Below are 114,308 nucleotides of genomic sequence, written 5' to 3'. Positions count from 1 at the left end.
GGCCGGAACGAAACCCCGCGCGAGATGAGCGGGCAGATCGACCTCATCGCCCAGGTGATGGAGGCCTGGGGCATCAAGACCATCAAGATGCCCGGATACGAGGCCGATGACATCCTCGCCACGCTCGCCACCATGGGCGAGAAGGCAGGGTTCGAGGTCCTCCTTGTCTCCGGCGACCGGGACGCCTTCCAGCTCGTCACGGACAACGTCTTCGTGCTCTACCCGAAGAAGGGCGTCAGCGACATCCCCCGGATGGACGCCGCGGCCATTGAAGCAAAGTACTTCGTCAGCCCCGACCGTTACTCCGACCTCGCTGCGCTTGTCGGGGAAACCGCGGACAACCTGCCCGGTGTCCCTGGCGTCGGACCCAAGACCGCCGCCAAGTGGATCAACCTCTACGGCGGGCTTGAAGGCGTCCTGGAACACCTGGACTCCATCGGCGGAAAGGTGGGCGATGCCCTCCGCGAGAACATCGAGAACGTCAAGCGCAACCGCCGCCTGAACCAGCTCCACACCGACCTCGAGCTCCCCGTGACCCTGGATGACCTCTACCAGCCCCGCCCGGACCAGGCAGCCCTGGAGGACCTGTTCGACCAGCTCGAATTCAAAACCATCCGCAGCCGCCTGTTCGCCCTCTACGGCGACGCCGACACCCCCGCCGCGGAACGGGAGAGCATCGACGCACCCCCGTACAGCACGCCGTCGAACGCCGCGGAACTTACCGCGTTCCTGGCCGCCGGGGCGGGGCAGCGCTCCGCCCTCGCCGTCGACCTCGTGCCTGGGCGCATCGGCGAGGACGCTGCCGCCCTGGCCATCGTCCGCGGCGATGCCGGGGTTTACCTCGACCTTGCCGCCCTTGACGCCGATACCGACAACGTACTGGCGGGCTGGCTGCGCGATCCCGAGGCGCCCAAGGTGCTGCACGGGTTCAAGGCCGCGCTGAAGGCACTGACGGCACGCGGCCTGGAACTGGAAGGCGTGGTGGACGACACCTCCATCTCCGGGTACCTCATCCAGCCGGACCGCCGCACCTACGAACTGGCCGAACTGGCCCAGCACCACCTCAACGTGGGCATCCCGACCGCCACCGCCAAGGCCGGCCAGCTGGAACTTTCGTTCGACGGGGACGACGCCGCGGCCGCAGACGCACTCGTCCAGGCTGCCGCCGTCGTGCAGGCCCTCAGCCGGTACTTCGAGGATGAACTGAAGGAACGCAAGGCGGAGGAACTCCTGTCCACCCTGGAACTGCCCGTCAGCCGTGTTCTGGCGGACATGGAACTCGCCGGCATCGCCATCGACATGGACCGCATGGACGAACAGCTTGCCGACCTCGCCAGGGTCATCGACCAGGCCCAGGAGCAGGCTTTCGCCGCGATCGGCCACGAGGTCAACCTTGGTTCGCCGAAGCAGCTGCAGACCGTCCTGTTCGATGAACTGCAGCTTCCCAAGACCAAGAAGATCAAGTCCGGCTACACCACCGACGCCGCGTCGCTGAAGAACCTCCTGGAGAAGACCGGGCACGAATTCCTGGTGCAGCTCATGGCACACCGCGAAGCCGCGAAACTGCGCCAGATGCTTGAATCGCTGAAGAAGTCCGTGGCGGAGGACGGCCGCATCCACACCACCTACGCCCAGAACGTGGCAGCCACCGGCCGGATCTCGTCCAACAACCCCAACCTGCAGAACATCCCCATCCGCAGCGAGGAAGGCCGCCGGGTCCGCGGAATCTTCGTGGTCAGCGACGGCTACGAATGCCTGCTGTCCGCCGACTACTCGCAGATCGAGATGCGCATCATGGCGCACCTCTCCGGCGACCAGGGCCTGATCCAGGCCTACAAGGACGGCGAGGACCTGCACCGTTTCGTCGGCTCGAACATCTTCCACGTCCCCACCGACCAGGTCACCAGTGCCATGCGCTCCAAGGTCAAGGCGATGTCCTATGGCCTTGCCTACGGACTGACTTCCTTCGGGCTGTCCAAGCAGCTGGAAATTTCCGTGGACGAGGCCCGCACCCTCATGAAGGACTACTTCGACCGTTTCGGCGCCGTGCGGGACTACCTGCGCGGAGTGGTGGACCAGGCCCGGGTGGACGGATACACGGCCACCATCGAAGGCCGCCGCCGCTACCTGCCGGACCTCACCAGCACGGACCGCCAGTTGCGCGAGAATGCCGAGCGGATCGCCCTCAACAGCCCCATCCAGGGCTCTGCCGCGGACATCATCAAGCGCGCCATGCTCGGTGTCCACGCCGAACTGCAGGCGCAGGGGCTGAAGTCGCGGATGCTGCTGCAGGTCCACGACGAACTGGTCCTGGAAGTGGCCACGGGGGAGCGGGCCGCCGTGGAGAAGCTGGTCACCGAGCAAATGGCCGGCGCTGCGGACCTGAGCGTGCCGCTGGAAGTCCAGATCGGCGTCGGACCCAGCTGGTACGACGCCGGCCACTAGGCCGGAGGGCGTCCAAGCCAGCCCCGGACGCGTTTTTGCTGGTCAGGCGCCGGATTCGTTACTAGGCTCGGACAAATGGGTGATCTGAGCGGAAACTACGAAATCCGGCGCTTTCCCGCCGTGTCCAAAGACAAGGACGGTTACGCGGAGGCCGAAACCTGGGCCCGGGCCGTGGGCTTCGGTTTCCATGAAGCAACCCGCACACCCGACCATGTGGAGCGGTCCCTCGCCACCTACGAGGCGGACGGCCGGATCTTCACCGGCGCGTACCAGACCGGACCTGTGGCGGCATCGTCCCTGCCGGCCGACGTACCCGTCGCCACCTTCGGCACCATGCGGAAGAGCCTGAACATCGGCTTCGGCCGGATGATTGAGGCCCAGCTGGTCACTGCGGTGACGGTCCGCACGTCCCACCGCAGGCGCGGCCTGCTCCGCCGCATGATGACCGAAGACCTCCAGCTCGCGAAGGAGGACGGCATCGCCGTGGCGGCGCTCACCGCATCCGAAGGAAGCATCTACGGGCGCTTCGGCTACGGCGTGGCCAGCCTTGAGCGCTCCGTCAAGGTAGACACCACGGCGCGCTTTAACCTGCAGCACCAGGCCATCGGCACTGTCGAGGTGGCGGACCCGAAAGTCCTGCTCGAGGTGGCGCCCGCAGTCTTCGGCCGGGTCCACCGCCACACGCCCGGGTCCGTTGACCGGCAGGAATGGTACCGGCAGCTGGCGTCGGGGTCGCTCGCCCGGGACGGGAAGGAAGATCCCGCCGTCAAGGTGGCACTGCACTATGGCCCGGATGGCGGAATCGACGGCTACGTTTCCTACAAGTTCCTCGGCTGGGACACCGACCCGGCCACCATCGAGGTGGTGGACCTCGTCGCCGGAACGGACCACGCGTACCTGGAGCTCTGGCAGTACCTGGCCGCCATCGACCTCGTGGAGCGCGTCACCTGGAACGAGGCGCCCGTGGACGATCCCCTCGGTTGGGCGCTCACGGACGCCCGCTGCATCGAAGCGTCGGACAGCCGCGACATGCTCTGGCTCCGGATCCTCGACGCCCCCGGGGCTCTCGCTGCCCGGCACTATCCGGCAGATGGCCGGCTGGTCCTTGATGTCCGGGACCCGCTCGGCCTCACGCCAGGGACGTTTGCGCTGGACGTCCAGGGCGGGCAGGCCGCCGTCGAACGCGTTGCCGACGGCACGGCGGCGGACCTGGTACTGGACGTCTCCGCCCTCTCCTCCATCTACCTGGGCGGCGTCTGTCCCGTGACCCTGAAGGCGGCCGGCACGATCAGCGAGGCAAGGCCCGGGGCTGCCCTCAACGCCCGGCAGATGTTCGCGGTGGAGCGGGCGACGCACTGCCTCACCCACTTCTAGGCGACGGGCTCAGCACCGCTTTTGACCCGTGTTGGCGGCTGCGACTAGAATAAACGGGCGTGTACCACGTGCACGTTCTGCAGTATCTGTAACAGCAATCCACAAAATCAGGATGACCCGGCGGATCCGTTCGGATTCACCGTACATCGCGCCTGCGTTCCATGACGCGGGCGCGCCGGTTTGCCTGACCGACTAACTATCCACAACGGAGCCCCTACTACATGACCATCACCTCCACCGAGAAGCCCGGTACCCCGCAGGTCGCCATCAACGACATCGGTACCGCTGAGGACTTCCTCGCAGCAGTCGACGCGACCATCAAGTACTTCAACGACGGAGACCTCGTCGAAGGTACCGTCGTCAAGGTCGACCGCGATGAAGTCCTGCTCGACATCGGTTACAAGACCGAAGGTGTCATCCCCTCCCGCGAGCTTTCCATCAAGCACGACGTTGATCCCGGAGACGTTGTCTCCGTTGGCGATCAGGTCGAAGCCCTGGTGCTCACCAAGGAAGACAAAGAAGGCCGCCTGATCCTCTCCAAGAAGCGCGCTCAGTACGAGCGTGCCTGGGGCGACATCGAGAAGGTCAAGGAAGAAGACGGTGTTGTCACCGGTACCGTCATCGAGGTCGTCAAGGGTGGTCTTATCCTCGACATCGGCCTGCGCGGCTTCCTGCCCGCATCCCTGGTCGAGATGCGCCGCGTGCGCGACCTGGCTCCGTACATCGGCCAGCAGATCGAAGCCAAGATCATCGAACTGGACAAGAACCGCAACAACGTTGTGCTGTCCCGCCGTGCATGGCTCGAGCAGACCCAGTCCGAGGTCCGCTCCACCTTCCTCAACAAGCTGGAAAAGGGCCAGGTCCGTCCCGGCGTTGTTTCCTCCATCGTCAACTTCGGTGCCTTCGTGGACCTGGGCGGCGTAGACGGCCTGGTTCACGTTTCCGAGCTGTCCTGGAAGCACATCGACCACCCGTCCGAGGTTGTCGAGGTTGGCCAGGAAGTCACCGTCGAGGTCCTCGAGGTCGACCTGGACCGCGAGCGCGTCTCCCTGTCGCTCAAGGCTACGCAGGAAGACCCGTGGCAGACCTTCGCCCGCACCCACGCCCTCGGCCAGGTTGTTCCGGGTAAGGTCACCAAGCTCGTTCCGTTCGGTGCGTTCGTCCGCGTCGAAGACGGCATCGAAGGCCTGGTCCACATCTCCGAGCTCGCCGTGCGCCACGTTGAGCTGGCTGAGCAGGTTGTCTCCGTTGGCGACGAACTGTTCGTCAAGGTCATCGACATCGACCTCGAGCGCCGCCGCATCTCGCTGTCCCTCAAGCAGGCCAACGAGGGTGTCGACGCCGACAGCACCGAATTCGATCCCGCCCTGTACGGCATGGCCGCAGAGTACGACGAAGAGGGCAACTACAAGTACCCCGAGGGCTTCGACCCCGAGTCCAACGAATGGCTCGAGGGCTACGAAGCACAGCGCGCCGCATGGGAGCAGCAGTACGCTGACGCCCAGGCACGTTGGGAAGCACACAAGAAGCAGGTTGCCCAGCACGCTGCCGACGACGCCGCTGCGGCGACGTCCGGTGAGGGCGACTCCGGCACCACCAGCTACTCCTCCGAGCCTGCTGCCACCGACACCGGTGCCGGCACCCTGGCTTCGGACGAGGCACTTGCTGCTCTCCGCGAGAAGCTGACCGGCAACTAATTGCCACCGGCCCGGATCTTCCGGGTTCAACACCAGACCCCCTGCCTGACCGGCAGGGGGTCTGGTGCTTTAACAGGGGTCTTCCCAGCGACGAAAATGCGTAACTCATGCGGGTCGCGGGCCAACGGGTGCCGCGGATTCCCGGGCCCGGCGGCTTTCAGGCAGCGCAAAAGTCACGCTTTCCGGTTTCCCGGGTTGGAGCTCGAGTGGGTTAAGGCCCGGCGGTGCTAGAGCTCGACGACGGCGAGGACCGTTCCGTCATCGTCCGGCGTAAGTACAGCCCCGGCTGCCGCCAGAAGCCGCTGGGCACTGGTATTCGCCGCGAGGGTACGGGCGGTGACCCGCTGCATTCCGGCGCGGCGGGCCTCTGCCAGGAGCAGGCCCAGGGCCGCGCCACCGATGCCGCGGGAGCGGAAGCTGCGGCCAAGCCAGATGCCGGTCTCCGCAGTGTGCGTGCCGGAGGCATCGCGCTTGAGCCGGACGAAGCCGGCCACGCCCCCGTCACTGAGCACGGCCCACGACTTTTCGCCGGCCGGGCCGTCGAGTCCCCCGGCAGCGGCCCGGTGGTAGCCGAAGAACCAAGCGGTCCGCTCCGGGTTCCAGCCGGGGCCGCCGAGCGGGGGAGCCACCTCGTCAGGGGAGGCGTCACGCTTGGCCAGCTCGAGCAGCTGCTCCGCGGTGGCGTCGTCAACGTCCACCAGGGACACCCTGGACGAGGGGCTCATCTATCCACTCCGTTCCTTCGGGCGTCAGCGAGGCACTCCCGGCGGTGAGCACCTGGACGCGTTCGGCGGCAGCCGCAATGGCGCCGGCTTCATCCGCCACGGCGACACGCAGGACAGTGCCCTGGGCCCCATAGCTTGTCGGTGCCATGGTGAAACCGGCGGCACGCAGGTCGTTTTCCAGCCGTCCCGCCGCGGCGTGCGGCACGTCCACGGCGCAGACGCGCAGCCTGCTGCGGCGCACCAGGGGCGCCAGTGACAGCGCGGAGGACACGGATTCGGAGTACGCCCGGACCAGCCCGCCGGCGCCGAGCAGGATGCCGCCGAAGTAACGCACGACGACTGCACTGACATCGCTGAGGTCGGCCACCCCGGGCGCCGTTTCCCTTTTGGCCAGGGCCTCCAGCATGGGGATCCCGGCGGTTCCGGAGGGTTCGCCGTCATCGCTGGAGCGCTGGATGCCCCGGTCCGGGCCGATGATGAACGCCGAGCAGTGGTGCCGGGCGTCATGGAACTCGCGGCGGAGGCCTGCCACGAGGTCCCGGGCCTGGTCCTCGGTGGCTGCCCGGCGAAGGACCGTGATGAACCTGGACCGTTTGATCTCGAGTTCGTGGCGGAAATCCGGACCGGCGGCCAGCGTCGTATAGGCCGTGGCCCTGCTCTCCTGTTCGTGCACCCGGCCCAGTCTAGTGCGGGCGTACCGACTCTTTTGGCTTCGGAATCCGGCGCAGCGTCCGCACTGGCACCAGGGCTTAGGTCCCATGACAGGGAAGGGACGCTGTCCGGAGAATTGATTCATGTCGTCGTCACTGGATGGAAATCGGCTTCCCGGGCCCGTGGTGGTCGCTGCCCTGGCGGCGGCGGGTTTCTTCTTCCGGCGGTTCTCCTTGCGGTGGGGTGCCTCCGATGCCGAATTTAACGGTCCCCTGCCAGGGGATGACTTCCTGCCCGCCGCGGACCTGCAGGCAACACGCGCAATCTCCATCAATGCCCCGGCGTCGGCGGTCTGGCCCTGGCTGGCCCAGATGGGTCAGCGCCGCGGCGGGCTGTACAGCTACGACTTCCTGGAAAACCTCGCCGGCCTGGACATCCACAGCGCGGACCGTATCCACCCCGAGTGGCAGGACCTTAAGGCGGGCGACCGTTTCCACCTGGCACCGGCTGCGTCCGCAGACCTGGAAGTGGGTTTGGTGGACCAAGGCAGGGCGCTGGTCCTGCGCGTGCCACCCGATTCGCCTCCCGGGCCGTTCGACTTCTCATGGGCGTTCGTCCTGCAGCCGCAGGCCGACGGCAGCGCCCGGCTGCTGGTACGGGAGCGGTATGCCTACCGTCGGTGGTGGACAGCGTGGATGGTTGAAGCCGTGGAGGTGGCAAGCTTCATCATGTCCCGGCGGATGCTCCAGGGAATCAGAAGCCGTGCCGAGCACACCGCGTTAGCGCATGAGGGGGGCCAAGGGGCCACCGGTGACCCTTGAGGCGTGCCCTAGGGTGGGAGGGTGCTGAAGATTGGGTTGACGGGCGGCATCGCGTCCGGGAAATCGCTGGTGGCTGCGCGCCTGCAGGAGCGCGGCGCGGTCCTGGTGGATGCGGATGCGCTGGCGAGGGAAGTGGTGGAGCCGGGGACCGAAGGCCTGGCCCGAGTGGCGGAGGAGTTTGGCAAGGAGATGCTCGACGGCGGCGGGCGGCTTGACCGCGCGCGGCTCGGCGAGGCGGTGTTCGGCAACCCGGAGCGGCTCGCGGCGCTGAACGCCATCATCCATCCGCTGGTGCGTGCCCGCGCCGCTGCCATCACAGAAGCCGCGCCCGACGATGCGGTGGTGGTCCAGGACATCCCCCTGCTGGTTGAGACAGGGCAGGGGAGCGCCTTCCACCTGGTCCTGGTGGTCGATGCCCCGGACGAGGTGCGGCTGCAGCGCATGCAGGAACTGCGCGGCATGACCGGGGATGCCGCGCGCGCCCGGATGGCTGCGCAGGCCGCCCGCGATGTCCGGCTGGCCGCCGCCGACGTCATCCTGGACAACTCGGGCAGCGTGGAGCACCTGCTGGGCCAGGTGGACAGGCTCTGGGATGACAGGCTGGTGCCCTTCGCCCGCAACCTGGCTGCGGGCCGCCGCGCACCACGGGACGCCGGCCCGGTCCAGCAGCCACACCGGGAGGAGTGGGCGGGGCAGGCGGCCAGGATCGCGGCACGGATCATGGCCGCGGCCCCAGGGCTCGTCCTTGCGGTGGACCATATTGGCTCCACCTCCGTGCCCGGGCTGGCAGCCAAGGACGTGATCGACCTCCAGGTGGCCGTGCCGGACCTCGAAACCGCCACCCGCATCACGCCGCTCCTGGCCGCGGCCGGTTTTCCGGCTGTCCCGGGCGTGGAAGCTGATACTCCGAAACCGGGCGAGCCGGACCCTGGCCAATGGCAGAAACGGTTCCACGCCAACGCCGACCCGGGACGCCCGGTGAACCTCCACGTCCGCGTTGCCGGCTCGCCCGGGTGGCGCTACGCCCTGATGTTCCGGGACTGGCTGCGGAACGAGCCCACTGCCCGCAGTGACTACCAGGCGCACAAAGCGGCCCTCGCGGAACGTTTTGCCGGCCGGGCCGGAACCGGGGCCTACGCTGAAGCCAAGGAACCCTGGTTCACCGAGGCCGCCTGGCCCCGGATGTGTGCCTGGGCCGAGGCAACCGGGTGGGCCCCGCCGTCGTACGCGTCCTGAACCTGCGGCGCACCTGCTGCATGTTCGCCCGTAACGGACTGGACCGTCCAGTGTCGGCGCCCGGTTGTAGATTAGATTCATGAGCCTTGCGCAGGAAATCAACCGTGTTGTAGCGCCCTTCGAAGTCATCAGCGAGTTCAAACCTGCGGGAGACCAGCCTGCCGCCATCGCGGAGCTGACGGAGCGGATCAACAACGGCGAGAAGGACGTGGTCCTGCTTGGCGCCACGGGTACCGGTAAGAGCGCCACCACCGCCTGGCTCATTGAACAGGTGCAGCGACCCACCCTGGTGATGGTGCAGAACAAGACCCTCGCGGCCCAGCTCGCCAATGAGTTCCGCGAACTGCTGCCCAACAACGCGGTGGAGTACTTCGTTTCCTACTACGACTACTACCAGCCCGAAGCCTACGTGGCGCAGACGGACACCTTCATCGAGAAGGATTCCTCCATCAACGAGGAAGTGGAACGGCTCCGCCACTCCGCCACCAACGCGCTGCTGACCCGCCGCGATGTGATCGTGGTGGCCACCGTGTCCTGCATCTACGGCCTGGGCACGCCTGAGGAATACATTTCCGGCATGGTTACCCTCCGCCGTGGCGCCGAGATGAACCGGGACGACCTCCTCCGCAAGTTCGTCTCCATGCAGTACTCCCGCAACGACATGGACTTCCACCGGGGAACGTTCCGGGTCCGCGGCGACACCGTGGAGATCATTCCCATGTACGAGGAACTGGCCATTCGGATCGAGTTCTTCGGCGACGAGATCGAGAGCATCCACACGCTCCACCCGCTCACCGGCGAGGTCATCCGCGACGAGGAAGAGATGTACGTCTTCCCGGCTTCCCACTATGTGGCCGGTCCGGAACGGATGGCGCGGGCCATCAAGCGGATTGAGGATGAACTGGCGGACCGGCTCAAGGTGCTGGAAAGCCAGAACAAGCTCGTCGAAGCCCAGCGGCTGCGGATGCGCACCACGTACGACCTCGAAATGATGCAGCAGATGGGTTTCTGCAACGGCATCGAGAACTACTCAGCGCACATCGACGGCCGCGGGCCCGGTACCGCGCCGCACTGCCTGCTCGACTACTTCCCGGACGACTTCCTGCTGGTGGTGGATGAGTCCCACGTGACCATTCCCCAGATCGGGGCCATGTACGAAGGAGACATGTCCCGCAAACGGAACCTGGTGGACTTCGGGTTCCGGTTGCCGTCCGCCATGGACAACCGGCCGCTGAAGTGGGACGAGTTCCTGGAACGCGTGGGCCAGACCGTCTACCTCTCCGCCACCCCGGGCAAGTATGAGCTGGGCAAAGCGGACGGCTTCGTCCAGCAGATCATCCGCCCCACCGGCCTGGTGGATCCCGAGGTGGTGGTCAAGCCCACGAAGGGGCAGATCGATGACCTCCTGGGCGAAATCAAGACCCGGGTGGAGAAGGATGAGCGCGTCCTGGTGACCACGCTGACCAAGCGCATGGCGGAGGACCTCACCGACTACCTGCTGGGCCACGGTGTGAAAGTCGAATACCTGCACTCCGACGTCGATACCCTGCGGCGCGTGGAGCTCCTGCGTGAACTGCGTTTGGGATCGTTCGACGTCCTGGTGGGCATCAACCTCCTCCGTGAGGGCCTCGACCTTCCAGAGGTGTCCCTGGTCAGCATCCTGGACGCGGACAAGGAAGGCTTCCTGCGCTCCTCCACCTCGCTGATCCAGACCATCGGCCGTGCCGCCCGCAACGTGTCCGGCGAGGTGCACATGTACGCGGACCGCATCACCGACTCCATGGCCAACGCCATTGATGAGACCAACCGCCGCCGCGCCATCCAGGTGGCCTACAACAAGGAACATGGCGTGGACCCGCAGCCGCTGCGGAAGAAGATCGCCGACATCACCGACCAGCTGGCCAAGGAAGACGCCGATACGGATGCGCTGCTGGGCAGCTTCGATTACGGCAAGGGCAAGCGTGGCATCACGGGGGCCAACAAAGCCGGGGCCAAGAAGGGCGCGGCGAAGGTCCGTTCGGATGGCCTGGCGGCCGCGCCGGCCGAAGATCTGGTGGGCCTGATCGAACAACTCACCGAGCAGATGCACGGCGCCGCGGCCGAGCTCCAGTTCGAGGTGGCGGCGCGCATCCGTGACGAGGTCAGCGAACTGAAGAAGGAACTGCGCCAGATGCAGGCGGCGGGCCACGCCTAGGGCGCGGGGCGGCTGCCGCCTGGGGTACAGTTAAAGGCACGTAGGGGAGTATCCCAAGCGCTACGATCGTCAACACGCAGGGCACAGCTGCCCCGCCGGGCGTAGCGGGCCGCCACATCAGCACCAAGTGCACAGGCAGGCCGGAGAGACTTACACCGCTTCTGTGTACCCTGCGAAAGGCTTACCTGTGCTCGATTTGCCCGTATGGTTCGAGGTCGGCTCATTTGTCGTCCTCGGCCTGATCCTTCTGACCGATCTCCTCCTGGTGGTCCGGCGCCCGCACGAACCCTCCATGAAGGAAGCCGGCCTGTGGGTGGCGTTCTACGTCTCCCTGGCCCTGGTGTTCGCCGGCGCAATGTTCGCTTTCACCGGCCCGGAGTTCGGCGGCCAGTTCGTGGCAGGCTGGGTGACCGAATACAGCCTCAGCATCGACAACCTGTTCGTCTTCATCATCATCATGGCCAGGTTCTCCGTACCCCGGAAATACCAGCAGGAAGTACTGATGGTGGGCATCATCATCGCGCTGGTCCTGCGCGGCATCTTCATCCTGCTCGGCGCCATGGTCATTGAACAGTTCAGCTGGGTCTTCTACATCTTCGGCGCCTTCCTGCTGTGGACCGCCTGGAAGCAGGCCCAGGACGAAGGCGAAGAGGAAGAGGACCGGGAGAACCCGCTGATCGCCAGGATCCGCAAGGTCATCCCCATGTCGGAGAAGTTCGACGGCGGAAAGCTCCGCACCACGGTAAACGGCAAGAAGGTGTTCACCCCGATGGTGATCGTCTTCATCACCATCGGCCTCACGGACCTGCTCTTCGCGGTGGACTCGATTCCCGCCATCTTCGGCCTCACCCAAAGCCCGTTCATCGTCTTCACCGCCAACCTGTTCGCCCTGATGGGCCTGCGCCAGCTGTACTTCCTGCTGGGCGGCCTGATGAACCGGCTCATCTACCTGAAGCACGCGTTGTCCTTCATCCTCGCCTTCATCGGCGTCAAGCTGGTCCTGCACGCCATGCACGTTAACGAACTGCCGTTCATCAACGGCGGCAAGCACATCGAATGGGCGCCCGAGATTCCCACGTTCGTGTCCCTCGCGGTCATCGTTGGCACCATCATCATCGCCGTGATCGCGAGCCTGGTCAGCTCCAAGGCCCAGGTTGCGAAGATCGATCCCCGCCTCGAGGAAGACGCCCGGAAGAGCCACAGCGACGTGGACTGACGGCGCAGGCACCCCGTGCAGTCAAGGAAATCCCGGCCGCGCGCGGCCGGGATTTCCTGTTTAAAGACCCTCTTCTGGTGGTGGCCGGAGAGGACTACGCTCATCCCATGGCCCGCACACTTGCAAAGGAACAGGGCGTGCGCCAAGTGCAGCGGCGCACTGTGGTGCTCCTAGGCGCGGCCCAGGTGTTTGGCGGCATCGGAACGGGAGCAACCGTGTCGATCGGGTCCATCCTTGCCGTTGAGCTTTCCGGCTCAACGGCGTGGGCCGGTGCGGTAGCCACGGTGATGACGCTGGGAGCTGCCGCAGCCGCGTTGCCGTTGGCCGCACTTGCCGACCGCCGCGGTCGCCGCACCGGCCAGGTGGCAGGGCTCTCGGCCGCGCTGGCGGGGACCGTGCTCATGGTGCTCGCTGTGGTGTCCGGGCTCTTCATCCTGCTGCTCCTGGGCGCGGCAGGCATCGGCATCGGCACCGCCGCCAGCCTGCAGGCACGCTTTGCCGCCGTCGACCTCGCTGTTGCCGAGCATCGGGGCCGGGCACTGTCCGCCGTCGTCTGGGCGATGACCGTGGGCGCCGTGGCGGGCCCCAACCTGATCCAGCCCGGCGCTGCTGTGGGAACGGCCCTGGGACTGCCCCCTGTGGCGGGTCCGTTCGTCATTGCGGCGGCCGGACTTGTGGTGGCCACCGTGCTCCTGTTTGCCGGCCTTCGCCCGGACCCGCTCCTGCTGGCGCGCGAGCTCGCCGCCAGGGGTGCCGCGCCCCAGGGCGTCCAAGCGCCGGGAAGTCCAGCCGCCCTGAAAGGCGTCCCGGGCACGCCGGGGACCGCTGGGTCGCTGGTCCGCGGCCTGCACGCCATCAGGGATTCGCGGACCGCACTGCTGGCCGTGACTGCCGTGGTCGCAGCCCATGCCGTGATGGTCGGGGTGATGTCCATGACGCCGCTGCACCTGCAGCACCTGGTGGAAGGCCCCGGAGCTTCCCATGCCGCCCACTCCGCCGCCGGGGATGTCCTGGTCATCATCGGCTTCACCATCTCCCTGCATATCGCGGGGATGTTCGCCCTGTCCCCGGCCATGGGGTGGCTGACCGACAGGGCCGGCAAGATCGAGACAATCATGATCGGGTTCGCGGTACTGGTCCTTGCGGCAGCAGTCGCCGGGTTCGGGCAGGGCGCAACCCCCGCAGTGGCCGTCGGCCTGGTGCTGCTCGGCATGGGCTGGTCCGCTGCCACCATCTCGGGCTCCACCCTGCTGGCCGAAAGCGTGGGACAGGAAGCCCGGGTGGCCGTGCAGGGTGTGTCCGACATGCTGATGGGCGCGGCAGGGGCCATTGGCGGCGCCGTTTCCGGACTCGTCCTGGGGTGGATCGGTTACCTGGGCCTGAACCTGCTCGGCGGAACCATCGGCAGCGCCGTGCTGGCAGCGGCGTTCGTGACGCGAACGGCACGCCGCCGGTCAGCGGCTGCCTGACCTCGCCATTCCCAGCAGGCGGGCGAAAATCCGCTCGCCGTCGTCGGCGATGCCATCGTGGTGGAAGTCGGCGGTTTCCCAGACCTGCAGTCCGCGGACAGCCGAGGCCGTCTCCAGGGAAAGGTCCCGGTCAACGTAGATGTCGTCCGTGTAGACCGCTGCGGCCACCGGAACGCCGTTGGCTGCCAGCCGTTGCGGGTCATAGAGCGGCTTCCAGTCGTCCTTCGCAGCGAGGAGCCCGGCCGCTTCACGCAACGGCTGAAGGGCCGGGTCCTGCTCGAAGTACCACGGGTAGACCATCTCGCCGGTGAGCAGCAGGGGATCGGCGTCGGGGCGGAACTCCGGGTATTCCAGCAGTACGCGCCACGCGGACCAGCCGGTGGCCGCTCCCTGCCCGTAGATGGATTCATGCATCAGGGCGTAGAGGGGATTGGAGCGCCGCGAGACGACGCCCTGCAGCTGCTCCAGGAACGGGTCCGAAAGCCGGGGGCCGGTGGCGGTCTCCACGAAGGCATCCTCCAGGAGGTTGTGGAGGCTGTCCACCCGGGTGTTGCCGCCCAGGAAGGCCCCCACCATCTGGAACCGCTCCACGGTCAGGGGTGAGCCGTCGGGCAGGACCTCGGCGGTGGAGCGCACATGCTCGGCAATCCGTTCAACGGCTTTCCGGTCCTCCGGATACCAGCCGAAATACTCGGCATTCCGGGCGGCCACCCGCTGGAACGTGGCCCGGTAAACACGGTCCGGCGTGCCGGTGAGCGGCGCCAGGCCGCCGGTGATCAACGCCTCGCGGACGCCCTCCGGAGCGAAGGAAAGGTATGTCAGCGCGCAGAAGCCACCGTAGCTCTGGCCGTAGATGGTCCATGCCGGCGACCCGAGTGCCGCACGGATCAGCTCGGCGTCCGCCACGATCGAATCCGCCCGGAAGTGTTCCAGGTAGCCGGCCTGGTCGGCTGCGGATCCCCGCCGGGGGAGGGTGTTGCGGTCAACCGGCGTGGAAAGGCCGGTACCGCGCTGGTCCAGCATCAGGATGCGGAAGTCCTGCGCCGCGGCCTTGCTCCAGCCGCCCAGGGAACCCCACCTGTTCCCCCGGCCACCGGGTCCACCCTGCAGGAAGAGGAGCCAGGGCAGCCGCTCCGCGGCCTCCTCGCTGTGGTTCACGGAGACGTACTCGCGGGCGAAGACGGTAATGGTCTCCGCGGAACCGTCCCGGGGCGCCCAATGGTCCAGGGGAACGGTGAAGTAGTGTTCCACCGTCCGCATTCCCCGGAACTCGTGCCTTGCCCTGACCTCATGCCCTGCCGCGGGGAGGAGTGCGGGCAGCCCCGCCCTAGCCACGGGCAGCTGCGGTTACGGTGCCGCCAAACTGCTCCAGCGCGTCCCCTGTGAGGCGGAAGGTGGACCAGCCGTCCATGGGGCGCGCGCCAAGGCGGCGGTAGAAGTTGATGGATGGTTCGTTCCAGTCCAGGACACTCCACTCCACCCGTGCGTAGCCGTTGGCCACGGCGATTCCGGCGAGGTGCTGCAGCAGGGCCTTGCCGTGCCCCTCGCCGCGGGCCTCCGGGCTGACGTAGAGGTCCTCGAGGTAGATGCCGTGCACACCTTCCCACGTGGAGTAGTTCAGGAACCACAGCGCAAAGCCCTGGACTTCGCCTGCGGCGTTTTCCGCCATGGCCGCGAACACGCGCGGGTTGTCGCCGAACAGCACCTGTTCCAGCATCCCGGGGGTGTTCCGGACGGCGTCGGGTTCCTTTTCGTAATGGGCCAGTTCGTGGATCATCCGGAGGATGGCGGGGACGTCCTGCCGGGTTGCGGGGCGGATTACACTCATTGTCCGAGCTTACCGCCGGCGCCGGGTCAGAGCCGGTTCACGTCCGTCACCCGCACCACGGCGGTTCCGGTGGCGTCGGACTCCGCGAGGTCCACCTCCGCCGAGATGCCCCAGTCGTGGTTCGCGGCCGGGTCGTCGAAGATCTGCCGTACCTTCCAGGTGCCGCCTTCTTCGGTGATGATCAGCAGGCCCGGTCCGCGTGCATCCGGACCGGTTCCGATGTCGTCGTGCTCGTCGAAGTAGTCGTCCAGCACATCTTCCCAACGGTCCGCATCCCAGCCCGAGCCGCCGTCGAGCTCTCCCAGCGCCGTGGCGTCCTCGTCGGCGAACAATTCCACGCGGCGGAACATCTCGTTGCGCACCATCACCCGGAATGCCCGGATGTTGGAGGTGAGCGACGGCGGGGGAGGCGGCGGTGCGTCGTGCGGGGTGGGTGCCGCCCCGGAGGCCAGTTCCTCCCACTCGTCCAGGAGGCTGGAATCCACCTGGCGCACCAGCTCGCCGAGCCACGCTGTCAGGTCAGCGAGGTCCTCCCGGAGCATGTCCTGCGGCACGGTCTGCCGCAGGGCCTTGAAGGCGTCGGCGAGGTACCGCAGCACGATGCCCTCCGACCGCGCCAGCCCGTAGAACTGGACGAACTCGCCAAAGTTCATGGCCCGTTCGTACATGTCGCGGACCACCGACTTCGGGGCCAGCTCGAAGTCGCCCACCCACGGGGCAGCCTTCCGGTACACCTCGAACGCTTCACCCAGCATCTCCGCCAGCGGCTGCGGGTAGGTCACCTCGTCCAGCATGGCCATCCGCTGGTCGTAATCGATCCCGTCAGCCTTCATCGCGGCCACCGCTTCACCGCGTGCCTTCTTCTGCTGGGCGGAGAGGATCTGCCGCGGCTTTTCCAGCGTCGACTCGATCACGGACACTACGTCCAGGGCGTACGACGGCGACTCCGGGTCAAGGAGCTCCAGTGCGGCAAGTGCGAAGGGGGAGAGCGGCTGGTTCAGGGCGAAGTTCGGCTGCAGGTGGACGGTGAGCCGGACCGTGCGGCCGTCGGCACCCTGTTCGCCGGCCGGTATCCGCTCGATGACCTCCGCGGCCAGCAGCTCCCGGTAGATGCCCAGCGCCTTCTTCATCAGGCGGAGCTGCGAAGGGCGCGGCTCGTGGTTCTCGGTCAGCAGGCGGCGGGCGGCCGCGAACGGGTCGCCGGGGCGCTCCATCAGGTTCATCAGCATGGCGTGCGTCACGGTGAAGCTGGAGGTCAGCGGGTCCGGCACCGACTCCACCAGCCGCTTGAACGTCGGCTCGCCCCAGGACACGAAACCTTCCGGCGGCTTCTTCTTCACCACCTGGCGCAACTTCTTCTGGTCGTCGCCGAACTTGGCGGTGGCCTTGGCCATCGCCTTGACGTTCTCGATCACGTGCTCGGGCGCCTGTACCACTACGGTCCCGGCGGTGTCGTAGCCTGCACGTCCCGCCCGGCCGGCAATCTGGTGGAACTCCCGGGAGTTCAGCAGCCGGGTGCGTACGCCGTCGTACTTGCTCAACGCCGTGAGCAGCACCGTCCGGATGGGCACGTTGATGCCCACGCCCAGCGTGTCGGTGCCGCAGATGACCTTCAACAGGCCCGCCTGCGCCAGCTGCTCCACAAGCCGGCGGTACTTGGGCAGCATGCCTGCGTGGTGGACGCCGATCCCGTGCCGCACCAGCCTGTTGAGCGTCTTGCCGAAGCCGGCTGCAAACCGGAAGTTGGCAATCAGCTCGGCAATCCGGTCCTTTTCTTCCCGGGTGCACATGTTGATGCTCATCAGGTTCTGCGCGCGGTCGATCGCTTCGATCTGGCTGAAGTGCACCACGTAAACGGGCACCTGCCGGGTGGACAGCAGTTCCTCGAGCGTCTCGTGCACGGGAGTCTGGTGGTAGTAATAGTGCAGCGGAATGGGCCGCTCAGCGGAACTGACGGTGGTGGTGGGACGGCCAGTGAGCGCCGTGAGCCCCTCTTCGAACCGGGCCACGTCGCCCAGGGTGGCGGACATCAGCAGGAACTGTGCCTGGGGAAGCTCCAGCAGGGGGACCTGCCACGCCCAGCCGCGCTGTGGATCCGAGTAGAAATGGAACTCGTCCATGATGACCGCGCCAAGCTCCGCGGCGGACCCCTCGCGGAGGGCGATGTTCGCCAGGATTTCGGCGGTGCAGCAGATGATGGGTGCATCCTGGTTGACCCCGGAATCGCCCGTGATCATCCCGACGTTGTCCGCGCCGAAGATATCGCACAGGGCGAAGAACTTTTCCGATACCAGGGCTTTGATCGGGGCGGTGTAGTAGCTGCGGCGGCCCTGAGCCATGGCCTGGAAGTGCGCGGCGATGGCCACGAGCGATTTTCCCGACCCGGTGGGCGTGGCCAGGATGACGTTGGCGCCCGTTGCCAGCTCCATGATGGCCTCGTCCTGGGCCGGGTACAGTGACAGCCCCCGGCTTTCCGTCCACTCCAGGAACCGGGTGTAGAGGTCGTCGGGGTCGACGGCGGCGGGAACGTTCCGGGCGGGCAGATCAGTCAGCTGGTCAACGAGTTTCATTGCTTTCCAGCTTAGTGCCCCGGTGCCGGGCATTCCGGACCGGCCGGGTTAGGCTACGGCAGTACCTGGAAACCCGCCGGAATGTGGAGAAACTGATGAAATGGGACCCCGCAAAGTATGTGCAGTTCGGCGACTACCGGGACCGGCCCTTCTTCGACCTCACCGGCCGGATCGGTGCGCAGAAGCCGGGCCTGGTGGTTGACCTGGGCTGCGGGCCGGGCAACCTGACGGCAACGCTGGCCCGCCGCTGGCCCGGCGCCGAGGTGGTGGGACTGGATTCATCGGCCGATATGTTGGCAAGGGCGGCGGGGGTGGCGGAGGATATTCCGTCCCTGCGTTTCGAGCTTGCTGATATCGCCGGGTGGATGCCCTCGCCGGAGACGGATGTTGTGGTCAGCAACGCGGCGCTGCAGTGGGTTCCCCGCCATCAGGAGCTGATGCGGGCGTGGCTGGCCGCGCTTCGGCCCGGTGCGTGGTTCGCCCTGCAGGTTCCCGGCAACTTCAACGCCCCCTCGCATGCCCTGATGCGGCAGTTGGCGTCCTCGGACCGGTGGGCCGCGAAGCTGCGCGGTGTACTGCGGGGCGGGGAATCGGTGGGTGAGCCCGGCCGGGTACCTTGGGATCCTGCTCGACGCCGGGTTCGCGGCGGATGCGTGGGAGACCAGCTACCAGCAGGTCCTGCCGGGTCCGGACCCGGTGCTGGAATGGGTCCGGGGCACCGCACTGCGGCCCGTTTTGGCCGCTCTTCCGGCCGATGACGGCGCAGCGTTCGAAAGCGAGTATGCGGCCGCCCTCCGGGAGGCTTATCCATCCGGTCCGCATGGCACGGTCTTTCCCTTCCGCCGCATCTTCGCCGTGGGCCGGAAGAATCGCTGACGGCTCCCTCGGCTGCTTTTCCAACACAGTCACAGGCTGTGACAGCAGCGGAAAGTGATCTGGCTTACAATGACGCCAGAGCTTTAGGGTCGAGCAGCCGCCGGCCCTTCCGTCGGCTACTGCATATACGGGGGATATTTTGCTGGTCGGACTGATGAGGCGGCTGCTGGACGGCCAGGGGCCACGTGTCGGTGCCATCGCTCTTCTGCAGCTGGTCCAGGCGGCGGCGAACCTCCTGCTGCCCACGGTGAACGCAGCAATCATCGACGACGGCATCGTGGCCGGCGATACCGAAGTCATCACGCGGCTCGGCGCGCTCATGGCCGTCATTGCGGCCGTGCAGGCTGCCTCGGCGATCGCCGCTGGCTACCTCGGCGCGCTGCTCGCCATGCGGATCGGGCGCCGCCTTAGGGCCGACATCTTTACCAAGGTCCAGTCGCTGTCCTCGCAGGACGTGGCCCTTTTCGGGACCCAAAGCCTGACCACCCGTGCCACCAACGACGCCCAGCAGGTCCAGGCGTTCGCCGTGCTGGTCTTCACCATGCTGGTAGCCGGCCCCGCCATGGGCGTGGGCGGAGTCATCCTTGCCCTGCAGCAGGACGTGGCACTGTCCGTCGTCGTTATCGTCATCGTGCCCCTGCTCCTGCTCATCATGTACCTGATTGTCCGCCGCCTGATCCCGCTGTACCGGCAGGGCCAGGACCTGCTCGACCGCGCTGGCGGAATCCTCCGCGAGCAGATCATTGGTGTGGATGTCATCCGCGCCTTTGTCCGCCAGGAGCACGAAGTGCGGCGTTTCGCCCGGACCAATGCGGGGCTGACGGCGAACAACCTGCAGTCCGCGCTGCTGGTGGCAGCGATGCTGCCGATGATCATGCTGGTGGTCAACATCAGTTCCGTGGCCATCGTCTGGTTCGGCGGCCACCGCATCCAGGCGGGCCAGATGAACCTGGGGGCGCTGACGGCCTTCATCGCCTACATCATGCAGATCCTGCTGGCCATCATGATGGCCATGTACGTCCTGATGACTGCACCGCGTGCCGCCGTCTGTGCCGAACGCATCCAGGCGGTCCTGGATACGGAGCCGTCGGTCCGGGACACTGCGGCCAGGGACACTGCAGCCACGGGCGCTGCGGCGCAGGCAACGCCACGGGGTGCTCCCGCAGCGCAGTCCGCAGGGGTGGAATTCCAGGCGGTCGGTTTTTCCTACCCGGGGGCTGAGGCGCCTGTCCTCGCGGACATCAGCTTCACGGCTGCACCGGGTACCACCACCGCGATCGTGGGTGCCACCGGCAGCGGGAAGACAACGCTGCTGAACCTGATCCCGAGGTTCCTGGACCCCACCGAAGGGCGCATCACCCTCGCCGGCAGGGACATCCGCGACCTGCCCCTGGACCATCTCCGGGAATCCATGGCCATCGTGCCCCAGCAGTCCCACCTCTTCACCGGCACAATTGCGGAAAATCTGCGGATGGCGGCGCCCGACGCGTCGGACGGGGAGCTGTGGGCTGCTTTGGAGACGGCGCAGACCATGCGGTTCATGCGCGACCTGCCGCTCGGGCTCGCCACCCCGGTAGGACAGGGCGGAGCAAGCCTGTCCGGAGGGCAACGCCAAAGGCTGTGCATCGCCCGGGCACTGCTCCGCGATGCTCCCCTCTACCTCTTTGACGACAGTTTGTCGGCGCTCGATTACGACACCGATACCCGGCTCAGGTCCGCCCTGGGCCAACGGCTCGGCGGCGCCACGGTGATTATCGTGGCGGAACGCATTTCCGCCGTGGAGGGGGCAGACCTCATCCTGGTGCTCGACGACGGCCGCCTTGTGGGGCAGGGAACGCACCAGGACCTGTTGGCGGCGTCCGCCACCTACCGGGAAATCGCCGAATCACAGCTTGCCCTGCAGGGCCCCCTGTGACGGCTCCGGAGGCAGCCGGGGGAGCAGCGCCGGGAAGGTTCTGGCCCACGGCGCGCAGGCTGCTGGGCCTGCTGCGCCCTTTTCGGGCCCAGATGGTGGGAGCCGTCGGAGCCACGTGCGCCTTTGCCGGCCTCAACGTGGCCGCACCGAAGTACCTGGGCGACGCTACCGACGTCGTGGTGGACGGCGTCCTCCAGGGCACGCTGGACCAACGGCTTGGAATCCTGCTCGCAGCCGTGGCGGTGATGTACATCTTCGCTTCCTTCTTTAACTGGGTGCAGGGAGCGCTGACGGCCCGTGCTGTGCAGGGGCTCATGTACGGCCTGCGGGCCTCCGTGGAGGACAAACTCCACCGCCTGCCCTCGACCTACTTCCGGGACCGGTCCCGCGGCGACGTCCTGAGCCGTGCCACGAACGACGTCGACAACATCGCCCAGGCCCTGAACCAGGTCCTGACGCAGTTGATCGTGGCGTTCCTGATGCTGACCGGCTCCCTGGCCATGATGCTGTGGATCTCACCGCTCCTGGCTGCCATCGCCGTCGCCATCGTCCCCGTCTCGACCTGGATCACTGTCCTCGTGGCCGGCCGGTCCGCGGAACATTTCGCCAGGCAGTGGAAGGAGACCGGCGAACTTAACGCACACGTCGAGGAGTTCATCAGCGGCCATGAAGTTATCAAGGCCTTCGGCCGCCAGGCCCACGCCGCGGAGGTCTTCAGCCAAAGCAACCGGCGCCTGGCGCGGGCGGCGGGCACCGCCCAGTACTCGGCCGGGGTGGTCCAGCCGCTGATGGTGCTGATGTCCAACCTGAACTACATCGCGGTGGCAGTCATCGGGGCGCTCCAGGTGATTGCGGGAGCCATGACCATCGGCGGCGTCCAGGCCTTCATCCAGTTCAGCAGGCTGTTTACGCAGCCGGTGGGGCAGATCGGCGGCCTGCTCAATGTCATACAGTCCTGTGCCGCCTCCGCCGCCAGGGTGTTCGCCCTGCTGGACGCGCGGGAGGATCCGCCGGAGCTGGAGGAGGCCGCCTCCGGAGCGCCGGTGGGCGGACCCATCGTCTTCGAGGACGTCTCGTTCAGCTATCCGGGCTCGGTCCCCGCCGTCCGCAACCTCACCTTCACCGTCGAGCCCGGCCAGGCTGTCGCCATCGTCGGCCACACCGGAGCCGGCAAGAGCACCGTGGTGAACCTGCTCATGCGCTTCCTACAGCCGGGATCAGGGCGGATCACCATCGGCGGGACCGACATCGCAGCCATACCCCGGGACCAGCTGCGGGGACAGTTTGGCGTCGTCCTCCAGGACGCGTGGCTGTTTGCGGGCAGTATCCGGGACAACATTGCCTACGGCTTCCCCGGCGCGACCGAGCATGCCATCGTGGCGGCCGCCGAAGCCAGCCATGCCGACCGCTTCATCCGGTCGCTTCCCCACGGGTACGGGACAGTGCTGGAAAATGGGGGCGAACCACTCAGCCAGGGCCAGCGGCAACTCCTCACCATCGCCAGGGCGCAGCTGGCCGGCCGCGCCGTGCTGATCCTCGATGAAGCCACCAGCTCCGTCGACTCCAGGACCGAGCTGCTGATCCGCCAGGCCATGCGCCGGCTGCAGGAAGGCCGCACCAGCTTCATGATCGCCCACCGTTTGTCCACGGTCAGGAACGCTGATCTAATTCTCGTCATGGACCATGGACGCATCGTGGAGCAGGGAACGCATGAAAGCCTCCTGGCCGCCAACAGCTATTACGCCCGGCTCTACAACGCACAGTTCTCGGCCCGTCCTGGCAGGGCCGGCGTCCTGGAGGCGGGCCTGTGAACCCCGCCGCCGACTTCCCCGGCTCCTGGCGGCCCAACCCCGCCAGCAGCGTCGCCCTGTTCGACCAGTTGAGGCTCCAGGTCATCCACCTTGCCGACAACGGGGCGCTGCCGCCCGGCACCCGGCTTCCCGCCGTGCGGGCGCTGGCCGGACAGCTTGACGTCGCCCCGCACACGGTGGCCCGGGCGTACAAAGAACTTGAAGCGGCAGGCGTCGTGGCAACCCGGGGCCGGAACGGGACGGTGGTGTGTGCCCGCGACGAGCGGCTGGGCGGCCTCTCCGAGGCCGCGGCAGCGTACGCCGCGGTCGCCAAATCGCAGGGGGCAACCTTCGCCGAAGCGGTGAAGCTCCTTGCTGCCGCCTACGATGTTCCCTGAGGGCGGAACCGTCAGTGTTCGAAAAAGTTTTCGATTAGCATAATGGGGTGCCTAAAGCCGTAGCTGAAGAAACTCCTGCCCCCTCCGCATCCTTCGCGGTCCCCTCTGCCGCCGCCCCGCACCGGCCGGACCTTTCCCGCCTCGTAGTGAAGGGGGCGCGGGAGCACAACCTGCGCAACGTGGACCTCGACCTCCCGCGCGACGCGATGATCGTATTCACGGGCCTCTCAGGGTCCGGGAAGTCTTCACTGGCATTCGACACCATCTTCGCCGAGGGCCAGCGGCGGTACGTTGAATCGCTGTCCGCCTACGCCCGGCAGTTCCTGGGGCAGGTGGACAAGCCGGATGTCGACTTCATTGAAGGCCTGTCCCCGGCGGTCTCCATCGACCAGAAGTCCACCAGCAAGAACCCGCGTTCAACGGTGGGCACCATCACCGAAATCTACGACTACATGCGCCTGCTGTGGGCCCGCGTGGGGCGGCCGCACTGTCCCGTCTGCGGCGAGCCGGTGTCCAAGCAGACGCCGCAGCAGATCGTTGACCAGCTGCTGGAGCTGGACGAGGGCACACGCTTCCAGGTCCTCGCTCCGGTGGTGCGCGGACGCAAGGGCGAGTTCGTGGACCTCTTCAAGGAACTCAGCGCCAAAGGGTACTCCCGGGCAAGGGTCGACGGCGAGCTGGTCCAGCTGAGCGATCCGCCCAAGCTCGGGAAACAGTTCAAGCACACCATCGAGGTGGTGGTGGACCGCCTGGTGGTCAAGGAAGGCATCAGCCAGCGGCTCACCGACTCCATCGAAACCGCCCTTGGCCTCGCCGAGGGCCGGGTCCTGGCCGAATTCGTGGACGTCGATGCGGATGCGCCGGAACGGATCAGGGCATTCTCGGAAAACCTTGCCTGCCCCAACGAGCACCCCCTCGCCATCGACGAGATCGAGCCGCGCTCCTTCTCCTTCAACAACCCCTTCGGCGCCTGCGCCGCCTGCAGCGGAATCGGCACCCGGCTTGAAGTGGACGAGGAACTCATCGTCCCCAATCCCGAGCTCTCACTCGCCGAAGGCGCCATCGCCCCTTGGTCCATGGGCACGGCCACCACCGAATACTGGAACCGGCTGCTGGAGGGCCTTGCCAAGGAAGTGGGCTTCTCCATGTCCACTCCGTGGGAGAAGCTGGGCAAGGATGTCCGGCAGACCATCCTGCACGGCAAGGACCACAAGGTGGTGGTGCAGTACCGCAACCGGTTCGGCCGGGAACGCAAGTACAGCACAGGCTTCGAGGGCGCCATCCAATACGTCCACCGCAAGCACGGCGAGACCGATTCCGACTGGGCCCGCGACCGCTACGAGGAGTACATGCGGCAGGTTCCCTGCCCCGCCTGCAACGGCGCCCGGCTCAACCCGGCGTCGCTCTCGGTCCTGATCAACGGGAAGTCCATCGCCGAAGTCGCGGCACTGCCTATGCGGGACTGCGCGGAATTCCTGAACAACCTGGTGCTGACCGGCCGCGAAGCCCAGATCGCCCACCAGGTCCTCAAGGAGATCCAGGCGCGGCTGACCTTCCTCCTCGACGTCGGCCTGGAATACCTGAACCTGGAGCGGCCCTCCGCCACCTTGTCCGGCGGCGAGGCGCAGCGCATCCGGCTGGCCACCCAGATCGGGTCCGGCCTGGTAGGTGTGCTCTATGTCCTCGACGAGCCGTCCATCGGGCTGCACCAGCGCGACAACCGCCGCCTGATCGAAACCCTCACCCGGCTGCGCGACATGGGCAACACGCTCATCGTGGTGGAGCACGACGAGGACACCATCCACGTCGCGGACTGGGTGGTCGACATCGGGCCGGGTGCCGGCGAGCACGGCGGCCAGGTGGTCCACTCCGGCCCGTACAAGGAACTGTTGGAGAACAGGGAATCACTGACCGGCGACTACCTGTCCGGACGCAAGGCCATCGACGTCCCCAAGAAGCGCCGCAAGTACGACAAGAAGCGGGAAATCAAGGTCGTGGGCGCGCGGGAGAACAACCTCCTGAACGTCGATGCCGCCTTCCCGCTGGGACTCTTCACCGCCGTCACCGGCGTCAGCGGTTCCGGCAAGTCCACCCTGGTCAACGAGATCCTCTACAAGGTGCTGGCCAACAAGCTTAACGGTGCCAAGCAGGTGGCAGGCCGGCACAAGACGGTGCAGGGACTCGAACACCTGGACAAGGTGGTCCACGTGGACCAGAGTCCCATCGGCCGGACCCCGCGGTCCAACCCGGCCACCTATACGGGTGTGTTCGACAACATCCGCAAGCTCTTCGCCGAGACCACCGAGGCAAAGGTCCGCGGCTACCTCCCCGGCCGGTTCTCCTTCAACGTCAAGGGCGGCCGCTGCGAGGCGTGTTCGGGCGACGGCACCCTGAAGATCGAAATGAACTTCCTGCCGGACGTGTACGTGCCGTGCGAAGTCTGCCACGGAGCCCGCTACAACCGGGAAACGCTGGAGGTGCACTACAAGGGCAAGACCATTGCCGACGTCCTCAACATGCCCATCGAGGAAGGTGCCGAGTTCTTCGCGGCGTTCTCGCCGATCGCACGGCACCTGAAGACGCTGGTGGACGTGGGCCTGGGCTATGTCCGGCTGGGCCAGCCCGCCACCACCCTTTCCGGCGGTGAGGCCCAGCGCGTCAAGCTGGCCGCCGAACTGCAGAAGCGGTCCAACGGCCGCAGCATCTACGTGCTGGACGAGCCCACCACCGGCCTGCACTTCGAGGACATCCGTAAACTGCTCATGGTCCTGCAGGGGTTGGTGGACAAGGGCAACACGGTGATCACCATCGAGCACAACCTGGACGTCATCAAGAGCGCGGACTGGATCGTGGACCTCGGCCCGGACGGCGGCTCCGGTGGCGGCCAGATCGTGGCGGCCGGAACACCGGAACAGGTGGCAAGCTCGGACACGAGCCACACCGGGAAGTTCCTCGCCGAAATCCTGCGCTGACCTGCACCGGGATCCGGACCGAAATATTCCCCGCGCGGAATGCGAGTTTCAGGCACTGCTGGTGTCATGAGAAACTAACCCGGTGACTTCAACAACAGTGCCCGTGATCTTTGACCTGGACGGCACTCTTGTCGATCCGGCCGGCGGAATTACAGACGGTATCGCGGCGGCCCTGCGCGAACTGGGACTCCCGGTTCCCGGCCAGGATCTGCTCGAATCGATGATCGGCCCCAAATTGAGCGACTCGCTGCTCAACGTGGCGAAGGTACCGGCGGACCGTTTGGCAGAGGTGGTCCGCCTGTACCGGGAGTACTACGTGGCCACCGGCATCGCGCAGAGCAGGCTGTACCCGGGCATCCGTGACGTCCTCGAGTCCTTCTCTGCCGCCGGCCGCCCTGTCGCGGTGGCCACCCAGAAGCCCCAGCGGCTTGCCCGTACGGTCCTGGCGCACCACGGAATCGACGAATTCTTCCACGGCATCCACGGCTCCGCGGACGACGAAACGGCCGTGGAAGGCGTCCCGCTGGGCAAGACCCAGATTATCGCTGCGGCGCTCAGGGACCTGGACACCCGGCACGCCATCATGGTGGGGGACCGCGCCCAGGATGTTTCCGGCGCCATTGCCAACGGACTGGACTGCATCGGGGTCATGTGGGGCTTTGCTCCCGACGGGGAACTGGAGGATGCAGGATCCTTCGCCGTGGTCAGCAACGCCGGGGAACTGCTCACGGTCATCGACCGGCTCCAGGCCATCCACTTCGCTGCCATGAGCGGGGTGAGCAACGATGGAAATGTTTGATGTTGTCCGCTGGACCACCCGCAACCTGATCTCCGGCACCTGCCGGCCCACCGTCGTCGGGCTCGAAAACGTGCCCTCCGACGGCCCCTTCATCGTGGCCCCCAACCACCTGTCCTTTTTTGACAGCGTCATCGTGCAGGCCCTCATGCCACGGCCGGTGGCCTTCTTTGCCAAGGCGGAGTATTTCACCACCGGTGGCGTCAAAGGCAAAGTCATGAAGGCCTTCTTCGAATCCGTGGGTTCCATCCCCGTGGAGCGCGGTGAACAGGCCGCCAGCGTCCAGGCGCTCAAGACGCTGCTCGACATCCTTGAGGCAGGCCGTGGCATCGGCATCTACCCGGAAGGCACCCGGTCCCGGGACGGCATCCTGTACCGCGGCAGGACCGGCGTCGGCTGGCTCGCCCTCACCACCGGTGCACCCGTGATTCCGGTGGGCCTGATCGGCACGGAAAAACTCCAGCGCGCCGGCGAAAAGGGGGTCAAGCCGCAGCACTTCACCATGAAGGTGGGGGAGCCGCTGTATTTCGACAAAACCGGCCCGGACCACTCCCTGCCCGCCCGCCGGGAGGTCACCGACCGCATCATGGATGCGATCGCCGCGCTCAGCGGCCAGGAGCGTTCAGGCAGCTACAACCAGAGCAAGTCCGTCGACTGACCCGGCCGGTGCCCAGGTGCCGGCCCGTGCAATGACACCGGCCGGCCTCAGTAGACTGGATAGGTGGCAAATCCAGCAAGTTACCGCCCTAAGACAGGTGAAATTCCCACCAATCCGGGCGTCTACCGGTTCCGTGATCCGCACGGCCGGGTCATCTATGTAGGCAAGGCCAAAAGCCTCCGGTCCCGGCTGAACTCCTACTTCGCCAACCCCGCCGGGCTGCTGCCCAAAACCTACGCCATGGTCCACGCTGCCAGCAGCGTGGAATGGACCGTGGTGGGCAGCGAACTGGAGTCGCTGCAGCTCGAATACACCTGGATCAAGGAATTCAAGCCACGCTTCAACGTCGTCTTCCGCGACGACAAGACGTACCCCTACCTTGCGGTGACCATGGGCGAGAAGTACCCGCGGGTCCAGGTCATGCGGGGGGACAAGCGGAAGGGCACCCGCTATTTCGGTCCTTACACCGCCGGGGCCATCCGGGAAACCATGGACACCCTGCTGCGGGTCTTTCCCGTGCGCAGCTGCAGCCCCGGCGTCTTTAAGCGGGCCGAAGCCAGTGGCCGGCCGTGCCTGCTGGGCTACATCGACAAGTGCTCGGCACCCTGCGTGGGCAGGATCTCCCCGGCGGACCACCGGGCCCTCGCAGAGGATTTCTGCGCTTTCATGGGCGGCGAGGCCAAACGCTTCATCGCCAAGCTGGAAAAGCAGATGGCCGAGGCAGTGGCGGAGCTTGACTACGAACGTGCTGCCCGCCTCCGCGATGACATCACCGCGCTGCGGAAGGTCTTTGAGCGCAACGCCGTGGTGCTGGCAGAGGACACCGACGCCGACGTCTTTGCCCTGCACGAGGACGAGCTTGAGGCGGCGGTCCAGGTTTTCCACGTCCGCGGTGGCCGGATCCGCGGGCAGCGGGGCTGGGTGGTGGAAAAGGTGGAGGACTTCTCCACCCCGGACCTGGTGGAGCACCTCCTGCAACAGGTCTACGGCGAGGACGGCGACACCCATGGCCGGCTGCCCCGCGAGGTCCTGGTGCCGGTGGCGCCAAGCAACGCCGAAGACCTTGCCAAATGGCTGGGCGGCATCCGCGGGGCCAAGGTGGACATCAGGGTTCCCCAGCGCGGCGACAAGGCGGCGCTGATGTCGACGGTGCGCGAAAACGCAGAGCACGCACTGAAGCTGCACAAGACCCGCCGGGCCGGAGACATCACCGTGCGGTCCCAGGCGCTCCAGGAACTGCAGGAAGCGCTGGACCTGCCGGTGCCGCTCCTGCGGATCGAATGTTTTGACGTCTCGCACGTGCAGGGAACCAATGTGGTGGCATCCATGGTGGTGGTGGAGGACGGGCTGCCGAAGAAGTCCGACTACCGGAAGTTCTCCATTACTGGCCCTGCCGCCGCCGATGATACGGCGGCCATGCATGACGTCCTCACCCGGCGGTTCCGGTATTACCTCCAGGACAAGTCCGCGCAGGTGGATGAATCCGCCCTCTCAGCCGGCCCGGTCGGAACTGCTGGGGAAGATGCCGCACTGGACACCACCACGCCGGCGCCGAAGGCAAAGTTCGCCTACCCGCCCAACCTGGTGGTGGTGGACGGCGGCCAGCCCCAGGTGAACGCCGCGGCCCGCGCCCTCAAGGACCTGGGCGTCGATGACGTCTACGTGGTGGGGCTGGCCAAGCGGCTGGAGGAAGTCTGGCTGCCCGACAGCGACTTTCCGGTCATCCTGCCGCGGACGTCCCAGGGGCTGTACCTGCTGCAGCGGATCCGCGACGAGGCACACCGTTTCGCCATCACGTTCCACCGCCAAAAGCGCGGCAAGGCCATGACCATCTCGGCCCTGGATGCCGTGCCCGGCCTGGGCTCATCCAAGCGCAAGGCCCTGCTGGCGCACTTCGGCTCCGTCAAGGGCGTGAAGGCAGCCACCGCGGAGGAACTGTCACAGGCGAAGGGAATCGGCCCGGCGCTTGCCAGCGCCATCGTGAACCACTTCGCCCTCGACCGTGCGGAGGCCGCGCTGCCGGCGATCAACATGACCACCGGCGAAATCGTCGAATCTTAGCTAGGGTAAAGGACGGGGTTAAGGCCGGCGCGGCCGCCCCGCGACGACAAGGGAAACGGGGCGGACTTGATGGCAGACACGACGGCGGAATCCGGAGCAGGGGAGGACGGGCTGGAGCCGGTCAAACCGCTCGAAGCGGAGCTGCTGGTGGTCACCGGAATGTCCGGCGCCGGACGGAGCACCGCCGCCGACGCGCTCGAGGACCACGGCTGGTATGTCGTGGAGAACCTGCCGCCACAAATGCTGGGGACCCTCGCCGAGCTCGTTTCGCACGCCCCGCAGTCCATTCCCCGGCTGGCGGTGGTCATCGACGTCCGCAGCAAGGGCCTCTTCGCAGACATCCGCTCCGCCCTGGGAGCCCTGGCCGCCAGTGGGGTGACCTTCCGCGTGCTGTTCCTGGACGCCAGCGACAACGTGCTGGTCCGGCGCTTCGAGCAGGGCCGGCGCCCGCACCCCCTGCAGGGCGGCGGGCGGATCCTCGACGGCATCGCCGCTGAACGTGAATTGCTGCAGGAACTGCGCGACAGCTCCGACGTCGTCCTGGACACCTCCAACTACAACGTCCATGGCCTTGCCACGGCCATCACCGAGCTGTTCAGCGAAACAGGTCCCGTCGCCCTCCGGCTCAATGTCATGAGCTTCGGCTTCAAATACGGCCTGCCCGTGGACGCGAACTACGTCGCGGACGTCCGGTTCATCCCCAACCCGCACTGGGTGCCGCAACTGCGGCCGCAGACCGGGCTGGACAAGGACGTCAGCGACTATGTGCTGGAAGCCGAAGGCGTGAAGAGCTTCGTGGACCGCTATGTGCTGGCGCTCGAGCCCGTCCTGGAGGGTTACCGCCGGGAAAACAAGCACTACGCCACCATTGCCGTGGGCTGCACCGGCGGCAAGCACCGCTCCGTTGCGGTCGCCGTCGAACTTTCCAAGAAGCTGGCCCAGTACCCGCGGGTCACGGTGACCACCGCCCACCGGGACCTGGGCCGCGAATAATGGCGCTGTTCACCGGTGCCCTGCCCCTGGTGCCGCCCGCCGCCGGATCGGCTTCAGCGCAGCAGGACAAGGGCCCCAACGTTGTTGCCCTGGGCGGCGGGCATGGGCTCTCGGCCTCGCTTTCGGCGCTGCGCCTGCTCACCTCCGAGCTCACCGCGGTCGTCACAGTGGCGGACGACGGCGGCTCGTCCGGGCGTCTGCGCGAAGAGTACGGTGTCCTTCCGCCGGGTGACCTCCGGATGGCACTGTCTGCGCTGTGCGATGACACAGACTGGGGGCGCACCTGGCGGGACGTCATGCAGCACCGGTTCCGCCCCGGCAAAGGCCCCGGTGGCTCGCTGGACGACCATGCCATGGGTAACCTGCTGATCGTTACCCTGTGGGAACTGCTCGGCGATACCGTCGCCGGGCTCCGGTGGGCCGGTGCGCTGCTTGGCGCACGCGGCCAGGTTCTGCCCATGTCCACGGTCCCGCTCACCATCGAAGGCGACGTCCGGGTAACAGCACCCGACGGCGCCACCGCGGTGCAGACCATCCGGGGGCAGGCCCGCTGCGCCGTGGCCGGATCGCTGGAAGAGGTGCGGCTCCTGCCCAAGGCCGCGCCCGCCTGCGTTGAGGCCCTGACGGCCATCGAACTGGCGGACTGGGTCATCCTGGGCCCCGGCTCCTGGTACACATCAGTCCTGCCCCACCTGCTCCTGCCGGAAATGCGGCAGGCCCTGTGCAGCACTCCTGCTAAACGCTGCCTGACCATGAACCTGGCCGTGGACACGAAGGAAACCAGCGGGATGACCGCAGCCGACCATCTGCACGTCCTGCGGCGGTACGCACCGGAGTTCAGCGTCGACGTCGTGCTCGCCGACCCCGCGTCCGTCCCGGACCGGCAGGAGTTCGAGGAGGCGGCCGGGATGATCGGCGCCGAGGTGGTCTTGGGTAAAGTAGGGGCGTCAGGGCGCCGCCCCGTCCACGAGCCGCTGCGGCTGGCCACGGCGTACCAGGACATTTTCGGGAACAGTTAGGAAGGTGCCATGGCACTGACATCATCAGTCAAGGAAGAACTGTCCCGTCTGGACATCAAGAAGTCATCCGTGCGGAAGGCTGAAGTCTCCGCAATGCTCCGGTTTGCCGGGGGACTGCACATCATCTCGGGCCGGATCGTCATCGAAGCGGAAGTCGACCTCGCCTCCACCGCCCGCCGGCTGCGGGCGGCGATCGCCGAGGTGTACGGCCACCAGAGCGAGATCATCGTCGTCTCCGCCGGGGGACTGCGGCGTGCCAGCCGGTACGTGGTGCGCGTCGTCCGCGACGGCGAGGCTCTGGCCCGGCAGACCGGGCTCCTGGATGGCCGCGGCCGACCCGTGCGCGGCCTGCCGTCCGCCGTCGTCAATGGTTCCGCCGCCGACGCGGAGGCCGTCTGGCGCGGCGCATTCCTGGCCCATGGATCCCTGACGGAACCGGGCAGGTCCTCTTCCCTGGAGGTGACTTGCCCGGGGCCGGAGTCGGCGCTTGCCCTGGTGGGGGCCGCGCGCCGGCTGGACATCCAGGCCAAGGCGCGTGAAGTCCGGGGCGTGGACCGCGTAGTGATCCGCGACGGCGACACCATCGCGGCCCTCCTCACCCGCATGGGTGCCCACGATGCCCTCATGGTGTGGGAGGAGCGCCGCATGCGCAAAGAGGTCCGCGCCACCGCCAACAGGCTGGCAAACTTCGACGACGCCAACCTCCGCCGGTCCGCGCAGGCCGCCGTCGCCGCCGGTGCCCGCGTGGAGCGGGCCCTGGAAATCCTCGGCGACGACGTCCCGGACCACCTCAAATACGCCGGTGAGCTGCGGGTGGCGCACAAGCAGGCCAGCCTGGACGAACTGGGCCGGCTCGCCGACCCCGTCATGACCAAGGACGCGATCGCCGGCCGGATCCGGCGGCTGCTGGCCATGGCCGACAAACGCGCACTTGACCTGGGGATTCCCGGAACGGACGCCAATGTGACGCCCGAAATGCTGGACGAGTAGCAGGCCCATAGAATCAAAAAGATTCCGGGCGCCAGACGCCCGGATGCACAATCCGAGAGTTACCAACCGGACCGCGTGTCCACGATATTGGAGGATTTTGTGACTGAGTACGTATTGCCCGAACTCAAGTACGACTACGCCGCCCTCGAGCCGCACATCTCGGCGCGGATCATGGAGCTGCACCACAGCAAGCACCACGCTGCCTACGTTGCAGGCGCCAACAATGCGCTTGCCCAGCTTGCCGAAGCACGGGAAAAGGGCGATTTCGCCAACATCAACCGGCTCTCCAAGGACCTTGCGTTCCACACCGGCGGCCACGTCAACCACTCCGTCTTCTGGAACAACCTTTCCCCGGACGGCGGCGACAAGCCCGAAGGTGAACTCGCGGCCGCCATCGACGACGCCTTCGGTTCCTTCGATGCGTTCCGCGCCCAGTTCTCCGCAGCCGCCCTCGGCCTGCAGGGCTCCGGCTGGGGCTTCCTGGCCTACGAGCCCATCGGCGGGAACCTGGTCATCGAGCAGCTCTACGACCAGCAGGGCAACACGGCACTGGGCACCACCCCGCTGCTGATGCTGGACATGTGGGAGCACGCCTTCTACCTCGACTACGTCAACGTCAAGGCCGACTACGTCAAGGCGTTCTGGAACATCGTGAACTGGGCCGACGTCGCCAAGCGCTTCGAAGCCGCCCGCACCAGCGCCACGGGACTCATCACCCTCCCGTAGCCGCCGGCAGCACGGTGTAACAAACTTCACATTCGGACTTAAACGGGCCGGGATGTGGACCGTCCGCCCCCGCACTTGCGGGGGCGGACCCAGTTAAACGTAAGATAGGTCACGGAAGGCGGTTAGCCTTCAGCAATGAGGCTGGTCGCCCTCCGTGTTCATCATCTCTGCCCAATGGCGTGCGGGATCTGTTAGTTGGCTTGAACGCCCGCTCAACTAGTAGTGCTTTTGAAAGCACCAAGGAGACTGTAAAAGTGACGACCCGTATTGGTATCAACGGCTTTGGCCGCATTGGCCGCAACTACTTCCGCGCAGCGCTTGCCCAGGGCGCGGACCTGGAAATCGTTGCCGTCAATGACCTCACCAGCCCCGAGGCCCTGGCGCACCTGTTCAAGTACGACTCCGTAGGCGGCCGCCTGAAGGAAACCATCGAGGTCAAGGACGGCAACATCGTCGTCAACGGCAACGTCGTCAAGGTCCTGGCCGAGCGCGACCCCGCCAACCTGCCTTGGGGTGAGCTCGGCGTGGACATCGTCATTGAATCCACCGGCTTCTTCACCAAGGCGGCCGACGCGCAGAAGCACATCGATGCAGGCGCCAAGAAGGTCCTGATCTCCGCTCCCGCCTCGGACGAGGACATCACCATTGTCATGGGTGTCAACCACCACCTGTACGACAACGCCAAGCACAACATCATTTCCAACGCGTCCTGCACCACCAACTGCCTCGGCCCGCTGGCCAAGGTGGTCAACGATGAATTCGGCATCGAGCGCGGCCTGATGACCACCGTGCACGCCTACACCGCCGACCAGAACCTGCAGGACGGCCCGCACAAGGACCTGCGCCGTGCACGCGCCGCAGCCATCAACATGGTCCCCACCTCCACCGGTGCCGCCAAGGCCATCGGCCTGGTCCTGCCGGAGCTCAAGGGCAAGCTGGACGGCTATGCCATCCGCGTTCCCGTGCCCACCGGCTCCGCCACCGACCTCACCGTCACGGTCTCCCGCGAGACCACCGTGGAGGAAGTCAACGCCGCCCTCAAGCGTGCCGCCGAGTCCGAGGAACTGCAGGGCTTCCTGACCTACACGGAAGAGCCCATCGTCTCCTCCGATATCGTCGGTGACCCCGCCTCGTCCATCTTCGACGCCGGCCTGACCAAGGTCATCGGCAACCAGGTCAAGGTTGTTTCCTGGTATGACAACGAATGGGGCTACTCCAACCGCCTCGTCGACCTTACGGAGCTTGTGGCAGCCAAGCTGGGCTAGGGTTAGACACATGACACTTCACACCCTCAACGAACTCATCGCTGAAGGTGTCCGCGGGCGGTACATTCTGGTTCGTAGTGACCTGAATGTGCCGCTCGACGGCTCTACAGTCACTGACGACGGCCGCATCAAGGCCTCACTTCCAGTGCTGTCAAAGCTCACGGACGCCGGTGCCCGCGTGCTGGTAACAGCCCACCTCGGACGCCCCAAGGGCGCCCCCGAGGAAAAGTACTCCCTCAAGCCCGCCGTGGCCCGCCTTGCGGAACTCGCGGACTTCAAGGTCTCCCTGGCTGGGGACACGGTAGGCGGCTTCGCCAAGGAAGCTGCAGCCTCGCTGCAGGACGGCGAGGTGCTGGTCCTGGAAAACGTGCGCTTCGACGCCCGTGAGACCAGCAAGGACGACGCCGAACGCGGCGCCTTCGCTGACGAGCTGGTGGCCCTGACGGGCGGCAACGGAGCGTACGTGGATGACGCCTTCGGGGCCGTGCACCGCAAGCACGCCAGCGTTTACGACGTCGCCACCCGGCTGCCGTCCTACCTCGGCGACCTCGTGCACACCGAAGTGGAGGTGCTGCGCAAGCTCACCGCAGATACGCAGCGCCCCTACGTGGTGGTGCTCGGCGGTTCCAAGGTTTCGGACAAGCTCGCCGTCATCGACAACCTGCTGGGCAAGGCAGACACCATCCTGGTGGGTGGCGGCATGCTGTTCACCTTCCTCGCCGCGGCCGGCCACAAGGTGGCTTCCAGCCTGCTGGAAGAAGACCAGATCCCCGTGGTCCAGGACTACCTGAAGCGGGCAGCGCACGCCGGCACCGAATTCGTGGTGCCCACGGATGTTGTCGTGGCGGAGAAGTTCGCCGCCGACGCCGCCCATGAAACCGTCCCGGCGGACGCCATCGAAAGCAGCAGCTTCGGGGCCCAGGGCATCGGCCTGGACATCGGACCGGACTCGGCGGCCGCCTTCGCGGAGCGGATCAAGGGCGCACGCACGGTCTTCTGGAACGGTCCCATGGGCGTCTTCGAATTCGAGGCGTTCTCAGCCGGCACCCGTGCCATCGCGCAGGCCCTGACGGAGACCGATGCGTTTACCGTGGTGGGCGGCGGCGACTCCGCGGCGGCAGTCCGCACCCTGGGCTTCGCGGACGACCAGTTCGGCCACATTTCCACCGGCGGCGGCGCCAGCCTGGAATACCTCGAGGGCAAGGAACTGCCCGGGCTCAGCGTCCTGGACCGCTAGCCCCGCGGCCGCTGCACAAACGGACTTTGCAGTCCTCCGGCCGGCAGGTTGCCTGTGGCAGCCTGCCGGCCGAACACATATCAAGTACTTTTTTGGAGATTACGTGACAACGTCAACGAACGGCGCTTTTGACCGCAAGCCCTTCATCGCGGGCAACTGGAAGATGAACATGGACCACGTGCAGGGCATCACCCTCCTGCAGAAGCTGGCCTGGACCCTCTCCGATGCCAAGCACGACTACAGCCGGGTGGAGGTTGCCGTCTTCCCGCCGTTCACCGACCTGCGCGGTGTGCAGACGCTTGTCCAGGGCGACGACCTTCAGGTTGCCTACGGCGGCCAGGACCTGTCGCAGTTCGATTCCGGCGCCTACACGGGGGACATCTCCGGCCAGTTCCTGGCCAAGCTCGGGTGCAAGTACGTGCTGGTGGGCCACAGCGAACGCCGCACCATCCACAACGAGTCCGACGACGTCCTCAACGCCAAGGTCAAGGCCGCCTTCAAGCACGGGATAACCCCCGTCCTCTGCGTCGGTGAAGGACTGGAAATCCGCCAGGCCGGAACCCACGTGGAGCACACCCTCCAGCAGCTCCGCGCCGGCGTAGCGGGGCTGACCAACGAGCAGGCAGCCGAACTCGTGGTGGCCTACGAGCCTGTCTGGGCCATCGGCACCGGAGAGGTGGCCGGCCCCGGGGACGCACAGGAAATGTGCGCCGCCATCCGGGCGGACTTGCAGACCATCTTCGGAGCCGACGTGGCAGCCAAAACCCGCCTGCTCTACGGCGGTTCCGTTAAGGCGAACAACGCCGCCGCCATCCTGCAGGAACCCGACGTGGACGGTGTCCTGGTGGGTGGCGCCAGCCTCGATCCGGCCGAGTTTGCTAATATTGTCAGGTTCGAGAGCCACCTGGTCACGGACTAGTCCGGCACCAGCGCACACTCCAGCAATCCCAACTTCCGAAAGGCCGTCGTGGACGTTCTTCATGTCATCCTGCAGATCCTCCTGGGCATCACCAGCCTCCTGCTGACGCTGCTGATCCTCCTGCACAAGGGGCGCGGAGGTGGCCTGTCCGACATGTTCGGCGGCGGGATGAGCTCCGGGCTGAGCTCATCGGGTGTGGCTGAACGTAACCTGAACCGCTTCACCATCATCCTGGGGGTGACCTGGGGCGTGGTCATCATCGCGCTCGGCCTGATCATGCGCTTCAGTGGCGGCGACTCGTAAAACCCTTCGCGGATAGGGTCTTGCGGCACTGCTGCAGTCCCTCCCGGCCATCTAGACTGTGGCTGTCGGTTCACCCGGCAGCCACAGTTCTGTTTAAGCCGCGGACGTTCCAGCGTTCCGCTTCACGGCAGGAGTTGCAATGGTCCATCCAGCATCTGGCTTCCGGGGTACCCGTGCCGGCGTTACCGCAGGTTCCGGATCCAGCCTGCAGTCGAGCGATCCGAGCCCCCATCCGCTGCCGCGCATCCGGGTATCGTACTGGTGCGCGAAAGGCCATGAGACCCAGCCTGTCTTCCTGAAGATGCCGGAGGACCAGATTCCGCTGACATGGGACTGCCGGAGATGCGGTGGGATTGCCTCCCGGGACGGACAGGCAGCGGCTGCGGACGACCCGTTTGACGACGGTTACAAGAGCCACCTTGAGTACGTTAAAGAGCGGCGCTCCGGCCAGGACGCAGAAGACGTCCTGGCCGGAGCGCTGGAAAAGCTACGCGCCCGCGGCGTCCTTCCGGACGAGCTGCTGCGGGACACGTGAGGCCGCGTTCTCGTCGATCAGCCACAGGGTACGGGATGTGCCCCGGGGCCCCGCGGCAGGCACCTGGACAGGGTTCGCGCCCGCCAGAGCCAGCCCTACCGCACCGGCCTTGTCCTCGCCTGCCACCACCATCCATACCTCCGCTGCAGTGTTGATGGCCGGCAGGGTGAGGGAAACGCGCAGCGGCGGTGGCTTGGGCGAATTCCGCACGCCAACCACCGTCCGCTCCTTCTCGCGGATTCCGGCCTGCTCGGGGAAGAGCGACGCCACATGGGCGTCAGGACCGACACCGAGCAGCACCACATCCAGCCGGGGGAGGGACGAAGGCTCCTCTGGCCGGTCATCCGACATGTCGGCAGCGTGTTCGGCGGCGGCAGCATCACGCAGCTGCCGGGCATAGTCGTCCGCTGCCTCTTCCGGCGTGCCGAAGTCATCGGACGATCCCGGGGAGTGGACCCGGTCAGGGTCCACCGGGATGTGTGACAGCAGGGCATCGAACGCCTGCTTGGTGTTCCGGTCCGGGTCGGCCGACGCGACGAAACGCTCGTCCCCCCACCAGAAATTGACCTTCGACCAGTCGACGGCGGGCGCCGCCGGAGAGTCAGCAACAGCCTTCAGCGTGCCGATACCCACCGTTCCCCCGGTGAGCACCACGGTGGCTTCGCCGTACTTGTCCTGCACATCAACGAGCTTGGTGATCAGGCGCGCCGCGATGGCAGCCATGAGGACGGACGAATCAGGATGAATGCTTACTCTTGGGTCAACGCTCACTGGGTCGGACGCTCCTTAGATTGGTTCGTGGCAGTCCCATAGTAATCACTTCGCCAAACACTTCATCCGGGTCGAGCCGGCGCAGTTCCTCGGCGAGGCAGTCGCGGAGGCTGCGGCGCGGCAGGGAGATGCGCTGCGCCGGTTGGCCGGGTTGGGTGAGTTCGGCGATGGAGAGCCCGGGCCGCAAGAGCTGGATGTCACCGCCCGGGCGGGTGAGCCGGACGCGGCGTATGCCCGTCCCGGCCGGGTCCGCGACGATGGTGACAGGCGCGTCCAGGGTCAGCGTGAGCCAGGCGGCGAGGAGGATGGTGCTCGGCGAGTCCGACGCTCCTTCCACTGCGACCGCAGTGACCGGGGAGGAGTCGGCTTCGTCCAGTGCGGCCGCGAGCTGGATGCGCCAGTTGGTTAGGCGTGTCCAGGCGAGGTCGGTATCACCGGCCTTGTAGGTCCGGTGGATGCGCTCGAGGGCTGCCTGGGGGTCGGGTTCATTCGCGGAGTCGGTGATCCGGCGGTGCGCGATCGCGCCGATGGAAGTCTCGCAGGCGTTCTGCGGGGCGCCGTGCGGCCACCAGGCCACGATGGGTGCGTCCGGGAGCAGCAACGCAGCGACGAGGGATTCGGATTCGTGCGCGAGTTGGCCGTAGCCGCGCAGCACGATCACCTCCGACGCGCCGGCGTCCCCGCCGACCCGGATCTGGGCGTCGAGCCGGTCCGCGTGGTCCTTCCCGGCATCGGCGAGGACGATGATCCGGCAGGGGTGTTCACGGGAGGCGTCGTTCGCGGCCTCGATCGCTTCTTCCTCCAGCCCCGACTTCGTGACCACGACCAGGGTCAGGACCCGGCCCAGGGCGATCACGCCGCCCTGCTCGCGCAGGGCCATCAGTTCCTTGGAGACCTTCGAGGTGGTGGTATCGGGCAGGTTAACGATCATGGCCTTCTCCAGGTTCGTCCGTCACGGGCCAGCAGCTCATCAGCAGAGGAGGGTCCCCAGGAGCCGGGGGCATAGGGTTCAGGCTGCTCACCCAGGGAGGCCCAGTATTCCTCGAACGGGTCAAGGATCTTCCAGGACAGCTCCACTTCCTCATGGCGGGGGAACAGCGGCGGCTCACCGAGCAGCACATCCAGGATCAGCCGTTCGTAGGCTTCCGGGCTGGATTCGGTGAACGAGTGCCCGTACCCGAAGTCCATCGTCACATCGCGGACTTCCATCTGGGTACCGGGAACCTTGGACCCGAACCGGATCGTCACGCCCTCATCGGGCTGGACCCGGATCACCACCGCGTTCTGCCCGAAATCATCCTCCCCGTGGTCACGGAAGAGCAGGTTGGGGGCGCGCTTGAACACCACCGCGATCTCCGTCACGCGGCGGCCCAACCGCTTCCCGGCGCGCAGGTAGAACGGCACCCCGGACCAACGCCGGGTGTGAATGTCCACCCGAATTGCCGCGTAGGTCTCCGTGGTCGAATCGGCAGGGATGCCTTCTTCTTCCAGGTAGCCCTGGACCTGTTCCCCACCCTGCCAGCCGCCGGTGAACTGCCCCCGTGCCGAATGCGTCGACAAATCGTCCGGGAGCTTGACCGCGGCGAGGACCTTTTCCTTCTCCGCGCGCAGGTCATCGGCGTTGAACGAGATCGGTTCCTCCATCGCCGTCAGCGCCAGCAGCTGCAGCAGGTGGTTCTGGATGACATCCCGCGCCGCACCCACGCCGTCGTAATACCCGGCGCGGCCGCCGGTGCCGATGTCCTCGGCCATCGTGATCTGGACGTGGTCCACGTAGTTCGCGTTCCACAACGGCTCGAACAGCTGGTTCGCGAACCGCAGCGCCAGGATGTTCTGCACCGTCTCCTTGCCCAGGTAATGGTCAATCCGGAACACGGCATCCGGCGGGAACACCGACTCGACAATGTCGTTCAGCTTCCGCGCCGACTCCAGGTCATGGCCGAAGGGTTTCTCGATCACCACCCGCCGCCACTTGTCCCCCTCAGCCTGCGCCAGGCCGTGCTTGGACAACTGCCGGCAGACCTGCTCGAAGGCCTTGGGCGGGATCGACAAATAAAACGCGTGGTTCCCCCGGGTGCCCCGGACATCGTCGAGTTCCTTGATGGTCTCGCCCAGGCGCTCAAACGCCGCGTCGTCGTCGAACTCGCCCTGGACAAACCGGATGCCCTCCGAGAGCTGGTTCCACACCGCCTCATCAAACGGCGTCCGCGCATGCGCCTGCACCGAGTCCTTCACCTGGGCGGCGAAATCGGCGTCACTCCACGCACGCCGGCCAAACCCCACCAGCGCGAAACTCGGCGGCAACAACCCACGATTCGCAAGGTCATAAACAGCCGGCATCAACTTCTTCCGGGCCAAGTCACCCGTCACCCCAAAAAGGACCAACGACGACGGACCGGCAATCCGGTTCAAACGGCGGTCACGCGGATCGCGCAGCGGATTACGCCCGCGGCCCGCGCCCTTCCTGCCGTATTCAGTTTCTGGCATGGTTGCTTCTGCGCCTTAGCTTTCGGTTGCGGATGCGCGGGCGGACAGGGCAGCGACGATGTCCTGCAGCTGCGCCACGCCGGCGGCACGGTCGGTGAGGTGGAGGCGCAGCACGGGACGGCCGTGCTCTGCCAGGACCTGGGCGTCCCCTGCCGCCTGGGCGGTGATGAGCTCACCGAAGGTGAAGGGACGGTCAGGGATGGCAAGGTCTTCCGTGGGCGCGGCAGTGACCTGGAGGAACACTCCGATGGCGGGGCCGCCCTTGTGGAACTGGCCGGTGGAGTGCAGGAAGCGCGGTCCCCAGCCGAAGGTCACCGGACGGCCGGTTGCTGCGGCCAGCTCATCGCGGACGCCTTCGAGTTGAGCGAACGCCAGCCGGTCGAAGTAGGCCTGGACGCTGAGGTAGCTGTCCGGCTGAAGGGTGTCCAGCAGGGCACGGACTGCTTCTTCGGCCGTTGCGGCAGCGCCAAGCCACTCGCCGCCGCGGACCTCGATGGCGCCGTCGACGAAGGCGGCCGGAGTAGGCTCGGGCTGCGCGTCAAGGAGTCCGCGGGCCGCCACCTTGGCAGCTTCGACGTCCGGCTGGTCGAACGGGTTGATGCCCAGCAGGCGTCCGGCCACTGCGGTGGCGAACTCCCACACCATCATCTGCGCCGCGAGGCCACCGGCGATGGCAACCTCGTTGGCACCGAGTTCGACGTCGGCGTCGGCGCCGACCAGGCGCACCACCAGGACGTCGTCGGCGCCGGTCTTCGCCTCGGGCGATGAGGGACCGGCCACGACCGGGAGGACACCGGTGCCCAGCTTGCCGGTGGATTCGGCGATAAGCTGTTCCGCCCAGTCGGCGAAGCCCACGATGCCGGAGCCGTCTTCAGCGATGACGATCTTGTTGCGCAACGGCTTGGTTCCGCCCAGCGCGGTACCCAGGGCCAGGCCGATGTTCTCCGGTGCGTCCTCGTTGAGGACTTCGGCTGCTTCCTCGGCCTCGTCCAGGAAGGCCTGGATGTCCACGCCGGCCAGGCCGGACGGCACCAGGCCGAAAGCGGTCAGGGCGGAGAAGCGGCCACCGACGTTGGGGTCGGCGTTGAAGACGGCGCGGTAGCCGGCCTCGCGGGAAGCCTTGTCCAGGGGGGAGCCGGGGTCGGTGACGATGATGATCCGGCTGTTTGCGTCGATGCCGGCGTCGTTGAACGCCTTTTCGAAGGCCCGGCGCTGGGAGTCGGTCTCAACGGTGGACCCGGACTTGGACGAAACCACAATGGCGGTTTCGGCCAGGCGCTCCGCCAGGGCAGCACGGACCTGGTCCGGGTCCGTGCTGTCCAGCACAGTCAGCTCGACGCCGGCGGTGCCTGCGATGACCTCCGGGGCCAGCGAGGACCCGCCCATGCCGCAAAGCACGATGCGGGTAACCCCTTCGGCCCGGAGGGCGTCGCGGAGTTCCAGGATTTCCTTGACCAGAGGCTGGGAGACGGTGGCCGCCTCGACCCAGCCGAGGCGGATGGCCGACTCGGACTCCGCGTCGGGGCCCCACAAGGTGTGGTCCTTCGCGAAGATCCGGGTGGCGATCCGGTCCTCAACCAGGGCGGGGAGGTGCTGTTCCAGTGCCTGCTGTGCGGCACCGGTGGCTTCGTAGCTGAGTGTGCTCATGGGTGGTTAGGAGGCCTTCCGTGCAGCGGCGAGTGCGCCTTCGACGTCGGCCAGCAGTTCCTTCCAGCTGGCCACGAACTTGTCCAGGCCCTCGGATTCGAGGATGGCAACGACGTCGTTGTAGGAGACGCCGAGCTTCTCCAGTGCGTCGAGGGTGGCGTTGGCTTCCGCGTAGGTGCCGGTGACGGTGTCACCGGTAACCACACCGTGGTCGAAGGTGGCGTCGAGGGTCTTCTCCGGCATGGTGTTCACGACGCCGGGGGCCACCAGTTCGGTCACGTAAAGCGTGTCCGGGTAGGCGGGGTCCTTCACGCCGGTCGATGCCCACAGGGGGCGCTGGGGGAGTGCGCCGGCGTCGGCCAGCAGGGCCCAGCGCTCGGTGGCGAAGAGCTCCTCGTAGACCTGGTAGGCGAGGCGGGCGTTGGCCAGCCCGGCCTTGCCCTTGAGGGCCTTGGCTTCGTCGGTGCCAATCGCATCGAGGCGCTTGTCGATTTCGGTGTCCACGCGGGAGACGAAGAACGAGGCCACGGAGTGGATCTTCGAGAGGTCGTGGCCGTTTTCCTTGGCCTGTTCCAGGCCCGACTGGAAGGCGTTGATGACGGCACGGTAACGCTCGAGGGAGAAGATCAGGGTCACGTTGACGCTGATGCCCTCGGCGAGGGTGGCCGTGATCGCTTCGAGGCCTTCGAGCGTTGCCGGGATCTTAATGTGGACGTTGTCCTTGTTGACCTTCTTGTACAGGTGCTTCGCCTCGGCGATGGTACCTGCCGTGTCCCAGGCCAGGCGCGGGTCTACTTCGATCGACACGCGGCCGTCGACGCCCTTGGTGGCTGCGGCGACGGGGGCGAACAGGTCGCAGGCGTCGGCGACGTCGGTGGTGGTGATTTCGAAGATGGTGTCCTCGACGCTGGCGCCGGCTGCGGCCTGGGCTGCGATGGTGGCGTCGTAGTCGGTGCCGGTGGTGATCGCGGCGTGGAAGATGGACGGGTTGGTGGTCACGCCGACCACGTTCTTCTCCTCGATGAGCTTGCGGAGGGTGCCGGTTTCCAGGCGTCCGCGGGAAAGGTCATCGAGCCAGATGGAAACTCCGGCGTCGGAGAGCTGCTGGGTGGGGGTAGTCATGGTGTTGATCTCCTAGAAGTTTAGGTTCAGGCCTGGAGGGCGGAGAGGGAGTCCTTGGCAGCGGCGGCCACTGCTTCTGCGGTGATGCCGAACTCCTGGAACAGGCGCTTGTAGTCGGCGGAAGCGCCGTAGTGCTCGAGACTGATGGAACGGCCGGCGTCACCGACGAATTCCTGCCAGCCCAGGGCCAGTCCTGCTTCCACCGAGACACGGGCCTTGACGGCAGCGGGCAGGACAGATTCGCGGTACGCGGCGTCCTGCTTCTTGAACCACTCAACGCAGGGCATGGACACGACGCGGGCTGCGATGCCTTCGGCCTGGAGGGCTTCGCGGGCCTTCACGGCGAGCTGGACCTCGGAGCCGGTGGCGATCAGGATGACGTCGGCCGGGACGGTGGCGCCGTCCTTGGAAGCCTCCGCCAGGACGTAGCCGCCCCTGGCAACACCCGCGGTGGAACCGAACGTGTCGCCGTCGGCGTCGCCCGTGCCGCGTTCCCAGGTGGGGATGTTCTGGCGGGTCAGGACGATGCCTGCGGGGTTGGCGTGGTTTTCCAGCATGGTCTTCCAGGCCGCTGCCACTTCGTTGGCGTCGCCGGGGCGGACGACGTCCAGGCCGACGATGGCGCGCAGCGAGGCGAGCTGTTCCACCGGCTGGTGGGTGGGACCGTCTTCGCCGAGGCCGATGGAGTCGTGCGTCCAGACATACAGCGACGGGACACCCATCAGGGCGCCGAGGCGGATGGCGGGGCGCTGGTAGTCGGAGAAGATCAGGAACGTGCCCGAGAACGCGCGGGTGTTGCCCGCCAGGCTGATGCCGTTCACGATCGAGGCTGCGGCGTGTTCGCGGATGCCGAAGTGCAGCACCCGGCCGTACGGGTTGCCGGACCAGGCGCCGGTCTGCTTGGAGGCCGGAACGAACGACGGCGAGCCTTCGATGGTGGTGTTGTTGGACTCGGCGAGGTCCGCTGAGCCGCCCCAGAGTTCGGGCAGGACCGGGCCCAGGGCATTCAGGACCTTGCCCGATGCGGCACGGGTGGAGACATCCTTGCCGGCTTCGAAGACCGGTAGGGCAGCGTCGATGCCTTCGGGCAGTTCCTGCGCCTCGATGCGCTGCAGCAGGGCCGCGCCTTCGGGGTTGGCTTCCTGCCAGGCGTTGAAGGACTCTTCCCATTCCTTGCGGGCGGCCGCGCCGCGGTCCACCACCTGGCGGGCGTGGTCCAGGACTTCCTGGTCCACCTCGAAGGACTTGGCGGGGTCGAAGCCCAGCACGTCCTTCAGCGCTGCGACTTCCTCGGCGCCGAGGGCGGAACCGTGGATCTTGCCGGTGTTCTGCTTCTTCGGTGCCGGGTAGCCGATGATGGTCCGCAGCGAGATGATGGACGGCTTGGAGGTCTCTGCCTTTGCCGCGAGCAGAGCGCTGTAGAGCTCCTGCACGTCTTCCTTGTATTCGCCAGTCTTGGTCCAGTCCACCCGCTGGGTGTGCCAGCCGTAGGCTTCGTAACGCTTGAGGACATCCTCGGTGAACGCGATGTCGGTGTCGTCTTCGATGGAGATGTGGTTCTCGTCGTAGATGACCACGAGGTTGCCGAGCTCCTGGTGGCCTGCCAGCGAGGAAGCCTCGGCAGTGACGCCTTCCTGGAGGTCGCCGTCGGACGCAATGACCCAGACAGTGTGGTCGAAGGGCGACTCGCCGGCGGGGGCATCGGCGTCGAACAGGCCGCGCTGGCGGCGCTGGGAGTAGGCGAAGCCCACGGAGGAGGCCAGGCCCTGGCCCAGCGGGCCGGTGGTGATCTCCACGCCTGCGGTGTGCTTGTATTCCGGGTGGCCCGGGGTCAATGAACCCCAGGTGCGAAGCGCCTCCAGGTCCTTGAGTTCCAGCCCGTAGCCGTTGAGGAACAGCTGGATGTAAAGCGTCAGCGACGTGTGGCCCGGGGACAGGATGAAGCGGTCGCGGCCCAGCCACTGCGGATCGCGGGGATCATGGCGCATCAGCTTCTGGAACAGCAGGTACGCAGCCGGAGCAAGGCTCATCGCCGTACCCGGGTGGCCATTGCCCACCTTCTCCACGGCATCCGCAGCCAGCACGCGGATGGTATCCACCGCCTTCTGGTCCAAGCTGGTCCATGACAGTTCTTGCTCTTCCAAATGTGGCACGAAAACCGGGCCCCTCTCTGTGCTGATCGCGCCGGTACACCTGGTTCGGCTGCAGGCGCGCTGTATGGCGCCCGTCGCGGGTGTACCCAGTCGCCATCGAAACGTGGATCCTTGACTCAGCCACCGCGTGCTTCGGAATGCGTTTTCCGCTACTTCCTTCATGCGGGCTGACCTGCTGCCAGCTTAGCCGTTATCCATACTTCGGGCGGCGCAAATCTCACGTTTTGGACGCAATTTCCCCTTTTGTGAATCACCCTGACGGCAGCTTGAGTTAATCTGCTCGAATCGGCATGCGAGCGATCAATTGCGCATATGGACAGGCCGGAAGGCCCGTGGCGGCGCGGTATGATATTTGAGGCCAACACCGGGTGTGCCACTACTGCCGTCCGGAGTTACCAGGCTCTCGCACGGTCCACCGGATCTGATCCTTCCGCGGCGTGCCCGGGCTGCGGGCCGCAAGACCGGAGCTGCACTGCCAGCCGCAACTGCCACACAGAACGGGTGACTGCCACCGTGAGCACAACAGATACGCCGCTGAACGCATCCCGGGCCACCGGCGCCGGGTTTGCCCGCAAGGCCAAGGCGTATCTCGCCCTCACCAAGCCGCGCGTCATTGAACTGCTCCTTGTCAGCACGCTGCCCACCATGATCTACGCGGAGCGCGGCTTTCCCTCGATCGGGCTCATCCTGGCCACGCTGGTGGGCGGCGCCTTCGCCGCCGGCAGTGCCGGTGCCTTCAACTGCTACATCGACCGGGACATCGACAAGCTGATGCACCGTACCGAGAACCGGCCGCTGGTCACCGGCGAAGTCACCCCCCGCGAAGCGCTGGTGTTCTCGTGGCTCCTGGGTGCTGCGGCCATTGTGATCCTGTGGTTCGGGGCCAACCCGCTCTCGGCCTGGCTTGGACTGGGTGCCATCTTCTTCTACGTGGTGATCTACACCATGATCCTGAAGCGGCGCACCGCGCAGAACATCGTGTGGGGCGGTGCGGCAGGCTGCTTCCCGGTCCTGATTGCCTGGGCCGCAGTGACCAACTCGGTGGAGTGGCCCGCCATCATCCTCTTCATGGTGATCTTCCTGTGGACGCCGCCGCATTACTGGCCCTTGTCCATGCGCTATGGCGAGGACTACCGCAACGCGAAGGTTCCCATGCTCGGCGCCATTGCCGGCGCGAAGGTGGTTTCCGTCCAGGTTGTCCTCTATGCCTGGGCCATGGTGGCCTGCTCACTGCTCATGGTCCCGGCAGGCGGAGCGGGCTGGGTCTACACCGTGACCGCCGTGCTGGCCGGCGCCTGGTTCCTCTACGAGTCACACGCCCTGTACGCACGCGCGCAGCGCGAGGACATCCCTGACAAGCGGGCCATGAAGGTCTTCCACGGGTCCATCAGCTACCTGACCCTGCTGTTCATCGCCCTGGCCGTCGATCCGTTCGTCGGACCCGCCTTGGTGGGCTAGGAACAGCAGCCCCCTCACTGCAACGAACCGGAAGCGGCCCCATCTCATGGGGCCGCTTCCGCTTTAACGGCCAGGACCGTCACAGCGCCTATGACATTTTTGTCACATCCGTCACTTTTCGTGTCACTGGGCGTGACTACCTGCTTACGGTGGAGCGGACCCTATCCTCAAACGAAGGAGAATCATGGAAGCCCGACCCTCCACCATTCCTGCTCCCAGCCACAGCCCGCCGGGAGGAAAGGACGGCCGCAGCCGCTTCACGCGTTTCCGTGCGCCGTTCACCCACCTTGGCGCAGATGTGCCGGCGTCCCTGGTGGTCTTCCTCGTCGCCCTGCCACTCTCGCTGGGCATCGCCGCCGCCTCCGGCGCCCCCATCATGGCCGGTCTTATCGCAGCCGCCGTCGGCGGAATCGTCGCCGGCAGCCTCGGCGGGTCACCGCTGCAGGTGAGTGGTCCGGCGGCCGGCCTGACAGTGGTGGTTGCCGGACTGGTCCAGGAATTTGGCTGGCAGGTGACATGCGCGATCACGGCCGCTGCCGGCGTCGTGCAACTCCTGCTGGGGATCAGCCGCGTAGGCCGGGCGGCCCTGGCCGTCTCTCCGGTGGTCGTCAAAGCCATGCTGGCCGGTATTGGAATCACCATCATCCTGCAGCAACTCCAGGTGCTCCTGGGGTCCCGGCCCGCCGGCTCCGCCTTTGAGAACCTCGTTGCCCTGCCCGCCGCCATCACCAACCTCGAACTGCACGCAGCCCTGCTGGGGCTGGCGGTGGTTGCGATCCTGCTCTGCTGGAGATTCCTGCCCGCGGTGGTCCGGCGTGTCCCCGGCCCACTCGCCGCCGTTGCCGCCGGCACCGCCCTGTCGGTGGCCTTCGCGCCCGGCGTCGAACGCATCGCCCTGGACGGCTCGATCTTTGATGCGGTTGCCTTGCCGGAACTCCCCGATGGGAACTGGCGTGCCTTCGCCTTCGCCGTCCTGACGATGGCCCTCATCGCCAGCATCGAGTCCCTGCTGTCCGCCGTGGCGGTGGACAAGATGCAGACCGGACCCCGCACCAACCTCAACCGCGAGCTCATTGGCCAGGGCGCAGCAAACATGGTTTCCGGCTCGCTTGGCGGACTGCCCATCACGGGCGTGATCGTCCGCAGCGCCACCAACGTCGAAGCGGGCGCTGCCACCCGGACCTCCGCCGTACTGCACGGCGTCTGGGTCCTGGCCTTCTCGGCCCTCTTCGCCGGACTGATCCAGCTGATCCCGCTGGCCGTCCTGGCCGGGCTGCTCATCGTGATCGGTGCCCGCCTCATCAAGGTGGCCGACATCCGCACGAGCCTGCGCACCGGCGACCTTCCCATCTATGCGGCAACGCTCGTCTGCGTGGTCTTCCTGAACCTGCTCGAAGGCGTCATGATCGGCCTCGCCCTGGCAGCGGCCAGCGTGCTTTGGCGGATGCTGCGGACTGCCATCCATGCCCACCCGCCTGCCCCGCCGTCGTCGTCGTGGCGGGTCACCATAGCCGGCTCATGCAGCTTCTTTGCGCTTCCGCGGCTGAATGGCGTCCTGCACTCCATACCCGCCGGCGCTGGAGTCGTTGTCGAACTAAACGCGGACTACGTGGACCACGCCTTCCGCGAAGCCCTGCTCGCCTGGCAGCTCCAGCACCAGGCTGCAGGGGGTTCCGTCCACCTCGAAGAGCACGGAAACACCCTGTTCCAGGACGCGGCACACCAGGCGCCCCGGCGCGAGGAAGCGTCCGAGCTGCCACTTCCGCCCCGGCAGGAACCGCTCCTGCACGGCATTGACAAGTACCACCGCCGGTTCTCCGGCCAGGTCCGCCCCCTGGTGCAGGATCTCACCGACGCGCAGAACCCGGACACCCTGTTCGTTGCCTGTGTCGATTCCCGCGTCAACCCGAACCTGATCACCAGCAGCGGCCCCGGCGACCTGCTCACGCTGCGGAACATCGGCAACGTGGTCTGCAATGACCACCGGGACAGCTCAATCGACTCGGCGCTGTCCTTCGCGGTCAACGGCCTGGACGTGGAGACAGTGGTCATCTGCGGGCACTCGAACTGCGGTGCCATGAAGGCAGTGCTTGGCGAAGCGTCCGGGGAGGACATCGGCACCCTCGGTTCGGGTTTCAATGCCTGGCTTAACCATGCGCGGCCCAGCCACCTGGAGTTGCTGGCAGGCCATCCCATTGGCAGGCAGGCAGCTGCCGCCGGTTACAGCACAGTGGACCAGCTGGCGATGGTCAACGTTGCGGTGCAGCTGGGTAAGCTGCGCAGCCATCCCGTGACAGGACCGGCGCTGTCGGCTGGACGGCTGCAGGCCATGGGCCTGTTCTACGACATTGCCACCGCCCGCGTCCTGCAGATCACTGCCGACGGCATAGGCAACCTCGACCCGGCGGTGACCGCGGGACAGAAGGACCATGACGGCGCGCTGAACCGCGGCTAGGCCGGACGGTCCATTCGCGACAGGCAAAGGCGCCCCGGTTCCAAACGGTACCGGGGCGCCTTTTCCAGCTGCCCGGAGGCCTGCGGGGGGCTGGACTAGTGCACGGGGCTGGAACGGGCGATGTCCCAGGCATTTGTTGAGGCGGCCATGAGCAGCGCGGCGCCCAGCATGTGAGCCGCCACCAGGAGTGCGGGAATGCCGTTGTAGTACTGGGTGAAGCCGATGACAGCCTGGAGCACGGTGACCCCGAGGAGTCCCAGGACCGCGGTCCGGAACGGCCCGGCAATGCGGCGCCTGAATACGACCACCAGCGCCACCAGCGTCCCCGCCGTCACCAGGTAGGCCGGCACGGCGTGGATGTGGGAAAACAGGTCCCAGTCCAGGTTGTTGCGCGGAGCGTCGGCGTCGCCGGCGTGCGGGCCAGCCCCCGTCACCACAACCCCCAGCATCACGGCTGCGGCGGAGAAAAGCGCGACGGCGGCCGTCACCGGACGCAGCAGCCCCGGCAATGCCTGGTACCGGAAGGACATGAAGCGGCCGGTCCGGCCGAAGGCCCGGTTGACCAGCAGGGTGGCGAAGACCACCAGGGCCATGGAGACCAGGAAGTGCAGGCCCACCACCCAGGGGTTGAGGTTGGTCAGCACGGTGACGCCGCCGATCACGGCCTGGGCCGGGATGCTGGCCAGCAGTCCCAGTGCCAGCAGGAACAGGTCCTTGCGTTCCTTCCTCAGGTTCCACAGGTACACCAGCATCAGGGCAGCCACCGCGGCCAGCGCGAACGTCAGCAGCCGGTTCCCGAACTCGATGAAGCCGTGGATGCCCATCTCCGGCGTGTTGACCAGCGAGTCGGAGGTGCAGCGTGGCCAGGTGGGGCAGCCCAGTCCGGATGCGGTCAGGCGCACCGCGCCTCCGGTGACCACCAGCAGGGTCTGGCCGATCAGGGAGGCGACGGCGAGGCGGCGGACGCGCGCGTCCACGGTACGCGGCAGCCGTGACGCCAGTCGGCCTGCCAGCTGGGGGAGGCGTGAAGCCGTGCTCACAATGATCTCAATTCCACTTGAACCAACGGATGGCTGCTGCCCCGGCGATAACGGTCCAGAGCAGCAGGATGAGGGCGGCGCCGCCGTTCAGGGCGCCACCAAGGAAGGCCGCACGCATGGACTCGCCCAGTGCGCCGGAGGGCAGGAAGTGCACCACGGCCTGGGCTGCGGCGGGCAGCCTTTCGGCGGGAATGACGATGCCGCCCATGGCCCCAAGCAGGATCCACAGCAGGTTGGTGATGGCCAGGGTGGCTTCCGGGCGTACTGTCCCGGCCACCAGCAGGCCGAGGGCAGTGAAAGCTGCGGCTCCGAGAGCCAGGAGGGCCAGGCCGGGGAGCCAGCCTGCGGCCACCGGCTTCCAGCCCAGTGCCAAGGCGACAGCGCCTACCACCACTACCTGCAGGCAGAGGACGGCCAGGACGGAAAGCACCTTGCCGGCGATGAGGCCGCCGCGGCCCAGGGGAGTGGTGGACAGGAACCTCAGGACCCCGTACCGCCGGTCGAAGCCGGTGGCGATGCCCTGGCCGGTGAAGGCCGTGGACATGGCGCACAGGGCAAGGATGCCCGGAACGGCAACGTTGATCCGGCTGGAGCCCATCCCGTCCAGGAAGGGAGTCACCGTCAGCCCGACAAGCGCCAGCAGGGGCAGCACGACGGCGAGGATCAGCTGCTCGCCGTTGCGGAGCATCGTCAAAGCCTCGTACTTGCCCTGCAACAGGACACGCCGCAGCAGGGACGCGGGCTGCTGGGTTTGCTGCGTTGCCGCCGGGCTCATCGGATGTCCTTTCCCGAAATATCCAAAAAGACGTCTTCAAGGCTACGCGCCTGGAGGCTCATTGATGCCGGCATGATGCCCTGCTGGTCCCACCATTGGGCCAGGGCGGAAAGGTGGCCGGGCGTCAGGGTCCCGGTCACCGTGTAACTGCCGGCGCGGGGTTCGGAGACATCCACGCCGTCCGGCAGCACCCGGGAAAGGTCCAGCCCCGGCGGGGCCTCGAAGACCAGGGTCCGCACGTGTTCCGCGCCTTGGTCTGCGCCGGGATTGCGCTGCAGGAGCTCCTGGACGGTTCCTTCGGCGACGTTCCGGCCGCCGTCGATGATGTAGACGTAGTCCGCGAGGCGCTGCGCGTCGTCCATCAGGTGGGTGGTGAGGATGATTCCCATGCCGCTACCGCGGAGTTCGGCGATCAGGTCGAACACGAGCTGCCGCGACTGCGGGTCGAGGCCCGCGCTTGGCTCGTCCAGGAAGAGCACTTCCGGCCGGCCGATCAGGGCCGCCGCAAGCGCCAGGCGCTGCTTCTGCCCGCCGGAAAGGCGGCGGACGCCTGTCCTGCTGAAGGCATCGATGCCGAGCCTGCCCACCAGGTCCTCCACGGGCCAGGGCCGCGCGTAGAGTCCGGCGAGGTGCCGCAGCAAAGGAAGGGGACGGGCCGACGGCGGGAGCCCGCCGTCCTGCAGCATCACACCTACCCTGGCGCGCAGGTCCGCCCCTGCCGTGGCCGGGTCCTGGCCCAGCAGGGAGATGGTGCCGCCGCTGCGCTTCTGCAGTCCCTGCGCGCATTCCAAGGTGGTGGTCTTCCCCGCACCGTTGGCGCCCAGCAGGGCTGTAACCTGCCCCCGCTCGGCAACGAGTGAAACGCCACTCACCACCCGGAGCATTTTGCCGTCCAGGCTGGAGAGGGGGCCAACGTCCTTGATGAGCCCATGGATGGACAAGACAGGGGATTGGGGGGATCGCACCACAGTATTCTACGGGATGTAGTATTCACCGCCGCCTGCGGGGGAGTGGAGCCGCGGCCTGGTCATAATTGGTGCGCACCCAAGGTCAGCCTGCCCTTACTGGAGTGCGGGAGTAAATTACGACATGATTGTGTTGTGTATTCCATGACCCACGCTACAGCTGCGCCCGTCGCCGGGCCCGGTCCCGCGGGATCCAGCCCAGTGGCTGACGCCGATGAGCGGACCCGTGACCGCGTCCTTTCGGCGGTCCTGGAACACGGCCCCGTCAGCGCGGCCGAACTCGGCGACATGCTGGGATTCACCCCGGCTGCCGTGCGCCGTCACCTGGACCACCTCTCCCGCGCGGGCGTGATCGAGGTGAAGCGGATCGCCAGGCCCGGCGCCGGAGCAGGCCGTCCCGCCCGCCGCTACGTCCTCAGCTCCCAGGGCCAGTCCAGCCTGGGCAACGACTACCTGGACATCGCCGCCCTGGCACTCCAGCAACTGCAGAAGGTCGCCGGTCCTGACGCCGTCCGCGCCTTCGCCGTCGAGCGCTTCGCCGACATGGAAAAGCGCTACGCACCGGAAATCGAAAAAGCCGGGCCCGATGTCCGCGACCGCGCAGCCGCCTTGTCGGCGGCCTTGAGCCGGGACAACTTCGTTGCCTCCACGGCTTCCATCGAAGCCAAGGCGCCGCTGCCGGCGGCGCTTTCCAGCGTCCAGCTGTGCCAGGGCCATTGCCCCATCCAACAGCTCGCGGCCCGCTTCCCCGTCTTCTGCGACGTCGAAACCGAAGTCTTTTCAAGGCTGGTGGGAGTGGACGTCCGGCGTCTTTCCACCCTGGCCCGCGGCGGACACGTGTGCACCACCCACATACCTACAGGCAGGCTGTCTGCAAAACCGGCCACCGCGCCGGCCGCAGCCCCCGCCCGCCTGGACGAAGTAATCAACCATCAGCAAGAAAGGCCGTGATGACGGACCAACTATCAGAGAAAGCAGTAGCCGAAAACACTGTGATCTCGGAGATTCTGGAAAAGAATCCCGAGCTCCACGGCATCGGCAACTACGAGTACGGCTGGGCCGACAAGAACGACGTCGGCGCCAATGCACGGCGTGGTCTCGATGAAGAGGTAGTCCGGGACATTTCGGCCAAGAAGAGCGAACCCGAGTGGATGCTCGACCTCCGCCTGAAGGGCCTGAAGTACTTCGACCGCAAGCCCATGCCCACCTGGGGTGCTGACCTCTCCGGCATCGACTTCGACAACATCAAGTACTTTGTCCGCTCCACCGAGAAGCAGGCCGCCACGTGGGAAGACCTGCCCGAGGACATCCGCAACACGTACGAGAAGCTCGGCATCCCGGAAGCTGAGCGCAGCCGCCTGGTCTCCGGCGTGGCCGCCCAGTACGAGTCCGAGGTGGTCTACCACCAGATCCGCGAGGACCTCGAAGCCCAGGGCGTCATCTTCCTGGACACCGACACCGCGCTGAAGGAACACCCGGAGATCTTCCAGGAATACTTCGGCACCGTGATCCCGGTGGGCGACAACAAGTTCGCTTCGCTGAACACCGCAGTGTGGTCCGGCGGTTCCTTCGTGTACGTGCCCAAGGGCGTCCACGTGGACATCCCGCTGCAGGCCTACTTCCGCATCAACACGGAAAACATGGGCCAGTTCGAGCGCACCCTGATCATCGCCGACGAGGACTCCTACGTCCACTACATCGAAGGCTGCACCGCGCCGATCTACACCTCGGACTCGCTGCACTCCGCCGTCGTCGAGATCATCGTGAAGAAGGGCGCCCGCGTCCGCTACACCACCATCCAGAACTGGTCCAACAACGTCTACAACCTGGTGACCAAGCGCGCCGTCTGCGAAGCCGGCGCCACCATGGAATGGGTTGACGGCAACATCGGCTCCAAGGTCACCATGAAGTACCCGGCCGTCTACCTGGTGGGTGAGCACGCCAAGGGCGAGACCCTGTCCATCGCCTTCGCCGGCGAGGGACAGCACCAGGACACGGGCTCCAAGATGGTGCACATCGCACCGAACACCAAGAGCTCCATCATCTCCAAGTCCGTTGCCCGCGGCGGCGGCCGTGCCGCCTACCGCGGCCTGGTCCAGGTCCGGGAAGGCGCCAAGCACTCGGCCAACACCGTGCGTTGCGACGCCCTCCTGGTGGACACCATTTCCCGCTCGGACACATACCCGTACATCGACATCCGCGAGGACGATGTCCAGCTGGGACACGAGGCCACCGTTTCCCGCGTCAGCGAGGAGCAGCTCTTCTACCTCATGTCCCGCGGCATGCCCGAGGACGAGGCCATGGCCATGATCGTGCGCGGCTTCATCGAGCCGATCGCCCGTGAACTGCCCATGGAATACGCCCTTGAGCTGAACCGCCTCATCGAACTCCAGATGGAAGGATCCGTCGGTTAATGACTGCCGAAGCAACCACCGAAAAGGCGCGCATCGGCGCACCGTCGATCGCCGGCTTCACCGAGGAGGGCGAACACCTGGTCGCCTCCAAGGTTGACCGCCACCACAGCCACGGCACGCAGGTCATGGCCTCCCGCGCCGAACGCCTCACCAGCCACGACGTGGCCGACTTCGCCGTGCCCAACGGCCGGGAAGAGGAATGGCGCTTCACCCCGGTGCGGGAACTGTCCAACCTGCTGTCCGACGCTCCGTCGGAAGACGGTGTCCTGGACGTTTCCGTCGAGGCGCCCGCCGCCGTCGTGCAGCGGATCCTCGGCGCAGGCGAGGCCCCCCGTGGTGCCACCCTGGTCCCCGCCGACCGTGCCGCCGTCGTCGCCTCCGCCAACGCCCGTGGCGCCCAGCTGATCTCCATCCCGGAGAACGCTGAACTGGACGCTCCGGTGCGCGTAGTCCTGACCGGCAACGGCGCGGGCCGCCGCAGCAACTCCCACGTGGTCATCGAAGCCGGGGCCAACAGCCGCGGCGTGGTGATCCTGGAGCACGGCGGTACCGCCGACCACAACGGCAACGTTGAGGTCCTGGTCCGCCAGGGCGCCCAGTTGACCGTGGTTTCGGTGCAGCTGTGGGAAGACGACGCAAAGCACCTGGCCCAGCACGACGCCGAGGTTGCCAAGGACGCCGTGTACAAGCACATCGCCGTAACCCTTGGCGGCAAGATCGTCCGCCTGAACTCCAACGTCCGGTTCGCCGGTGAAGGCGCCGAAGCCGAGCTCCTGGGCCTCTACTTCGCCGACGCCGGCCAGCACCTGGAGCACCGCTCCTTCGTGGACCACAACGTCCCCAACTGCAAGTCCAACGTCCTGTACAAGGGCGCGCTGCAGGGCAAGGGTGCACACACGGTCTGGGTGGGCGACGTGCTGATCCAGAAGCAGGCGGAAGGCACCGACTCGTACGAGAAGAACCAGAACCTGGTCCTCACCGACGGCTGCCGCGCGGACTCCGTGCCCAACCTCGAAATCGAGACCGGCCTGATCGAGGGCGCCGGCCACGCCAGCGCCACCGGCCGCTTCGATGACGAGCACCTGTTCTACCTGATGGCCCGCGGCATCCCCGAGGATGTTGCCCGCCGCCTGGTGGTCCGCGGCTTCCTCAACGAGGTCATCCAGCAGATCAAGGTCCCGGCCCTCGAAGAGCGCCTGACCGAGGCTGTGGAACGCGAACTCGCGGCGACGGACAACTAAGGGACAGGCAGGAACGCATGAGCGGGACACCCAAGGGCGAGCTGGTCTGTAGTGCCAGTGACATTAAGGTCAAGCAGGCGCTGCGCATCCTGGTCGACGGCTACCCGGTGGCTGTGGTCCGGGATTCGATGGGCGAGATCCATGCAATCGGCGACACCTGCTCGCACGCGGACATTTCGCTGTCCGAAGGCGACGTTGAAGGCTGCGCCATCGAGTGCTGGGGCCACGGCTCCCAGTTCGACCTGCGCAGCGGCCAGCCGCTGCAGTTGCCCGCCTACGATCCCGTTCCGGTGTTCGCCGTCGAGCTCGATGGCGACGACGTCTACGTGGACGTCACCAACGTTTTGAACGGCGCGGCAGTAGACAACTACTGATTGCCGACAGCACCAGACTTACGAGCTAAAAGAAAGAAGAGCATGTCAACTCTTGAGATCAAGGACCTGCACGTCAGCATTGAGACGGAACAGGGCACCAAGGAGATCCTGAAGGGCGTCAGCCTGACCATCCGCACCGGTGAAACCCACGCGATCATGGGCCCCAACGGTTCGGGCAAGTCCACCCTGGCCTCCACCATCGCAGGCCACCCCCGGTACACCGTCACCAGCGGCACCATCACCCTGGACGGCGAAGACGTCCTGGCGATGAGCGTTGACGAGCGCGCCCGCGCCGGCGTCTTCCTGGCCATGCAGTACCCGGTTGAGGTTCCCGGCGTCACCATGACCAACTTCCTGCGCACCGCCAAGACTGCCATCGACGGAGAAGCACCCAAGCTGCGGACCTGGACCAAGGACGTCAAGGATGCCATGGAGAAGCTGCGCATCGACGCCGACTTCGCCCAGCGCAACGTCAACGAAGGCTTCTCGGGCGGCGAAAAGAAGCGCGTGGAGATCCTCCAGCTGGAGCTCTTCAAGCCCAAGTTCGCGGTGCTGGACGAGACCGACTCCGGCCTGGACGTCGACGCGCTCAAGATCGTCTCCGAGGGCGTCAACCGTGCCCACGCCGAAGGAAACATGGGCACGCTGCTCATCACGCACTACACGCGCATCCTGCGCTACATCAAGCCTGACTTCGTCCACGTGTTCGTGGACGGCCAGGTTGTTGAAGAGGGCGGTCCCGAACTCGCCGACCGCCTTGAGGAAGAGGGCTACGACCGCTACGCCAAGGGCGCCGGCGCTGCCAGCATCGCGGCTGCGGCCGCAGCACAGGCCTAGTAAGGACTTGCCATGACCGAAATCACGCCGGGCCGCACGGCCCTGGAGGACGTCGAAGAGGCGCTCAAGGACGTCATCGATCCTGAGCTTGGCGTCAACGTTGTGGACCTCGGGCTGCTTTACGGCCTGAAGTACTCCGACGACGACGGTGCGCTGCTGATCGACATGACGCTCACCACCGCCGCCTGCCCGCTCACCGACGTGCTCGAGGAGCAGGTGGGCAAGGCCCTGGACGGCGTCGTGGACGACTGGCGCCTGAACTGGGTATGGATGCCGCCGTGGGGTCCGGAACGGATCACGGACGACGGCAAGGACCAGATGCGGGCCCTCGGGTTCAATATCTGAACACGAAGTACGACGACGGCCGGTGGCCTTTCCCAGGAAAGGTCACCGGCCGTCGTCGTTGGTTTATCGATTGCTGCGTAGCTGCCGTTATGACCTTGGAAAGTCAAGTGGTGGTTGCAACGGTTAGGCTGCTGCGGCGAGGAGGAGTTCGTTGAATTTCTGCTTGGGGGTTGCGAGGCCGAGGGTGGGGCGTGGCCGGTTGTTGAGGCTGTCCTGAACCCGTTTGAGGTCCTTTGCCGTGTGGACGGACAGGTCCGTGCTTTTTGCGAACCAGTGCCGTAGGAGTCTGTTGGTGTTCTCGTTGGTACCTCGTTGCCAGGGCGAGTGGGGGTCGCAGAAGTAGACGTCCGCGTCGATCGCTATCTGGATTTGGGCGTAGCGGGCCATCTCGATGCCGCGGTCGTAGGTCAGGGTTTTGCGCAGGTCCGCCGGCAGTTCCGCAAACGCGGTGATCATGGCTCTGGCGACCTCGTCTGCGCTGTGGCCGTTGGGCAGGTGCAGCAGCATGGTGTACCGGGTCGAGCGTTCAACACAGGTTCCGATCGCTGAGTTGCTGGCGACCGAACCAAGGATCAAGTCGCATTCCCAGTGTCCGGGTACGGCCCGGTCCGCGGCTTCGGCCGGGCGTTCGGAGATTTTCAGCGCGTCCTTGAACGGGCTGTTGTTCCGGCCCCGGCCGCGTCCGTCGCTGACCCGTTTGGCCCGGCCGGTGCTCAACTGCCGGTACAGGTCTTGGCGGACATGTCCACGGCCCTGGACGTAAATGGCCTGATAGATCGTCTCGTGGCTGATCTGCATCCTCTCATCGTCCGGGAAAGCACGGGCCAGAACCAGCGAGCACAGCTGCGGGGACCAGCCCTCGTCCATGGCGGACTCCACGAACCGGGCCAGCGGCTTATGGGCGAGTTTATGCTCCTTGGGCCGGCGGGCATTCTGCCCGGCCTTCAACTGCGCGACGTCGGACTGGTATGTGCCGTCCTCGCAGCAGTTCCGCCTGGCCTCGCGCCAGATCACCGATCGGTCCCGGCCCAGTTCCCTGCCGATCGCCGCGTAGGACCAGCCATCGCGCAGGCGGACCATGATCACCGCCCGTTCCGACAGGCTCAACCTGCCCGAGCCAGGGGCGCCGTCCGGAAACGGCGCCCCTACCGGTCCTCCACGTTTGCCTCTCGACATCTCCACAGGGCCCATCCTCCGGACCCAATGTCGCACCGTAGAGGACCACAGGCCCGACACGCGGCACGCCTCACTGATCGAGGCCCCTTGCCGCAAAAGCGCAAAGAACCCGTCCCTGACCGCATCCCCAAAAACGTACCCCGCCGGCATCGCAACACCCCTTCAACGGTTTCGTTGCAACGACCATATGAATCCGCCCCTCTCAAAACGGCAGCTACTCAGCAATCGATGGGATGAACTGGGGGTTAGAGGGTGGCGGCGGAGAACGTGTCGCACTGTTTGATGTCGCCGGTCTGGTAGCCCTGCAGGAACCAGCGCTGGCGTTCCTCGCTGGAACCGTGCGTCCAGCCTTCGGGGGAGACCCTGCCCGTCGCCGCCTTCTGGATCCGGTCATCGCCCACGGACGCTGCCGCCGAGAGGGCATCGCTCACGTCCTGCTGCGTCAGGGGCTCCAGATACGGCTGCCCGGTGTTCGGGTCCGCCGTCGTGGAAGCGTACTTGGCCCACAGGCCCGCATAGCAGTCGGCCTGCAGCTCGGTACGCACGGAGCCCGACTCCGGCCCTTGCGGGTCCTGCTGCGCCCGGTTCAGGTCGCCCAGCAGGTTCTGGACGTGGTGTCCGAATTCGTGGGCCACCACGTATTCCTGGGCCAGCGGGCCGCCCGAGGAACCGAACCGGTCCACGAGTTCCTGGAAGAAGCCCGGATCGAAGTAGGCGGTAGTGTCCGTAGGGCAGTAGAACGGACCCACGTCGGAGGTCGCGGCCCCGCACCCGGTGTTCGTGCCGCCACTGAAGATCACCGCTTCCGGCCGCGGGTACTGAACGTTGTACTGCTTCAGGTAAGCGGGCCAGAACGCGTTGAGGCTGTTGACCGTGCCGGTGATGCGGCAGTCCAGGCGGGCATCGGCGTCCGCGCCGGTACTGCACGCAGGCGCCGTGCCCTGGGACTGTCCACTGCCGCCGCCCTCGGTGAGTCCGCCGAGCATATTGGGGTTGATGCCCAGCAGGAGCGCAACGAGCAGCACCAGGCCGCCGCCGATCCCGCCGCCAACCTTAACTCCCCGGCCCATGCCGCGCCGGTCCTGGACTTGTGACGGATCCAGCTGCACGTTGTCATTGAAACTCATGAAGTCACAATACCCGCGAGCCCGCCGCTCAATCCGTGCCGGCCGGTAAAGTTGGTGCGTGCCTTTCCTGAACAGAATCCAGCGCTGGGCGGAAGAGCGGCCGCACGACACCGCCGTCGTGATTGCCGGCCGCCGCCTTGACTGGGCAACGCTGCGGGATGAAGCTGCAGCCATGGTGGCGGAGGCGAAGTCAGTCACTACCCTCTGCGAAGCCAACTCCGCACATTTCGCCACCGCCTTTGCAGCCGCGGTGGCCGGCGGCCGCCAGTGCGCCGTGCTGGACCCAGCGTGGCCGGCGGCCCTGCAGGAGGACATTGCGCGCCGGGTGGAGGCGTGCGCGGCCGCGGCCCCTGTATCCCCGGACGACTCCCTGGCCGACGGCCCACCGGAGGCCAGTTTCCTCATCGGCCTCACCTCCGGCACCACCTCCGTGCCCAAGGCGTTCACACGGTCCCGACAGTCCTGGCAGCAGTCCTTCGACGCCTCCATCGAGTTCTTCGGCCTCCGCCAGGACGACGTGACCCTTGCGCCGGGGCCGCTCGCGGCGAGCCTGAACCTTTATGCCCTCGCCGAATGCCTGTACGCCGGCTCCGAGTTCCAGGCACTCGAAACCTTCGACGTCGGCGACGTCCACGCCGCGATCACCCATGACCGGGTGACCCGGCTGGTCCTGGTTCCCACCATGCTGCGCATGCTCAGTGAACGGGGCATGACCGGATGCGTGGACGCGTCCGGCATCCGGACCATCATCTGCGCCGGATCCAAGCTCGACGCCCGCACTTTGGAGGCGGCGCGCAGGTGGGCGCCAAATGCCACGATCTACGAGTACTACGGTGCGTCCGAACTGAGCTTCGTCTCCGGCACGGGACTTGTGGCCGGACAGTTGGCCGCGGGCGGCACTGGAATCGGCAGGCCGTTCCCCGGCGTTGATGTCCGGATCCTCGACGACGGCGGGGCCGAGGTGCCGGAGGGTGCCTCCGGGAACATCTGCGTCCGCAGCGGCATGGTCAGCAACGGTTACCTGTGGGGCGACGACGGAGAGGCGCTGCGGTCCTTCGACGGCTGGTTCACGGTGGGGGACCAGGGCTACCTCGAGGCCGGCGAGCTGCACATCCTCGGCCGCCGCGCGGACATGATCCTCACCGCGGGCAGGAATGTCTACCCGCACGAGGTGGAGCTGGCGCTGGCCGCCGTTCCCGGTGTGGGCGCCGCGGTGGCCGCGGGGATGCCCGACGACCTGCGCGGCCAGCGGGTGGTGGCAGGCGTGGTCCCCTCGCAGGGTGGGATCACCGCCACCCAGCTGCGCGCGGGCCTGGAGAACATCCTGGCCCGGGACAAGCGGCCGCTGCAGTATTTCCTCCTCGCCGAACTGCCCATCACGGACCGCGGCAAGGTCAGCCGTAACCTGCTGCTGGACTGGATCGAGTCCCGTGACCCCAGGGTGCGCGTCCTTGCCGGCTGAGCTCCTGCCCCCTGAGCGCCAGCCGGTCATCATCGCGGCCCGGCGGACCCCGGTCTGCCGTACGAACGGGTGCCTGCGGAGTCTGCGGGCCCACGAACTCCTGGCGCCGGTCCTGCGCGAACTCGTCTCCGGCCTTGGGCTTGCCCCTGAATCCGTTGATGACGTGGTGATCGGCAATGCCGTGGGCGGCGGCGGGAACGTCGCCCGGCTGGCGCTGCTGGAGGCGGGGCTTCCGGTGGGCGTGCCCGGGCTCACCGTGGACCGGCAATGCGGTTCAGGCCTGGACGCCATCGTCCTCGCGGCCCGGCTGGTGGCCGCGGGCGGCAACCCGCTGTACCTGGCGGGCGGCGTGGAGAGCACCAGCACGGCGCCCCTGCGTGCCCACCGGAATGACGACGGCGGCCCGGAGTTCTACAGCCGCGCACAGTTCGTGCCGGAAAGCTACGGCGACCCGGACATGGGCGTGGCTGCGGAGACTGTGGCGCGGGAATACGGCATCGGCCGGGACCGGCAGGATGCGTTTGCCCTGGCGAGCCACCAAAAAGCCCTCGCTGCCGCCAAGGATGGCCTATTCGAGGCCGAACTGGTGCCCCTTGCAGTCGACGTGGGTACCGTGTCAGCGGATGACGGCCCGCGCCGCAGCCTGACGCCGGCCCTCATGGCCCGGTTCCCTGCCGCCTTCGTTCCCGGGGGAACTGTCACCGCCGGGAACTCCTGCTTTGACGCGGACGCCGCTTCCGCCGTCGTCGTCACCTCCCTGGCGCGGGCCCGGCAACTGGGGGCGGAGGACGCGCTGCTGGTGCGCGGCACCGGAACTGTGGGAGTTGCCCCCGGCGTCCTGGGCATCGGCGCTGCCGTGGCCGCGCGTGATGTGCTGGCCGCGGCGGGCGTGACGGCGGACCGGGTGGACCTGGTGGAATTCAACGAGGCCTTCGCATCTCAGACGCTGGCGTGCCTGGACCTGTTGGGAATCCAGTCCGCGCGGGCGAACCTTGACGGCGGGGCACTCGCGCTGGGCCACGCCTACGGCGCTTCCGGCGCCGTATTGGTGACGCGGCTGCTGGCGCAGGCGCGCAGGTCGGCTGCGCCGGGAACCCTCGCGCTGGCCATGATCAGCATGGCCGGCGGCATGGGAACCGCGGCATTGCTGGAGTACCGGCGGCTGCTGTCCCGCTGACGCTGTCCAGGTGACGCTTGCAGCGCCTCAGTCCTCCGCTTCGCCGAGCCCCCTGGCGGCGAGCGCTTCGCCCGTCTGGCGGGCAAACGCCACTGAGGTGATGAACACGGGAAGCACCAGCGCGCGAGGGTTGCGCTCCAGTCCCCGGGCCCGGGCGGAATCCCTGACATCCGAGAACGTGCCGGCGATGTAGGGGATGCTCCGCAGCATGATGCCGATGGTGAGTGCGAAGCGCTCGGGGTCCGCGCCCAGCCTCCTGAACGGTCCGGCCGCCTTGACCACACCGTCCAGCAGCCGCTGCACCGGGGTGGTGGCGGTGAGCAGCGAGGCGGCGACGATGCAGACAAGGATATTCAGGACGATCCGGGCGGCCGTGGGGGCGCCCAGCTGCCACCACTGGAACACGCCGATCACCAGCAGCACCGCGGCGAGGGGACGGACCGCACGCCAGAGCCGCTTCACACCGGCGCCGGTGAGCAGGAAGAGGCCGCAAAGGACAACCAGCATGGCAGCGGAGATCCGCCAGTCGACAATGATGAAGGATGCCAGGCCGCAGGCAAAGACAAGGAGGAACTTCAGTCCCAGCGGTGAGCGGTGGAGGACCGAATCGCCCGGCACGTAGTTGGCCAGGAGGAAGCCGTGCCCCCTCACCGGGGATCCTGCCCTGTAGCGTTCTGTGCCGGGGCGCCCTGTCCTGGAGCGCTGAGTCCCTCCAGGCACCAGGAACGGTAGGCCGCCACGGCATCCGCGGGATTGCCGTCGAATGCCACGCGGCCCTGTTCGATGACCAGCACCCGGTCCATGTCCATGGCGAGGTCCAGGTCGTGGGTGGACATGATGATCTGTTGGTCCAGGCCCGCCAAGGTACGGCGGAGCAGTTCCCGGTTGCGCAGGTCCAGCAGCGTGGACGGCTCATCCAGCACCAGGACTTTCGGGTCTACCGCCAGGACGGCGGCGAGCGCCATCAGCTGCCGCTCCCCGCCGGAGAGCTCGTAGATGCTCTGGTCGGCCAGGGGCAGCAGGCCAAGACGTTCGAGCGCCGCCCCGGCCTGCGCGCGCCGCTCGGCACCGTTGCGCACCGAACGCCGCAGCGAGAGCTCCACGTCTTCCCTGCCGGTGGGCATCACCAGCTGGGACAGGGGATCGGTGAAAACGAAGCCGACGTTCCGGCGGACCTTCCGCACGGCACGAACGGTGTCGTCGCCGTCGATAGTGACCGTGCCCGTGGTGGGCTGGATGAGTCCGTTGACCAGCCGCAGCAGGGTGGATTTTCCTGATCCGTTGGCTCCGATGACGCCCACCCGGGCTTCCTCCAGGCGCAGGTTGACCGCGTCGAGGAGGATTTTGGGCTGCGGCGAGTCGTCGCGTTCGACGGCGGCTGCCACCTGGTCAAAGATCACTGCGGGCATGGTGCCGGACCTAGGCCTTTGCGGCGGCGATGGCGGTGCGCCGCACGCGGCGGACGAGGACGTCGGGGAAGGCGCGGTGGAGCGCGACGGCGATGGCGGCGGCGAGGACGTTCTTGATGATGTCCCCCGGGTAGAAGACCAGGTCACTGATGAAGGCCTGGGCAAGCGTGGCTTTGGAGTTCAGGGCGATGCCGAGGATGCCCAGGGAGTGCACCACCACAATGCTGGTGGCCGTGGCGGACAGGAAGAACCACAGGGCGCGCGCCCTGGTGGTCCGCTTTATCACCACGGTGGCCAGCCAGCCGACGATTCCCGCGGCGATGGGGAAGGCGATGATGTACCCGGCGGAGGGCCCGGCGAGGATGCCAAAGCCGCTGCGGCCCTGGCTGAAGATGGGCAGGCCGGCGAGGCCGAGCAGGGTGTAAAGGCCCACGGCGGCGAACCCGCGGGCGGGCCCCAGCACCAGTCCGGTGAGCATCACGGCCAGGGTCTGGAAGGTGATGGGGACGCCGAACCCGTTCAGGGCCAGCCCCGGTACCAGGGCTGCGCCGGCCACCAGGGCGGCGAAGACGGCGATCAGCCCGAGGTCGGTGCCGTTCCAGCGTAGGCGCTCCAGGCGGGGACTGTTCTTGGTGGGGGTATCGGTGCTGCTCATGGCTGTCCTGTCGGGGTTGTACAAGCGGAATCTAATGTACTGCCGACGTTACCGGCGCGGGGCGGCCGCCATTTTGTAGGGGGCCTACTAAGACCGCCTGCCGGTGCTGAGGGCTGGACACAAATCCGGCCGCGGCGGCCGGGTTGCCCTCCGCGTGCAGGCACAGGAGGCTGCTCAGGCCGGGAGCGGCAGCACCAGCAGGTATCCGGCGGGGAGGTTGCTGCTCCACCGCCGGGGCTCGCGCACTACGAACTGGGTGGCCAGCTGCTCTGGGGTGAGCAGGCTGTTGGGCGGGGGCGAGGGTCCCCACTGCCCGCTGCCGTACGGATAGAGCGGGTCCTGGACGCGGACGCCGGTCACGGAGAATTCCTGGAAGTGCCGGGGATCGCCGATGGATTCGAACCCGCTCATCACCCAGGCGTGGCGCCCGCTCCACATGACCAGGCCCACCGGCCTGCCCGTATCGGTGATGGCGCGCGCCGCGGTGCGCAGGGCGGTGCCGTAGTCGGTGATGCTGACAACACCGTAGGGTCCCATCCCGGATTGGGTCAGGACCTCGGCCCAGCCATAGGGGTTGGCGCCGTTGAACGAGTCCGACGACCTTGCCCGGGCCATCTCCCACAGGTTGCCCTGCTGGGTGGGATCGGACCAGGTGGCGCCTCCCGTGGCGTCGATCAGGTTGTGCGCCATCTGGATGCTCGCCGCGACGCACCAGTCGAACGTGTACTGCGGCACGAAGTCGCCCTCCTGGTAGAGGTTGAGGGCGAAGGGCTGGGGAGCCGGAGGCGGCGTGGGCGCCGGAGGCGCTGGGGGCTCCGGATCGGCGGTGTGCACCGGAGCGGGTGTGGCCCCGGCGGCGGCCGGAGCAGGGGACGAAGGAGCCGGGGCGACGGTGGCTGCCTCATGGAGTCCTACGGCGGGTGTGCAGCCCGAAAGGAGGGCCGCCAGGATGACGGACCAGACCAGGAGGCGGGAACGGGCGCCAGTCATGATCTGGCCAGTTTAAGCCTCAGAACGCATAGCGGATACGGCAGTACGGCGCGATATTGCCGATCAGGTCGATGAGCTGCCTGACGTACCGCCCCTTGATGCCGGAACGGTAGCGGACGTTCGTGAAGCCGTTGGAGGACACCTTGGATTCCTGCAGGTCCGGGCGCCACAGCATGCGTTCGGCCTGGGGGTGCCAGCCCAGGTTGACCTCGTGCAGCTGCTCGTTATGCGTGAGGAAGATGATTTCAGCCGCCAACTGGGCCTTGGCGGCGGCCGAAAGCGTGGCATCGAGTTCCCGCAGCAGTTCCGCCCAGTCGCTGAGCCAGGTGTCCGTGACGATCACGGGGGAGAAGTTCACGTGCACCTCATACCCGGCGTCGACGAAGTCGTTGATGGCGGCCATGCGCTCGGACACCGGCGAGGTCCTGACGTCCACCGACTTCGCCAGCTGCGCGGGCATGAGGGAAAACCGGATCCTTGTGTGTCCGCCGTGGTCCCAGTCCAGCAGGGCGGGATTGACGAACTTGGTGGCGAACGACAGCTTTGCGGTGGGGATGTCGCGGAAAAGCGTCACGAGGTCCTCCACGTTCCGGCTGATCAGCGCGTCCACTGAGCAGTCGCTGTTTTCCCCGATGTCGTACACCCAGAGCTCGGGGTCGCACTGGTTGGGCTCAAGTTTCAAGCCCTGGCGCACGGCATGCCGCTCAACCGCCCCGCCGATCTGGTCGATGTTGGCGAACACCGTGACCGGGTTGCTGTAACCCTTGTGCCGGGGCACGTAGCAGTAGGCGCACGCCATGGCACACCCGTTCGCGCTCGAAGGGGCAATGAAGTCGGCGGAACGGCCGTTCGGCTTGACGGTCAGCGCTTTCTTGACGCCAAGGACCAGCGCTTCGGTCTTGATCCGGGACCAGCGGGGCACGTTCGTCTCGTCGCCGTGTACCTCCGGGATGTTCCAGTGGTTCTCGACCAGCACGACGTCGGCGCCCGGCCAGCGTTCGACGATCTCCCTGCCCCGGGGGAGCTCCAGGGCAGCCTGCTGCGCATAGATGCGCCGGATCTGCAGCAGGCGGTCGAAGTCCATGGGTTCCATTCTCGCTGGGCGCGGGCGGTGCCGGGGCAGTTTACGCCCTCAGCGTCCGGCCCGGCAGGCCCCCGTCGCTGGTCCATGCGGACCAACGGTAGACTTGGGTGGGCCGTTCTGCCGCCCATTGCCGCCCATGCCCCTGACGCCTCGGGGGTGGCGGACCACCCCCTTGCTGAAAGGCCTTACCTGCTGTGATTACTGTCCAGGATCTTGAACTGCGTGCCGGCGCCCGGCTCCTGATGGACCAGGTGAGCTTCCGCATCGACAAGGGAGACAAAATCGGGCTGGTGGGGCGCAACGGTGCCGGCAAGACCACCCTCACCCGGGTCCTTGCCGGCGAAGGCCTGCCTGCCGCCGGCAAGGTGATCCGCAGCGGCGAAATCGGCTACCTGCCCCAGGATCCCCGCACCCCTGACATGGAACAGCTCGCCCGGGACAGGATCCTGTCGGCACGCGGCCTCGATATCGTCGTCGGGAAGCTCCGGAAGGCGCACGACGAAATGGCCAGTGAGGATGCGGACGTCCAACGGAAGGCCATGGGCCGCTATGACCGGCTGGAATCCGAATTCCTCGCAGCCGGGGGCTATGCCGCCGAGGCCGAGGCTGCTTCGATCTGTTCCAACCTTGCCCTCCCGGACCGCTTGCTGAACCAGCCGCTCAAAACGCTCTCCGGTGGCCAGCGGCGCCGTGTTGAGCTGGCCCGCATCCTCTATTCGGATGCCGAGACAATGCTCCTGGATGAGCCCACCAACCACCTTGACGCCGATTCCATCGCCTGGCTGCGTGACTTCCTGAAGAACCACCAGGGCGGCCTGATCGTTATCAGCCACGACACCGACCTGCTGGAAGCCACGGTCAACAAGGTCTTCCTGCTCGACGCCAACCGCGCCCAGATCGATTTCTACAACATGGACTGGAAGCGCTACCTCATCCAGCGGGAGACCGACGAGCGTGCCCGGAAGCGGGAACGTGCCAACGCCGAAAAGAAGGCACAGGTCCTGATGGACCAGGCGAACAAGATGCGGGCCAAGGCCACCAAGGCTGTGGCCGCGCAAAACATGGCCAAGCGTGCCGAGCGCCTGCTCAGCGGCCTGGAGGCGGTCCGCGAACAGGACCGCGTGGCAGCGCTGCGGTTCCCGGACCCGGCGCCCTGCGGCAAGACCCCGCTCACCGCGGACGGGCTCAGCAAGTCCTACGGCTCCCTGGAGATCTTCACCGACGTGGACCTGGCCATCGACCGCGGTTCCAAGGTGGTCATCCTGGGACTCAACGGCGCCGGCAAGACCACGCTGCTGCGGATGCTCGCCGGAGTGGACACCCCGGACACCGGCGAAGTCATCCCCGGTCACGGGCTGAAGGTTGGCTACTACGCCCAGGAACACGAAACCCTGGACCACAACCGCACCGTGCTGGAGAACATGCGCTCCGCCGCCCCGGATATGAAGGACGCCGAAGTCCGAGGGATCCTCGGCTCATTCCTCTTCTCCGGGGACGACGTCGACAAGCCCGCCGGCGTGCTGTCCGGCGGTGAGAAGACCCGCCTGGCCCTCGCCACCATCGTGGCGTCCAGCGCGAACGTCCTCCTCCTCGACGAGCCCACCAACAACCTCGACCCCGCCAGCCGCGCGGAAATCCTGGGCGCGCTGCGCAACTACACCGGCGCCGTGGTCCTGGTCAGCCACGACGAAGGTGCGGTCGAAGCCCTCAACCCCGAACGCGTGGTGATGCTTCCTGACGGCGTCGAAGACCTCTGGAACGAGGACTACCTGGACCTCATCACCCTCGCCTAGCTGTATTGACCTGAGAGGTTGGTGACGCGGCTGGCCGGTGGCTGACCGTTGAGTGAGGTGTGGCCTCGATGATGATTGTAATGATGGAGCCAGTCGGCGAAAGCGGCAACACGCTCGGCCTCTGAGGCGTAGGGACGGGCGTAGGCCCATTCGTCGAGCATGGTGCGGTTGTAGCGCTCGACTTTGCCGTTTGTCTGAGGCCTGTAGGGTCGGGTGCGTTTGTGCTTGATGTCCGGGCCCAGAGCGTCTTTGAATGCGTAGGAGCGGTAGCAGGATCCGTTATCGGTCAGGACCCGTTTGACAGTGATCCCGTGGGACTCGAAGTAGGCATTGGCGCGTTCCCAGAATCCGGCCGCAGTGTCCTTTTTCTCATCGGTCAGGATCTCCGTGTAGGCGAGCCTGGAGTGATCATCGACGGCGTTGTGCAAGAAGGCGTGACCCGGTCTCCGGTTTGCCGCGGTACCGGTCTTGTTCCGGTTTCCGGCGGCCCTGCCGACACTGCGGTGTCCGCCGCCGTCAGGGATCCGTCCAAGTTTCTTGATGTCGACGTGGACCAGGTCCCCGGGGCTGTGGTGCTCGTACCGGCGAATCACCCGGCCCGTGGCCCGGTCCATCCACGCCAGCCTCGCCAGCCCAAACCGGGACAGCACCCGGTGCACCGTGGAGGGGTGAATGCCCAGCAGATAGCCGATCCGTGCCGGGCCCCAGCGCCGGTTGACCCTGATCGCGACGATCCGCCGCTCCCGCCGCGTGGAGGTCCGACGCGGGGAGTTGATGGGCCGGCTGGAACGATCACCCATCCCGTGCTCCCCGTGCTCCCGGTAACGGGCCGCCCACCGCGCTGCGGTCGTCACGGACACCTGGAACCGCTCAGCAGCACGGCGCAGCGGCCACCCGTCATCAACGATGCACCGGGCCAGCCGGAGCCGTCCCTTCGGCGTCAGAAGCGCGTTAGCATGGGACATTGAAGACCTCCTTGTGGACCGGACTCTTAGACAAGCCCCACTCCACTTGGAGGTCTTCTTTTTGTCACCTAACCACGCCGCATGTTCCTAACCTCCGTGGTCAATACACCTAGCGGACCTGCAGTTCCTGCGCTCCGGTGATCCGGAGCAGCTCATGGTAGGTGATGCTGAACATGGACTTGTGGTCACCTGCTCCTGCCCACAGCAGCCCGTGAACCTGGAGGGATTCGTCCAGCAAGGTCCTGATTTTCTTCGGGTGGCCTACCGGGGCCACTCCGCCGACCTCCTGGCCGGTGTGCTCCAGGACGAAGTCGGGGGAGGCCCGGCGGATCTTTCCGGTGCCGAGCTGCGCCGCGACCAGCGCTGTATCCACCCGAGCGGCGCCGCTGGCCAGGATCAGCAGGGGATCGCCGCTGAGCTCGAACACCAGGCTGTTGGTGATCGCCGCAAGTTCACACTCCAACGCCGCAGCAGCCGCGGCCGCCGTGGGGACGCCCGCAGCAAAGGTGCGCACAGTGTCGCCGACCCCCGCCGTCACCAGCGCAGAACGTACCAGGGCCACCGGTCCGCCGTCGTACTCCACGCCTCAGTACCCCTGCGCGTCCAGGAGGGCGTCTTCTTCTTCCTCGGCCGTCGCCTTTTTGCGTTTCCGCGGGGCCGGCGGACGACGGCGGGTGGTCACGGCTGCGTGTACAGTCCCGTCGTCGAGCAACTCCTCGTCCTCGGCGTCGATGGCTGCGTTCCGTGCCTGCTGCCGGGCCGCGTAGCCGAAGCCGACGAACATCAGGACGCCAAAGGCGAACCACTGCAGCGAGTAGGACAAATGCGTCCCCTCGTCCGTGGACGGCTTGGGGAACGGGACCGGCATGTCCGCGGCGGGCGGCGTTTCGGACGCAAGCTGGCCGTAAGCGCCGGTGCGGAGGGGATAGCCCAGCTGCGCGGCGTACGTCGGCAGGTCAATGGAGGCCAGCTGTCCTTCCGGTGCCCCGCGCTGCAGTTCCGGCTCCCCGTGCTTCAGGCGGACGACGGCGGTCACCTCGCCGGACGGAGGTGCCGGCACGGAGTCCGGACTGCCGGGATTCCTGTTGCCGATCGGCAGCCAGCCGCGGTCAATAACCACGGTTTCGCCGGTGGCCAGCCGGAAGGGAACCACCACTTCGTAGCCGGGCTGGCCGTTCAGCGGCCGGTTCCGCACGATGCGCTGGCCGTCAGCGAGATAGGAGCCTTGAAGCTCCACCTGGGTCCACTCCTTGGCGGGGTCCAGCATGTTGAACTGGTCGCTGGCCTGGGCGAAAGGAATCGGAGTGGCGGAGTAGTTGGTGACCACACGGTTGATCTCGGCCAACGTCTCCGCCCTCCGGTCCATCTGCCAGCGGCCCAGGAAGACGCACGCGGTGGCAAAGATGGCGGCCAGCAGGAGGTAGCCCAGCCACTTGCTGGAGAACAGGAAACGGTACATTCAGATGTCCTGCTCCATCGAGCCCGAGCCGTCGGCCTCGAGGGGCACGGTTTCCTTCCACAGCCCGCGGGTCTGCAGGTAGTCCTGGAGCCAGTCCCGGTGGTCCGAACAGGCCAGCCAGATCTTGCGCCGCTCCGGGTCATGGATCTTCGGGTTGTTCCACAGCAGTTGCCAGGATGCCTGTGCCCGGCACGCCTTGCGGGAGCAGATGGCGCCGGACTCGGAAGCGACGTCGGTCCCCGCCGCGAAATCGAAGATACTCATGATGCGTGGCGCTCCTCTCCGTGCCCTGGTTCATCATCCCTGACGAGTTCGCCCTGCAGCACGGCATTGCCGGCCGCCTCATCGTCCACCGGGCGGGTCGGGCTTTCAATTTCGGCCAGGGGAGCGGAGTCAAGCAGCAGGTCGCTGTGGACCTCGGCCTTGTCGCTCCCATTGGCTATCACCACGGCGATCCACGGCAGGAATACCGCTCCGGCCACCGCAATGATCTTCAACCAGCCATCCAGCACGAAGATCAGGATCAGGCACACCATGCGGATGCCCATGGCCAGGGCGTACTTGATCATCCGCTCACGCATGTCTTCCGAGTGCGCGGCCGCGGCATCGGTAATGCTGTGGACCTCCGTGTCACCCGAGAACCTTCCCGGTTCTTCGGGCGCGGAATGTCCCGCATGGTTTTCAAGGGTCACGGTGATTGATCACGCTCCAAAGGCTTCCCTTAATTCTCGCACCATCGGCAGTGCTGCCCAAACCCGCGCCGGGGCTGCCGCTAAGATCAAAGGCAGCCCAAACCACACCTTCCTACCGCGGCGCACTGTGCCGCAGAAACCCGGAGCTTTTACATGAGTGAAGCAGCCACCGCCCCGCGCAGCGTCCTGATCACCGGCGGCAACCGCGGCATTGGCCTGGCCATCGCGGAAGCGTTCCTGGCCAACGGGGACAAGGTGGCCGTCACCTACCGCAGCGAAACCACGCTCCCGGAGGGCATCCTGGGCGTCAAAGCCGACGTCACCGATGAGGCCTCCGTAGATTCAGCGTTCAAAGAGGTGGAAGCCGCCCACGGCCCGGTGGAGGTCCTGGTGGCCAACGCCGGCATCACCAAGGACACCCTGCTGCTGCGCATGAGCGAGGACGACTTCACCTCCGTCATCGACACCAACCTCACCGGGGCTTTCCGGGTCATCAAGCGCGCGTCCAAGGGCATGATCCGCCTGCGCAAGGGCCGCGTGGTCCTGATCTCCTCCGTGTCCGGCCTTTACGGTGCGCCGGGCCAGATCAACTACTCGGCGTCCAAGGCGGGCCTGGTGGGCATCGCCAGGTCCCTGACCCGCGAACTGGGTTCCCGCGGCATCACCGCCAACGTGGTGGCCCCCGGGTTCATCAACACCGATATGACGGCCGAGCTCCCCGAAGCCACCCAGAAGGACTACCTGGCCAGCATCCCCGCCGGGCGCTTCGCCGAGGCCTCCGAGGTTGCCAACGTGGTCCGCTGGATCGCCAGCGACGAAGCAGCCTACATCTCGGGGGCCGTCATCCCGGTGGATGGCGGCCTGGGCATGGGGCACTGACCATTCCTGCACACTAGGGGCGGGGTTCTTCTTTGTGGGGGTCACACAAGCGAATCACCGACATCCGCTGGCATGATGGACAGCAGACCATCAGCGATTTAGACGTTTCAAACAAAGGAAGCATGCATGGGACTGCTGGACAACAAGACCGCCATCGTCACCGGATCCTCCCGGGGCATCGGCGCTGACGTCGCCAAGATCCTCGCCTCGGAGGGTGCCGCCGTCGTCGTCAACTACCGCCAGAAGGCGCCCCGCGCCAACAAGGTGGTACAGGGAATCGAAGCCGCCGGCGGCCGTGCCGTTGCCGTGGGCGCGGACCTGACCACGCAGGAGGGCGTCCAGGCCCTGGCCAGCGCCGCCATGGAGAACTTCGGATCCCTGGACATCCTGGTCCTGAACGCTTCGGGCGGGATGGAGACCGGCATGGGTGAGGACTACGCACTGAAGCTGAACCGTGACGCCCAGGTGAACATGCTCAACGCCGCGGTGCCGCTGATGAAGGAAGGGTCCCGCGTGGTGTTCGTCACCAGCCACCAGGCCCACTTCATCAACACGGTTCCCACCATGCCTGCCTACGAGCCCGTGGCCCGGAGCAAGCGCGCCGGTGAGGACGCCCTGCGCGAACTGATCCCCAACCTGGCGGAAAAGGGAATCTCCCTCGTGGTGGTCTCCGGCGACATGATCGAAGGCACGGTCACTGCCACGCTGCTGGACCGCTCCACCCCGGGCGCCATCGAGGCGCGGCGGGCCGAGGCGGGCAAGCTCTACTCGGTGGAAGAGTTCGCTGAGGTTGTGGCCGGCATGGCCACCGCGGACGTCGAGTCCGGCCACACCGAATACGCCGGCGGTGCCGACTACTTCGGCAAGGGCGCCCAGCCCGCAAGCTAGTCTCCCGAGCACCGGACGGGCCCCCGCCCGCAGGGAAATCCTGCAGGCGGGGCCCGTCCTCTTAAGGGGAGTCAGACCCCGGCGACGTGGCGGACGGCGTCAAGGAAGGGCATGTTGACGGCGGCATCGGCTACCGCGCGCACCGCGGGTTTGGCATTGAATGCGACGCCGATCCCAGCGGCGCCGAGCATGTCCAGGTCGTTGGCGCCGTCGCCCACCGCGACGGTGTGTTCCAGGGCGATGCCTTCCGCGGCTGCCCATTCACGCAGGTATTTTTCTTTTGCGGCACGGTCCACCACGGCGCCCAGCACCTTGCCCGTCAGGGCGCCGTCCACGATTTCCAGCTCGTTCGCCTGCCAGTAGTCCAGGCCCAGCTCCGCGGCGATGGGCTCCAGGATCTGGTTGAAGCCGCCGGACACCACGGCCACCACGTGCCCTGCCGCCTTGAAGGCGGCCACGAGCTCCGCCGCCCCTTCGCTGAGTTTCACCTCGTTCCGGACGGAATGGACGACGTCGGCCGGCAGCCCCGCGAGCACCGCCACCCGGGCGTGCAGGCTCTGGGTGAAGTCCAGCTCGCCGCGCATGGCGGCTTCGGTAACGGCGGCGACCTCCTCGCGCTTGCCGGCGTAGGCTGCGAGGAGTTCGATGACCTCCTGCTGGATCAGGGTGGAGTCGACGTCCATGATGAGGAGCTTGCGGCCCGCCGAGCGGAGGCCGTTGGGGACCAGCGCGGTGTCGAAACCGCTGATCGAGGCTTCGGCCACGGCATGGCGCAGGCCGGCAAGGCCAGCAGCCGTTGCATCAGGAAGCTGGAGCCCGGCTACGTGCACCTGGTACCGGCCGTCTCCGCCGGTGTCTTCGGAGAGCACTGCGGCGCCCTGCAAGGTAAGGACGGAACGCAACTGCTCCAGCCCGGTCGGGGTCACATTCAGGCCGTAGCTGACCGCAGTCACGTTCGAAGTCATGCCTGCAATCTTAGTCAGCGGGGGACTGGTCCCTTGAATCTGTTGCGTCGGGCGAAGCCGGGAACGGCCGCCGGAACGCGCCCCTGTCGAAGTGGCGGGCACCGGCCTACGATGGGGTTTGGCTGGGTACCTATTGGATGCGTCCTGACAACAGGAGGGCAGGATGGACCAGCTGATCGGCATCCGCGGTGACAGCACGGCGTCACGCTTCGCCTATGCGGCGGCGGCCGCCGGGGCAGCGGGGGCGGTGTCCCTCGCCGCCATGTACGCCGTGGAAGTACCCCGTGGCGGCCCGTATGTTTTTGGCACCATCAATGACGCTACCGGCGCCGTGTTCAACGTCCTGGTCATCCCCGTCATCCTGCAGGTCCACCGCCGGGTGCCGCCGGCGGCATGGACTGGGCCTGTGAAGTGGCTTACCGTCACCGCTTGCGCGGCCGGCGCCGCCAGTTCCGCCCTGCTGGTCCTCAGGGTACTGGACTTCAACACCTCAACGGCCGTGTCGGTGGCGTCCATCACGCTCCAGGGTGCCTGGCTTTTCCTGGTCCACCGGCGCCTCCGCGACGTCGAGGGATACCCGCGCCGGCTGTCACGGCTGGGCCGGTTCATCGGCGGTGCACTGCTGGCGGGACTGCCGGTTGCCGGCGCAGGCTACGTTCTCCAGGGGCCCGAGTGGCTGCGGATGGCCCTCATGGGGGCCGGGGTCGCTACGGGCGCAGCAGCCTGGCTGGCCTGGCCGTACTGGTACCTTCTGGCGGGGCAGTACCTCAACCACAAGCCGCGCAGCGGGACGGCGCCGGCATCTCCCCTCCAGGCGACCGGCTGAGGACGCCTGCACCGGACGCTGATTCCATGCACGTCATGCTTTTTCGAGCAGTTGCACCGGTTATCAGTCGGCCTCTTTTTTGTCCTAGTGTCTATTCCTATGAGTGATGTTCTGGAACTGGACTCCGTCAGCGTTGTCCGAGGCAAAAAGACCCTGCTGGACAAGGTCGACTGGCAGGTCAACGAAGGCGAACGCTGGGTGATTCTCGGCCCCAACGGCGCCGGCAAGACCACTCTCCTCCAGATCGCGGCAGCCAGGCTGCACCCCAGCAGCGGTACCGCCGGCATCCTCGACGAGGTCCTGGGACGGGTTGACGTCTTCGAACTCCGTCCCCGCATCGGCCTGTCCTCCGCGGCCCTCGCCACCCAGATCCCGGAACACGAAAAGGTCCTCAACGTGGTGGTCACCGCCGCCTACGGCGTGACCGGCCGCTGGCGGGAAGGGTACGAGCGCGACGACGAGCGCCGCGCCTTCCGCCTGCTCAACGACTGGGGCATGGGCCCCCTGCTCAACAGGACCTTCGCCACGCTGTCCGAAGGTGAACGCAAGCGCGTCCAGATCGCCCGCGCCCTCATGACGGACCCCGAGCTGCTGCTGCTGGACGAGCCCGGCGCCGGACTGGACCTCGGCGGCCGCGAGGAGCTGGTCCACAAGCTCGGTGAGCTCGCCCGCGACGAGGCAGCGCCGGCCATGGTCCTGGTCACGCACCACCTCGAGGAAGTCCCCCCGGGATTCACCCACGCCATGCTGCTGCGCGACGGCGGGGTCGTGGCGGCGGGCCCCATCACCGAGGTACTGACCGAGGAACACCTCAGCACCACGTTCGGCCTGCCGCTGGACGTGTCCGAAAACGCCGGCCGCTACACGGCCACAGCCCGCCGCTAGAGCAGGCCCCCACCAGTATCTTGGAACTCTTCGGCAGCATCATTGTGTCCATCGCCGGCCTCTGGGCCGGCACCATCAACGCGGTGGTGGGCTCCGGCACGCTGGTCACCTTCCCCGTGCTGATCGCCCTTGGGGTCGCTCCCGTCGTCGCCTCCATGAGCAACGCCATGGGTCTGGTGGCCGGCACCGCCGCCGGAGCCTTCGGCTACCGGCGCGAACTTGCCGGCCGCGGTAGGCAAGTCCTGCGGCTGCTGCCGGCGTCGGTCCTGGGCGGCGTATCGGGCGCGTGGCTCCTGCTTCACCTGCCTGAGAAGGTCTTCCACTACGTCGCGCCGGTCCTGCTGGTCCTGGCGCTGCTCATGGTCGTGTTCCAGCCGCGGCTGCAGGAGTGGGTGCGCAACCGGGAGGCCAACCCCGAGCACGCGGTGCGGGACAAACGCCACGGCATCCTGCTGCTGGTCCTGGTGTACCTGGCCGGTGTTTACGGCGGCTACTTCGTTGCGGCACAGGGCATCCTGCTGGTAGGGATTCTGGGGGTGTTCCTTACCGGCACCATCCAGAACGCCAACGCCATGAAGAACATCCTGGTGCTCGGCGTCAACATGGTGGCGGCCATCTCGTACCTGCTCTTCGCGTTCGACCGGATCAACTGGCTGGTGGTGCTGCTGATCGCGGTCAGCTCCACTATCGGCGGCCTGCTGGGCTCGAAAGTCGGCCGCAAGCTATCGCCCCGCGTCCTCCGGGCAGTGATCTTCGCCCTGGGCATCGTGGCGCTCGGCGTGATGATCGCCAACCTGCTGAAATAATCGCCCGGTGACCTTCCACTACCTCGAATCCGCCGACGATCCGCGCGTCAGCGACTACACCACCCTGACCGATGTGCACCTGCGCAAGCTGCGCGAACCGGCAGAGGGAATGTACATCGCAGAATCGTCCCGCGTACTCCGCCGCGCCCTCGCAGCCGGCCACCAGCCGCGCTCCTTCTTCCTCGCGGAGAAGTGGCTGACCGACCTCGACGACGTCTTCCGGGCCTACCCCGACGTTCCGGTGTTCATCGGCTCCGCCGCCCTGCTGGAGGAAATCACCGGCTTCCACCTGCACCGCGGCGCCATGGCGGCCATGCAGCGCCCTGCGCCCGTTCCACTTCCGGACCTGATCGCCGGGGCCCGCCGCGTGGCGGTCCTGGAGGACATTGTGGACCACACCAATGTCGGCGCCATCTTCCGCTCCGCCGCAGCACTGGACATCGATGCCGTCCTGGTCTCGCCCCGTTGCGGCGACCCGCTGTACCGCCGCAGCGTCAGGGTCAGCATGGGCACCGTGTTCCAGGTGCCCTGGGCCCGCCTGGACAGCTGGCCCGGAGACCTCCAGGTACTCAAGGATCACGGCTTCACCGTTGCTGCCCTGGAGCTGACCCCGGACGCCGAGGATGTGGACGCGGTCGCGGCGCGGAACCCGGACAAGCTCGCCCTGGTGCTGGGCACCGAAGGCGCCGGCATGAGCGCCGGGACCCTTGCCGCCGTCGACCTCGCCGTCAAAATCCCCATGCGCAATGGCGTGGATTCGCTCAACGTGGCCGCTGCATCCGCGGTCGCGTTCTGGGAGTTGCGCCCCCGTAACTGACGCCGGGCAGCGGAACGGCTGCGGGGCCGCGGACGCGTTCGTCATGCCCTCCCGCGTCCGCTATGATGGATAGCTGGTTGTCCTGCTTTTTCAGCTTCGGCTGCTGCAGATCCCAGCCATCCCATTCATACCTGGCAGCTGGCAAAATCCAGCTGCGTGAACAAAGGTCCCATTATGAAGTCTGATACCCACCCGAAGTACGAAGCTGTTGTCTTCAACGACCTGGCCTCCGGCACCAAGTTCCTGACCCGCTCCACCGTGTCTTCCTCGAAGACCATCGAGTGGGAAGACGGCAACACCTACCCGGTCATCGACGTCGAAATCTCTTCCGAGTCCCACCCGTTCTACACGGGCAAGCAGCGCATCATGGACTCTGCAGGCCGCGTCGAGCGCTTCAACGCTCGCTTCAAGGGCTTCGGCGGCAAGAAGTAATTCCTTCGCCCAAGCTTCAGGAGAAAGCCCGCACCCACAACGGTGCGGGCTTTTTCGCGTTAACCGCGCACCTGCTTTCTGGGGCAGGATGGGAATCATGAGGCAGCCCTTTCCCGCATCCCACAACCGCAGCGCGAATGGTGACCACCACGGAGAATACAAGGTTCCCGGCGGCAAGCTCGTGGTGGCGGACGTGGCCGTCGTGGACGGCACGCTCGCCAGGGTGTCCATCAGCGGCGACTTCTTCCTGGAGCCGGATGAGGCGCTGCTGGACATCAACCGCGCGCTGACCGGCCTGCCGGACACCACGCCCGCTGCCGACCTCGCCGCAGCAGTCACCGCCGCGCTGCCCGCCGGTACGGTCCTTTTCGGCTTCTCCGCGGACGCCGTCGCAGTCACCGTCCGCCGGGCCCTGGCCAAGGCGACCTCGTGGGCCGACCACGAGTGGAACGTCATTGCACCCACCGTCCTGCCCACCGAAATCAACGTGGCCCTGGACGAGGTCCTCACCGAAGCGGTGGGGGCAGGGCTGCGCACCCCGACGCTGAGGTTCTGGGACTGGCAGGAGCCGTCCGTGGTCATCGGCAGTTTCCAGTCGGTGCGGAACGAGGTGGATCCCGACGGCGTGGCCCGGCATGGCGTCAACGTGGTCCGTCGGATCAGCGGCGGGGGAGCGATGTTCATGGAGGCCGGCAACTGCATCACGTACTCCCTCTACCTGCCGCAGACGCTGGTGGACGGGCTCAGCTTCGCGGACTCCTACCCCTTCCTGGATGCCTGGGTCATGGCCGCGCTGGAGAAACTGGGCATCAACGCCTTCTACGTCCCGCTCAATGACATCGCCACGGACCAGGGCAAGATCGGCGGGGCCGCGCAGAAGCGGCTGGCCAACGGCGGCATGCTGCACCACGTGACCATGAGCTACGACATTGACGCCGACAAGATGGTAGAGGTCCTGCGGATCGGCAAGGAGAAACTCTCCGACAAGGGCACCCGCAGCGCCAAGAAGCGCGTGGACCCGCTCCGCCGCCAGACCGGCCTGGCCCGGACCGCCATCATCGAGGCAATGATCGACGTCTTCAGCGGGCGCTACGGTGCCACCCCGTCCGAGCTGACGGGACAGGAACTGGCCGCGGCAAAGGAACGGGTGGCATCCAAGTTCGGCACCCGGGAATGGCTTCACCGGGTCCCCTGACGCCGCACTGTGAGCGCCAGGGCGCAGTGAGGCCCGGGTTCGCTGCGCACGGACTGTCCCAGCGCATCGAGCCCTGCCGTCAGTGCGCGGGCGGGGCCGGGGTGGGGGACCCCACGACGGCGGCCTGCGCGCACAGTGCCCGCAGCAGGTGGCTGCGCTGTTCCACGACGATGCGGCGCAGTGCATGCGGCGCATCCTGGTTCTCCTCGAGCCAACGGTCCGTGCGCCGGATCACGCGGTGCTCCGCCGGTTCGGTTCCTTCCGCCAGGTCCTGTGCCGCCGGATACAGGCCCCGGACAATCCGGCCGGCGATCTCGATGCTGCGGGTATCCCACGTCTTCCGGAGGCAGTCGAAGTAGGGCTCAACATATGGCTCGAGCAGGTCCGCCGGCGCCGTGGCAAATCCGTTGATGGTGGCGGTCAGCAGCTGGTTGGACAGTTCGTTGCCTTCTACGGCAGCGTTCCAGGCCGCGGCCTTGACCGCCGGATCGGGGCGGGAGGCCATTGCGGTGGCGTGGCCGGCGCGTCCGGAGGCGGTGGTGTCCCGCTTCAGTTCGGCGTGCAGTTCGGCCGCGGATGCCTGCCCGTTTGCGGCGAGCGCATGCCAGAAGTGCCACCTGAGTTCCGCGTCCACCGCGAGGCCTTCCACGGCGTCCGTCCCGTCCAGGAGCCCCCGCAGGCGAGGCAGCAGCGTGGCGTCGTGCCGGCTGACCGCGCCGAGGGTGCGGGCCCAGGCCAGTTGCTGGTCGGAGCCCGGGCGGGCCCGGTCCAGTTCTTCGGCGGCGGTGGCCAGGAAGGAGGCGCGCACAGCCGTTCGGCTGCCAACGGCGGTGTAGCGTTCGACGGCGGTCACGGCGTTGTCGAGGACGTTCAGCAGGACACCGATGCCAGTTTCGGCAGGGGCGAACGCGGCCACTGCGTCGACATAGTGCCGGGCAGGGCTCACACCGTCGCGGGCGGAGTTCCAGAGCGCCGTCCAGCACAGTGCCCGCGCCATCGGATCGGTGATCCGGTCCAGGGAAGCGCGGACGGTGGCTTCGGACTCCGGGTCCAGCCGCACCTTGGCGTACGTGAGGTCGTCGTCGTTGACGAGCAGCAGCGCAGGCCTTGGGTGTTCCGCGAGCCGGGAGAGTTCCGTCCGGGCGCCCACCACGTCGGTTTCAATGCTTCCGGTCCGCACCAGGGCACCGGAGCCGTCAAAATCGTAAGATCCCACCCGCAGGCGGTGCGGACGCAGTTCCTCGCGTCCCGTGACGGGATCCGTTGCTTCCTGGACGATCGCCACCCCGGCGGGCACGCCGTCGTCGTCCGTTGCCCCCGGAACGATGTCGAGGGACAAGGTGGAGATTCCGGATGTTTGCAGCCAGAGCTGCGCCCAGCCTGCCAGGTCCCGACCGGAGGCCTCGCCCAGGGCGTCGAGGAGGTCGCCCAGGGACGTGTTTCCGTAGGCGTGCTTCCGGAAGTACGCCCGCGACCCGGCGATGAACGCATCGAACCCCACATACGCCACCAGCTGCTTCAGAACCGATGCGCCCTTGGCGTAGGTGATGCCATCGAAGTTCTGCTTCGCGGCCTCCAGGTCAGGGATGTCCGCCACGATTGGGTGCGTGGTGGGCAGCTGGTCCTGGACGTAGGCCCATGCCTTGCGCTTGTTGGCGAAGTTCACCCAGGCGGTGTCCCAGTCCGTCGCACGGTCCACGCCCAGGGTGCCCATGTAGTCGGCGAAGGATTCCTTCAGCCACAGGTCGTCCCACCACTGCATGGTCACGAGGTCGCCGAACCACATGTGCGCCATTTCGTGCATCAGGGTGTTGGCGCGCCCCTGGTACTGGGCGTCGGTGGCCCGGGAGGTGAACACATAGCTCTCGGTAAACGTGACCAGCCCCGGGTTTTCCATGGCGCCAAGGTTGTACTCCGGGACGAACGCCTGGTCGTACTTGCCCCACGGGTAGGGGAAATCGAAGAGCCGGTTGAAGAAGTCCAGGCCCTTCTTGGTCAGTGTGAAAAGGTGGTCCGTGTCGAAGGAGTCCGCCATCGACGCCCGGCAGTAAAGGGCCAGGGGCACGTCCAGGTGTGTCCCGTCGTCGAGCGTTGCCTGCCAGCGGTCCTCCGCCTTGAAATAGGGGCCCGCCAGGATCGCCGTGATGTAGGTGGACATGGGCAGCGTGGTGGCGAAGTCCCAGCAGGCCGTGGCCGGATCGCTGGTGAGCAGTGTCCGCTTCACCTCCGCGCCGTTGGACGCCACCTCCCACTGTGCCGGCGCCATGACATGGAAGGTGTAGGTGGCCTTGAGGTCCGGCTGCTCGAAGTTGGCGAACACACGGCGGGCGTCCGCGGGTTCGTACTGGGTGTAGAGGTACGTCTTGCCGTCTGCAGGGTCCACGAACCGGTGCATCCCCTCACCGGAGCGGCTGTACAGGGCGGTCCCGGTGACAGTCACCTGGTTCTCCGCCAGGAGGTTCTCCAGCCTGATCCGTGAACCGTCCACCACGTCCTCCACTGGCAGGCGCCTGCCATTGAGGAAAACGCTGTGGACGCCGGCGCCGATAAAATCGAGGAACGTTGAACTTCCCGGCTCCGAGGCCGTGAAGGTTATGACGCTGCGGCTGGTGTAGCCGGCTATGTCCGGGTCCGCGGCGTGCCGGACATCCAGCGAGACGTCGTAACTGGCGGTGCTGATCAGGGCTGAACGGTCGGCGGCTTCGCTGCGCATCAGATTCTCAAGTGGCACCCGGCTATCTAATCACGGCGCCGATCCGTCACGGTCACCCGGCGATCAGCAGGGCCGCTGCCAGGCCCAGCACGGCGATCAGCAGCCAGGCGGCAAGCGCCGCGAGCACCGCGCGGCCCCCGGTGTGCAGCAGGTGCCGGATCCGCACGGCGGAGCCGAGGCCGAAGAGCGCAGCGCCCAGCGCGATGTCCTGGAGCACGGCACCGGCTTCCAGCCAGCCGCCGCCGAGCCATCCCGTGGAACGCAGTACCACCATCGCCACAAAGCCCAGGACGAACAGCGGCACCACGGGCGGCAGTTTCGCGCCGGCTGTGTCCGGCCGGGAGCTCCGGCGGTGGTGCGCCCCTGCCAAAGCCGCGACGGGCGCCAGCAGCAGCACGCGGGTGAGTTTGACGACGACGGCGATCGCCAGGGCCGCGGTCCCGGCGGTCTGCGCGGTGGCCACCACCTGTCCCACGTCGTGTACCGACGCGCCGGCCCAGGCCCCGAAGACGCCGGCGGTGAGGCCGAGGGGATGGACGAGCAGGGGGAGGACGCCGATGGCGAGGGTGCCGCAGAGGGTCACCAGTGCCACGGGAAGGACGGTGTCCGCGTGCCGGATCCTGCGGACGGCCGCCACGGCGCCGATGGCGGAGGCGCCGCAGATGGAGAACCCGGTGGCCACCAGGAGCGACGTCACCGGCGGCAGGCGGAACAGGCGCGAGATCAGGTAGGTCCCGCCAAAGCTGGCTGCCACCACGGCGGTGATCAGGACCAGCGCCAGCCAGCCCAGTCCCAGGACGTCCATGATGCTGACCTTCAGGCCGAGCAGGACGATCCCCGCCCGCATCAGGTGCTTGCCGGCAAAGTCGAGGCCGGGGCGGGCGCGGCCGGCGGACCATACTCCCGTTCCCGGCAGGTTCGCGGCCAGGACGCCAAGCACCACAGCCAGGGTCATGGCGGGCAGAGGGGGGAACAGGCCGTGGAGCAGGATCGCCGATGCCACCGCAAGGGCCGCCGTCGCCAGCCCCGGGAGGAGGCGCCCGACGCCGGCGTGGCCGCCAGGACCGGGCGTGGGGAGGCTTCTGCTGCGGGGCACTCACCTACTGTGCCCGAAGAGGCCCGCAATCCACGAACCGGAGCACCCCCGCCAACACGCGAGAATGGATGGCAGTAATGAATTCGAAACAAAAAGATGGTTGGCTATTGGACATGTCAGACCTATTCCAGGATTACTCCGAGGCCGCGGGCCGGACCGGAGCCTACGACGAGATGTTCGCCCCCGGGCAGCAGGCACGGGAATCCTACGCGGAGGTGGCGGACGCCCTTCGGAAGCTCTCCCTGGCGGACGTCAGCGCCCGCGCGGACTCCATGGCCCGCACGTTCCTGGACCGCGGTGTGACCTTTGACTACGCCGGCGAGGAGCGGCCCTTTCCGCTCGACATCGTGCCCCGGGTCATTCCGGCGGCGGAGTGGGACGTCCTGGAACGGGGCGTGGCCCAGCGCGTGCGTGCCCTGGAGGCCTTCCTGAATGACGTCTACGACAAGATGACAGTCGTGGCCGACGGCGTGATCCCCCGGCAGCTGGTGACCACAAGCGCCCACTTCCACCGGCAGGTCCACGGTTTCGAACCTGCCGGCGGGGTCCGGGTGCACATCTCCGGCATCGACGTCGTGCGTGACGCTGCCGGCACCTTCCGTGTCCTGGAAGACAACGTCCGCGTGCCCTCCGGCGTGAGCTACGTCCTGGAAAACCGGCGCGCCATGGCCAAGGGCCTGCCCGAGGCCTTCGGCCAGCAGCTCATCCGCCCCGTCGAGGAATACCCCCGCCGGCTGCTCTCGGCCCTGCGCAAAACCGCGCCTGCCGGCGTCGACGACCCCACCGTCGTCGTCCTCACCCCCGGCGTCTTCAACAGCGCCTACTTCGAGCACACCCTGCTGGCAGGCCTGATGGGCGTGGAGCTGGTGGAGGGCCGGGACCTGATCTGCCGCGGAAACCGTGTCTACATGCGCACCACCGCCGGCGAACAGCGCGTGGACGTCATCTACAAGCGGATCGACGACGATTTCCTGGACCCGCTGCAGTTCCGCGCGGACTCAATGCTCGGCTGCCCGGGCCTGGTCAACGCCGCGCGCGCCGGCGGCGTCACCATCGCCAACGCGGTGGGCAACGGGGTGGCCGACGACAAACTGGTCTACAGTTACGTTCCTGACCTGATCCGGTACTACCTCGGCGAGGAGCCCATCATCGCGAACGTGGACACGTACCGGCTCGAGGAGAAGGAGGCACGGGAATACACCCTGGACAACCTCGCCGAACTCGTGGTCAAGCCGGTCGACGGCTCCGGCGGCAAGGGCCTTGTCATCGGCCCCGACGCCTCCAACGACGAATTGGACGCCCTCCGCCAGCGGATCATTGCCGACCCCCGCGGCTGGATCGCCCAGCCCGTGCTGCAGCTTTCCACCGTCCCCACGCTGGGCGGGGACAAATTCGGCCCGCGGCACGTGGACCTCCGGCCGTTCGCGGTGAACGACGGCGAGAACGTCTGGGTGCTGCCCGGAGGCCTCACCCGCGTGGCGCTGAAAGAGGGATCCCTGATCGTCAACTCCAGCCAGGGCGGCGGGTCCAAGGACACCTGGGTCCTGGCGGACTCGCCCCAAATGCCGGTGGAAACCGTTCCCCGCCAGTCGGTCACGGTCCGTGAACGGGTCTCGGTCTGGCCCGTGGAGAGCAACTGGCGCGACCGCCAGTCGGAGCAGCAGCAGTGACCCCGGCCGCCCGGCCATCGATTTCCCCAGCAATTCCGCGCACGCAGGAGGTAGCCGCGAATGCTTAGCCGTATTGCCGAATCCTTGTTCTGGATCGGCCGCTACGTGGAGCGCGCCGATGGCACCGCCCGCATCCTTGACGTGCACCTGGAGCGGCTGAACCACCTCCCCATGGAGGAACGCAGGAGCGTGGCGCAGGAACTCCTCGCCGTCATGGGCGCACGCCCGCAGAACGAGGATTTCGGCCTGCCGGAACTGCTGCACGCCCTGGCCTATGACAAGACCAGCGCCACGTCCATCGCCGGCTCCCTCGGCGCTGCCCGCGAGAACGCCCGCCGCGCCCGGGAGACTGTTTCCTCCGGGCTGTGGGAAAGCCTGAACACCACGTACTACGGGCTGAGCCAGCACCGCAAGGACGTGGTGGGTACCTACCGGTTCTGCAACTGGACACTGGAACGGACGGCCATGGTCAGCGGCCTCGCGGACACCACGGTGAGCCATGACGAGAGCTGGCTCTTCCTGGTGCTGGGCCGGTCGCTGGAACGCGCGGACATGACCGCACGCATGCTGTCCACGCGCGATGTCCTCTCCGCCGGCATGTCCTGGGTGAACATGCTCCGCTGCGCCGGCGCCTACGAATCCTTCCTGCGGACCCGGCGGGCAGCCTTCGGCGACCAGCACGCCGCCGAGTTCCTGCTCCTGGACCGCCTCTTCCCGCGCTCGATCGTCTACGCCCTGCGCGACGCCGACGAGTGCCTGGCCAAGCTGGACCCGTCCGCGCAGCGCGTCGGGTTCATCAACGACGCCCGCAGGATCGTGGGGCAGGCCCGGACATTCCTCGAGTTCCACCGCACCGACGACCTCATGTCCGAGCTTCCCGAGCACATGGAGCGCGTGCAGAAAGCCGTGTCCCAGGCCTCGGACGCCATTTCCCGTAAGTACTTCAATCAGGCGGACGAACTGGCCTGGGTGGGAGAAGTTTCATGACCCGGCTGAGCATCGTCCACCGGACGGCGTACAAGTACAACAAGCGCGTCACCCTGTCCTACAACGAAGCACGGATGACCCCGCTGACGGACTCCCAGCAGGTGGTCCTGGAATCGGTGGTCAAGGTTTCCCCGACGCAGGCGGCCGTTAGCACCTACCGTGATTACTGGGGCACCAGGGTCACGGCCTTCGACATGCAGATGCCGCACGAACGCCTGGAAGTGGTGTCGAACATCACGGTGGAAGTGCACCGGGCCGAGAAGATCCCCTCCGAATCGGACATCGTCGGCTGGGACGTCCTCGCCAGCCCCGAAACCCTCAACACCTTCAGCGACTGGCTGCCGCAGTCCCGGCTCAGCGGCCCGGGCGACGAGGTCCTGGGTATCATCCCGGAGGTCGTGGCCGGCAAGAACCCGCATGACGCGGCCATGGCCGTCTTCGCGTGGATGCGCGGCGAGATGACCTACATGTCCGGTTCCACCGCGGTCACCACCAACGCGGAGGAGGCCTGGGGCCAGCGCAAGGGAGTGTGCCAGGACCTGGCGCACCTTGCCATCGGCGCGCTGCGCAGCTGCGGTATCCCCGCCCGCTACGTGTCCGGCTACCTCCACCCGCGGTCCAGCGCGGGCATCGGCGAGACCGTCGCCGGGCAGTCGCACGCCTGGCTGGAATGGTGGGACGGCGAGTGGCGGAGCTGGGACCCGACCAACCACAAGCCGGCCGGCGACTTCCACGTCACCGTTGCGCGCGGCCGGGACTACCGCGACGTGTCGCCGTTGAAAGGCATCCTGTCCGGCGGTGGCGGGTCCGCCCTCAACGTCAGCGTCGAAATCACCCAGCTGGCCTGAGGGCCGCCCGGGTCAGCCGGGCCGGCCGGGGCACGGGGTTCCGGCCGGCCTGGGCGGCCTGTTACTCGAACGAGGTTTTCGCGGAGCTGCTGATCTGGGTCCACCAGGTCATCGGATCCGTGACCTTGAAGCGGCGGCCCGTGACCGAGTCAGGGGTGATGCGGACGAACGCGTCCTTCCGGCCGGCCTGCCACGGGAACAGGTACAGGCGGGAGGTCTCGAGCACTTCCTCGGTGCTCTTGACGAGGTCGGCGGTTCCCTTAATGACCACGCTCCAGGCCAGGCCGGTATCAGCGTCCACCCCGTCCGCCTCCACAGCCACGGGGGCGTCACCGGTTGCAGCCGACAACTTGGTGCCTTGGCTGGTGCGGAAGACCAGCGTGCCGCCGTCCACCGTGAAGTTCACCGGGAAGATATCCGGGCGGCCGTCAACGAGGACCGCCAGCCTGCCCACGGACACCGTCCGCAGCATGGCCCAGCATTCGTGGTGTTCGAGGTTCTGCACTTGGGAGGATGACTCGTTGCTCATGCCGTGAGCATACAACCATCACCAAGGGCTGGGCTTGTAATCCTTCAGGAAGACCCCGTACTGGTCCTCGCCGCGTTCACCCATGACGATGGGGTCGTAGACCCGCGCCGCGCCGTCAACCAGGTCCAGGGGTGCATGGAAGCCCTCTTCCATGAGCCGGACCTTCGTGAAGTGCGGGCGTTCGTCGGTTATCCAGCCGGTGTCCACGGCAGTCATCAGGATGCCGTCCGTCTCCAGCATTTCCTGGGCGCTGGTGCGGGTCATCATGTTCAGGGCGGCCTTGGCCATGTTGGTATGCGGGTGCCCGGGCCCTTTGTAGGCCCGGGAGAACTGGCCTTCCATGGCGGAGACGTTGACGATGTACTTCCGCCGTGCCGTGGAGCGCTGCATGGCGCCGCGGAGGCGGCTCACCAGCAGGAACGGTGCCGTCACGTTGCAGAGCTGGACCTCCAGCATCTCCAGCGGATCCACTTCGTCCACCACCTGAGTCCAGCTGTTGATGGTGGCCAGGTCGGGGACCAGTCCGCCGGCGTCGATGGCCGTCCCGGAGGCTATGCGTTCGAGCGAGGCGGACCCTGTGGACAGTGCCAGCGACGTGATCGCGTCGCCGGCCAGGACCGGGTGTTCCGTGACGCTGCCCGCGAGTGCCAGCGGATGCTTGTCGTGGGCGTGGCCGAAGGTCAGCAGTTCGGGGCCGCCGTTGGCCTGCTCCAGTGCAGCGGGAAGCGGCTCGTCCTCGGCATCCACCAGGGGCTTGTAGGCGTTGCCGGACCGGCGGACCGTCTGGGCCGCGTTGTTGATGATGATGTCGAGCGGACCGGCCTCGTTGAGGGAGTCGGTCAGGGCCATGACCTGGGCCGGGTCGCGGAGGTCGATGCCGACAATCCGGAGCCGGTGCAGCCACTCGGCGCTGTCCTCCATCGCCGCGAACCGGCGGGCGGCGTCCTTGGGGAACCGGGTGGTGATGGTGGTGTGGGCGCCGTCGCGCAGCAGCCGCAGGGCGATGTACATCCCGATCTTGGCGCGCCCACCGGTGAGCAGGGCGCGCCTGCCGGTGAGATCGGTCCGGGCGTCGCGCTTGCTGTGGCTGAAGGCTGCGCATTCGGGGCACAGCTGGTGGTAGAAGGCGTCCACCTGGGTGTAGTGCTGCTTGCAGATGTAGCAGGGGCGGGACCTGATGAGGTGGCCGGCCACCTTGCCGGTCGCTGAGGTGGCCAGCTTGTTGCCGCGGGTTTCGTCGTCGATCCGGTCCGGGGCGGCAGTGGCTGTCTGCGCGATGACGGCTTTGTCCGCTTCGGCAATCAGGTCGCGCTTGGTGACCCTGCGGTGCCGCTTGACGGCTTTGAACATCTTTCCGGTGGCACGCCGCACCGAGATGTAGTCGGGGTGCTCCTCGTCGTACGCGTGGATCGTGTTCAGGACCTTGAGGCAGGCCTGGATTTCCTCAGGGGTCAGGTCGGGGGAGCTCATTAGCCCAATTTTACAGCGTACGCCGCGGGCCGGAGCACCGATGTGGTGCTCCGGCCCGTTTGGTCGGATGGTCCGGGCGGGGACGCCGGGTCAGGACACCCGTGCGCCGTCCGGTGAAGCCTTCGCCGCTGCTGCCGCATGGGTTTCGGCCACCTTGCCAACGGTCTCGCGCACCTCGGGGAACTGCTCTGCCGCGGCCCTCACGGCGTTGGGCACCGCACCCAGGTGCTGGGCGGCAAGCTGCCTTTCAGCGTCACCCGGTTCCGGAACCTCCTGGCCTTTGGACAGCACCGTGATGCCGGATTCGGTGACCTTGAAACCGCGGGCCCGGTCCAGGTCCGGGTCAAGGCCGATGGCCGCGCCGGCGGGGACCTTGACGTTCTTGTCCAGGATGGCCCGCTTGATCACGGCGCCTTCGCCCACCTGCACCTTGTCCATCAGCACCGAGTCCGTAACCCGGGCACTCGTGGCCACATAGACGTCGTTGGACAGCACCGAACCCTCGACGATGCCGCCGGAAATGACCACGCCGCTGGCAACGATGGAATCCAGCGCCGTTCCCACGGTGTTGTTGTCACCCCGGACGAACTTCGCGGGCGGGGAGATGCTTTGCCGGGTGTAGATGGGCCACTCGGAGTTGTAGAGGTTGAAGACCGGCAGCGGGGAGATGAGGTCCATGTGGGCGTCGTAGAAGGAATCGATGGTGCCGACGTCGCGCCAGTAAGTGCGGTCGCGCTCGGTGGACCCGGGAATGTCGTTCAGGGTGAAGTCGTAGACGCCGGCCTCGCCACGGTTGACGAAGTAGGGGATGATGTCGCCGCCCATGTCGTGCTTGGTGTCCAGCCGTTCCGCGTCCACATGGAGCGCAGCCACCAGGGCGTCGGCGTCGAAGACGTAGTTGCCCATGGAGGCCAGGAACTGTGAGGGATCCGCGGCGAGGCCGGGGGTGCTCGCAGGCTTCTCCACGAATGCGGCAATCTTCTGGGAGTCGTTCTGGTCCACTTCGATGACGCCGAACTGGTTGGCCATGTGCAGCGGCTGCCGCACTGCAGCCACCGTGGCCTTGGCGCCGCTGTGGACGTGCTGGGCCACCATCTGGGCGAAGTCCATGCGGTACACGTGGTCCGCGCCGACCACGACGACGATGTCGGGGTTGGCGTCGTGGATGAGGTTCAGGGACTGGTAGATGGCGTTGGCGCTGCCAAGGAACCAGCTTTTGCCCACGCGCTGCTGGGCGGGAACGGAAGCGATGTAGTTGCCCAGCTGAGTGGACATGCGCCACGTCTCGGAAATGTGGCGGTCAAGGCTGTGCGACTTGTACTGGGTCAGGACGACGATCTGCAGGTAGCGGGAATTGACCAGGTTGGACAACGCGAAGTCGATGAGGCGGTAACTGCCCGCAAAGGGCACGGCTGGCTTGGCCCGGTCTGCCGTCAGTGGCATCAGTCTGTTTCCCTCGCCGCCTGCGAGGACAATGGCCAGGACTTTTTTATTCAACGGCATAGTGGTCGCTCCTGTACGCCTTCGTAACTCCCCAAGACAGTCCGGTACGCCCGGACTCCTTCACACTAGAACAGTTATGCGTGAAGGACTACCTTGGGTCATGTGCGAATAGACATTGTGACTAAAGAGTTCCCGCCGGAGATCTATGGTGGCGCCGGGGTGCACGTCGCCGAATTGAGCAGGGTGCTTAGTAAGCACGTTGACCTGCAGGTTCGTGCGTTCGGCGCTCCCCGCGACGCTGACTACCACGGCGCCACCGTGAGCTCGTACCAGGTACCGGAGGACCTCGGCTCGGCCAACGCGGCGGTGCAGACGCTCGGTGTGGACCTGCGGATCGTCCCGGACATCGAAGGCGCGGACCTGGTCCATTCGCACACCTGGTACGCCAACATGGCAGGGCATCTTGCGTCCCTGCTGCACGGTATTCCGCACGTCCTGAGCGCCCACAGCCTGGAACCGCTGCGCCCCTGGAAGGCCGAACAGCTTGGCGGCGGCTACGCCCTCTCGTCGTGGGTGGAGAAGACGGCCTACGAGGCTGCGGCCGCGATCATCGCCGTGTCCGAAGGCATGCGGCAGGACATCCTGCGCAGCTACCCCAACGTCGACCCGGAGAAGGTCCGCGTGGTGCACAACGGCATCGACGTCGACCTGTGGAAGCGTGACGAAGACGACGACGCCGTCCGTGCCCTGGGCATCGATCCCGCCAAGCCCAGCGTGGTCTTTGTGGGAAGAAACACACGGCAGAAGGGCGTTCCCTACCTGCTGCGGGCGGCGGCAAAGCTTCCCGCCGACGTGCAGCTGGTCCTGTGCCTCGGCGCGGCGGACACGCCTGAACTTGCCGCCGAGACCGCCGCCTTGATCGAGGACCTGCAGAAGCAGCGCACCGGCGTGGTGCTCATCGAACGGATGCTGCCGCGCCACGAGCTGATCCAGGTGCTCAGCCACGCCACGGCGTTCGCCTGCCCCTCCATCTACGAGCCGCTCGGCATCGTCAACCTCGAAGCCATGGCGTGCGGGGCGGCCGTGGTGGCCAGCGCAACCGGCGGCATTCCCGAGGTGGTGGAGCACGGCCGGACCGGGCTGCTCGTGGACCTGGAACAGGTCACCGACGGCACCGGCACGCCGCTGGATCCGGAAAAGTTCGTCACGGAATTCGCCGCCGCGCTCACGGACGTGGTGTCCGACCCCACCCGTGCCCGCGCCATGGGCCAGGCCGGCCGCGAGCGCGCAGAGAAGCACTTCTCCTGGGAATCCATCACGGAAACCACCCTCGAGGTGTACCGCTCGGTGCTGCCGGCAGCCGGCTGACCGTTTCTCCGGCAGTACGACGAAGGCGCCGCTCCCCGCGCAGGGGAGCGGCGCCGTCGTTATTCATGCGCCTCGGAGGACGCGTGGCCCCGCAGGGTCAGCGCTTCTGCCCGCTGCCGTCCGCGCCAGGAGCACCTTCTCATCCACCGGGGACTGCCCGCTGGCACGCTCGCTGCGCAGGTGCGCGCGGGCCTCGTCCTGCCGTTCCTTCTCGGCGCCCGTGGCGATGGCCGCCCGGATATGGTCGTCGCCGTAGCCGAACGCTTCCACCAGATCCAGGGCGTGCGGGCGGATTTTCTCCAGCAGCCTGTTGATGTACCCGCCCACGGTGCGGGCCCGCTGCATCGACAGGCGCCCGTTCATCAGGTACCAGGAGAGGTTCTTTTCGATCAGGGACAGGCCAAAGAGGTCACGCAGCCAGGTCAGGACCAGCTTGGTTCCCGGATCCTCCACCCCGTGCAGTGCATCGGTGAACGCTTCCCACTGAAGCAGTTCAGCATGGGCCTGGGCTGCTTCGATGAGTTCGTTCTGGTGCCGGTTGAACAGTGCCGCGCCCTTGTCCTGCGGCAGCCGGCCGCTGCCTTTGAGCGCGGTGGCCGCCTCTGCCACCATGGTCTGGACCCTGTCGGTGAGCAGGGCGCGCTGGCTTTCCTCGTCGCGCAGCGCTATGGCGGCCTTCTGGACCGAACCGGTGTCGGCCATGAACTGGGCCACCTGCCGCAGGCCGGTGCGGTGGACGGCGGCCCCGGCCGCCTGGCCCACCACGTACCGGGCCAGGACACCGAAGTCGACGTTGCGGAATTCCTTCGCGTAGTCGGCCAGCAGGCGCTTTGCCACAAGCTGGAGCAGCACCGTGTTGTCGCCTTCGAAGGTGGCGTAGACGTCCAGGTCGGCCCGGAGCGAGGCGAAGCGGTTCTCGATCAGGAATCCGGCTCCGCCGCAGGCTTCCCGGCACTCCTGAAGGGTGTCCAGGGCATGCCAGGTGCTCAGCGGTTTCAGGGCGGCGGCCAGGGTCTCCAGGTCCTGGCGGTCCGCGTCGGTGTCATTGGCACCGGAGAAGACGTCGTCGAATTTCCCGAGCAGCTGCTCGTGGGCGAAGCTGGCCGCATAGGTGGCGGCAAGGCGGGTGAACAAGCGCCGCTGGTGGCGCTGGTAGTCCAGCAGCACTTCTTCGTCGGTGTGGGACGAGGCGTTGAACTGGCGGCGTTCGGTGGCGTACTGGATGGCGGCCTTGAGGGCCACCTTGGACGCGGCAACGGCTGCACCGTCCAGCGAAACCCGGCCTTGCACCAGGGTTCCGAGCATGGTGAAGAAGCGCCGGCCGGGGCTGGCAATGGGTGAGCTGTAGGTTCCATCGGCGTCGACGTTGCCGTAGCGGTTCAGGAGGTTGGTCCGCGGGATCCGTACACGGGTGAAGTGCAGCCGGCCGTTGTCGATGCCGTTGAGGCCGCCCTTGACGCCGTCGTCTTCGCCGCCGATGCCCGGCAGGAATTCCTTGGTGGCCGGGTCCCGAAGGTCCACATAGAACGCGTGCACACCATGGTTCACGCCCCGGGTCACCAGCTGGGCGAAGACGACGGCGGCCAGGCCATCATTGGCTGCGTTGCCAATGTAGTCCTTCCACGCAGCCCTGAACGGGGTGTGGAGCTCGAACTCCCCGGTGGCAGGATCGTAGGTGGCCGTGGTGGCGATGCTGGCGACGTCGGACCCGTGGCCGGTTTCCGTCATGGCGAAGCAGCCGGGGATGTCCAGGCTCATGATGCCCGGCAGCCACTTGGCGTGGTGGTCAGCGGTTCCCAGGTGCATCACCGCGGAGCCGAACAGCCCCCACTGGACGCCGGCCTTAATCTGCAGGGACGGGTCCGCCACCACCAGCTCCTCGAAGCCGGCAATGTTGCCGCCGTGGTCGTCGGACCCGCCCAGCTCAGAGGGAAAGGCGCGGTGCACGGCCTCGTTGTCAACGAGGTACTTCAACTGGCCGAACACCCGTGCGCGGTGCTCCGTGTGCGTCAGGCCCTCAATCTTGTGCAGTTCCGGCCGCGCGGCGAGTTCCCTGGCCTGCAACCGGACCGCGGACCACCGGCCCAGCAGCTGTGCACCCAGGGCCGCGACGTCGACGGCGGGCCGGGTGCCGGCGGATTTGTGTGCCGCGGCCGGGCTGGCCGCGGGGCGGAATGCCTTGCGGGTGGATCGGTCCACTACTTCAGTCATGTCACAGTCCTTCGTTGGCGGATAACTTTGTTGTCTGTGAGCCCGTGGTGAGCTCGGGGGCAATGCCTACGCACAGCCATGCGGTGATCTGGCGTGCCATGGTTTCCTGGTCGGGCTTGGCGGGGGAGTCGGGCGTGCTGAGCCACTGCTCGCCGGCATTCCGCACCAGGCCGATGGCGGCCTTGGGCCAGTAGCCGATGACGTTTTCCCGGCCGCCGCCCAGGTGGGAGCGCATGGGCGTGGCGATCATCTCCGCAACGGCGTCGAAGAAGTGGCCCAGTGCACTGCCCATCGCGGACGCCGGCGTGCCGCCAGGATCGCCCGGCGCGTGGCTGGTGACAAAGGTGTACACGCTGGGGCTGGTGTCGGCCATTTGAAGGTAGGCCGAGACCATCGCCAGCAACCCTTCCCGCGGTGTCTGGGCGCCCTGCGCAGCTTCCCGCATGCGGTGCTGCATCTGGCTCAGGACCACCTCGCCCACCGCCTGTTGCAGCCCTGCCTTGTCGCCGAAATAGCGGTAGAACACGGATTTGGACGTTCCCGCCGCTGTTGCGATCTCCTCCATGGAGGCGTCGCTGCCAAGGGCGTGCACGGCTTTGCGCGCCTGTTTGATGAGCTCCCGGCGGCGTTCCTCCCGGTGGCTCTGCCAGCGCGAGGACCGGCCGTCGGGGCTGGCGCCGGACTGGTGTTCGGTGCTGGTATCCGGGTTGTTCACGATACTGAGCGTATCAGGTACGCTGGGTATCGGTAACCGCTTGTGACCAGAGGAGCTATCCATGTCCATTGACGGACAGTCCGTGCCCGGCCCAGGGGCAGCAGCCCAGGGAACCACCGTTCCAGCCACCCGCAGGGCGGTGATTGTCGGCGGCAACCGGATCCCGTTCGCCCGGGCCGGGGGGGCTTATGCCAAATCTTCAAACCAGGACATGCTCACCGCAGCGCTGGACGGGCTGATTGCCCGCTTCGGCCTCCAGGATGAGCGCATCGGCCAGGTGGCCGCCGGCGCGGTGTTGAAGCACTCCAGGGACTTCAACCTGACCCGCGAGGCTGTCCTGGGTTCCGCGTTGTCCGCCGAGACACCCGTCTACGACCTCCAGCAGGCCTGCGCCACGGGCCTTGAGACAGTGGTCGGCCTGGCAAACAAGATCAAGCTGGGCCAGATCGATTCAGCCATCGCCGGCGGAGTCGACTCGGCATCGGACGCACCCGTAGTGGTCAGCGAGGGCCTCCGCGAGATCATCCTGGACCTCAACCGGGCCAAGACCCTTCCGCAGCGGCTGCAGATCCTCAGCCGGCTCCGTCCCAAGGACCTGGCACCGCTGGCACCGGGCACCTCGGAGCCCCGTACCGGCCTGTCCATGGGCGAGCACCAGGCGCTCACCACGGCGCAGTGGAAGATCACCCGGGAGGCCCAGGATGAACTTGCGCTGAACAGCCACCGGAACCTTGGGGCAGCGTTCGACTCCGGCTTCTTTGACGACCTGATGACCCCGTACCGGGGATTGACCCGGGACGCCAACCTGCGCGCGGACACGTCCATGGAGAAGCTGGCCTCACTGAAGCCGGTCTTCGGCCGCAATCTTGGTGCCGACGCCACCATGACCGCCGGAAACTCCACGCCGTTGACCGACGGCGCCTCCACCGTCCTCTTGGCGTCCGAGGAATGGGCCGACGCGCGCGACCTGCCCAAGCTCGCCGCCGTGGTTGACGCCGAGGCGGCAGCGGTGGACTTCGTTCACGGCAAGGACGGGCTGCTGATGGCGCCGGTGTTCGCCGTCCCCAGGCTGCTGGCCCGCCACAACCTCACCCTGGCCGACATCGACTACTTTGAAATCCACGAAGCCTTCGCCGCGACCGTGCTGAGCACCCTGGCTGCCTGGGAGGATGACGAATTCGGCCGCACCCGCCTGGGCCTGGACGGTGCCTTCGGCAGCATCGACCGCTCACGCCTGAACGTCAACGGTTCCTCGCTGGCCGCCGGCCACCCCTTCGCGGCGACCGGCGGGCGCATCGTGGCCACCCTCGCCAAGATGCTCCACGCCAAGGGGAACTCCAACGGCCGGCCTGCCCGCGGGCTGGTATCCGTGTGTGCCGCCGGCGGCCAGGGCGTCGTCGCAATCCTCGAATCGCTGTAGGGGGCCCGCATGACGGATACATACACCCAATTGGTCAGCAGCGGCCCGGCCCGGAGCCTCGCTAAGAAGCTTGGCTTGCCGCAGCCGGTGGCCCTTCGCCGCTACGAGCCGGGCCAGCCGTTGGTCACCGGTCCGGTCGTCGTACAGGGAAGCACGGCCGGTGCGGACAAGCTCGCCGCCGAACTGCTGTCCTGGAACCTGGACGTCCGGCGGCATGCCGTCCCGGCGGAGAAGCTGGGGGCCATCATCCTGGTCCTGGACGAACTGGAGCATCCGGCAGACCTCGAAAAGCCTGTGCTGGCTGCCGCCGCCTCCCTGCGCGACCTGCGGCCGGGCGGCCGCGTCATCACGGTATCCCGCCCAGCGTCGGAAGCCTCCTCTCCTGCGTCTGCTGCGGCACGGCAGGGGGTGGACGGCTTCCTGCGGTCACTCGCGAAAGAGCTGCGCGCCGGAGCAACGGGCAATGGCGTGCTGCTGGCGGACGGGCTGCCCCCGACCAGCCCCAGCTCGCTCGGTGCCATCCGGTTCTTCCTCTCCGGCCGGTCGGCGTTCGTGGACGGACAGTTCCTGACGGTCTCCAGCGAACACGGCGAACTACCCGGCGACCCCGAAAAGCCACTGGTCGGGAAAGTGGCTGTTGTGACCGGTGCGGCGCGCGGCATCGGCGCCCAGATTGCCCGCACGCTGCACCGCGACGGCGCCACCCTGGTCCTCGTGGACATCCCGGCGGCAGGTGACCAGCTGGCGGCCGTGGCCAACGGGGTGAGGGCCACGGCCCTGCAGCTGGACATCAGTGCGGCCGACGCCGGGCAGCGGATTCTCGACCACGCAGTGCAGCGGCACGGCCGGCTGGACATCGTGGTCCACAATGCGGGGATCACGCGGGACAAGCTCCTTGCGAACATGGACCAGGCCCGATGGAGTTCGGTCATCAACATCAACATTGCCGCCCAGCTCCGGATCAACGAGGCCCTGCTGGCATCGGAGCACTTCCGCTCTTCCCCGCGCATCGTTTCGGTTGCCTCCACCAGCGGTATCGCGGGAAACCGCGGGCAGACCAACTATGCGGCCTCGAAGGCGGGAGTGATGGGAATGGTCCACGCCACTGCGCCGCTGCTGGCTGCCCGCGGCGGAACCATCAACGCCGTCGCCCCAGGCTTCATAGAAACCGAGATGACCGCACGCATTCCCTTTGCAGTCCGGGAGGTGGCCCGCCGCCTGAACTCGCTGCAGCAGGGCGGCCTGCCATCCGATGTAGCGGAAACGATTGCGTTCCTTGCCAGCGACGCCGCCGGCGGTATCAACGGAGAGGTGCTGCGGGTGTGCGGGCAGAACCTGGTGGGGGCATGACGCTGCCGCAGACGGTGATCCTCCCCGAGATGCCGTCCTTGTCCAAGCTCTATGTCAATGCTGCCGCGCAGGCTGCGCGGCGGAGGCTTCTGGGCGCGCACGACACTGCCACCCTTCCGGCTGAAGGGCATGAGGTCAGGGGAGTCAGGGTCGACGTCGAAAACCTCACGGCATACCAGCACCTGATCGGCGAGACCGCCAGCGACGTCCTGCCTGCCGGCTTCATCCACGCCCTCGCCTTTCCCCTGGCCATGAGCGTGCTGAACCGCGACGACTTTCCGCTGCCCCTGCTCGGCATGATCCACGTGCGGAACAGCATTGAACAGCGCTCGCCGCTGGTGTTCACGGATCTCCTGGATGCCACCGCCCGGGTGGAGAACCTGCGCGGGCACCGGGCCGGCACGCAGGTGGACGTCGTGGCGGAAGTGGGCCCGGCAGGGACCGGGCGTGTGCACTGGCGGGGGGTTTCGACGTACCTGGCCAAGGGCGTTTTCCTGCCGGGAATCGATAAAGCCTCCGCTGCCGAACCGATAGCCGACTTCTCAGCGCCCGATCCCACCGCCCTGTGGCACCTGGGGGTGGATACTGGCCGCGCGTACGCCGCGGTGTCGGGGGACTTCAACCCGATCCACCTCAGCGTGCTGTCCGCCAAGGCACTGGGCATGCGGCGTTCCATCGCCCACGGCATGTACCTTGCTTCCCGGGCGCTCGCAGACGTGGGCCCCGCCCGGGGGGACTCCTTTGCCTGGGACGTGGAATTCGAAGCGCCCGTGTTCCTTCCGTGCCGCGTTGCGCTGGAAATCAGCACGGAGCAAGGCGGAGCGGGTGCGTGGAAGCGTTCCACCTTCGTTGCGTGGAATCCGCGGTCGGGCCGGCGCCACTTCAGGGGGACGGTGGAGGCGCTCCATGAAGCCCACGGCCTGCCGGTGACCTAGGTGGCCGGTTGGACGGCCCGCAGGATCCGGTGCAGGCTGAGGAGTATCGACTCGGAGGCAGGGACCGTTCCCTGGCCGGCGTCCCGGTCGGCGGTGGCGGCCATGCAGGCCTCCACCGCCGCCTTTGCGGCGTCGAAGCTGTCCCTCGGAACGTCCACATCGGTGTCGTTGTAGGAGGACAGCAGTACTCCGGTGGCTGAGATGGCGTCGGCCAGTGGTTCGCTGTCCTCCAGCGGGATGGCGTAGGGGACGTCGTCCTTCCAGATCACGTCGGAGAGCACGTCCGTCATGTCCTGGATGTGGAACGTCACCCGCTCCAGCTCCCGGAGGTGGCGATAGTCCTGGTCCACGTCCCGGGGGTGCAGCTTTCTCCGGGGATTGGCGCGGCGGCTGGCGTCCGCCTCCTTGACAAGGTGCCGCACGGACCTGGCGGCCTCTGCCAGCTCATCGGAGCGGCGGGACCATTCCTCGTGCTCCGGAGGCCAGTTTTCCTTGAGTGCGGCGCCCATGTCGGTCAGTTGTTTTCCCAGGGCCAGGCGCAGTTCGGCCAGGCTCGCTGCCGCGGCGCTCAGATGCAACGGGGGGAAAATCAGGAAGTTGACCGCCACGCCCACAGCCACGCCGGCCCCCATCTGCACCAGGTATCCGAAGGAAAAGTCGTCCGGGTTCTTGCCGCCAACCAGCAGCACCAGCAGGGCCGCCGTCGGGATCCAGTCGCTGCCTGAGCCTATGCGCGGGAGCCCGCCCAGCAGCACACCAATGCCCATGAAGATGGCCACCGTCAGCGGTGAGGGGTCTGCGATGCTGACCAGGATGAAGGCGAGTCCAATACCCAGCGCCAATCCGGCAAGGGTCTGCAGGCCCTGGCGGACAGAGCCGGCAACATTGTGGTACATAGCCACGAGTGCGCCCAGCGGCGCATAGTAGGCGTAATGCGAGGCCGCGCCCGGCATGAGCGGTGCGATCATGAACGCGAGCCCTGCGGCCAAAGCCGCTTTTCCTGCCAGCTGCAGCCGTTGGGCCGCAAAGGCCGCTGAAAGTCCTTCCACTGCCTGTTTGAGAAATTGGGTCCCCCGAGCCCACCGTACGTCCGGTCGTGCTTGAGTATTACCCATCCGGTTTACAGTAGGCGGCAACGGCGCCTTAGGACAAGGCGGCGGCCGCGCGCCGCACCTCGGCGGCCAGCCGGTGTGCCCTGCCTGGCGTGCGGCCCTCTTCAGCCCTGCGTGGTATGTAACCAAAACCAATCCCGTAAGCGGGGTCGGCGAATCCGAGGGCCGCATTGGCTCCCTCGTGGCCGAACGCGCTCCGGCTGCCGAAGTTCCGCGACGGATGGGGTTTCATGAACACCACGGCGAACGCGTTGTCCAGTCCTGAGGACCGGTCCAGGCCCCACACCTGCTCGCGCGACATCGCCTGGATGGTCGAGGCCGACAGGAATGCCGGCCGCCCGTCAACGCCCGTGACCGCAGCAGCATAAAGCCGGGCGAGCCCCTCTGCCGAACCCACGCCGCCGGCGGCAGACATGCCGGCAGCCCGGACTGCCCGGATATTGGGTAGCTCCATGATGGTGCTGACGGGTGCGTTGCTGTTGACACCCTCAAGGCTCAGCGGATCCACCCACGCCTGCTCAGGGTCTTCCTGGTACAGGACCTCCAGGAACCGCGGTTCCTCGTCCCCGGGCAGGCCAAGGAAGAAGTCCACGCCCTCAGGCCGGCGGATCCGCCGGTCATAGAGGTCCTGCAGTTCCTCGCCTGCAGTGCGGCGGCAAAGTTCCTCCATGAGGATGCCGATGGTCAGCGCGTGGTATCCGAACTGCCGGCCGGGTTCCCAGGAAGGTGCGGCAGCGGCAAGCCGGGCCGCCGCCCGGGGCGTGGTGAACTCGTCAAGCGCGAAGCCGCCGTCGGGGCCCATCAGGCCGGCCTGGTGCGACAGAGCCTCACGGACCAGCAGCCTGTCCTTTCCGTGGACGGCGAACTCCGGCCAGTAGTACGCAACCTGCTTGTCCAGGTCGAGGAGTCCGTCCTGGACAAGCAAAGCGATGACCATCGCGCCAACACCCTTGGAGCAGGAATAGGCGCCGGTAATGGTGCCGGGCGCCATGTCCGGACCGCCGGTCAGGCTGACCACCTGGGCGCCCTTGTGGTACGCGGACAGTTGGGCGCTGTACCCGGCGTCGGAAGCAAGGAAGGACTGGAACAATGCGAGCACGTTCTCATAGCCGGGCGCAACAAAGCCGAGGGGAGTCTGCATCCTCCCAGTCTAGACGGAAAGCGTTTTCCTTCTAGTGCGCCGCTCCGTGCCCGGCTGCGACTTCCTCTCCGGCCTTGACCGGACCCGGCGGTGTTCCGTCGCCAAACGGCCGGCCGCCAAGGGAATCCCGGCCATGGTCCTCCAGCCACCCGGCCAGGTCAGGGCCGGCGGGAACGATCCCGGTGGGATTGATGTCCTCGTGCACGATGTAGTAGTGCTGCTTGACCTGCACGAAATCGATGGTGTCCCCGAAACCCGGCGTCTGGAACAGGTCCCGGGCATAGCCCCACAGGTTCGGCATCTCGCTGAGCTTCTGCCGGTTGCACTTGAAGTGTCCGTGATAGACCGGATCGAACCTGGCAAGCGTGGTGAACAACCGGACGTCGGCCTCGGTGATGGTGTCTCCCACGAGGTAGCGCTGGCGGGAGAGGCGGTCCTCAAGCCAGTCCAATGCAGTCCACAGCCTGTCGTACGCCGAGTCGTACGCCTCCTGGGACCCGGCGAAGCCACAGCGGTAGACACCGTTGTTGACCTCGGTGAAGATGCGCTTGTTGACCTGGTCAATTTCCGCGCGGAGGTGGGCCGGGTAGAGCTCCGGTGCGCCCGGCCGGTGAAACTCGGTCCATTCGGTCGAAAAGTCCAGCGTGATCTGGGGAAAGTTGTTGGTCACCACTTGGCCGGTGGAAACCTCGACGATGGCCGGAACCGTGATCCCGCGGGGGTAGCCGGGGAACCTCTTGAAGTACGCCTCCTGCAGGCGTTCGATCCCCAGGACCGGATCCACCCCTCCGGGGTCGAGGTCGAAGGTCCAGGAGCGGGCGTCGTGGGTGGGTCCGGGCTGTCCAAGGGAAATGGCATCCTCCAGCCCCAGCAGCCTGCGGACAATGACCGTCCTGTTGGCCCATGGGCATGCCCTGGCCGCGATCAGCCGGTAGCGGCCGGATTCCACTGGCCAGCCGGGTTCGCCGTTGTTGCCGGGAGCGCCCTCCCTCGTGATGCGGTCCTCGATGTAGTTGGTGTCGCGGGTGAACTCCGCGCCGCCGGTCACGTAGGCTCCGCGGGTGCTGTGCTGGGCAGGGGCTGCGGTATGGGTGCTGTCTGTTTCCTGGCTCATGGCACCAGACTATGCGCCTTTGAGCAGGATGGTTGAGACCGGCTGCCACGCCGCGAACCACGCTCCGGCCACCAGGACGGCGAACAAAGCGATCCACAGTGCGGACGGAACGGCCGTGGCACGGTACAGCAGGTAGGCGTCGGAACTTCCCAGGCGCTCACGGCGACGCACGTGCACGTTCGCCAGCTTCAGGAGGTCCCGGACGGCGGTGACGAGCAGCGCAAGGCCGAGGCAGACCGCCACATGGCCCGTGAAAGCAGCAGGCACCAGGACGATGAGGGCCGCAATACCGGCAATGGCGGCACCTGTGATCAGGAAACCGGCGGCATTGCGCAGGAACAGCAGGGACACAGCCAGCGTCAGGGCGCTGGCCGCCATGGCGGCCGGGCCCCATCCACTGACGCCCGCCCAGACGAAGGCCGCGCCAACGATCGCGGGGACCGGATACCCCCAGAAGCAGGACCAGGCCGTTGCCAGCCGGCTCCGGCTGCGGGTGGTGGTGGTCCCGGAGTGGTCAAGGCGAAGCCGGATGCCCGAGAGCCTCTGGCCGGTGGTTACGGCGGCGAAGGCGTGCCCCAGCTCATGGGTGGCGGTGGCCAGGAGGCCGAAGTAGCGCCATGAACGCCGGGGGATGGACAGTGTGATCGCTGCCGCAAGAGTCAGCAGCATCTCCGTCCAGGTGATGTCCGGGACGGGTGCCTGGAGGAAGGCGTTCGTGAAGGTGTCCCAGAATCTGCCGGGGCTGGTCAATGCTGCCTCCTGGCGGCCGGTCGTCGTCGTATATTCCTTGCCCACGCCAGCGGTGCTGGCCGGGGGGCTTAAAGCCGAAAGGCACGCCAGGGCGTGCCTACGGATGACGTTGCGGAAGTGTGTCGCTTAGCCTTCGCACTCGGTGCAGTAGCTGTGGCCGTCCTTCTGGCGGGCGATCTGTGACCGGTGCCGCACCAGGAAGCAGGAGTAGCAGGTGAACTCGTCCTCGGCCTGTGGAATGACCTGGACCACGAGTTCCTCCGCGACAAACTCACCGCCAGGGACCCCGGCGCTGTCCAGTCCGTCAGCTTCGTCAAGCTCCAGCACAACGCTGCGTGCGTCGGGAGCATTGGCTGACTGGAGCTGCTCGAGGGAGTTGTCCTGCGATTCCTTGACGTCGGAGCGCAGTTCATCGTAATCGGTTGCCACTTTAGGTGCTTCTCTTTTCTTTGGTTCGCTTTCGGGTATGAAACGTACAGCATCAACCCCCTATTCCCCAACAGGGGGCGTAGATCCGCCGCCTGTTGGGTAAAGGATCAGCAAGCAGCCAACAGGTTTGAGACCGCGTTCCGGCTGCATGGGCAACGAAGGGGCGGCGCAGGCCGTTCCCAGCGACTAGGGAAGGGTCCTTACATGGAGCAACTCACGGCGGAGTTCGGTGGGGCCGCACAAATTGGCATGGGCGTTGGTCCGGTCCTGGAGAAATTTCCGGACGTCGCCAGGATCGCCGTCCTGCGCGGCGGTGGGCTCGGTGACCTTATCTTCGCCATTCCGGCCATGGCGGCGCTTAAGGCTGCCTATCCCGGGGCGGAGCTCACCCTTCTGGGCACTCCCATCCACCAGGCACTGCTGGACTCCGTCACGAGCCCGGTGGATGAGGTGCGGGTGCTGCCGTTCGCCGAGGGCGTTCGGCCGGGGGAGGAGGACGCGGAGGCGCTGGAGGAGTTCTTTGCCGACATGCGCGGACGCAACTTCGACCTCGCCGTCCAGCTGCACGGCGGCGGCCGCTACTCAAACCCGTTCCTGTCGCGGTTGGGCGCACGCCATACGGTGGGCACCCGGACTGCTGACGCCGCAAGCCTGGAACGGACAATCCCATACCTCTATTACCAGCACGAGCCCTTGAGGGCGCTGGAGGTGGCCGGCTTCGCGGGCGCCTTCCCCGTGGACCTGGAGGCGCGGCTGGCCCCCGCCGGCGGGGGAGCCTTGCAGGACAGGGGAGACGACGACGGGCGGCCACTGGTGGTGCTTCATCCAGGGGCTACCGACCCACGGCGCCGGTGGCCGGCAGAAAAGTTCGCCGAACTCGCGGCTGCCTGCGCTGCGGACGGTTCCCGGGTGGTGATCGTCGGCGACGGCAGTGAACAGGAGCTGGCCGAACGGATCAGCGGACTTGCATCCTCGTCCGCGGTGTCCTCGGTCGCCGGTGCCCTCGACATGGCGGGCCTTGTGGCGTTACTTGCCAGGGCCGACGCCGTCGTGGCCAATGACAGCGGTCCCCGGCACCTGGCCCAGGCCCTGGGTGTCCCCACGGTCGGAATCTTCTGGGTGGGTAACGTCATCAATGCCGGAGCGCTCGGCAGGAGCCTGCACCGCGTCCACGCTTCCTGGGTGACGGCCTGCCCTACGTGCGGCATCGACGTGACCCAGGTCGGCTGGACAGCTCCGCGCTGCTCCCACGACGAATCGATCGTGGGCACCATCGGAGTGCAGGATGTATATGAGGATGTGCGCAGCCTGACGGCCACCGGGGCCGCAAAGGGGAAGGCATGAACGGCGGGGGAGCTGCACAGGAGGCCGTGGACAGCTTCCTGCCTGATGGCAAGCCCGAGCTCCTGGTGCTTCGCGCCTTGAAGCTGGGAGACCTGTTGGTTGCCGTGCCGGCTCTGAAGGGGATCCGCCGCGCGTTTCCCGGGCACCGGCTGAGGTACGCGGCGCAGGGCTGGCTGTCCGAAGCGCTCGGGCTGGTAGGCGGCTACGAGTTGCTGCCCACCCACGGCCTTGACGAGCCGTTGGCGATGGAGCCGGGCGTGGTGGATGTTGCCGTCAACCTGCATGGCAGCGGTCCGGAGAGCCAGGGCCGGATCGAAGCGCTCAAGGCGCGGCAGGTGATTGGACACCGCAGCCCGCATCGTGAAGGGCCGCCCTGGCGGCCGGAACTGCATGAACGCGAACGGTGGGTCCGCCTCGTGGAATGGCACGGAATAGCGGCCGACCCGCTGGACGTCCATTTGGACAAACCCCATGTTCCAAGTCCCATCCCCGGTGCGACAGTCCTCCATGTGGGCGCGGCCTACGGCAGCAGGCTCTGGCCGGCAGAACGCTTCGCCGCAGTGGCCGCAGCGCTCGCAGAAGCAGGGCACCAGGTGGTCTTCACCGGCGGCCATTCCGAGAAGGACAGGGCTGAAGAGGTCTGCCGCCTCGCGGGGCTGCCTTCGGAAGCTGTGCTGGCCGGAGTGCTGGGGCTGGGCCAATTTGCGGCTACGATTGCCTCCGCCCGCTTGGTGATCTCCGCTGATACCGGCGCCGCTCACCTGGCATCCGCCTACGGCACGCCGTCCGTGGTGCTGTTTGGCCCGGCGCCACCCGAAATTTGGGGTCCGCCGCCGGGACCCCACGTCGTGCTCACCCGGGCTGAACTGCGGCGTGGTGACACGTTCGCCGCCCAGCCGGACCCGGCCCTGCTGGCGGTCCAGGTGCAGGACGTCATGGCAGCCGTCAGGGGGCTGGGGCTACTTTAGGAACGTGGGCCAGCGCATCCTGAATGTGGTTCTGCCAAGGGTTGCAGCGCGCCGCCAAGGCCTAGAATGTGGTATGGGCACTGAGATGGCAATTGCCTTGGTGTTTGTGACGGCGTTCCTGTGGATGGCAGTAACGCTGACGATTTTGTCCGCCATTGACCGGCCGGAGCGGAAAGCGCGGCGGCAGGAACGGCGTGACATACGGGACGCGCGGCGGATCGAGTACCGGCCGGTGGCCGCTGGGACGCAGGGGCGGAACCGGCACCCCCGGCCCCGAAGGCTGCACCCTCACTGACGGCGAGGATAACCGCTTCCGCACCTGCCCGACTGCCGGGTCAAGTCTTGACCGCAGCCGCCCATGGGCCGACACTTTTGCGATGGGCGTGAGTGAAGAGTTGCGGGCGTTGGCGGAAGTGGTGGACCGGCTGGCGGCCAGGTTTCCCGGTCTATCCAGGGAACAGATCGAGGACGTCGTCCAACAGGAGCACAGACTGCTGGACACGGGGAGGGTGCGCGCGTTCGTGCCCGTCCTGGTCGAGCATGCGGCCCGGGACCGGCTGGCGCGGTGAATCCGGCAAGGCGCTACCCGGTGCGCGATCACTCGGCGACGGTGTCGCCGTGGCGGTGTGCCACCTTCCAGAGGCCGTCTTCCCGGCGATAGACCTGCGTGGCACGCAGGACGTAACTGCGGGGCATGCCGTCGACGGACGCCGATGTATGTTCCAAACCGGCAGTGTAGGCCATGTCGCCCTGGACGTCGTAGGCCAATAGTTCAAACTCGTATGCCGTGCACTTCGAAAACTGTTGCGCAAGGCTGGCGAACAATTCGTCCAGCTCCCTTTGCCCGAAGGCACTTCGCCATGCGCCCAGGACACTGACGGGTTCGTTGCGGGACCAGACGGCACGGCGTGGTCCCGCGTCGCCGTTGTGGAGAGCCAGTTCGGCGTCGTGCAACGCAGTCCGTACCCAGGCCAGGAAATCATCGGAGTCAGTCACCGCTCCAGTATGCGCCGGGCCGCCCATTCATGTCGGCAAGGCCGCTTAGGGGGCTGCGATGTCGACGAGCACCTTTCCAACCGTGCCCTGTTCAACGGCGTCGTGGGCTGCAGCCGTCGCCTCGAGCGGGAAGCGGGTCACCGGCAGCCCGTGTTCCTCCCCGACGCGGAGCGCGCCCGCGGCCAGGGCGTCCGCCACGGCGGCCACTGCGTGCTGTTTCTGCTCGTCCGTGACGGTGTAGGTGAGGATGAACTGGTACCGGACGTTCTTTGTCATGCTTTCGCGGATGGGCACGTTGAGTGATTCCCCGGGGTTGGCGGCGTAGATGGAGATGGTTCCCCCGGGTTTGAGCACCTGCAGGTCCGTGCCGATGTTCGCTGGGGCGTTGACGTCCACGATGATGTCAACACCCTCCGTCACTTCCGCGCGGACTGAAGCAACGACGTCGTCCGTCCGGTAGTTGACCACCTTCGCCGCACCGGCGCGCCGCGCGAGGTCAGCCTTCCGGTCCCCGCTGACGGTTGTGATGACTGTTGCACCGGCCCAGCATGCGAGCTGGATGGCGGCGTGCCCCACCGCACCGGCGCCGCCGGTGACCAGCACGGTCCGGCCCGCCAGGGCCCCCGCGGAGAGCCTGGCAGGCCCGTCCTCGTTGGACGTCAGTGCCCGGTGCGCTGTCAACGCTGGTATCCCCAGGGAGGCGCCGGTGTCGAAGGACTCGATGTCGGGAAGCGCCACGGCCTTATGCGCCGGTACGACGACGTACTCCTGGGCCGTGCCTTCATTGCAGCCCCAGGCAACATCCCAGAGCCAGACCCGGTCACCAACACTGAGTCCACCCACTCCGGGGCCTACTTCGTCGATCACGCCGGCTCCGTCCTGGTTAGGGACCTTGGGTGCGTCAAGCTTCTTGCTCCCGCCTCCGGACCGTGATTTCCAGTCAGTGGGATTCACCCCGGACACCACGAGCCGGACCCGGACTTCGCCGTCCCCGGGGTTGGCGATCGGCCTGTCCTGAAACCGCAATACCGTCGAAGGCCCTGTCTCTGCGTATACGATCGCTTTCACTTCTGCTCCCATGTCCCGATCCGGTCTGGCGTACCGCACCAACCTATCGCTGTCCCTGGCCCTGGAAACGCACCGCGATGCCAATGGGGGCGGCCGGGTCCTCAATCCTCGCACCAGCGCTGATGTCCATTGCATGGACAGGCATCTGTGGCCCCGGACTTCGCGCGGGGCCCCACGAGGGCACCCGGATGGGTAGTGTGGGCGGATGGATTTCTCTTCTGTCCTCGCAGGCGGCATCGTGCTCCGGCCAGTCCAGGAATTGGATGCCCGGGCGCTGGCAGAGGCATTCCAGCGGAACCGCGCACACCTCGCCCCGTGGGAGCCAATCCGCCCCGAGACGTTTTACACGGTCCACGGCCAGCGAGAGGTGATCACCAGGCAGCGTGGAGAACTCGCCGCGGGCACGGCTCTTCCGATGGTGCTGGCAAGGGGCAGCAGCGTCGTCGGGCTGCTGACGCTGAGTTCGATCGTGCGCGGTGCCTTCCAGAACGCACACCTTGGCTACTGGATTGACCAGGCGCAGCAGGGGTCCGGAGTCATGACCGCGGCGGTGGGCGCAGCCGCGGACATCGCCAAGGCGGTGCTGAACCTGCACCGCCTTGAAGCCGCGACGCTGGTGCACAACACCGCGTCCCAAAGGGTGCTTGAGAAGAACGGCTTCGAGCCCTATGGCACGGCGCGCGGCTACCTCCGGATAGCCGGCCAGTGGCAGGACCACCGATTGTTCCAGCGGATACTCTGACCTCCGGGTACGTCCCCGCCTTAGGTCGCCAACCCGGGACGGCCGGCGAGCGGGCCGCGTGGCGCAGGAACGAAGAAAGCCCCGGAAAATCAACGATTTTCCGGGGCTTCCCATATGTGCGCGGAGGGGGACTTGAACCCCCACCCCCTTTCGAGGACTAGCACCTCAAGCTAGCGCGTCTGCCATTCCGCCACCCGCGCAGGTGGTATTCGGGGAGCCGTTCACACCTTTCAGTGTTTCGCGCCTCTCCGAAGCAGCGAGAAAAACTCTAACACGACTTTTCGTGAACAACGAATCGGGCCAACTCGGTAGGCTGAGGGCAGCGATTCAGCCCGTTTTCCACCCAGTCCCAAGCGAGGAGCCTTCACATGCCTGACGTCCTGCCCCAGGATGAAGTAGTCCGGATCTGCCAGGAGCTCATCCGGATCGACACCTCCAACTACGGTGACGGATCCGGACCGGGGGAGCGGGCTGCCGCCGAGTACGCCGCCGGGCTGATCGAAGAGGTGGGCCTTGACGCCGAGATCTTCGAGTCCGCCCCCGGCCGCGCCAACGTGGTCACCCGCATGGCCGGCGAGGACCCGTCCGCCAGCGCACTCGTAGTGCACGGCCACCTGGACGTCGTTCCGGCCCTTCGCGACCAGTGGTCCGTCGACCCGTTCGGCGCCGAACTGAAGGACGGCCTCATCTGGGGCCGCGGCGCCGTCGACATGAAGGACATGGACGCCATGATCCTCTCGGTCCTGCGGGGCTTCGCAAGGGAAGGCAGGAAGCCCAAACGCGACATCATCTTCGCCTTCTTCGCCGACGAGGAAGCCGGCGGCGTCTACGGCGCCCGGTACGCGGTGGACAACCGCCCCGAACTGTTCGAGGGCGCCACCGAGGCCATCTCCGAGGTGGGCGGCTTCTCCGCCACCATCGGCGGCCAGCGCACCTACCTCCTGCAGACCGCCGAGAAGGGCATCTCCTGGCTCCGGCTCGTGGCCCACGGCCGCGCGGGCCACGGGTCCCAGATCAACACCGACAACGCCGTCACCCGGCTTGCCGGGGCCGTCACACGCATCGGCGAATACAAATGGCCCATCGAGCTCACACCCACCACCCGCCAGTTCCTGGACGGCGTGACCGAACTCACCGGGGTGGAGTTCGACGCCGACAATCCGGACCTCCTGCTCAGCCAGCTTGGAACAGTGGCGCGCTTCGTTGGAGCGACCCTGCAGAACACCACCAACCCGACGCTCCTCAAGGGCGGCTACAAGCACAACGTCATCCCGGAGTCGGCGGAAGCGCTGGTGGACTGCCGGACCCTGCCGGGCCAGGAACAGCAGGTCCTCGAAATCGTCCGCGAGCTTGCAGGCAACGGCGTCGACGTCAGCTACGTCCACAATGACGTCTCCCTTGAGGTCCCGTTCGCCGGCAACCTCGTGGACTCCATGATCGATGCCCTGCACAAGGAGGACCCCGGCGCCAAGGTCCTGCCCTACACCCTCTCCGGCGGTACGGACAACAAATCGCTGAGCCGCCTCGGAATCACCGGCTACGGCTTCGCGCCGCTGATGCTTCCGGACGAGCTGGACTTCACCGGCATGTTCCACGGCGTCGACGAACGGGTCCCCGCCGACTCCCTCAAGTTCGGCGCCAGGGTGCTCGACACCCTGCTGACCAACTACTGAGGCCCTGGTGACGACCCCGGAGCAGCTCCTGCCCGACACCCTCCTGGAGCGGATCCGCAGCCGCGCCGGGGGTTATGACCGCGACAACGCGTTCTTCCACGAGGACCTGCAGGAGCTTGCCGCCGCCGGGTACCTGAAGCTTTTCGTTCCAGCGTCCGACGGCGGCCCGGGCTTCGGGCTTGAAGCGGCGGCGCAGTGCCAGCGAAGGCTGGCAACGGCGGCGCCGGCCACCGCCCTGGCCGTCAACATGCACCTCGTCTGGACCGGCGTCGCGCACGTCCTGGCCGCCCGGGGCGACGACTCCCTGGACTTCGTCCTCCAGGAGGCCGCGCAGGGCGAGGTGTTCGCGTTCGGCAACTCCGAGGCGGGCAATGACGCGGTCCTCTTCGACTCACGGACGGTTGCCGAACGTGACGCGGACGGCGGATACACGTTCACCGGGACGAAGATCTTCACCAGCCTTTCCCCGGCGTGGACACGGCTGGGGATCTTCGGCAAGGACCAGCACGCGCGGAACGGCGACGGGGAACTGGTCCACGGCTTCATCACCCGCCAGACCCCCGGGTACCGCATCCTCGACGACTGGGACACCCTGGGGATGCGCGCCAGCCACTCCGCCACCACCGTCCTGGAGGGCGTACACGTGCCGGCTGACAGGATTTTCCGCAAGCTCGCCGTCGGGCCAAATCCGGACCCGCTGGTCTTCGCGATCTTCGCCTGCTTCGAAACCCTGCTCGCCGCCGTCTACACAGGCTTGGGCGAACGCGCACTGGCCGTAGGGGTGGAGACGGTAAAACGCCGCACTTCGTTCAAGAACAGCGGACGAAGCTACGCACAGGATCCGGACATCCGCTGGAAGGTGGCAGAGGCCGCCATGGCCATGGACAACCTGTACCCGCAGCTGAAGACCGTGGCCGCCGACGTCGACGCCCTGGCGGACCACGGGGCGCAATGGTTCCCGAAGCTGGTGGGCCTGAAGGTGAACGCGACGGAAACGGCTCGTCGCGTTGTGGACCTGGCCATCCGCGTCAGCGGGGGCTTGAGCTACTTTCGGGGGTCGGAACTTGAGCGGCTGTACCGGGACGTGCTCGCCGGGATGTTCCACCCGTCCGACGACGAATCAGCCCACAACACGGTGGCCAACGCCTGGCTCGGGCCCTTGGAAGACTAGGCGGCCCGCTGGGCGGCGCGGCTCTAGACGGTCCGTTGGACCTGCATCACCCGGCGGCGCAGCCAGAAGCGCCGGCCGCCGCCAACGTAAAGCTTGCTGCGTTCCAGTTCCCACTTGCCGTATTCGGAGTGTTCCACCAGGCGGCGGCGCGCTTCAGGCAGGGAATCATCGGCGCTGACGGTCAGTACGAGGTACTCGTACTGCCTGGCATAGTCCCGTTCCCGCTGGACCGAGCTGGTGAGAAATTGTTCCTTCATTTGCTCTCCATTTTCGTCCGTTTCCGGCTAACGTGAAGTCATGAGCATCGATCCGCGTGTCGCGCTTTCGTCCCTGACCACCGCTTTGGAAGAACACCTTATAGCAGCATCGAACCGCCGCGGTGACGGTGACCCCTCAGTCGAGTCGGCATTTTTCGCCGTCGCCGACGCCTTCGAAGTCTACGAAGACGCACTTTACGAGGCCTACAACGAAGTAACCCCGCTGCAGGTCTTTGACGACGAAGACGAAGAGGAAGAGGAAGCCGACGTGGACGAGGACGAGGACCTCGAGATCGTCGAAGAATAAGGGTAAGCGGCAGCCTCAGCAGTCAGGCGGCTGAAACGTCCTCCAGCGCCCGGGCAATCTGGGGCGGCAGCGGCGTCAGCTGCGCATCCAGGAGTTCCTTTAGCTGCACGGGTGTGCGCGGACCCACGATCGCGGTGGCGACGTTGTGCTGTGACAGCAGCCAGGCCAGCGCGACGTCCTGCGGGGTACGGCCCAGGCCGTTGGCGGCCATGCAGACGGCGTCCACAATGCGGGAAGGCTTCTCGCCAAGATATTTCTCCACATACGCGGCCCCATTTCCGGACGCGCCACGGGAGCCGGCGGGGATGCCGCCACGGTATTTCCCGGTGAGGACTCCGCGGCCAAGCGGACCCCAGGCCATCAGGCCCAGCCCGGCGTCTTCGAGGGCCGGTATCAGTTCAGCCTCGGCCCGCCGTTCAAGGAACGAGTATTCAGCCTGGGCCGCCACCAGCGGGAAGCTGCTGACGGCGGCGGCCTTGGCCGCCTGCCAGCCCCGGAAATTGGAGATCCCTGCGTAGCGTGCACGCCCGGTCCGCACAGCAAGCTCCAGTGCGGACAACGTTTCCTCCAGCGGCACATTGGCATCCCAGGCCTCCGCGAACCAGACATCAACGTAGTCCGTGCCCAGCCGTGCCAGGCTCGCGTCCAGGCCGGTGAGCATCGCATTACGCGACGCATCCACCGCCCGCCGGCCGTCCGGCGTCGTCATTCCCGCCTTGGTGGAGATGGAAACCTCCGTCCGGGACACCACGTCTCCCAGGAGTGACCCGATGACGGCCTCGGAACCGCCTCCCGCGTAGGACGCGGAAGTGTCCAGGTGGCGCCCACCGGCGTCGAGGAAAGTGCGCAGCAGTTCGGAAGCGTCCTGTTCGTCGGTTTCTCCACCCCAGGACCGGGTGCCCAGGGAGAGGGCCGAGACTCGCAATCCACTGTTGCCGACGTAGCGCTGCTGCATAGCAGCTAGCTTACGGGCAGAACCACCGCTGCCATGCCGTAGGGTCTTAGCGTGAACTGGTTTGAAGCGGCCCTGCTGGGCCTAGTGCAGGGACTGACCGAATTTTTACCGATTTCATCAAGCGCACACCTGCGGATCGTGGGCGAGTTCCTCCCCAACGCTGAGGACCCCGGAGCTGCATTCACGGCCATCACCCAGCTCGGCACCGAGACCGCAGTGCTGATCTATTTTTGGCGGGACATCGTCCGGATCGTCAAGGCATGGGCCGGGTCCCTGACGGGGAAGGTGTCGCGGCAGGACCCCAACGCCCGCATGGGCTGGCTGGTCATCCTCGGCAGCCTCCCCATCATCGTCCTGGGGCTGCTTTTCCAGGACCAGATCGAATCAGTCCTCCGCAGCATGTGGCTTGTGGCCACCATGCTGATCGTCTTCGGCCTCATCCTCGCCGTGGCAGACGCTGTGGGCTCGCAGGAGCGTGAACTCAGCCGGCTGACCTACATGCACGGCATCCTCTACGGCCTGGCGCAGGCCATGGCGCTGATTCCCGGCGTATCCCGCTCCGGCGGGACCATCACCGCGGGCCTCCTGATGGGCTACACGCGCGAGGCCGCCGCCCGGTACTCGTTCCTGCTGGCCATTCCCGCCGTTTTCGGCAGCGGGCTCTACCAGCTCTACAAAGTGGTGACCAAAGAAGGCATCACCGGCCCGTTCGGGTTGCCCGAAACGGCGCTGGCCACCGTGATCGCTCTGGTAGTGGGCTATGTCATCATCGGCTGGTTCCTGAAGTTCGTGTCCACCAGGAGCTACCGGCTCTTCGTCTGGTACCGGATCTTCCTGGGCCTTGCCTTGTACCTCCTGCTCGGTTTCGGCGTCATCAGCGCCTAGGACTAGGCTTGGTCTGTGAAATCCTGGACGACCCGCCCCGTACCTGACCTGCCCGGAAACATGCCCGCCCTCCGGCTGTTCGATACCGCCGCAGGCCGGGAGGTGGCGCTGGAGTCCGAAACAAGGCCGTCCATGTACGTTTGCGGCATCACTCCCTACGACGCCACCCACATGGGGCACGCAGCCAGCTACGTGGCGTTCGACCTACTTAACCGTGCGTGGCGGGACGCCGGCGGCGAGGTGTCCTACGTCCAGAACGTCACCGACGTCGACGATCCCCTCCTGGAGCGCGCCACGGCCACCGGCGTCGACTGGCGCGAGCTCGCGGCGGAGCAGGTGGAGCTTTTCCAGACGGACATGGAAGCGCTGAACGTCCTGGCCCCGGACCACTACGTGGGCGCCGTCGAATCGATCGGGCTGATCGTTCCCGAGGTGGAGCGGCTGGTCAGCATGGGCTTGGCGTACACGGTGCCGGGTGCCAACGGTGAGCCCGACGGCGACGTCTATTACGACGTCGAGGCGGCCGGAAAGCAGTCAACCGCTCCCGGCGCCTGGACCCTGGGCTCCATCTCCCACCTCGCCGAAGCCCAGATGCTGGAACTGTTCGCCGAGCGCGGCGGCGACCCCGGACGCGCCGGCAAGCGACAGGCACTGGACCCGCTGCTGTGGCGGGTTGCCCGCGAGGGCGAACCCAGCTGGCCCGGCGGAAGCCTGGGTGCCGGCCGGCCGGGCTGGCACATCGAATGTACCGTCATCGCCCAGAAGTACCTGCCCTCGCCCTTCACGGTGCAGGGCGGCGGCTCCGACCTCATCTTCCCGCACCATGAGATGGGAGCCGGGCATGCCTTCTCCCTGGCCGGGGTGCCGCTGGCCAGGCACTACGCCCACGCGGGCATGGTGGGTCTGGACGGCGAGAAGATGAGTAAGTCCAAGGGAAACCTGGTGCTGGTCTCCAAGTTGCGGGCGGCGGGGGAGGACCCCGCGGCCATCCGGCTGGCCATCCTCGCCCACCACTACCGCTCCGACTGGTCATGGACCGAAGAGGGTTTCGCGGCAGCAAAGGCGGACCTGGCGGCGTGGCGGCAGGCGCTTGGCCATGCCCCGGCCGGATCCGCCGCAGCGTTGCTGCGCGAGATGCGCGAAGCTCTTGCCGCAGACCTTAACGCCCCTGCTGCGGTGGCCGCCGTCTCGCGCTG

At 66.8% G+C, this 114,308-nt stretch carries 102 protein-coding genes, 1 tRNA gene and 1 pseudogene (2 of these 104 only partly in view); 60 read left to right on the top strand and 44 right to left on the bottom strand.

Going from position 1 to position 114,308, the window contains the following annotated elements; all coding sequences use genetic code 11:
• The 3 genes from polA to rpsA all read left to right on the top strand — a co-directional run.
• A protein-coding gene (gene polA / locus AC2JAJ_RS18475; protein WP_486416770.1) for a DNA polymerase I crosses the window boundary here: on the top strand, positions 1–2,445 show its 3' portion. 198 nt of this gene lie to the left of the window's left edge; the window shows 2,445 of its 2,643 coding nt (coding positions 199–2,643); the start codon falls outside the window, past its left edge; the stop codon is at positions 2,443–2,445.
• 75 nt (positions 2,446–2,520) lie between these two features.
• Positions 2,521–3,819: a GNAT family N-acetyltransferase gene (locus AC2JAJ_RS18470; RefSeq protein WP_501053239.1), complete on the top strand. Its 1,299-nt coding sequence runs from the start codon at positions 2,521–2,523 to the stop codon at positions 3,817–3,819.
• A 221-nt stretch (positions 3,820–4,040) separates the two neighbouring features.
• Positions 4,041–5,516, top strand: a complete 1,476-nt coding sequence (gene rpsA / locus AC2JAJ_RS18465; protein WP_221385664.1) for a 30S ribosomal protein S1 — start codon at positions 4,041–4,043, stop codon at positions 5,514–5,516.
• Between the two features lie 227 nt (positions 5,517–5,743).
• On the opposite strand, the gene AC2JAJ_RS18460 is transcribed toward rpsA, so the two are convergent.
• Together AC2JAJ_RS18460 and AC2JAJ_RS18455 are read right to left on the bottom strand one after the other, a co-directional pair.
• A complete protein-coding gene (locus AC2JAJ_RS18460) occupies positions 5,744–6,241 on the bottom strand; it encodes a GNAT family N-acetyltransferase (protein ID WP_501053238.1) in 498 nt (165 codons plus the stop codon).
• A complete protein-coding gene (locus tag AC2JAJ_RS18455) occupies positions 6,204–6,914 on the bottom strand; it encodes an IMPACT family protein (protein ID WP_486414932.1) in 711 nt (236 codons plus the stop codon). The genes AC2JAJ_RS18460 and AC2JAJ_RS18455 overlap by 38 nt, the downstream gene beginning before the upstream one ends.
• Before the next feature lie 121 nt (positions 6,915–7,035).
• Between AC2JAJ_RS18455 and AC2JAJ_RS18450 the strand changes: the two genes are divergently transcribed.
• From AC2JAJ_RS18450 to AC2JAJ_RS18430, 5 genes are all read left to right on the top strand, one after another.
• Positions 7,036–7,713 carry an SRPBCC family protein gene (locus AC2JAJ_RS18450; protein WP_486414933.1) on the top strand — a complete coding sequence of 226 codons (678 nt, stop codon included), beginning with the start codon at positions 7,036–7,038 and terminating at the stop codon, positions 7,711–7,713.
• A 21-nt stretch (positions 7,714–7,734) separates the two neighbouring features.
• The gene (gene coaE / locus AC2JAJ_RS18445; protein WP_486414934.1) at positions 7,735–8,949 is read left to right on the top strand and encodes a dephospho-CoA kinase; all 1,215 of its coding nucleotides are present in this window, start codon (positions 7,735–7,737) and stop codon (positions 8,947–8,949) included.
• A gap of 79 nt (positions 8,950–9,028) precedes the next feature.
• The gene (uvrB, locus tag AC2JAJ_RS18440) at positions 9,029–11,143 is read left to right on the top strand and encodes an excinuclease ABC subunit UvrB (protein WP_221385659.1); all 2,115 of its coding nucleotides are present in this window, start codon (positions 9,029–9,031) and stop codon (positions 11,141–11,143) included.
• A 187-nt stretch (positions 11,144–11,330) separates the two neighbouring features.
• On the top strand, positions 11,331–12,359 hold the full coding sequence (locus tag AC2JAJ_RS18435) for a TerC family protein (protein WP_473697322.1): 1,029 nt from the start codon (positions 11,331–11,333) through the stop codon (positions 12,357–12,359).
• 107 nt (positions 12,360–12,466) lie between these two features.
• Positions 12,467–13,828, top strand: a complete 1,362-nt coding sequence (locus tag AC2JAJ_RS18430; RefSeq protein WP_501053237.1) for an MFS transporter — start codon at positions 12,467–12,469, stop codon at positions 13,826–13,828.
• On the opposite strand, the gene AC2JAJ_RS18425 is transcribed toward AC2JAJ_RS18430, so the two are convergent.
• The 3 genes from AC2JAJ_RS18425 to AC2JAJ_RS18415 form a co-directional block, all read right to left on the bottom strand.
• Positions 13,814–15,088 (bottom strand): alpha/beta fold hydrolase, encoded by a 1,275-nt coding sequence (locus AC2JAJ_RS18425; RefSeq protein ID WP_486414935.1) that lies wholly within the window; start codon positions 15,086–15,088, stop codon positions 13,814–13,816. The genes AC2JAJ_RS18430 and AC2JAJ_RS18425 overlap by 15 nt on opposite strands.
• 67 nt (positions 15,089–15,155) lie before the next feature.
• Positions 15,156–15,656 carry a GNAT family N-acetyltransferase gene (locus tag AC2JAJ_RS18420; RefSeq protein WP_486414936.1) on the bottom strand — a complete coding sequence of 167 codons (501 nt, stop codon included), beginning with the start codon at positions 15,654–15,656 and terminating at the stop codon, positions 15,156–15,158.
• Positions 15,657–15,682: 26 nt separating this feature from the next.
• Positions 15,683–18,226 carry a DEAD/DEAH box helicase gene (locus AC2JAJ_RS18415; RefSeq protein WP_486414937.1) on the bottom strand — a complete coding sequence of 848 codons (2,544 nt, stop codon included), beginning with the start codon at positions 18,224–18,226 and terminating at the stop codon, positions 15,683–15,685.
• 95 nt (positions 18,227–18,321) lie between these two features.
• Between AC2JAJ_RS18415 and AC2JAJ_RS18410 the strand changes: the two are divergent.
• From AC2JAJ_RS18410 to AC2JAJ_RS18330, 17 genes and pseudogenes are all read left to right on the top strand, one after another.
• Positions 18,322–19,102, top strand: a pseudogene (locus tag AC2JAJ_RS18410) (trans-aconitate 2-methyltransferase).
• Between the two features lie 154 nt (positions 19,103–19,256).
• Complete coding sequence (locus tag AC2JAJ_RS18405; RefSeq protein ID WP_486414938.1) at positions 19,257–21,017, top strand: ABC transporter ATP-binding protein; 1,761 nt, start codon at positions 19,257–19,259, stop codon at positions 21,015–21,017.
• Positions 21,018–21,109: 92 nt separating this feature from the next.
• On the top strand, positions 21,110–22,828 hold the full coding sequence (locus AC2JAJ_RS18400; protein ID WP_486416771.1) for an ABC transporter ATP-binding protein: 1,719 nt from the start codon (positions 21,110–21,112) through the stop codon (positions 22,826–22,828).
• Positions 22,825–23,205: a GntR family transcriptional regulator gene (locus AC2JAJ_RS18395; protein WP_486414939.1), complete on the top strand. Its 381-nt coding sequence runs from the start codon at positions 22,825–22,827 to the stop codon at positions 23,203–23,205. Before AC2JAJ_RS18400 ends, AC2JAJ_RS18395 begins: the two co-directional genes overlap by 4 nt.
• Before the next feature lie 47 nt (positions 23,206–23,252).
• The gene (gene uvrA, locus AC2JAJ_RS18390; protein WP_221385650.1) at positions 23,253–26,177 is read left to right on the top strand and encodes an excinuclease ABC subunit UvrA; all 2,925 of its coding nucleotides are present in this window, start codon (positions 23,253–23,255) and stop codon (positions 26,175–26,177) included.
• 82 nt (positions 26,178–26,259) lie between these two features.
• Positions 26,260–26,976 carry an HAD hydrolase-like protein gene (locus AC2JAJ_RS18385; protein ID WP_486414940.1) on the top strand — a complete coding sequence of 239 codons (717 nt, stop codon included), beginning with the start codon at positions 26,260–26,262 and terminating at the stop codon, positions 26,974–26,976.
• Positions 26,963–27,631 carry a lysophospholipid acyltransferase family protein gene (locus AC2JAJ_RS18380; protein WP_221385648.1) on the top strand — a complete coding sequence of 223 codons (669 nt, stop codon included), beginning with the start codon at positions 26,963–26,965 and terminating at the stop codon, positions 27,629–27,631. The genes AC2JAJ_RS18385 and AC2JAJ_RS18380 overlap by 14 nt, the downstream gene beginning before the upstream one ends.
• A gap of 63 nt (positions 27,632–27,694) precedes the next feature.
• Positions 27,695–29,692: an excinuclease ABC subunit UvrC gene (uvrC, locus tag AC2JAJ_RS18375; protein ID WP_486414941.1), complete on the top strand. Its 1,998-nt coding sequence runs from the start codon at positions 27,695–27,697 to the stop codon at positions 29,690–29,692.
• A 69-nt stretch (positions 29,693–29,761) separates the two neighbouring features.
• Entirely contained in the window at positions 29,762–30,685 is a 924-nt protein-coding gene (rapZ, locus tag AC2JAJ_RS18370; RefSeq protein WP_221385646.1) for an RNase adapter RapZ, read from the top strand.
• Positions 30,685–31,704: a gluconeogenesis factor YvcK family protein gene (locus AC2JAJ_RS18365; RefSeq protein ID WP_486414942.1), complete on the top strand. Its 1,020-nt coding sequence runs from the start codon at positions 30,685–30,687 to the stop codon at positions 31,702–31,704. The genes rapZ and AC2JAJ_RS18365 overlap by 1 nt, the downstream gene beginning before the upstream one ends.
• Before the next feature lie 9 nt (positions 31,705–31,713).
• Complete coding sequence (gene whiA, locus AC2JAJ_RS18360) at positions 31,714–32,694, top strand: DNA-binding protein WhiA (protein ID WP_013600892.1); 981 nt, start codon at positions 31,714–31,716, stop codon at positions 32,692–32,694.
• Positions 32,695–32,793: 99 nt separating this feature from the next.
• Positions 32,794–33,420: a superoxide dismutase gene (locus AC2JAJ_RS18355; protein WP_221385644.1), complete on the top strand. Its 627-nt coding sequence runs from the start codon at positions 32,794–32,796 to the stop codon at positions 33,418–33,420.
• Positions 33,421–33,674: 254 nt separating this feature from the next.
• Positions 33,675–34,685, top strand: coding sequence for a type I glyceraldehyde-3-phosphate dehydrogenase (gap, locus tag AC2JAJ_RS18350; RefSeq protein ID WP_221385643.1), 1,011 nt, complete (start codon positions 33,675–33,677; stop codon positions 34,683–34,685).
• A 10-nt stretch (positions 34,686–34,695) separates the two neighbouring features.
• A complete protein-coding gene (locus tag AC2JAJ_RS18345; protein ID WP_486414943.1) occupies positions 34,696–35,922 on the top strand; it encodes a phosphoglycerate kinase in 1,227 nt (408 codons plus the stop codon).
• Between the two features lie 103 nt (positions 35,923–36,025).
• Positions 36,026–36,841, top strand: coding sequence for a triose-phosphate isomerase (gene tpiA / locus AC2JAJ_RS18340; protein ID WP_486414944.1), 816 nt, complete (start codon positions 36,026–36,028; stop codon positions 36,839–36,841).
• A 48-nt stretch (positions 36,842–36,889) separates the two neighbouring features.
• Complete coding sequence (secG, locus tag AC2JAJ_RS18335; protein ID WP_142133911.1) at positions 36,890–37,144, top strand: preprotein translocase subunit SecG; 255 nt, start codon at positions 36,890–36,892, stop codon at positions 37,142–37,144.
• A gap of 139 nt (positions 37,145–37,283) precedes the next feature.
• Positions 37,284–37,679 carry an RNA polymerase-binding protein RbpA gene (locus AC2JAJ_RS18330; RefSeq protein WP_221385640.1) on the top strand — a complete coding sequence of 132 codons (396 nt, stop codon included), beginning with the start codon at positions 37,284–37,286 and terminating at the stop codon, positions 37,677–37,679.
• Here the strand turns inward: AC2JAJ_RS18330 and pgl are convergent.
• The 6 genes from pgl to tkt are packed head-to-tail and all read right to left on the bottom strand — an operon-like array spanning position 37,632 to position 45,850.
• On the bottom strand, positions 37,632–38,402 hold the full coding sequence (pgl, locus tag AC2JAJ_RS18325; RefSeq protein WP_473697571.1) for a 6-phosphogluconolactonase: 771 nt from the start codon (positions 38,400–38,402) through the stop codon (positions 37,632–37,634). The two genes, AC2JAJ_RS18330 and pgl, sit on opposite strands and share 48 nt — an antisense overlap.
• Positions 38,403–38,439: 37 nt before the next feature.
• The gene (locus AC2JAJ_RS18320) at positions 38,440–39,381 is read right to left on the bottom strand and encodes a glucose-6-phosphate dehydrogenase assembly protein OpcA (protein WP_486414945.1); all 942 of its coding nucleotides are present in this window, start codon (positions 39,379–39,381) and stop codon (positions 38,440–38,442) included.
• On the bottom strand, positions 39,378–40,937 hold the full coding sequence (gene zwf, locus AC2JAJ_RS18315; protein ID WP_221385637.1) for a glucose-6-phosphate dehydrogenase: 1,560 nt from the start codon (positions 40,935–40,937) through the stop codon (positions 39,378–39,380). The genes AC2JAJ_RS18320 and zwf overlap by 4 nt, the downstream gene beginning before the upstream one ends.
• A 15-nt stretch (positions 40,938–40,952) precedes the next feature.
• The gene (locus AC2JAJ_RS18310) at positions 40,953–42,584 is read right to left on the bottom strand and encodes a phosphoglucose isomerase-related protein (RefSeq protein WP_486414946.1); all 1,632 of its coding nucleotides are present in this window, start codon (positions 42,582–42,584) and stop codon (positions 40,953–40,955) included.
• A gap of 6 nt (positions 42,585–42,590) precedes the next feature.
• The gene (tal, locus tag AC2JAJ_RS18305) at positions 42,591–43,706 is read right to left on the bottom strand and encodes a transaldolase (protein WP_221385635.1); all 1,116 of its coding nucleotides are present in this window, start codon (positions 43,704–43,706) and stop codon (positions 42,591–42,593) included.
• Positions 43,707–43,732: 26 nt separating this feature from the next.
• Complete coding sequence (gene tkt / locus AC2JAJ_RS18300; protein WP_221385634.1) at positions 43,733–45,850, bottom strand: transketolase; 2,118 nt, start codon at positions 45,848–45,850, stop codon at positions 43,733–43,735.
• Between the two features lie 510 nt (positions 45,851–46,360).
• Here tkt and AC2JAJ_RS18295 point away from each other — a divergent pair.
• Both AC2JAJ_RS18295 and AC2JAJ_RS18290 read left to right on the top strand, forming a co-directional pair.
• A complete protein-coding gene (locus AC2JAJ_RS18295) occupies positions 46,361–47,317 on the top strand; it encodes a heme o synthase (RefSeq protein ID WP_486414947.1) in 957 nt (318 codons plus the stop codon).
• Positions 47,318–47,501: 184 nt separating this feature from the next.
• A complete protein-coding gene (locus AC2JAJ_RS18290) occupies positions 47,502–49,772 on the top strand; it encodes a SulP family inorganic anion transporter (RefSeq protein WP_486414948.1) in 2,271 nt (756 codons plus the stop codon).
• A 95-nt stretch (positions 49,773–49,867) separates the two neighbouring features.
• On the opposite strand, the gene AC2JAJ_RS18285 is transcribed toward AC2JAJ_RS18290, so the two are convergent.
• The 3 genes from AC2JAJ_RS18285 to AC2JAJ_RS18275 are packed head-to-tail and all read right to left on the bottom strand — an operon-like array spanning position 49,868 to position 52,552.
• Positions 49,868–50,812, bottom strand: coding sequence for a COX15/CtaA family protein (locus AC2JAJ_RS18285; protein ID WP_486414949.1), 945 nt, complete (start codon positions 50,810–50,812; stop codon positions 49,868–49,870).
• A gap of 7 nt (positions 50,813–50,819) precedes the next feature.
• Entirely contained in the window at positions 50,820–51,587 is a 768-nt protein-coding gene (locus AC2JAJ_RS18280; protein ID WP_486414950.1) for an ABC transporter permease, read from the bottom strand.
• Positions 51,584–52,552: an ABC transporter ATP-binding protein gene (locus tag AC2JAJ_RS18275; RefSeq protein ID WP_486414951.1), complete on the bottom strand. Its 969-nt coding sequence runs from the start codon at positions 52,550–52,552 to the stop codon at positions 51,584–51,586. Before AC2JAJ_RS18275 ends, AC2JAJ_RS18280 begins: the two co-directional genes overlap by 4 nt.
• 144 nt (positions 52,553–52,696) lie before the next feature.
• Between AC2JAJ_RS18275 and AC2JAJ_RS18270 the strand changes: the two genes are divergently transcribed.
• Genes AC2JAJ_RS18270 through AC2JAJ_RS18245 form a run of 6 tightly spaced genes read left to right on the top strand, consistent with a single transcriptional unit; the run spans position 52,697 to position 57,763 of the window.
• Positions 52,697–53,503, top strand: coding sequence for a helix-turn-helix transcriptional regulator (locus AC2JAJ_RS18270; protein WP_260323507.1), 807 nt, complete (start codon positions 52,697–52,699; stop codon positions 53,501–53,503).
• Positions 53,503–54,966 (top strand): Fe-S cluster assembly protein SufB, encoded by a 1,464-nt coding sequence (sufB, locus tag AC2JAJ_RS18265; protein WP_043454764.1) that lies wholly within the window; start codon positions 53,503–53,505, stop codon positions 54,964–54,966. The genes AC2JAJ_RS18270 and sufB overlap by 1 nt, the downstream gene beginning before the upstream one ends.
• Positions 54,966–56,207, top strand: coding sequence for a Fe-S cluster assembly protein SufD (gene sufD, locus AC2JAJ_RS18260; RefSeq protein ID WP_486414952.1), 1,242 nt, complete (start codon positions 54,966–54,968; stop codon positions 56,205–56,207). The genes sufB and sufD overlap by 1 nt, the downstream gene beginning before the upstream one ends.
• A 17-nt stretch (positions 56,208–56,224) precedes the next feature.
• Positions 56,225–56,581, top strand: coding sequence for a non-heme iron oxygenase ferredoxin subunit (locus AC2JAJ_RS18255; protein ID WP_221385626.1), 357 nt, complete (start codon positions 56,225–56,227; stop codon positions 56,579–56,581).
• Positions 56,582–56,623: 42 nt separating this feature from the next.
• On the top strand, positions 56,624–57,418 hold the full coding sequence (gene sufC / locus AC2JAJ_RS18250) for a Fe-S cluster assembly ATPase SufC (protein WP_486414953.1): 795 nt from the start codon (positions 56,624–56,626) through the stop codon (positions 57,416–57,418).
• A gap of 12 nt (positions 57,419–57,430) precedes the next feature.
• On the top strand, positions 57,431–57,763 hold the full coding sequence (locus AC2JAJ_RS18245; RefSeq protein WP_009357674.1) for a metal-sulfur cluster assembly factor: 333 nt from the start codon (positions 57,431–57,433) through the stop codon (positions 57,761–57,763).
• A gap of 123 nt (positions 57,764–57,886) precedes the next feature.
• Here AC2JAJ_RS18245 and AC2JAJ_RS18240 read toward each other — a convergent pair whose 3' ends face one another.
• Both AC2JAJ_RS18240 and ypfJ read right to left on the bottom strand, forming a co-directional pair.
• A complete protein-coding gene (locus AC2JAJ_RS18240; protein ID WP_473695644.1) occupies positions 57,887–59,089 on the bottom strand; it encodes an IS30-like element ISAcl1 family transposase in 1,203 nt (400 codons plus the stop codon).
• A 95-nt stretch (positions 59,090–59,184) separates the two neighbouring features.
• A complete protein-coding gene (gene ypfJ, locus AC2JAJ_RS18235) occupies positions 59,185–60,066 on the bottom strand; it encodes a KPN_02809 family neutral zinc metallopeptidase (RefSeq protein WP_486414954.1) in 882 nt (293 codons plus the stop codon).
• Positions 60,067–60,124: 58 nt separating this feature from the next.
• Here ypfJ and AC2JAJ_RS18230 point away from each other — a divergent pair, with 58 nt between their 5' ends.
• Both AC2JAJ_RS18230 and AC2JAJ_RS18225 read left to right on the top strand, forming a co-directional pair.
• Positions 60,125–61,528, top strand: a complete 1,404-nt coding sequence (locus AC2JAJ_RS18230; protein ID WP_486414955.1) for a class I adenylate-forming enzyme family protein — start codon at positions 60,125–60,127, stop codon at positions 61,526–61,528.
• Entirely contained in the window at positions 61,518–62,705 is a 1,188-nt protein-coding gene (locus AC2JAJ_RS18225; protein WP_486414956.1) for a thiolase family protein, read from the top strand. Before AC2JAJ_RS18230 ends, AC2JAJ_RS18225 begins: the two co-directional genes overlap by 11 nt.
• Before the next feature lie 27 nt (positions 62,706–62,732).
• On the opposite strand, the gene AC2JAJ_RS18220 is transcribed toward AC2JAJ_RS18225, so the two are convergent.
• The 5 genes from AC2JAJ_RS18220 to AC2JAJ_RS18200 all read right to left on the bottom strand — a co-directional run bounded on the left by AC2JAJ_RS18220 (position 62,733) and on the right by AC2JAJ_RS18200 (position 66,843).
• Positions 62,733–63,356 (bottom strand): energy-coupling factor transporter transmembrane component T family protein, encoded by a 624-nt coding sequence (locus AC2JAJ_RS18220; protein WP_486414957.1) that lies wholly within the window; start codon positions 63,354–63,356, stop codon positions 62,733–62,735.
• The gene (locus AC2JAJ_RS18215; protein ID WP_486414958.1) at positions 63,353–64,114 is read right to left on the bottom strand and encodes an energy-coupling factor ABC transporter ATP-binding protein; all 762 of its coding nucleotides are present in this window, start codon (positions 64,112–64,114) and stop codon (positions 63,353–63,355) included. The genes AC2JAJ_RS18220 and AC2JAJ_RS18215 overlap by 4 nt, the downstream gene beginning before the upstream one ends.
• A gap of 10 nt (positions 64,115–64,124) precedes the next feature.
• Positions 64,125–64,769 (bottom strand): biotin transporter BioY, encoded by a 645-nt coding sequence (locus AC2JAJ_RS18210; protein ID WP_486414959.1) that lies wholly within the window; start codon positions 64,767–64,769, stop codon positions 64,125–64,127.
• 174 nt (positions 64,770–64,943) lie between these two features.
• Complete coding sequence (locus AC2JAJ_RS18205) at positions 64,944–65,759, bottom strand: hypothetical protein (protein ID WP_486414960.1); 816 nt, start codon at positions 65,757–65,759, stop codon at positions 64,944–64,946.
• Between the two features lie 19 nt (positions 65,760–65,778).
• Positions 65,779–66,843, bottom strand: a complete 1,065-nt coding sequence (locus AC2JAJ_RS18200; protein ID WP_486414961.1) for a spore photoproduct lyase family protein — start codon at positions 66,841–66,843, stop codon at positions 65,779–65,781.
• Between the two features lie 194 nt (positions 66,844–67,037).
• On the opposite strand from AC2JAJ_RS18200, the gene abc-f reads away from it, so the two are divergent.
• A complete protein-coding gene (gene abc-f / locus AC2JAJ_RS18195; protein ID WP_221385091.1) occupies positions 67,038–68,636 on the top strand; it encodes a ribosomal protection-like ABC-F family protein in 1,599 nt (532 codons plus the stop codon).
• Here abc-f and AC2JAJ_RS18190 read toward each other — a convergent pair.
• The 5 genes from AC2JAJ_RS18190 to AC2JAJ_RS18170 form a co-directional block, all read right to left on the bottom strand.
• The gene (locus AC2JAJ_RS18190) at positions 68,633–69,601 is read right to left on the bottom strand and encodes an IS481 family transposase (RefSeq protein WP_486414920.1); all 969 of its coding nucleotides are present in this window, start codon (positions 69,599–69,601) and stop codon (positions 68,633–68,635) included. The genes abc-f and AC2JAJ_RS18190 overlap by 4 nt on opposite strands.
• Positions 69,602–69,710: 109 nt before the next feature.
• Positions 69,711–70,184 (bottom strand): YbaK/EbsC family protein, encoded by a 474-nt coding sequence (locus tag AC2JAJ_RS18185; RefSeq protein WP_486414962.1) that lies wholly within the window; start codon positions 70,182–70,184, stop codon positions 69,711–69,713.
• 3 nt (positions 70,185–70,187) lie between these two features.
• The gene (locus tag AC2JAJ_RS18180) at positions 70,188–71,060 is read right to left on the bottom strand and encodes an SURF1 family cytochrome oxidase biogenesis protein (RefSeq protein ID WP_486414963.1); all 873 of its coding nucleotides are present in this window, start codon (positions 71,058–71,060) and stop codon (positions 70,188–70,190) included.
• A complete protein-coding gene (locus tag AC2JAJ_RS18175; protein ID WP_221385088.1) occupies positions 71,061–71,324 on the bottom strand; it encodes a hypothetical protein in 264 nt (87 codons plus the stop codon).
• A complete protein-coding gene (locus AC2JAJ_RS18170; protein ID WP_221385087.1) occupies positions 71,321–71,752 on the bottom strand; it encodes a DUF3099 domain-containing protein in 432 nt (143 codons plus the stop codon). Before AC2JAJ_RS18170 ends, AC2JAJ_RS18175 begins: the two co-directional genes overlap by 4 nt.
• A 153-nt stretch (positions 71,753–71,905) precedes the next feature.
• On the opposite strand from AC2JAJ_RS18170, the gene AC2JAJ_RS18165 reads away from it, so the two are divergent.
• Together AC2JAJ_RS18165 and AC2JAJ_RS18160 are read left to right on the top strand one after the other, a co-directional pair.
• A complete protein-coding gene (locus AC2JAJ_RS18165; RefSeq protein WP_486414964.1) occupies positions 71,906–72,631 on the top strand; it encodes a beta-ketoacyl-ACP reductase in 726 nt (241 codons plus the stop codon).
• A 126-nt stretch (positions 72,632–72,757) separates the two neighbouring features.
• Positions 72,758–73,519: an SDR family oxidoreductase gene (locus tag AC2JAJ_RS18160; RefSeq protein ID WP_221385085.1), complete on the top strand. Its 762-nt coding sequence runs from the start codon at positions 72,758–72,760 to the stop codon at positions 73,517–73,519.
• 71 nt (positions 73,520–73,590) lie between these two features.
• On the opposite strand, the gene serB is transcribed toward AC2JAJ_RS18160, so the two are convergent.
• Positions 73,591–74,484, bottom strand: coding sequence for a phosphoserine phosphatase SerB (serB, locus tag AC2JAJ_RS18155; RefSeq protein ID WP_486414965.1), 894 nt, complete (start codon positions 74,482–74,484; stop codon positions 73,591–73,593).
• Positions 74,485–74,647: 163 nt separating this feature from the next.
• Between serB and AC2JAJ_RS18150 the strand changes: the two genes are divergently transcribed.
• The 6 genes from AC2JAJ_RS18150 (at position 74,648) to lplAB (ending at position 79,445) form a co-directional block, all read left to right on the top strand.
• On the top strand, positions 74,648–75,310 hold the full coding sequence (locus AC2JAJ_RS18150; protein WP_486414966.1) for a hypothetical protein: 663 nt from the start codon (positions 74,648–74,650) through the stop codon (positions 75,308–75,310).
• 99 nt (positions 75,311–75,409) lie between these two features.
• A complete protein-coding gene (locus AC2JAJ_RS18145) occupies positions 75,410–76,195 on the top strand; it encodes an ABC transporter ATP-binding protein (RefSeq protein WP_473697292.1) in 786 nt (261 codons plus the stop codon).
• Positions 76,196–76,215: 20 nt separating this feature from the next.
• A complete protein-coding gene (locus AC2JAJ_RS18140; protein ID WP_486414967.1) occupies positions 76,216–77,001 on the top strand; it encodes a sulfite exporter TauE/SafE family protein in 786 nt (261 codons plus the stop codon).
• A 7-nt stretch (positions 77,002–77,008) separates the two neighbouring features.
• Complete coding sequence (locus AC2JAJ_RS18135) at positions 77,009–77,818, top strand: TrmH family RNA methyltransferase (protein ID WP_486414968.1); 810 nt, start codon at positions 77,009–77,011, stop codon at positions 77,816–77,818.
• 174 nt (positions 77,819–77,992) lie between these two features.
• Complete coding sequence (locus tag AC2JAJ_RS18130; protein ID WP_018761303.1) at positions 77,993–78,250, top strand: type B 50S ribosomal protein L31; 258 nt, start codon at positions 77,993–77,995, stop codon at positions 78,248–78,250.
• 97 nt (positions 78,251–78,347) lie between these two features.
• Positions 78,348–79,445, top strand: coding sequence for a lipoate-protein ligase LplAB (gene lplAB, locus AC2JAJ_RS18125; RefSeq protein ID WP_486414969.1), 1,098 nt, complete (start codon positions 78,348–78,350; stop codon positions 79,443–79,445).
• A 79-nt stretch (positions 79,446–79,524) separates the two neighbouring features.
• On the opposite strand, the gene pepN is transcribed toward lplAB, so the two are convergent.
• A complete protein-coding gene (pepN, locus tag AC2JAJ_RS18120; protein ID WP_501053482.1) occupies positions 79,525–82,158 on the bottom strand; it encodes an aminopeptidase N in 2,634 nt (877 codons plus the stop codon).
• A gap of 52 nt (positions 82,159–82,210) precedes the next feature.
• Complete coding sequence (locus tag AC2JAJ_RS18115) at positions 82,211–83,254, bottom strand: putative sulfate exporter family transporter (protein ID WP_501053235.1); 1,044 nt, start codon at positions 83,252–83,254, stop codon at positions 82,211–82,213.
• Positions 83,255–83,367: 113 nt separating this feature from the next.
• On the opposite strand from AC2JAJ_RS18115, the gene AC2JAJ_RS18110 reads away from it, so the two are divergent.
• From AC2JAJ_RS18110 to AC2JAJ_RS18100, 3 genes are read left to right on the top strand one after another with little or no spacing between them, the layout of a single operon-like run.
• Positions 83,368–84,924, top strand: a complete 1,557-nt coding sequence (locus tag AC2JAJ_RS18110) for a circularly permuted type 2 ATP-grasp protein (protein WP_486414970.1) — start codon at positions 83,368–83,370, stop codon at positions 84,922–84,924.
• 60 nt (positions 84,925–84,984) lie between these two features.
• Positions 84,985–85,911: an alpha-E domain-containing protein gene (locus AC2JAJ_RS18105; protein ID WP_221385075.1), complete on the top strand. Its 927-nt coding sequence runs from the start codon at positions 84,985–84,987 to the stop codon at positions 85,909–85,911.
• Positions 85,908–86,759: a transglutaminase family protein gene (locus AC2JAJ_RS18100; protein ID WP_221385074.1), complete on the top strand. Its 852-nt coding sequence runs from the start codon at positions 85,908–85,910 to the stop codon at positions 86,757–86,759. Before AC2JAJ_RS18105 ends, AC2JAJ_RS18100 begins: the two co-directional genes overlap by 4 nt.
• Positions 86,760–86,820: 61 nt before the next feature.
• Here the strand turns inward: AC2JAJ_RS18100 and AC2JAJ_RS18095 are convergent, their stop codons facing one another.
• The 3 genes from AC2JAJ_RS18095 to glgC form a co-directional block, all read right to left on the bottom strand.
• Positions 86,821–87,288 carry a pyridoxamine 5'-phosphate oxidase family protein gene (locus AC2JAJ_RS18095; RefSeq protein WP_221385073.1) on the bottom strand — a complete coding sequence of 156 codons (468 nt, stop codon included), beginning with the start codon at positions 87,286–87,288 and terminating at the stop codon, positions 86,821–86,823.
• An 18-nt stretch (positions 87,289–87,306) separates the two neighbouring features.
• Positions 87,307–88,758, bottom strand: coding sequence for an SDR family NAD(P)-dependent oxidoreductase (locus AC2JAJ_RS18090; protein ID WP_486414972.1), 1,452 nt, complete (start codon positions 88,756–88,758; stop codon positions 87,307–87,309).
• Positions 88,759–88,848: 90 nt separating this feature from the next.
• Positions 88,849–90,261, bottom strand: coding sequence for a glucose-1-phosphate adenylyltransferase (gene glgC, locus AC2JAJ_RS18085; protein WP_221385071.1), 1,413 nt, complete (start codon positions 90,259–90,261; stop codon positions 88,849–88,851).
• A gap of 102 nt (positions 90,262–90,363) precedes the next feature.
• Between glgC and glgA the strand changes: the two genes are divergently transcribed.
• Positions 90,364–91,569, top strand: coding sequence for a glycogen synthase (glgA, locus tag AC2JAJ_RS18080; protein WP_221385070.1), 1,206 nt, complete (start codon positions 90,364–90,366; stop codon positions 91,567–91,569).
• Between the two features lie 63 nt (positions 91,570–91,632).
• On the opposite strand, the gene AC2JAJ_RS18075 is transcribed toward glgA, so the two are convergent.
• Positions 91,633–93,780, bottom strand: coding sequence for an acyl-CoA dehydrogenase family protein (locus AC2JAJ_RS18075; protein WP_486414973.1), 2,148 nt, complete (start codon positions 93,778–93,780; stop codon positions 91,633–91,635).
• A 1-nt stretch (position 93,781) separates the two neighbouring features.
• Positions 93,782–94,495 (bottom strand): TetR/AcrR family transcriptional regulator, encoded by a 714-nt coding sequence (locus AC2JAJ_RS18070; RefSeq protein WP_308287845.1) that lies wholly within the window; start codon positions 94,493–94,495, stop codon positions 93,782–93,784.
• A gap of 61 nt (positions 94,496–94,556) precedes the next feature.
• Here AC2JAJ_RS18070 and AC2JAJ_RS18065 point away from each other — a divergent pair, with 61 nt between their 5' ends.
• Genes AC2JAJ_RS18065 through AC2JAJ_RS18055 form a run of 3 tightly spaced genes read left to right on the top strand, consistent with a single transcriptional unit; the run spans position 94,557 to position 98,200 of the window.
• The gene (locus tag AC2JAJ_RS18065) at positions 94,557–95,915 is read left to right on the top strand and encodes an acetyl-CoA C-acetyltransferase (RefSeq protein WP_473697284.1); all 1,359 of its coding nucleotides are present in this window, start codon (positions 94,557–94,559) and stop codon (positions 95,913–95,915) included.
• A gap of 9 nt (positions 95,916–95,924) precedes the next feature.
• Positions 95,925–97,265 (top strand): 3-oxoacyl-ACP reductase, encoded by a 1,341-nt coding sequence (locus tag AC2JAJ_RS18060; protein WP_486414974.1) that lies wholly within the window; start codon positions 95,925–95,927, stop codon positions 97,263–97,265.
• Positions 97,262–98,200 carry a MaoC family dehydratase gene (locus AC2JAJ_RS18055; protein WP_486414975.1) on the top strand — a complete coding sequence of 313 codons (939 nt, stop codon included), beginning with the start codon at positions 97,262–97,264 and terminating at the stop codon, positions 98,198–98,200. Before AC2JAJ_RS18060 ends, AC2JAJ_RS18055 begins: the two co-directional genes overlap by 4 nt.
• Here AC2JAJ_RS18055 and AC2JAJ_RS18050 read toward each other — a convergent pair.
• From AC2JAJ_RS18050 to AC2JAJ_RS18030, 5 genes are all read right to left on the bottom strand, one after another.
• Positions 98,197–99,249, bottom strand: coding sequence for an FUSC family protein (locus AC2JAJ_RS18050; protein WP_473697281.1), 1,053 nt, complete (start codon positions 99,247–99,249; stop codon positions 98,197–98,199). The two genes, AC2JAJ_RS18055 and AC2JAJ_RS18050, sit on opposite strands and share 4 nt — an antisense overlap.
• Before the next feature lie 94 nt (positions 99,250–99,343).
• Complete coding sequence (locus tag AC2JAJ_RS18045) at positions 99,344–100,453, bottom strand: serine hydrolase domain-containing protein (RefSeq protein WP_486414976.1); 1,110 nt, start codon at positions 100,451–100,453, stop codon at positions 99,344–99,346.
• A 31-nt stretch (positions 100,454–100,484) separates the two neighbouring features.
• On the bottom strand, positions 100,485–101,567 hold the full coding sequence (locus AC2JAJ_RS18040; protein ID WP_486414977.1) for a glutathione S-transferase family protein: 1,083 nt from the start codon (positions 101,565–101,567) through the stop codon (positions 100,485–100,487).
• 9 nt (positions 101,568–101,576) lie between these two features.
• The gene (locus AC2JAJ_RS18035) at positions 101,577–102,317 is read right to left on the bottom strand and encodes a M50 family metallopeptidase (protein ID WP_486416772.1); all 741 of its coding nucleotides are present in this window, start codon (positions 102,315–102,317) and stop codon (positions 101,577–101,579) included.
• 126 nt (positions 102,318–102,443) lie between these two features.
• The gene (locus AC2JAJ_RS18030) at positions 102,444–102,746 is read right to left on the bottom strand and encodes a DUF4193 domain-containing protein (RefSeq protein ID WP_221385062.1); all 303 of its coding nucleotides are present in this window, start codon (positions 102,744–102,746) and stop codon (positions 102,444–102,446) included.
• A gap of 204 nt (positions 102,747–102,950) precedes the next feature.
• Between AC2JAJ_RS18030 and AC2JAJ_RS18025 the strand changes: the two genes are divergently transcribed.
• The 3 genes from AC2JAJ_RS18025 (at position 102,951) to AC2JAJ_RS18015 (ending at position 105,627) form a co-directional block, all read left to right on the top strand.
• Positions 102,951–104,090, top strand: coding sequence for a glycosyltransferase family 9 protein (locus AC2JAJ_RS18025; RefSeq protein WP_486414978.1), 1,140 nt, complete (start codon positions 102,951–102,953; stop codon positions 104,088–104,090).
• On the top strand, positions 104,087–105,058 hold the full coding sequence (locus tag AC2JAJ_RS18020) for a glycosyltransferase family 9 protein (RefSeq protein ID WP_486414979.1): 972 nt from the start codon (positions 104,087–104,089) through the stop codon (positions 105,056–105,058). Before AC2JAJ_RS18025 ends, AC2JAJ_RS18020 begins: the two co-directional genes overlap by 4 nt.
• Before the next feature lie 194 nt (positions 105,059–105,252).
• Positions 105,253–105,627, top strand: coding sequence for a three-helix bundle dimerization domain-containing protein (locus AC2JAJ_RS18015; RefSeq protein ID WP_486414980.1), 375 nt, complete (start codon positions 105,253–105,255; stop codon positions 105,625–105,627).
• A gap of 28 nt (positions 105,628–105,655) precedes the next feature.
• Here AC2JAJ_RS18015 and AC2JAJ_RS18010 read toward each other — a convergent pair whose 3' ends face one another.
• On the bottom strand, positions 105,656–106,054 hold the full coding sequence (locus AC2JAJ_RS18010) for a nuclear transport factor 2 family protein (protein WP_486414981.1): 399 nt from the start codon (positions 106,052–106,054) through the stop codon (positions 105,656–105,658).
• A gap of 45 nt (positions 106,055–106,099) precedes the next feature.
• Positions 106,100–107,122: an NADPH:quinone reductase gene (locus AC2JAJ_RS18005; protein ID WP_486414982.1), complete on the bottom strand. Its 1,023-nt coding sequence runs from the start codon at positions 107,120–107,122 to the stop codon at positions 106,100–106,102.
• Between the two features lie 205 nt (positions 107,123–107,327).
• On the opposite strand from AC2JAJ_RS18005, the gene AC2JAJ_RS18000 reads away from it, so the two are divergent.
• A complete protein-coding gene (locus AC2JAJ_RS18000) occupies positions 107,328–107,864 on the top strand; it encodes a GNAT family N-acetyltransferase (RefSeq protein WP_486414983.1) in 537 nt (178 codons plus the stop codon).
• 117 nt (positions 107,865–107,981) lie between these two features.
• Here the strand turns inward: AC2JAJ_RS18000 and AC2JAJ_RS17995 are convergent.
• Positions 107,982–108,064 (bottom strand) — tRNA-Leu (locus tag AC2JAJ_RS17995).
• Between the two features lie 168 nt (positions 108,065–108,232).
• On the opposite strand from AC2JAJ_RS17995, the gene AC2JAJ_RS17990 reads away from it, so the two are divergent.
• Positions 108,233–109,537 carry a M20/M25/M40 family metallo-hydrolase gene (locus AC2JAJ_RS17990; protein ID WP_221385056.1) on the top strand — a complete coding sequence of 435 codons (1,305 nt, stop codon included), beginning with the start codon at positions 108,233–108,235 and terminating at the stop codon, positions 109,535–109,537.
• A gap of 7 nt (positions 109,538–109,544) precedes the next feature.
• Entirely contained in the window at positions 109,545–110,708 is a 1,164-nt protein-coding gene (locus AC2JAJ_RS17985) for an acyl-CoA dehydrogenase family protein (protein WP_486414984.1), read from the top strand.
• Positions 110,709–110,731: 23 nt separating this feature from the next.
• On the opposite strand, the gene AC2JAJ_RS17980 is transcribed toward AC2JAJ_RS17985, so the two are convergent.
• Positions 110,732–110,965, bottom strand: coding sequence for a DUF5703 family protein (locus tag AC2JAJ_RS17980; protein ID WP_221385054.1), 234 nt, complete (start codon positions 110,963–110,965; stop codon positions 110,732–110,734).
• 40 nt (positions 110,966–111,005) lie between these two features.
• On the opposite strand from AC2JAJ_RS17980, the gene AC2JAJ_RS17975 reads away from it, so the two are divergent.
• On the top strand, positions 111,006–111,272 hold the full coding sequence (locus AC2JAJ_RS17975) for a hypothetical protein (protein WP_454486272.1): 267 nt from the start codon (positions 111,006–111,008) through the stop codon (positions 111,270–111,272).
• A 22-nt stretch (positions 111,273–111,294) separates the two neighbouring features.
• Here the strand turns inward: AC2JAJ_RS17975 and AC2JAJ_RS17970 are convergent, their stop codons facing one another.
• Complete coding sequence (locus tag AC2JAJ_RS17970; protein WP_486414985.1) at positions 111,295–112,227, bottom strand: aldo/keto reductase; 933 nt, start codon at positions 112,225–112,227, stop codon at positions 111,295–111,297.
• A gap of 51 nt (positions 112,228–112,278) precedes the next feature.
• Between AC2JAJ_RS17970 and AC2JAJ_RS17965 the strand changes: the two genes are divergently transcribed.
• Positions 112,279–113,112, top strand: coding sequence for an undecaprenyl-diphosphate phosphatase (locus AC2JAJ_RS17965; RefSeq protein WP_486414986.1), 834 nt, complete (start codon positions 112,279–112,281; stop codon positions 113,110–113,112).
• 15 nt (positions 113,113–113,127) lie between these two features.
• On the top strand, positions 113,128–114,308 hold the 5' portion of the coding sequence (gene mshC / locus AC2JAJ_RS17960; RefSeq protein ID WP_486414987.1) for a cysteine--1-D-myo-inosityl 2-amino-2-deoxy-alpha-D-glucopyranoside ligase. Its footprint extends 97 nt past the window's final position; 1,181 of the gene's 1,278 nt are visible here — the first part of the coding sequence; its start codon is at positions 113,128–113,130; its stop codon lies off the right edge, out of view.

It is taken from the genome of Arthrobacter sp. MOO21 (assembly GCF_057369995.2).
Note: the sequence above shows the minus strand (reverse complement) of the source record. Positions and strands in the feature narration are given on the sequence as shown.

Coding starts and splice junctions, on each gene's coding strand:
- AC2JAJ_RS18470 (WP_501053239.1), top strand. CDS start 2,521: ATGGGTGATCTGAGCGGAAACTACGAAATCCGGCGCTTTCCCGCCGTG.
- rpsA (WP_221385664.1), top strand. CDS start 4,041: ATGACCATCACCTCCACCGAGAAGCCCGGTACCCCGCAGGTCGCCATC.
- AC2JAJ_RS18460 (WP_501053238.1), bottom strand. CDS start 6,241: ATGAGCCCCTCGTCCAGGGTGTCCCTGGTGGACGTTGACGACGCCACC.
- AC2JAJ_RS18450 (WP_486414933.1), top strand. CDS start 7,036: ATGTCGTCGTCACTGGATGGAAATCGGCTTCCCGGGCCCGTGGTGGTC.
- uvrB (WP_221385659.1), top strand. CDS start 9,029: ATGAGCCTTGCGCAGGAAATCAACCGTGTTGTAGCGCCCTTCGAAGTC.
- AC2JAJ_RS18430 (WP_501053237.1), top strand. CDS start 12,467: ATGGCCCGCACACTTGCAAAGGAACAGGGCGTGCGCCAAGTGCAGCGG.
- AC2JAJ_RS18425 (WP_486414935.1), bottom strand. CDS start 15,088: ATGCGGACGGTGGAACACTACTTCACCGTTCCCCTGGACCATTGGGCG.
- AC2JAJ_RS18420 (WP_486414936.1), bottom strand. CDS start 15,656: ATGAGTGTAATCCGCCCCGCAACCCGGCAGGACGTCCCCGCCATCCTC.
- AC2JAJ_RS18415 (WP_486414937.1), bottom strand. CDS start 18,226: ATGAAACTCGTTGACCAGCTGACTGATCTGCCCGCCCGGAACGTTCCC.
- AC2JAJ_RS18405 (WP_486414938.1), top strand. CDS start 19,257: ATGAGGCGGCTGCTGGACGGCCAGGGGCCACGTGTCGGTGCCATCGCT.
- AC2JAJ_RS18400 (WP_486416771.1), top strand. CDS start 21,110: ATGGTGGGAGCCGTCGGAGCCACGTGCGCCTTTGCCGGCCTCAACGTG.
- AC2JAJ_RS18380 (WP_221385648.1), top strand. CDS start 26,963: ATGGAAATGTTTGATGTTGTCCGCTGGACCACCCGCAACCTGATCTCC.
- rapZ (WP_221385646.1), top strand. CDS start 29,762: ATGGCAGACACGACGGCGGAATCCGGAGCAGGGGAGGACGGGCTGGAG.
- AC2JAJ_RS18365 (WP_486414942.1), top strand. CDS start 30,685: ATGGCGCTGTTCACCGGTGCCCTGCCCCTGGTGCCGCCCGCCGCCGGA.
- whiA (WP_013600892.1), top strand. CDS start 31,714: ATGGCACTGACATCATCAGTCAAGGAAGAACTGTCCCGTCTGGACATC.
- AC2JAJ_RS18345 (WP_486414943.1), top strand. CDS start 34,696: ATGACACTTCACACCCTCAACGAACTCATCGCTGAAGGTGTCCGCGGG.
- AC2JAJ_RS18330 (WP_221385640.1), top strand. CDS start 37,284: ATGGTCCATCCAGCATCTGGCTTCCGGGGTACCCGTGCCGGCGTTACC.
- pgl (WP_473697571.1), bottom strand. CDS start 38,402: ATGGCTGCCATCGCGGCGCGCCTGATCACCAAGCTCGTTGATGTGCAG.
- AC2JAJ_RS18320 (WP_486414945.1), bottom strand. CDS start 39,381: ATGATCGTTAACCTGCCCGATACCACCACCTCGAAGGTCTCCAAGGAA.
- zwf (WP_221385637.1), bottom strand. CDS start 40,937: ATGCCAGAAACTGAATACGGCAGGAAGGGCGCGGGCCGCGGGCGTAAT.
- AC2JAJ_RS18310 (WP_486414946.1), bottom strand. CDS start 42,584: ATGAGCACACTCAGCTACGAAGCCACCGGTGCCGCACAGCAGGCACTG.
- tal (WP_221385635.1), bottom strand. CDS start 43,706: ATGACTACCCCCACCCAGCAGCTCTCCGACGCCGGAGTTTCCATCTGG.
- AC2JAJ_RS18290 (WP_486414948.1), top strand. CDS start 47,502: ATGGAAGCCCGACCCTCCACCATTCCTGCTCCCAGCCACAGCCCGCCG.
- AC2JAJ_RS18280 (WP_486414950.1), bottom strand. CDS start 51,587: ATGAGCCCGGCGGCAACGCAGCAAACCCAGCAGCCCGCGTCCCTGCTG.
- AC2JAJ_RS18270 (WP_260323507.1), top strand. CDS start 52,697: ATGACCCACGCTACAGCTGCGCCCGTCGCCGGGCCCGGTCCCGCGGGA.
- sufB (WP_043454764.1), top strand. CDS start 53,503: ATGACGGACCAACTATCAGAGAAAGCAGTAGCCGAAAACACTGTGATC.
- sufD (WP_486414952.1), top strand. CDS start 54,966: ATGACTGCCGAAGCAACCACCGAAAAGGCGCGCATCGGCGCACCGTCG.
- AC2JAJ_RS18255 (WP_221385626.1), top strand. CDS start 56,225: ATGAGCGGGACACCCAAGGGCGAGCTGGTCTGTAGTGCCAGTGACATT.
- sufC (WP_486414953.1), top strand. CDS start 56,624: ATGTCAACTCTTGAGATCAAGGACCTGCACGTCAGCATTGAGACGGAA.
- AC2JAJ_RS18245 (WP_009357674.1), top strand. CDS start 57,431: ATGACCGAAATCACGCCGGGCCGCACGGCCCTGGAGGACGTCGAAGAG.
- AC2JAJ_RS18240 (WP_473695644.1), bottom strand. CDS start 59,089: ATGCCGGCGGGGTACGTTTTTGGGGATGCGGTCAGGGACGGGTTCTTT.
- ypfJ (WP_486414954.1), bottom strand. CDS start 60,066: ATGAGTTTCAATGACAACGTGCAGCTGGATCCGTCACAAGTCCAGGAC.
- AC2JAJ_RS18215 (WP_486414958.1), bottom strand. CDS start 64,114: ATGCCCGCAGTGATCTTTGACCAGGTGGCAGCCGCCGTCGAACGCGAC.
- AC2JAJ_RS18210 (WP_486414959.1), bottom strand. CDS start 64,769: ATGAGCAGCACCGATACCCCCACCAAGAACAGTCCCCGCCTGGAGCGC.
- AC2JAJ_RS18205 (WP_486414960.1), bottom strand. CDS start 65,759: ATGACTGGCGCCCGTTCCCGCCTCCTGGTCTGGTCCGTCATCCTGGCG.
- AC2JAJ_RS18200 (WP_486414961.1), bottom strand. CDS start 66,843: ATGGACTTCGACCGCCTGCTGCAGATCCGGCGCATCTATGCGCAGCAG.
- AC2JAJ_RS18190 (WP_486414920.1), bottom strand. CDS start 69,601: ATGTCCCATGCTAACGCGCTTCTGACGCCGAAGGGACGGCTCCGGCTG.
- AC2JAJ_RS18180 (WP_486414963.1), bottom strand. CDS start 71,060: ATGTACCGTTTCCTGTTCTCCAGCAAGTGGCTGGGCTACCTCCTGCTG.
- AC2JAJ_RS18175 (WP_221385088.1), bottom strand. CDS start 71,324: ATGAGTATCTTCGATTTCGCGGCGGGGACCGACGTCGCTTCCGAGTCC.
- AC2JAJ_RS18165 (WP_486414964.1), top strand. CDS start 71,906: ATGAGTGAAGCAGCCACCGCCCCGCGCAGCGTCCTGATCACCGGCGGC.
- AC2JAJ_RS18160 (WP_221385085.1), top strand. CDS start 72,758: ATGGGACTGCTGGACAACAAGACCGCCATCGTCACCGGATCCTCCCGG.
- serB (WP_486414965.1), bottom strand. CDS start 74,484: ATGACTTCGAACGTGACTGCGGTCAGCTACGGCCTGAATGTGACCCCG.
- AC2JAJ_RS18150 (WP_486414966.1), top strand. CDS start 74,648: ATGGACCAGCTGATCGGCATCCGCGGTGACAGCACGGCGTCACGCTTC.
- AC2JAJ_RS18145 (WP_473697292.1), top strand. CDS start 75,410: ATGAGTGATGTTCTGGAACTGGACTCCGTCAGCGTTGTCCGAGGCAAA.
- AC2JAJ_RS18130 (WP_018761303.1), top strand. CDS start 77,993: ATGAAGTCTGATACCCACCCGAAGTACGAAGCTGTTGTCTTCAACGAC.
- lplAB (WP_486414969.1), top strand. CDS start 78,348: ATGAGGCAGCCCTTTCCCGCATCCCACAACCGCAGCGCGAATGGTGAC.
- pepN (WP_501053482.1), bottom strand. CDS start 82,158: ATGCGCAGCGAAGCCGCCGACCGTTCAGCCCTGATCAGCACCGCCAGT.
- AC2JAJ_RS18110 (WP_486414970.1), top strand. CDS start 83,368: ATGTCAGACCTATTCCAGGATTACTCCGAGGCCGCGGGCCGGACCGGA.
- AC2JAJ_RS18105 (WP_221385075.1), top strand. CDS start 84,985: ATGCTTAGCCGTATTGCCGAATCCTTGTTCTGGATCGGCCGCTACGTG.
- AC2JAJ_RS18100 (WP_221385074.1), top strand. CDS start 85,908: ATGACCCGGCTGAGCATCGTCCACCGGACGGCGTACAAGTACAACAAG.
- AC2JAJ_RS18095 (WP_221385073.1), bottom strand. CDS start 87,288: ATGAGCAACGAGTCATCCTCCCAAGTGCAGAACCTCGAACACCACGAA.
- AC2JAJ_RS18090 (WP_486414972.1), bottom strand. CDS start 88,758: ATGAGCTCCCCCGACCTGACCCCTGAGGAAATCCAGGCCTGCCTCAAG.
- glgC (WP_221385071.1), bottom strand. CDS start 90,261: ATGCCGTTGAATAAAAAAGTCCTGGCCATTGTCCTCGCAGGCGGCGAG.
- AC2JAJ_RS18075 (WP_486414973.1), bottom strand. CDS start 93,780: ATGACTGAAGTAGTGGACCGATCCACCCGCAAGGCATTCCGCCCCGCG.
- AC2JAJ_RS18065 (WP_473697284.1), top strand. CDS start 94,557: ATGTCCATTGACGGACAGTCCGTGCCCGGCCCAGGGGCAGCAGCCCAG.
- AC2JAJ_RS18060 (WP_486414974.1), top strand. CDS start 95,925: ATGACGGATACATACACCCAATTGGTCAGCAGCGGCCCGGCCCGGAGC.
- AC2JAJ_RS18055 (WP_486414975.1), top strand. CDS start 97,262: ATGACGCTGCCGCAGACGGTGATCCTCCCCGAGATGCCGTCCTTGTCC.
- AC2JAJ_RS18045 (WP_486414976.1), bottom strand. CDS start 100,453: ATGCAGACTCCCCTCGGCTTTGTTGCGCCCGGCTATGAGAACGTGCTC.
- AC2JAJ_RS18040 (WP_486414977.1), bottom strand. CDS start 101,567: ATGAGCCAGGAAACAGACAGCACCCATACCGCAGCCCCTGCCCAGCAC.
- AC2JAJ_RS18025 (WP_486414978.1), top strand. CDS start 102,951: ATGGAGCAACTCACGGCGGAGTTCGGTGGGGCCGCACAAATTGGCATG.
- AC2JAJ_RS18020 (WP_486414979.1), top strand. CDS start 104,087: ATGAACGGCGGGGGAGCTGCACAGGAGGCCGTGGACAGCTTCCTGCCT.
- AC2JAJ_RS18000 (WP_486414983.1), top strand. CDS start 107,328: ATGGATTTCTCTTCTGTCCTCGCAGGCGGCATCGTGCTCCGGCCAGTC.
- AC2JAJ_RS17990 (WP_221385056.1), top strand. CDS start 108,233: ATGCCTGACGTCCTGCCCCAGGATGAAGTAGTCCGGATCTGCCAGGAG.
- AC2JAJ_RS17980 (WP_221385054.1), bottom strand. CDS start 110,965: ATGAAGGAACAATTTCTCACCAGCTCGGTCCAGCGGGAACGGGACTAT.
- AC2JAJ_RS17975 (WP_454486272.1), top strand. CDS start 111,006: ATGAGCATCGATCCGCGTGTCGCGCTTTCGTCCCTGACCACCGCTTTG.
- AC2JAJ_RS17970 (WP_486414985.1), bottom strand. CDS start 112,227: ATGCAGCAGCGCTACGTCGGCAACAGTGGATTGCGAGTCTCGGCCCTC.